Source organism: Aquitalea sp. FG25 (assembly GCF_057809375.1).
This window is the reverse complement of record NZ_JBMDJV010000014.1, coordinates 1-113,361: the sequence shown is the minus strand read 5'-3', so window position 1 is coordinate 113,361 and position 113,361 is coordinate 1. Positions and strand designations below refer to the sequence as shown.

Below are 113,361 nucleotides of genomic sequence, written 5' to 3'. Positions count from 1 at the left end.
ACGACCGGGGCAGGACAAGACGCTGTCAGCACTCAAGGCTGACGGCGCGGGCCGGGAGATTCTCATGTACACGCTGGGTCTGCTGGATCTGGACTATAAATTCGGCGGCGCCAACCCGGAAGCCGGGCTGGATTGCAGCGGCATGGTCAGCTACATCTACCAGAACGCCGTTGGGGTAAAGCTGCCGCACAATGCCGCCCAGATCGCTAGCCTGGCTCGCCCCATCAGCAACAGCCAGATGCAGGTGGGCGACCTGGTGTTTTTCAACACCATGAACCGCTCCTTCTCGCACATGGGCATTTATATTGGCGACAGCAAGTTTGTGCATGCCCCGCGCACCAATAGCGCCATTCGGGTAGACCGGCTGGACAACAGCTATTTCTCCGCCCGTTTCGAAGGGGCACGCACCCTGTTTGCCTGAATATGGATCACCACTGGCAAAGCCGTTTGATCAGAGGCTGGCAGCAAAGACCCACCCTGCATCGGGATGGCGTCTCCCTGCAGGAAGCCTGGCTGCTGCGCAAGCTGCAACAGGCACTGAATGGTGACAGCCTGCACATCGACGGTCTGTCACTGCTCAGTCGCGACAGCGCCCTACATCTGACTGCACACCAACCGCTGGCGGCCCGGCTGACCCTGCACTTCGACTTCCTGCCCATAGCCTGGAACAGTAGGCAGATCCGCTTGCGTTATCACGTTCAGGGAGAGGCCGTCTCTCCCTCCACTACTCGCCGCCTGCTGGGCGGGTTGTTGCTGGGGGTGATGGAAGGTGCTTTTGGCCACAAGGCCCTGCAACAGCTAGCCAAGCCGCTGGAATGGCTGACGCTGGAGCAAGACATTGCCAGCATCGATCTCACCCGGCTGCCAGCGCTGCAGCAATGGCTGGATTACCCCTTACTGGGAAAACCGCTGGGTGAGCATCTGTTCATCAAGACCATCGAAACCAGTCCCGGTCAATTACGTATCCGGCTGGGACGCAGCAAGTCACCGCCACCTGAGTCGCCTCCCAGCAGTCAGCCATGAAAAAACCCCGCCGTAGCGGGGTTTTTCGTATCAGGACTGAACGATCAGCCCTTTACTACCTTGGCAATGGCTTCAGCCACATACGGCAGGTTCTTGCTGTTCAGCGCGGCCAGACAGATACGGCCAGTGGACACCGCATAGATGCCGAACTCGCTGCGCAGAACTTCAACCTGGGCGGCGGTCAAGCCGGTGTAGGAGAACATGCCGCGCTGCTGGGCCACGAAGGAGAAGTCCTGCTCCACGCCCTGTGCCTTGATGGCGTCAACCAGCCCCGTGCGCATGGCGCGGATACGGTCACGCATGCCAGCCAGCTCGTCTTCCCACTGCTGACGCAGTTCCGGGCTGGACAGCACGGCAGCGACAATGGCAGCACCGTGGATCGGTGGGTTGGAGTAGTTGGTGCGAATCACACGCTTGAGCTGCGACAGTACACGACCGGTTTCTTCCTTGCTGGCAGTCACGATGGACAGGGCGCCAACACGCTCGCCGTACAGCGAGAAGCTCTTGGAGAAGGAGCTGGATACAAAGAATTGCAGGCCGGAAGCCGAGAACAGGCGCACGGCAACAGCATCAGCGTCGATACCGTCGGCAAAACCCTGGTAAGCCATATCCAGGAAAGGAACCAGACCCTGGGCACGGCACACTTCCACTACTTCAGCCCACTGGGCGTCGGACAGGTCAGCACCGGTCGGGTTGTGGCAGCAGGCATGCAGCACAATCACGGAGCCAGCAGCCAGACCTTGCAGGAAGGACTTCATGCCAGCAAAGTCAACGCCACGGGTGGCGGCATCGTAGTAAGGATAGTTTTCTACTTCGAAACCGGCGGATTCAAACAGCGCGCGGTGGTTTTCCCACGACGGGTTGCTGATGTAAACCTTGGATTCCGGGTTCAGACGCTTGAGGAAGTCGGCACCGATCTTCAGTGCACCGGTACCACCCAAGGCCTGGGCAGTAACCACTTGGCCATTGCTGATCAGCGCGCTATCAGCACCGAACAGCAGGTTTTGCACGGCGCTGTCGTAAGCGACCGGGCCTTCGATCGGCTGATAACCACGCGGCAGCAAGGCATCAACACGGGCCTTTTCCGCAGCCTTGACGGCGGCCAGCAGCGGAATCTTGCCATTGTCGTCGCTGTACACACCCACACCCAGGTTCACCTTGAAGGGACGGGTATCGGCGTTGAAAGCTTCGTTCAGGCCAAGAATCGGGTCGCGCGGGGCCAGTTCTACCGCGGCGAAGATCGAAGAGGTCATGCAGGGGCTCCATTTGCTTTGCAGAACAGCCGCAACCGGGCGCTGAACATGCAGCAGGCCACGGCTGATTGATGAAAATCTTTGTCCGGGACAAAGTTTACCACCATCTGCCAGCTTGCTGCGCTGCAAACCCGACAAAACAACAAGCTGCCAGCCAGATGGAAGAGGACAGGACATTGCATACCGTCCGCCAGCCACATGCTTGTTCCATGCCCTGACTTGAACCTTGGCCGCTACGGTCTAGTCTTATGACAAGTACAAACGCATGAAGAGGAGCTCTGACCATGAAAAAAGGCATCCTGCTGTTCTGGCCGTCCTTTTTGATCGCGGCACTGGCTAGCGCCGTGTTTTTTTCCATTTTTGATCCGGCAGAACTGAAGCTGCATGGCAATGCCCTGTTTGCCGACAAGCTGTCGGCCTACTCGGTATTTTTTCTGATCAGCTGGGCATTTGGTGCCTTGAACACCGCCATTGTGCTGGTACTGGAAAAATCATCACGCGAGATTAATGGTTTTACCCCGCCCCCGCTGCAGCCGATGGATGATACGGAAGATCCACTGCGTAACTGAACCGCAGACAGACAAAAGGGCGACTGTTGTCGCCCTTGTCACTGGTGTCCAGCCTACGCTCAGGCCGACCTCTGGTACACGACAAAGTATTTGCGCACCGGCTTCACCACTTCGAATACACCGGCAAATCCAGCCGGGATCACCGCCGCTTCGCCGGGCTTCACTTCCACCACCGTCCCGGCTTCATCATGCAGGCGCACCAGCCCCTCGATCACGCAGAAGAATTCATGCTTGTTATCGGCAAAGCGAATGCGCCAGGCACCGGTCTCGCAGGCCCAGATGCCACAACTGAGCGCCTCGTCGGCGGTTTCGTAATGGGTCCAAGTGTGACGTTGCGGATTCCCGGCAAGCAGTCGATCCGGACGGGGCCGGTCGGCCACCGGCGTCACTGCTTGGGAAAAATGGGTGATGGCGGGCATGGCGGCTTATTTCCTGCAAACGAAAAGCGTCATTATCACCGCAGCTGCCCGGTGGGACCAGACTCGCCCAGTTGCTGCGCCATGCGGTGCAGCATCAGCTTGCTCAGCAGCCAGTGCACTGGCAATACCAGCGCCAGATACAACCAGCCACCCCAGTGATGTGGCCGTACCCAGGTTTCAACTTGCAGGCGACTGCCGTCGGCCTCGGGGCTGACTGACAGCAGAATGCGAAAATCCAGATGGCTGTCATCCTCGCCCAGCACCGCCAGTTGCGGGCCAAGGTGCATGATGCGAAACATGCCGATATGGCCGCCCGGTTGCAAGCATAAGGTTCCGGCCTGCTGCATCGGACCGGTCTTGAGGCCAAAGCGCGCCACCAGCCGGTTACGCCATGCCATCAGGGTGTCCGCCCAGCCTGGTGCCGCACTGGAGAAGGCGGTCAGCAGCTGTTCTGCGCCCAGCTCGGCCCTGCGGCAGTATTCCTGATGCATGTCGCGAAACGGATAATGCGCAGCCTGAGGCAAGGAGTCCGACATGGAGAGGCTTCCAGAACGAAAAGCTGATTATCCTGCCGTCTGTGCCAGTTACTCCATGCCTGAAACTACCTAGTGCCCAAAGAAAAACCGGCCACATGGGCCGGTCTTTTATACCGTTACAGGCTTAGTCAAAGTGCAGTTGACCATTACGCGCTTCCACCATGATGGTGGCCTTGGGCGGGTATTTGCCAGCCAGAATACTCTTGGCCAGCGGGTTTTCCAGCTCGTTCTGGATGGCACGCTTGAGCGGACGCGCACCATACACCGGATCGAAGCCAGCCTCGGACAACAAGGACAAGGCCTCTTCGCTGATTTGCAGATTCAGCTCCAGCTTGGCCAGCCTGCTTTCCAGACCCTTGAGCTGGATGCGCGCAATGGCCTTGATGTTCTTCTCGTCCAGGCCGTGGAACACCACCACTTCGTCGATGCGGTTGATGAACTCCGGACGGAAATGGGTTTTCACCTCTGCCATCACTGCCAGCTTGATCACCTGGTAGTCATCGGTGGCCATGGCCTGGATTTGCTGGCTGCCCATATTCGAGGTCATCACCACCACGGTATTCTTGAAGTCCACGGTACGGCCCTGGCCATCAGTCAGGCGGCCATCATCCAATACCTGCAGCAAGATGTTGAACACATCCGGATGCGCCTTTTCCACCTCGTCCAGCAGAATTACGCTGTAGGGCTTGCGGCGCACCTGCTCGGTGAGATAACCGCCCTCCTCATAACCGACATAACCGGGAGGCGCACCAATCAGCCGTGCCACCGAATGCTTCTCCATGTACTCGGACATGTCGATGCGGATCAGGTGCTCTTCACTGTCGAACATGAAACCGGCCAGGGTCTTGCACAGCTCGGTCTTGCCCACGCCAGTCGGCCCGAGGAACAGGAAGGAACCATAGGGCTTGTTGGGGTCGGCCAGGCCAGAACGTGAACGGCGGATGGCATCAGCCACCGCACGCACCGCTTCGTCCTGCCCCACCACGCGCTGGTGCAATACGTCTTCCATGCGCAGCAGTTTTTCGCGCTCACCGGTCAGCATTTTCGATACCGGAATACCCGTCGCACGGCTGATGACTTCGGCAATTTCCTCGGCCCCCACCTGCGTGCGCAGCAGGCGGTTGGGCTTGTTGTCCGTGCCGGCATCGGCCGCTTCGGCTTCACGCAGCTGGGCTTCCAGCTGCGGCAGCTTGCCGTATTGCAGTTCGGCCAGCTTCTGCCAGTCGCCCTTGCGCTTGAGGTCTTCCATGTCCACCTTGAGGCGGTCGATTTCTTCCTTGATGGTCTGGCTGCCCTGCGCAGCGGCTTTTTCAGCCTTCCAGATTTCTTCCAGGTCGGCGTATTCGCGCTGCAGGCGCTGGATTTCCTCTTCGATCAGTTGCAAACGCTTCTGGCTGGCTTCGTCGGTTTCCTTGTTCACCGCTTCACGCTCGATCTTGAGCTGAATCAGGCGACGGTCCAGCTTGTCCATGGATTCTGGCTTGGAATCCAGCTCCATCTTGATGCGGCTGGCGGCCTCGTCGATCAGGTCGATGGCCTTGTCCGGCAAGAAGCGGTCAGTGATGTAGCGGTTGGACAGCTCGGCGGCCGCCACAATGGCCGGGTCGGTAATGTCCACACCATGGTGGATTTCATACTTTTCCTGCAGGCCACGCAAAATGGCGATGGTGTCTTCCACCGTCGGCTCATTCACCAGCACCTTCTGGAAGCGGCGCTCCAGCGCAGCGTCTTTCTCGATGTACTTGCGGTATTCATCCAGCGTGGTGGCACCAATACAGTGCAGCTCGCCGCGTGCCAGTGCCGGTTTGAGCATATTGCCGGCATCCATGGCACCATCGGCCTTGCCCGCACCCACCAGGGTGTGGATTTCGTCGATGAAGATCAGCGTCTGGCCATCATCTTTGGACAGGTCGTTGAGTACGGCTTTCAGGCGCTCTTCGAATTCGCCACGGAACTTGGCACCGGCAATCAGCGCGGCCAGATCCAGCACCAGCAGGCGCTTGTTCTTCAGGCTGTCCGGCACTTCGCCGTTGACGATGCGCTGCGCCAGGCCTTCGACAATGGCGGTCTTGCCCACGCCAGGCTCGCCAATCAGCACCGGATTGTTCTTGGTACGACGCAGCAACACCTGGATGGCACGGCGGATTTCATCGTCACGGCCAATCACCGGGTCCAGCTTGCCGTTACGGGCGCGCTCGGTCAGGTCGGTGGTGTATTTCTTCAGCGCCTCGCGCTGGCTTTCCGCATCCTGACTGCCCACGGTCTGGCCGCCACGCACCGCCTGAATAGCGGCCTGGATGGCATTGTGATTACCGCCATGCTCTTTCAGCAGCCTGCCGGTTTCGCCCTTGTCCTGCGACAGGGCAGACAGAAAGGATTCGCTGGAAATATATTCATCACCCTGCTTGGTGGCGATCTTGTCGGTGACATTCAGCAGATTGCCCAGGTCGCGCGATACGGTAATTTCGCCATTGGTGCCTTGCACCTTGGGCAAGCGCTGGATGGCGCTTTTGAGTGCCAGCTTGAGGCCAGGCACATTGACACCGGCACGGGCCAGCAGGCCACCGATACCGCTGTCGTTGTCATCCATCATCACCAACAGCAGGTGTTGTGCCTCGATATAGGCATTGTCTTCAGCCAGCGCCATGCTTTGTGCATCGCCCAGGGCCTGCTGGAATTTTGTGGTCAGTTTTTCGAATCTCATCAAAAGGCTCCCTCACAACAAGATTTTGATCTGTTTGCAATATTTGCTCATTGCTACACATCCTGCCCGACCAGAAAATGCAGCTGTATTGTCCCTGATATGGTGGCAGTTCTGGCCGCCACAAGTCGTGGTATGCAGTTTTCTCATGGCTTTACCCACAATAGCCATAAATAGAAAAAGCCGGATATCCAATCCGGCTTTTTATACGGAAAATGGCTGATTGTCAGGTCCTGAAGGCGCGTACCTCTTCCTTTAGCGAATCGGCCAGTCCTGCCATATGGCGGGCGGTTTCGGCAGAGCGTTCGGCAGCCTGGTTGCTGGTTTCCGCCTGGCTGGCCACAGAGCTCACCCGCTCGGCCATCTGTTCGACAATGCCGCGCTGCTGTGACAGTTCGCGGTTGATCCGCTGCACCACTTCCATGGCACGGCGCGAGTCCTCCACGATGGAGCCGATGGCCTGCCGCGCCGCCGAGGTAATGGCTGCACCTTCAGATGCCTGCACCACGGACTGGCGCATGGATTTGACCGCAGCATCGGTCGCATCTTGAATTTTGCTGATCATGCCGCTGATTTCCTGGGTAGAAACGCTGGTGCGCTCGGCGAGCTTGCGCACTTCGTCTGCCACGACGGCAAAACCTCGTCCCATCTCCCCCGCACGCGCAGCCTCGATGGCCGCATTCAGCGCCAGCAGATTGGTCTGATCGGCAATATCGTGGATCACGTTGACGATGACAGTAATCTGCTTGGCACTACTTTCCAGCGTTGTCAGGCTGTTGGCAGCCTCGGCCAGCGTGGCCGATATATGGCTGACGCCATCTACCGCAGCAACCAGGCTTTGGCTGCCCTCCATCGCGGCCTCGCTGGAAGCGCGGGCTGCATCGCTGGCTTCGCCAGCCACTTTTTCAATCTGCGCCACACCGGCAATCAGCATGCCGGTTTGCTCTGACATGGCTTGCGCACTGATACGCTGCTCACCGGAGCTGGACGCCGCTGCACCAGCCTTGTCGGACAGTTCCTGAGCGGCATGGTCCAGATCGACTGCATGCGAGCTGGTCCGGTTCAGTGCCTGCTGGAAACTGTCCAGCAAACCGTTCATGGCGTCGGCGACCTGCCCCACCTCGTCCTTTCGGTTGATGGCAAGGCGTTGTGTCAGATCCCGGCTATCACGAATGCTGCCCACTTCCTTCACCAGCTGCTGCACTGGTTTTGCTACCAGACGGTAGGTAAACAACAGTAGGGACAAGGCAAGAATGACCAGCAGCAAGCCAGCACCGCCAGCCAGCCACAGCAGCAACTGGCGATTTTCCTGTTGCAGTTCGCTGCGGGTTTCATTGCTGACGATCATCCAGCCCCAAGGCTTATAAGTGGCGTACGACAGCATGTGGTCTGCCGGACCGGTTTCACCGGGCAGCTTGGTGATCTGGCTACCCTGGCCGGCAGCCATCATGTTATTGGCGTAGGGTTGACCAGCGGCGTCGACGTCCTTGCTAACCGGCCTTCCAGACAGTTTTGGATGCTGTACATACTGACCGTAAGTCTTGGAGTTCTTGTCAATATCAATGATATCCACATGGCCACTCTCGCCCAGCTTGACCTTTGACAAGCGCACCAGCAAACCGGCAATCCCCTCAGTAGCACCAACGCCGACAAAGGTGGCGCCAATCACATGCTGGGCCGCGTCCTTGATCGGGCTGTAGCTGGTAATGTAATCGCGGCCATACAGATCCACCCGGCCCGCATAGTTTTCACCATTCATCAGCTGGGAATAGGCAAGACTGTTGTGATCGAGCTTGCTGCCCAGCGCACGGCCACCATCTTCTTTCAATACCGAAGTGGCAACCCGGATGAACTCATCGCCATCCCGCACGAACAGGGTTGCCACGTTGCCGGTTTTGGATGAGAAACGGTCAACAATATCATTGTTGCCATTGACCGCCGCATTGCCCAGCATCAGTGCCGGGGTGGGCGTACCAGCCACATCAATGCGGTTGGCAGGGTTCAGTGAGAATGCACCGCCGATTTCACCCAGCAGCACTTTTTCAAACTGACGGGTGGTAATTTTCAACGACTCGTTGAAAGCGTCAATCATGTTAATGGACTGGGTGAGCAATTGCGCCTGCACCTTTTCTGTCCTCTCCTGCATCACCCTGCCGGTGAACAGATACAAGGGCAACATCAGTGCCATCGCCACCACAATCATCAAAACAACCTGGGTCGTTACCAGTCGTGACCCGATGCTCATGCCTCGCTTCATCTGCTTCTACCTCCCACTGCCGCACCCGTGATACAGGATTGTTTATTTATAATTCAGCATCTTTTTGAAACACTGGCTTAATATCAGCGAACAAGCAAAATGCGCGAGAAACATGCAATTGTCAATCTGACTGCACATGCTTGCCTGTTTCCAACCAAGCAGGATTCGCGCCAATACAACTGGTGAATAGAACAGCCACTTCCTTTCGACAGCATAGTCTGCTTTCACCCGGCTGCTGCCATGCATGCTGGCATGAAAAAACCCGGCTTCAAGCCGGGTTTTTGTCGGAATACAGCGGTACTCAAGCCACCAGAATCTGCGGACTGCCCTTGCTTAAATGGCCGATGGCCCGAGCATAAGCGAAGCCAGCGCCATGGAATGCCGCCAGTACTGCATCTGCCTGCTCAGGCGCCACCGCAACCAGCAGGCCACCGCTGGTTTGCGGATCAGCCATCAAGCGTTGCTGCCAGTCGGGGATGCCGTCGGCAAACCGGATGTGCTGACCGAAACTGGCCTGGTTGCGCTCAATCGCACCTGGGCCGTAACCCTGTTCGGCAAAGGCTTGTGCCTCACGAATCACCGGTACCCGTGACATGTCCACCCGTGCCTGTAAACCGGAACCCTTGCAGATTTCCAGCAAATGCCCAAGCAGGCCGAAACCGGTGACATCGGTCAGTGCGTGCACACCGGGCATGCCGGCAAGCACGGAGCCAACTTTGTTCAATTGCGTGGTGGAGTCAATCAATGCCTGGTATCCGGCCTCATCCAGCACACCTTTTTTCATGGCCTGCGCCAGAATGCCCACACCCAGGCCCTTGCCCATGATCAGCACATCACCGTCCTGGGCATCGCAATTGCGCTTGAGCTGGTCCGGATGTACCACGCCAAGGGCAACCAGGCCATAAATCGGCTCGGGGGAGTCAATGGAATGACCACCGGCAATCGGGATACCGGCATCCGCACACACGGCCTGGCCTCCATCCAGAATGGCACGTATGGTTTCCACCGGCAGCACGTTCACCGGCATGCCGACAATGGCCAGCGCCATGATGGGCGTTGCGCCCATCGCATAGATATCAGACAGGGCATTGGTGGCGGCGATGCGGCCAAAGTCGAAGGCATCGTCAACAATCGGCATGAAAAAGTCGGTTGTTGCCACGATAGCCTGCTGGTCGTTGAGGCGGTACACCGCAGCATCGTCACTGGTTTCTGTTCCAACCAGCAGTTGGGGGAAAACCATTTTTTCTCGGGCGGTGGACAGGATGGACTCCAGCACGGAGGGAGCAATTTTGCAGCCGCAGCCACCGCCGTGGGATAATTGCGTCAGTTTGATTTCTGTCATTTGAAGGGCCACTCCCACAATGCATTTCAAGGTCGCGAAGCTATCACAGCGGGGTCAGTTTGACGAGATTATCGACGTGCGCTCACCCGCCGAATTTGCCGAAGACCACTTGCCCGGTGCCATTAATTGTCCGGTGCTGGATGATGAAGAACGCATACAGGTGGGAACGCTGTACAAGCAGGTCAGCCCGTTTGAAGCCCGCAAGCTGGGGGCGGCACTGGTGGCACGCAATATTGCCCGCCATTTGCAGGAACACTTCCATGACAAGCCCAAATCCTGGAAACCACTGATTTACTGCTGGCGTGGCGGACAACGCTCTGCCTCCATGGCCATTATTTTCAGCCAGATAGGCTGGGCAGCCCATCAACTGGAGGGTGGCTACAAAAGCTATCGCCATCAGGTGCTGGAAGATCTGGCCACCTTGCCCGAGCAACTGCAACTTAAAGTGATCTGCGGCCCTACCGGGTCGGGCAAGAGCCGACTGCTTGATGCGCTGCAGCGTACGGGCCGACAAGTGCTGGACCTGGAAGCCCTGGCGGCTCACCGTGGCTCCGTACTGGGCCGTCTGCCGGATCAGCCACAGCCATCGCAGAAATGGTTTGATAGCAAACTGCGCCAGGCCATGCAGCAACTGGATACCACACGCCCGGTATACATCGAATCCGAAAGCCGCAAGATCGGCCAGATCACCCTGCCAGACAGCCTGTTTAATCGCATGCATGCCAGTGATTGCCTGACCCTGACCATACCGCTGGCAGAGCGAGTGCGCTTCTTGCTGGAAGACTATCCGTTTTACCTGCAGCAACCCGAGCGCCTGGTGACGCAGCTGGGTTTTCTCAAAGCGGTGCATTCGCGCGAGCAGCTGCAACACTGGCAGGAAATGATAGAACGCGGGGATTTTGCCAGCTTGGTGCAAGAACTGCTGGGCCAGCATTACGACCCCCTGTACAGCCGCTCCATGAATCGCCACTACAACCGTCTTGCCCAGGCCGAACAGCTTGACCTGCAAAGCCTGACGCCAGCCGCGCTGGATGCAGTGGCCCTGCAGCTGCCCGACTGATAAGCACGCAGGCAGGCATGGCAATCCATACCGGGCTGACGGCGTTGAACCGTCAAAGCGGCCATTTCCCGGCTGATACGCAGATACCGCACAAACGAAAAGGGTAGAATACTGACCTTCTTCGCGCCTCTTTACGCACGCACGCATGAGTTCACACGCACAACTTGACTGGCTGGATGGCCAGCCAGTCTCGGTCGCATTTGGCGATGTCTATTTTTCCCGCAACAGCGGCCTGGATGAAACCCGCCATGTATTCATCCACCACAACCAGTTGCATGAACGCTTTGCAGCCCTGCCCGCCGACGGGCAATTCAGCATAGGAGAAACCGGCTTTGGCACTGGCCTTAACTTCCTATGCGCCTGGCAAGCCTTTCTGGCCCATGCACCACAAACCGCGCGGCTGCACTTCATCAGTGCAGAAAAATACCCGCTCACCCCAGCCGATCTGCAACAGGCACTGGAACTATGGCCCGAACTGGCGCGCGAAGCCGGGCTGCTACTGAAGCAGTACGACGTGCTGCCCCCAGGCTGGCACCGCTTTGTGCTGGAAAACGGACGGATTCTGCTAACCCTGCTGGTGGGCGATGTGCTGGAGGTGCTGCCCCAGCTGGATGCCCGCATTGACGCCTGGTTTCTGGATGGATTTGCGCCGTCCAGAAATCCCGACATGTGGCAACCGGCCCTGTTTGAGCAGATGGCACGCCTGTCTGCCCCTGCGGCAACTTTTGCCACCTTTACCAGCGCAGGTTTTGTCCGTCGTGGCTTGAAAGAGGCCGGCTTCAGCGTAAAGAAAGTCCCAGGACATGGCCAGAAACGGGAAATGAGTTGCGGCCAACTGGCCACCCCACCGCAACCGGCATGGACACCGCCCTGGTATGCACGGCCTGCACACCAGTCCACACGCGAGCGTAGCGCCATCGTGGTTGGTGGCGGCATTGCCGGTGCATCTACCGCCCATAGCCTGGCCATACGCGGCTGGCAGGTAACACTGATAGAGCGTATGCCGGCGCTGGCACAGGCCGCCTCCGGCAACCCGCAGGGCGTGCTGTACACCAAGCTGTCCGCCCATTTCACCCCGCTTACCCGACTGGTCTTGGCCGGATATGCCTATTCCCTGCGCCAGTTGCACCAATTACTGCCGCAGAGTGAAGAAAACTGGCAAGCCTGCGGCGTGTTGCAACTCGCCCATGACCATAAGGAAGCCGAGCGGCAGTCCATGCTGGCCAAGGCCGGCCTGCCTGACGGCCTGTTGCGACAGGTAGATCCTGCTCAAGCAAGTGAAATGGCTGGCATTGCCCTGGAAAACGGCGGACTGTTTTTCCCACAGGGCGGCTGGCTGCATCCACCCGCGCTGGTGCGCACCCTGTGCCAGCATCCCAATATCAATGTGCGTACCGCCCGCACGGTTGTGGAGCTGGACTGGAATCCGCTGGAGCAATGCTGGCTGGCCAGTGATGAGCAAGGTCCACTGGCCATGGGCAGTGCCGTCATTCTGGCCACCGCTGCGGATACCGCCGCATTTGACAGCACCAGCCATCTGCCTCTGAAGTCCATTCGGGGTCAGGTCAGTAGCGTAGCAGCCACGGCGGCCAGCAGCACACTGAAAACGGTGTTGTGCGGTGAAGGCTATGTTTCTCCCGCACGCGAACAACAACATTGCATGGGGGCGACATTCAAGTTTGATGCCGACAATCTGCAGGTGAATGATCAGGAGCATGCTGAGAATCTGGCCATGCTGGCACAACTGGCCCCCGCCTTTCATCAGGCCCTGGCGGGCAATCATGGCGACATCCCGGTAACAGGTGGCCGGGCGGCATACCGCTGCACCAGCCCTGACTACCTGCCCCTGATCGGCCCGGTAGCCGACCGGCAGCAATTTGCCGCCTGCTATCGCGAACTGTCCAATGACGCCACCTTGAAACTGGATACCGTCGCGCCCTGGATTGACGGCCTGTATGTCAATACCGCCCACGGCTCACGCGGCATGATTACCGCCCCTTTGTCTGGCGAAATCCTGGCTGCTTATCTGGACAACGAGCCCGCTCCATTACCGGTCGGACTAATGCAGGCGGTGCATCCTGGCCGTTTCATGTTGCGCCAGTTGGTGCGCAAACAGAGATAAGCGAAGCTTGCGCAGCCGCCTGCTCTACAGCCTGGCGGATATCATCCGGGATGGCTACCGCGACCCCGGCCTGGTAGTCCACCCAAACCAGCGTCACATCGGCATAGGCATACACGGTGTCCGGATCGCCCTGACGATAAAAGTGATGGCGTAGCTGCAGGCTGCTGCGGCCCAGCTTCTCCAGTTCGATGGTGATTTCCACCGTGGCCGGGTAGGTAAGCTGCTTGCGGAAAGTACAGGACGTACTGGCCAATACCGGGCCAGTGCTCTGCGGATTGATGCCATGCCCCAATGCCTCCAGCCAGTTCAGGCGAATCTGCTCCAGATAGCGAAAGTAGTAGGTGTTGTTCAGATGGCCGACTGCATCCATATCCCCCCAGCGCATGGTGATGGACTGGCGATCAATGACGGGATAAGACTTCTCCAAGGCTTCACTCCTTACGTAAACGTCATGCTGTACTGCATCATAACGCTGCCCGTCATACGCCGTCACAAAAAAACAATGTAATCATGCTACTGCTACGCGCCAGTGCTCTCGATAATCAGACGTCCATGTGGCGTTGTCATGATGTTGCATGGACAAACTGCCAGCCGGAAAGTCGGATTCCCCCTGCACTCATCCGGCTGACAGTTCCTGAGCGAAGGTGCAAGCTGGAGCCCCGCCCCCCCAAGGCCGGGGCTCATTTTTTTACCTGCTGCCGCCATGGCCATCGGCCTGCCGCGCCGCAGGTGCACCTCCAAATGCCAAGAGCCGCAATTGCGGCTCTTTAGTGCTGCTGACTCCCCCGGCCTCTACATCACCAGCTTGGCCCCGACAATCGCCAGCATGATTGCCAGCGCAGGACGCAGCCAGGAATCGGTCAACCGGCGTGTCAATTTGCTACCCAGCCAGATACCCGGCAGTGAGCCCATCAGCAGATTCAGCAACAGCATGTAATTAAGATTACCCATGCTGGCATGGCCCAACCCTGCTACCAGGGTAAGCGGAACAGCATGAGCGATTTCAGTGCCAACCAGCCGGGTGGTCGGCAACGCCGGATACAGCACAAACAGCGCCAGCGTACCAAGCGCACCGGCCCCAATCGAGCTTAGGGTCACCAGCACGCCCAGCCCCACGCCAATCAGCACGGTTGGCAGCGGTTTAAGCACGAATTCCACCGGCGGATGACCATGCGGGTTGATCAGCTTGATCAGTTTGGGCTTGAGCAGAATGGAAGCAGCCGTCAATAGCAGGGCAAAACCCAGCACCAGCTTGAATACCGAATCCAGCACATGAGTGGACAGATGTAGCCAGGACAACAGCCCAAGCGTCAGCAGCGAAGCCGGTACGCTGCCGATGGCCAGCCAGCCGGTCAGCTTCCAGTCCACATGTTTTTGCTTGTTGTGGACAAACACACCACCAGCCTTGGTAATGGCTGCGTATAGCAGGTCGGTACCCACTGCAGTGGATGGCGCAATGCCAAACCAAAGCAAAATCGGGGTCATCAGGGAGCCACCCCCTACCCCAGTCAGTCCAACGATGAAGCCCACCACCAGACCAGCCACTGCGTATCCCAACTCCATGACAGCTCCAGACTAAGTTCTGGCGCTATCCTACTGCACTCGACATATAACAAACTAGATTGTTTGATTTACTCGATATTCGATAAAAATCTATACCGCATCGCAGCAGTATTCCACGGGAAATCAAGAGGCAAATCTGCTACAAATAACCATACGTGGTGACAACTATAGCGGCAATCACACAACATTTTGCGGATTGCATGACATTTCATGCTTTACAAATGTTTGAAATACAGTCAAGTTTTAATGGTTGGCACAACCGACCGCATGTGTAGTAGTACCCCAATCAGGAGGTGCAAGGATGATTTCCCGTATTCCTCTCAGCGTCCGCCGCAAGCAGGCGCGTGATCAGCATGAAAGTTTTCTGTATGCCGTGGCCAAGCCACAGCTGAGCGATACCGAACGCTGCCGGCAGCAAAAAGTCCGCCAGCGTGCCCATGACCGTGACGATGCCCGCTTCATGGCCGAACGCAGCGAGGACGATCTGTTCTAGCATCCGCATTTCCCCCCACACTCCAGCAAAGCGCCAGCCTCATGGCGCTTCCAGTCATTTCTGTCGTCTGAAATCACCGCATCGCTCCCACAAAGCAGGCTGCCATCGCGCAGCCGCATCCGTTTTTACAGTTTCTTTATCCTTCCGCTCCGCTTTTTAGCAGGTTTTTGATAGCCAATTGCTTACCTTTTACTGGCACATAACGTCCATCAAAGGAAACGCAAATGGATTTGGTCTATCTGGGGCTGATTCTGGGCTTTGCCGCACTGACACTGGCTTTTGTCCGGATTTGCCAGCACGCGGAGGGCAAACAGCCATGAACCTGTTCTATCTGATCAGCGCTGCACTGGCGCTGGGCCTGCTGGCCTACCTGTTGTACGCCTTGTTTAAACCGGAGCACTTCTGACATGAGCACACCTGCCATTCTCCAACTGGGTTTGTTCCTGCTGGTTTTGCTGGCACTGGCCTGGCCTTTGGGCGGCTATATTACCCGCATCATGCAGGGCGAAAACCCTGGACCGGTCCGTTTCGTGGCACCGCTGGAACGGCTGATCTACCGCCTGGCCGGTATCCGCCAGGATGAGGACATGGGCTGGCGTGGCTATGCCATCGCCCTGCTGGTGTTCAACTTGCTGGGGATACTGGCGGTCTATGGGCTGCAACGGCTGCAAGGCATGCTGCCGTTCAATCCGCAGGCCATGACTGCCGTCTCACCTGACTCAGCGTTCAATACCGCCATTTCCTTTGTCACCAATACCAACTGGCAGGGCTATGGTGGTGAAAGTAACATGAGCTACCTCACCCAGATGCTGGGCCTGACGGTGCAGAACTTCCTGTCAGCCGCTACCGGTGTGGCGGTAGTCATCGCCTTGATACGCGGCTTTTGCCGTCACAGCGCAGCCAGCATCGGTAATTTCTGGGTGGATGTCACCCGCTTTACCCTGTATGTACTGGCACCGCTGTCGCTGGTGCTGGCGCTGGCCCTGACCCAACAGGGCGTGATTCAGAACCTGCTGCCCTACCAGACCGCCACCACGGTGGAAGCCACCCATTTCCAGCAGGCCAAGCTGGATACCAAAGGCAATCCGGTCACTGGCCTGGACAGCAAACCGGTGATGGTGGATGCCAGCACCCGGCAACAGACGCTGCCGATGGGGCCGGTGGCTTCGCAAGAAGCAATCAAGATGCTGGGCACCAATGGTGGCGGTTTCTTCAATGCCAACTCGGCACACCCGTTTGAAAACCCCACACCGCTAGCCAACTTGCTGCAGGAGCTGGCCATCTTCCTGATTCCGGCTGCCTTGTGCTTTGTCTTTGGCCGCATGGTGGGTGATCGCCGCCAAAGCTGGGCCATCCTTGCCGCCATGCTAGTGATGTTTGTTGTTGCGGTCGTGGTGGAAACCAGTGCCGAGCAGACGGGTATTCCGCAACTGAGCACCATGGGAGTGGATCAGCAGGCCAGCAGCCTGCAGGCGGGCGGCAATATGGAGGGCAAGGAAAGCCGCTTCGGCATCATCGACACCGCGCTGTTTACCGTCATCACCACCTCGGCATCCTGCGGCGCGGTCAATGCCATGCACGATTCGCTTACGCCTATCGGCGGCCTGGTGCCCACCTTCCTGATGCAGTTGGGTGAAGTGGTATTTGGTGGCGTGGGGTCCGGCCTGTACGGCATGCTGATCTTTGCCATTTTGGCGGTATTCATTGCCGGCCTGATGGTGGGACGCACACCGGAATATCTGGGCAAGAAGATTGAAACCCATGAAATGAAGATGACGGCCATCACCATTCTGGTGACGCCCGTACTGGTGCTGGTGCTAACGGCCATTGCCGTCAGCCTTGACCCAGGCAAGGCCGGGATTGCCAACCCCGGTGCTCACGGTTTCAGTGAAATCCTCTACGCCTTCACCTCGGCTGCCAACAATAACGGCAGCGCCTTTGCCGGTCTGTCCGCCAATACGCCCTTCTACAACATCATGACTGCCATCGCCATGTTCTTTGGCCGTTTCCTGATGATTGTGCCGATTCTGGCCATTGCCGGTTCGCTGTCCGCCAAAAAGCGCCTGACCGTCACCAGCGGCACCCTGCCCACCCACGGCCCGCTGTTCGTGGTGCTGCTGATCGGTACGGTCCTGCTAGTAGGCGCGCTCAACTATGTTCCGGCGCTGGCGCTGGGACCGGTGGTGGAACAACTGCAAATGCTGAGCGGACATTAATCCTGACCGTCAAGACGCAATCAGGAGCAAGGAAAACGAAAATGAACGATCGCAATCATTCTCATGTTTCTGCCATGGCAGAACACACTGGTGGCCAACAGGCCAAGACAGGCAAGGGCATGTTTGACCCGGCCCTGCTCAAGCCGGCCATCATCGACTCTTTCAAAAAGCTGTCGCCACGCACCCAATGGCGCAACCCGGTGATGTTTGTGGTGTACGTCGGCAGCATCCTCACCACCGCCCTATGGCTTCAGTCGCTGGCTGGCACGGGTGAGGCTGCCCCCGGTTTCATCCTGGCCATTACCCTGTGGCTGTGGTTTACCGTGTTGTTTGCCAACTTTGCCGAAGCACTGGCCGAAGGCCGCAGCAAGGCACAGGCTGCCAGCCTGCGCTCGGCCAAGAAAAACGTGGTGGCCAAGAAGCTGTCTGCCCCACAGCGCGATGCAGGCATCAGCATTGTGGATGGCCACAGCCTGAAAAAAGGCGACATCGTACTGGTGGAAGCCGGTGATGTGATTCCAGTGGATGGCGAAGTGCTGGAAGGCGTGGCCTCAGTGGACGAATCGGCCATTACCGGCGAATCCGCCCCGGTGATCCGCGAATCCGGCGGGGACTTCTCCTCGGTCACCGGCGGCACCCGCGTGCTGTCGGACTGGATTGTGGTGAAGATTACCGCCAATCCGGGCGAAACCTTTCTTGACCGCATGATTGCCATGGTGGAAGGTGCCAAGCGCCAGAAAACCCCCAACGAAATCGCCCTCACCATCCTGCTGGTGGCACTGACCATCGTGTTCCTGATCGTTACCGTCACCCTGCTGCCCTACTCGCTGTTCAGCGTGGAAGCCGCCAAGGCGGGCTCGCCCATCAGCATCACCACGCTGGTGGCGCTGCTGGTGTGCCTGATTCCCACCACCATCGGCGGCTTGCTGTCGGCCATTGGCGTGGCGGGCATGAGCCGCATGATGGGGGCCAATGTGATTGCCACCTCTGGCCGTGCCGTGGAAGCGGCTGGCGACGTGGACGTGCTGTTGTTGGACAAGACCGGCACCATCACCCTGGGCAACCGTCAGGCATCGGCCTTTATTCCGGCGCCGGGCGTCAGCGAACAGCAACTGGCCGATGCCGCCCAGCTGGCCTCGCTGGCCGATGAAACGCCGGAAGGCCGTTCCATTGTGGTATTGGCCAAGCAGAAATTTGCCCTGCGCGAACGCGAACTGGCCAGCCACGAAGCCAGCTTCATTCCGTTTACCGCGCAAACCCGCATGAGCGGTATCGACTACGATGGCCGCGAGATCCGCAAAGGGGCCATCGACGCCATCCGCCGTCATATCGCCGCGCAAGGCGGTGAATTCCCCGAAGCCCTGGGCAAGAGCGCCGATGAAGTGGCCCGCCGTGGCTCTACCCCGCTACTGGTGGCCGAAGGCAAGCGCGCGTTGGGGGTGATCGAACTGAAAGATATTGTGAAAGGCGGCATCAAGGAGCGCTTTGCCGAGCTGCGCCAGATGGGCATCAAAACCATCATGATCACCGGGGACAACCCGCTGACCGCCGCCGCCATTGCCGCCGAGGCCGGGGTGGACGACTTTCTGGCCGAAGCCACACCGGAAGCCAAGCTCAAGCTAATCCGCAGCCATCAGGCCGAAGGCAAGCTGGTGGCCATGACCGGCGACGGCACCAACGACGCCCCGGCGCTGGCCCAGGCTGATGTGGCGGTAGCGATGAATACCGGCACCCAGGCAGCAAAAGAGGCGGGCAATATGGTGGATCTGGACTCCAACCCCACCAAGCTGATCGAGATCGTGGAAATCGGCAAACAAATGCTGATGACCCGTGGCTCGCTCACCACCTTCTCGATTGCCAATGACGTAGCCAAGTATTTCGCCATTATCCCGGCGGCCTTTGCCAGCACCTATCCGCAGCTGAATGCCTTGAACGTGATGGGCCTGAACAGCCCGGCCTCAGCCATCATGTCCGCCGTGGTATTCAACGCACTGATCATCGTGTTTTTGATTCCGCTGGCACTCAAAGGGGTGAAATACCACGCCAAGAGTGCTGCCCAACTGCTACGCGGCAACCTGCTGGTCTACGGCCTGGGCGGTCTGCTGCTGCCCTTTGCCGGTATCAAGCTGATCGACATGCTGCTGGGCAGCACCGGACTGGTATGAACCGGCCGCCACAAACAAGGATATCCATCATGAGCAAGATTCTGAGACCTGCCCTGGTACTGTTTGCCGCCCTGTCGCTACTAACCGGCCTGGCCTACCCGCTGCTGACCACGGCACTGGCGCAGGCACTGTTTCCGCAGCAGGCCAATGGCAGCCTGATCGAAAACAAAGGCCAGCTCATCGGCTCCCGCCTGATCGGCCAAAGCTTCAGCAGCATGCGCTACTTCTGGGGTCGCCCGTCCGCCACCAGCCCGCAAGCCTATAATGCCGGCAACTCTGGCGGCGCCAACCTCGGCCCCACCAACCCGGCCCAGCGCGATGCGGTCAAGGCCAATATCGAACGGCTGCGCAAGGCGCATCCGGACCAGAGCGGTACCATACCGGTTGATCTGGTCACCGCTTCGGCCAGCGGGCTGGACCCGGACATCTCACTGGCTGCCGCCTACTATCAGCTGGAGCGTGTGGCGCGCGCACGTGGCATGCCGCTGGCACGCCTGCACCAACTGGTGGATGATCACGCCATCGGCGAAACCTTTGGCCTGCTGGGTGAACCCCGTGTCAACGTGCTGGAACTGAACCTGGCGCTGGATGCAGTGAAGTAAGCCCGACGCCAGCTTGATCGGCGGCAACGGCCAGGCCGGTGCCGCCCCGGTGCCGCCCCTGTACCGCCGCACGCAATAATGGACCAAACATGACGGATACCCGCCCCGATCCCGATGCCCTGCTGGATGAACTGAAACAGGAAGAACTGGCCGCCCGCCGTGGCCGCCTGAAAATCTTCTTTGGTGCCTGTGCCGGGGTGGGCAAAACCTATGCCATGCTCAGCGCCGCCCGTCAGCGCCAGCTAGAAGGCTGCCAGGTACTGGTGGGCGTGGTGGAAACCCATGGCCGCAAGGAAACCGAAGCCCAGCTACAGGGACTGGAAGTACTGCCCCCCACCCAGATCGAATACAAGGGCCGTAGTTTGGCCGAGTTTGATCTGGACAGCGCACTGGCACGGCAGCCCGAACTGATCCTGATGGACGAATTTGCCCACTCCAACGTCCCTGGCTCGCGCCACAGCAAACGCTGGCAGGATGTGGAAGAACTGCTGACCGCCGGTATCGATGTCTACACCACGCTGAATGTGCAGCATCTGGAAAGCCTGAACGATGTGGTGGGCCAGATCACCGGCATCGTGGTGCGCGAAACCCTGCCCGATCACGTGTTCGATCAGGCAGCAGAAGTGGCACTGGTGGACTTGCCGCCAGACGAACTGCTGGCCCGACTGGCAGCCGGCAAGGTGTATCTGGCCCAGCAGGCCGAACGCGCGGTCAAAAACTTCTTCCGCAAGGGCAATCTGCTGGCGCTGCGCGAACTGGCCCTGCGTCGTACCGCCGACCGGGTGGATGCCCAAATGCGCGCCTACCGTGCCGACCAGTCCATCAAGCCGGTGTGGCATGCCCGCGAACGCCTGCTGATTTGCGTGGGACATGGCCCAGGAACGGAAAAACTGGTACGCAGCGGCAAGCGGCTGGCTGCCAGCCTGGATGCCGACTGGATTGCCGTATTCGTGGAGACCCCCGCGCTGCAACGGCTGCCGGAACACAAACGCGTCCGCATCATGAAGGGACTGAAACTGGCGCAGGAGCTGGGCGCGGAAACCACCGTGCTGGGGGGCAGCGATCTGGCCTCCACCCTGCTGGCCTATGCCCGCAGCCGCAATGTTTCCAAGCTGGTGGTGGGTAAATCATCGGCCAGCAAGCTGCGCCGCATCATGCAACGGCCTTTGCTGGAGCAACTGACACGGCACGCCCATGATGTGGATGTCTATGTGGTTTCGCATGAGCTGGGCGACGAAACACCCGCCCGGCCCGATGGCTTCAACAGCCTGCTGTTTGGTGAAGCCAGCCGACAAAAGCAGGGGCATGGCTATCTGGCCGCCGTCCTGGCCTGCCTGCTGACCACCGGCCTGGTCAGCTTGCTGACGCCCTTTTTCGACCTGTCCAATGTGGTGATGCTGTACCTGCTGGCCGTGGTGCTGGTTGCCGTCCGTTTTGGCCGTGGCCCGGGGGTGCTGGCATCCTTGCTCGCGGTAGCCACTTTCGACTTTTTCTTTGTGCCACCGCGTTTATCGCTGTCTGTTTCCGATACCCAGTACCTGCTGACCTTTGCCGTGATGTTTGCCGTGGCGCTGATCATCAGCCAGTTGGCTGCCCGGCTGCGCTTTGAGGCCACCATCGCCACCTATCGCGAACGCCGTACCCGCGCCCTGTACGAACTGGGCCGCGAGCTGGCTGGCGCACTCACTGCTAACCAGATCATCGACATCGCGGTCAGCCGCTTGCAACCGCTGTTCAATGCCAGCATCGTGCTGTTCACCCCAGACAGCCAAGAGCAGCTGCACGCCGAAAACGACAGCACGGCACAGGCGGATCTGGGGGTCGCCCAATGGGTATACGACAAACAACAGGCGGCAGGCCTGGGCACCCAAACCCTGCCGGCCAACGCCATGCTGTATCTGCCGCTGAAAGCCCCGATGCGCAATCGCGGCGTACTGGCCGTACTGCCCGAACAACTGGATCAGGTTTTCCTGCCCGAACAGCAACGCCTGCTGGAAACCTGTGCCGCACAAATCGCCCTGGCGCTAGAACGGGTGCACTACGTTGAAGTAGCGCAGGATGCCATCGTCGCCATGGAGTCTGAACGGCTGCGTAACAGCGTGCTGTCGGTTATCTCGCACGACTTGCGCACTCCGCTCACCACCCTGGTGGGCCTGTCCAGCTTGCTGGCTGAAGGTCAGGTTGATGCAGCCAGGCAGGCCGACATCGCCCAGTCCATCCAGGAAGAATCACTGCGCATGAATCATCTGGTGACCAATCTGCTGGATATGGCCAGACTGCAATCCGGGATAAAGCTGAACCGCGAATGGCAGTTGCTGGACGATGTGGTAGGCAGCGCAGTACGTGCTTGCCAGCGCACGCTGCAAGGACATGCGCTGCAGTTGCAACTGGCGGATGAGCTGCCAGTACTGGAGTACGATGCCGTGCTGATTGAGCGGGTGCTGGTTAATCTGCTGGAAAATGCTGCCAAATATACCCCACCCGCCAGCCAGATCACGCTCAAGGCCGATACTCAGGGCGCTACAATACGCGTTTGCGTGCAAGATGACGGCCCCGGCCTGCCAAGCGGGCTGGAACAGAAGCTGTTCGACAAGTTCAGTCGGGGCAATAGCGAGTCCACCACCCCGGGCGTGGGCTTGGGCCTGGCCATCTGCCGCAGCATTGTCGAAGCCCATGGCGGCAGCATAGCGGCCAGCAACCGTCAGCCCCACGGGGCGCAATTCTGCTTCACCCTGCCCGTCAGCCCCATGCCGGCCTTGCCCGGCGAAGAGGATATCAAGCCATGAGTGAAACCCCTGTCAAGCTGGTGGTCATCGAAGACGAAAAGCCGATCCGCCGCTTTCTGGCATCGGCACTGGATGGCGACAACTGGATGATCCACGAGGCCGATACCGGCAAACAAGGCCTGATTGAAGTGGCCACCCGCAAGCCGGACCTGGTGATTCTGGACCTGGGCCTGCCGGACATGAACGGTATCGACGTCATCCGCCAGCTGCGCGAGTGGACCGACCTGCCCATCCTGGTGCTGTCCGCCCGCACCCAGGAAACAGAAAAGGTACTGGCACTGGATGCCGGTGCTGACGACTACCTGACCAAACCGTTTGGCGTGGCCGAATGCATGGCGCGCATCCGCGTGCTGCTGCGCCGACGTGGCAATGGCAGTGCCGCCCCGGCCCAATCCTTTGCCTTTGGCGACATCAAGGTCGATCTGGTGGCACGCAGCGTGTACAAGGGCGAGGCCACGGTACACCTCACCCCTATCGAATACCGTCTGCTCACCACGCTGATCCGCAATGCCGGCAAGGTCATCACTCATCGCGAACTGCTACTGGCGGTGTGGGGGCCTTCCTTTTCCGAACACAACCAGTACCTGCGCGTTTACATGGGACACTTGCGGCAAAAGCTGGAAGACAACCCCGCCATGCCGCAGCACATCGTGACTGAAACCGGCGTCGGTTACCGGTTGCTGGAAGCCTGACCCCCGCCGCACACCACCACCGGCCACACTGGCCGGCCCACCTCTCCCGCACCGCTGGCAGACTATTGGCATACGCCGCTGCCTGGTCATTGCCGATCAACATGGACAGCCATGCAGCCCAGTGACAGATCAGCCATTTCCTAATGCAAGAATCAGAATTCGGCTATTTCTGGCCAATTTAACGAATTTGTAGACTTCTCTCCCTGCTGCCCTTGCGCTGCCAGCCCCCGGCAGCTCCAGGCGGCATTTCACCGGGAGAGAACGTGAAACGCTTTGCCATTGCCGGCATCCAGATGTCGGTTTCTGCTTTTGAAGAAAACATCACCCGCATGGGGCATTACCTGGCCCATGTCAAACACCGCTTTCCCTGGGTCGACATGGTGTTGTTCTCCGAACTGGCTGCGTTCGGCCCCAACCCGCTGCTGGCCCAAACCCTGCCCGGCGCCGCCGAAGAACGGCTGTGCCAGCTGGCTGCCCGTCATGGCCTGTGGCTGATACCCGGCTCGCTGTTTGAACAGCGTGATGGCCAGATCTTCAACACCAGCCCGGTGATCAATCCGCAGGGCGAGGTAGTCGCCCGCTTCAGCAAGCTGTTTCCCTTCCTGCCCTACGAAAAAGGCATCAGTGCCGGCGACCGCTTTGTGGTGTTCGATGTGCCCGGTGCTGGCCGCTTCGGCATTTCCATCTGCTACGACATGTGTTTTCCGGAAACCACCCGCACCCTGGCCGCCATGGGTGCCGAGGTCATCCTGCATCCCACCATGACCGACACCATCGACCGCGAGGTGGAGCTGGCCATTGCCCGCAGTGCCGCCGCCACCAACCAGCTGTACTTCTTCGACATCAACGGCGTGGGCGATGGCGGCACAGGCCGCTCCATCGTGGTGGACCCCTCCGGTTATGTCATGCACCAGGCCGGATCGGGTGCGGAAATCATTCCGGTGGAAATCGACTTCGACAAGGTACGTCGCGAACGCGAACGCGGCCTGCGCGGGCTGGGACAGCCACTGAAAAGCTTCCGCGACCGCCGCTGTGAATTTGCCGTCTACCAGCGCGACAGCGGGCTGGACAGCTACCTGTACCAACTGGGACCGCTGCGCAAACCGGAAGACCAGGACCACGCCGAACTATCCGGCCCCGGTGGCCCGGTTTCCGCCGCCGCAGAGGCCACGGCTGATGATGTGCAGCCGCCGCAGGACCAGTAATGCATTACCGCACGCTGCTCCGCCACTGCTGGCAGTACTGGCTGCAAGCCGCCCGCCGCTACTGCCACTGGCCAGTCACAGCAACAACACCACCGCGAGCCGCTCAGGGAGAGCACCCCATGCAAAAAGTCAGCAATATTTCCGATCTGCGCCTGCTGTTTCACCGTAACGAGCGGCCGATTTATTTCATCAGCGCCACCAACTTCAATCTGCTGGGCATCGACCAGTGGGTCAGCCGTTTTCAATACATCAATTACATTGATTGTTTCGATGGCCGCCATCCCAATGTGTTTGTGCCGCCAGAGCTGCCACACGAGCCGTTTCAGTCAATCGAAGACATCAACAACTACCTGCTGCAGCACAAGGACGTGGTAGACCATATCGAGCGTGCTGGTGGCCGCCCGGTGGCGGTGTTCCTGATGTTCGATGAAGAAACCGAACGGCTGTGCGCCGAGCTGGGCATCGAACTGTGGTTTCCCAGCGCCGCCCTGCGCGCCCGCTGCGACAACAAGATGGAAACCGTACGCATCGGCAACAAGGCGGGGGTGCCGTCGGTCCCCAATGCCCTGTGCAAGGTAGACAGCTATGCCCATCTGCGCGAGATTGCCGACGCGCACCAACTGGGCGAGCAACTGGTGGTGCAAACCGCCTTTGGCGACTCTGGCCACACCACCTTCTTCATTGCCAGCGCAGCCGATTTCGAACGTCATGCCGAGGAAATCATCCGCGACCCGGAAGTCAAGATCATGAAGCGCATCAACTGCCGGGGTGCCACGCTGGAAGCCTGTGCCACCCGCAGCGGCACCCTGTTGGGGCCCTTGCTGACCGAAGTGGTGGGCGAAGCAGAACTCACCCCGTATCGCGGCGGCTGGTGTGGCAATGAAATCTTCCCCGGTGCCTTCAGCGAAGAAGTGCGTGCCAAGGCGCGTGACATGGCCAGCCGCTTTGGCCAGCAACTGATGGCCGAAGGCTATCGCGGCTATTTCGATCTGGATTTCCTGATCGACCAGGACAGCGGCGAGGTATATCTGGGCGAGCTCAATCCACGCATCTGCGGTGCCAGCCCGATGACCAACCACGCCGCCTTTGCTTATGCCGACGTGCCGCTTTTCCTGTTCCACCTGCTGGAGTTTTCCGGCATCGATTATGAGTTGGACGTGGAGGAGCTGAACACGCGCTGGGCCAATCCGGCCTTCATCGACAGCTGGAGCCAGCTGGTGATCAAACACACCGCCAGCAATGTCGACATCATCACCCATGCGCCCGCCAGCGGCATTTATCGCATGGCGGAAGACGGCTCGGTGTCCTATCACCGGTTTGATTACCAGCGCCAGGACATCGCCACCGAAAACGAAGCCTTCTTCCTGCGTATCAGCGGCCCTGGCGACTACCGTTACGAAGGCGCAGATCTGGGCATTCTCATCACCCGGGGCCGTGCCATGTGCGATGACTTCAGCCTCAACCAGCGCGCCCGCCACTGGATTGCCGGCATCAAGAAATACTACGCCGCCAAGCCGGTGATGGCGGTACACGAGGAAAGCGTCCCCGCCCCCGGCAATTTCAAGATTCTGTAACTCCCGCCACCTGTGGCCAGCACCTGGCGTGCTGGCCACCCATCCGGTACCACGCATGCGCTGTACATTCGAAGCGATCCGGGAAGACACGCCCGGCCCACGCTGGCAATCACTGTTTCAACAACGCTGGCCTGCCTATCAGCAATGGTTTTTGCGCGATGGATACCGCGCCCGCTCATCTTTCCTGGCGGGACGGCGTGCCTTGCGACAGCACATGCCGGAACTGACCGGCCTGTACGCCACACTGTGCGAACTGGCTGGTGGCGGCGACCTGGAAGCCCGCTTTCTGGCGCAGTGGTGTCCCCCTTCCTACATCTCCGGCTGCGCCCAGGCCATCTGGCTGGATCCAAGCGGACAGGAAGGCCCGCTATTGGCCCGTAACTACGATTACGCACCCGGCCTGCTGGAAGGAATCTGACTGTCCAGCAGTTGGCTGGGCCGCCGGGTACTGGCCATGAGCGACTGCCTGTGGGGGGTGCTGGATGGCATCAACGAAGATGGCCTGGCGATTTCGCTCTCCTTTGGTGGCCGTACCGCAGTGGGCGAAGGCTTTGGCATTCCGCTGGTCATGCGCTATGTGCTGGAAACAGCCGCCAATACCGCCCAAGCCATCGCCATCTTGCAGCGCCTGCCCGTCCACATGACTTACAGCATCAGCCTGCTGGATCGGCACTGCCAATGGGCCACCGTATTTGTTGCCCCGGACCGCGCCACCGAAGTGGTATATCAACCCGCAGTGGCCAATCACCAGCATGGCGTGGAGTGGCTGGCCCATGCCCGCGCCACCCTGTCGGAAGAGCGCGAATGGATGCTCAGCCAAAGCGTGCGCAAGGCGGGGCATGCCGACGAAGTATTGCGCACCCTGCTGCGCCCGCCACTGTTCCAGACCGCGTATGGGCGCGGCTATGGCACCTTGTACACGGCGGCCTACCACCCGCAAACCCTGATGGCAGAACTACTATGGCCGGACATGCGCTGGTCCCAGCACTGCCTGGCTCCGGAGCCAGGCTTGCTGCATGTCAGGTTTGATGCCAATCACCTGACATGACCGTAGCCAGACCATGGCAACTGGCGGCAGGCCGTTGTGTCTGGCAATACAAACAGCTGAAAAATTCTGTTAAAAAATGGCATGAAACCTCCATGTCATAAATTGGTAACATTAGACAAACCTCAGCTGTGGCACACTTAGCACGGTTTAACCATTATCAGTCACTGTTATCAGTTATGGTTTACACCGCCTGATCCGTCGTCTCAGCAAGGAATGCCACCATGAATGCCGCCAAGAAAATCCGCCGATTCATTGAAGAAAACCAGGACCCGGAACAAGTCCGGGTACTCAAGGATCTGGCTGCAGCGCTGGAAATGGGGCGTCCGTTTGACCTTGGCAGCCTGTACCAGATCGATATGCGCTACTTTGAAGTGGCGCTGGATCTGCTGAAAGACTGGCGCTTCGATCACCATATTGCCGCCCGCAGCAAGCTGCTGGAACAACTGTTGACCGAAATTGCCCCCGACCTGCGTGTGGATGCCAGCGCCGATACCACCACTAGCACACAGGTGGAACCGGTCAGCACAGAGACAGATAGCAATACAGCCGCTCCGGCAGCCACTGAAGACAGCAAGCCCGCAGCCAGCCGACGCAGCAGCAAGGCCAGCGCCAAACAGGCCTGAGCCTTGCCGTGTTACTGGCAGACTTCAGCCAGCCTCTCCGGCTGGCTGACCAGATAATTCCCCTCGCCCTGCAAACTGATTACCCGGCTATTGCGCCGTGTTTCCCAGCCATCTACCGGATATTGACGGGCCCAGGCACACATCAGCTGCCGGTCCTGCCGGCTCATGTTCAGGCCATATCGCTGGTGCATGTAAAGGGTGATGCGTGCAGCTCGGCCACGTACCTCCGCACGCGGCTGTACCCGCTTGCCGGCAAAATCCACCACCGTGCCACACTGGCCGTAGATCCGTGTCGGCTGTTTTGCCCAGGCACCATAGGATAGATTGCTGCGGTCCGCATTCACTTCGCCCACAGCAGGCACCAGATTGTTCAGATCGCCCTCCGCCTGACGGAATACGGCATCGCTACTGGTGCAGTTCTTGCGGCCGCCGTGCTGCCAGCATTGGCGCTGGTGGCCAAGCACCCAGGCCGGTACGACATGCTCCCATTCTATGCGCTTGGCCCGCTCCGGATTCTTGCGCGGCACATAGCCACAGGATAGCCAGTCCACCGCCTTGCCCTGATAGGCACAGCCACAGTAAAAGTCCTCCTGCATACCGGCAAACACCTTGGGCAGAACACGTTTGGCTGCGTTGAAATCGCGATGCCCCACCGCCTTGTCACCCCCTACCAGCGCAGACAGCGCCACCTTGTCACTTCCGCCCGCCGTCGCGGTGGCATGACCAGCATCGCCCCCCAGTTGCCGTACCACCGTTTCGCCTAACTGAGCCAGCGCCTTGACCTCACGCGGCAGCCTGACACCGCCATCCTTGTCGCAGCCCGCCATGGCCAGCAGCAACAAGGCACATACCATCTTTCTCATTTCTGTCCTGTGGCAAGACCAGATGCAGGTCTTGCCGCCTCCTGTACTTTTGGGAGGGGCACTATAACCGCAGTATCAACATTTTCAAACCACGCAGGGCTGCAGCCAGTCCGCAGCAAAAGCGCCAGCTGCGTTACAATCCGGCCACGGCAATGTCGCCAGCATTCTTACAGCAAATCAGGTTCAGCATGTCGAGAAAACCCCGCCTGCGCGCCGGCTCCGGCATCACCATGCATGATGTCGGCCAGGCTGCCGGCGTCAGCGCCATTACGGTATCCCGCGCACTCAATACGCCGGATAGAGTCTCCCCTGCCCTGCGCGACAAAATCATGCAGGTGGTGGAGCAACTGGGCTATGTGCCCAACCGCTCGGCCCGCCAGTTGGCATCGGCCCGCTCCCGCACCGTGCTGGTACTGATTCCGTCGCTAAGCAATACCGTATTCATCGATGCACTGGCCGGGATTGAAGCGGTACTGCAGGCAGCCGGCTACCAGATGCTGATCGGCAACACCCATTACAGCAGCGATGAAGAGCTGGCCCTGCTGCGCGCCTATCTGCAGCACAGCCCTGATGGACTGCTGGTGACTGGCCTTACCCAGCATGCGGCCTTCCGTCAGATCGTCGAGCGTCAGGCATTGCCTGCGGTTTACATGATGGATTTGAGCGAGGATGGCCGGCCCTGCGTGGGATTTTCGCAGGAGGCGGCCGCTGCCTGCATGACACAGCACCTGCTGGCGCGCGGCAAGCGCCACATTGCGTTCATGGGCGCCCAGCTGGATGAACGGGTGATGAAGCGACTGGCCGGTTATCGCCTGGCCTTGCAGCAGGCCGGCTGCTACAACCCGGCACTGGAGTGGCTGGACCCGGCACCATCCAGCATGCAGATGGGTGCCGACATGCTGGATGCCTTGCTCGCCGCCCATCCGTCTTGTGATGCTGTTTTTTGCTGCAATGACGATTTGGCCATCGGCGCTATCGCACGTTGCCAGCAGCGCGGCATTGCCCTGCCAGCACAACTGGCCATCGGCGGTTTCAACGACTTGCAACCCGCCGCCTGGACTACCCCGCCACTAAGCAGCATTGCCACCCCGCGCTTTGAAATCGGCCAGGCCGCCGCGCGCATGTTGCTGCAACAGATAGAAGGCCAGCCGCTTAGCCATGGCCGGCTTGATCTGGGCTTTAAGCTACAGCAGCGCAGCAGTACCTGAGCAGCGGCATCATGCCGCAAATACCACAGCAAGCCTTGCCGCAGCAGCCTGCCCATCGCCAGCAAAGAACAAACTCAAGCCATTGATTTGTAATCATTAAATTCAGTTACACCGTTCACAACGGCGCCAAACTGTAGCGCCCGGCTCTTTCCTGCAGTACTCCCGCCACCGTTTGCTGCCTTGCAACATCAAAACCCTTTGCTGAGCCACAACTGTTAGCGCTAACATCCGCACACTTGCCATAGAGCAGTTTTATTTATCCATTTTTGTTAGCGCTAACATGAATATTCCCAACATCGTTGTCATGGGTGTGGCTGGCTGCGGCAAAAGCAGCCTTGGCCAGGCATTGGCGGCGGCCCTGTCTGCCGACTACATCGAAGGCGACAGCTTTCACCCACCGGAAAATATTGCGCGCATGGCTGCCGGCATTCCCCTCACCGATGCCGACCGTGCTGGCTGGTTGACCGTGCTGGCCAATCAGCTCGCCCGCAGCAAGGCGCAGGAGCAAGGCGTGGTACTGGCCTGCTCGGCACTCAAGCAGCGTTACCGCGACACGCTGCGCCATGGCGACCCGCAGCTGCTATTTGTGCACCTGGCCGGCAGCAAGCCACTGATTACCGAACGCATGGCGGCGCGTAGCGCGCATTTCATGCCGACATCGCTGCTGGACAGCCAGTTTGCCGATCTGGAAGCGCCACACCCCGCTAGCGAAAACGTGATCACGCTGGATATCAGCCAGCCCTTGCCCGACTTGCTGCAACAGGTGCTGCAACACATTTCACAACGCACGTCCTAAACACAACAACATCCCGACAGAGGAGAATTCAGGTGACAACTCAATCAAAACCGCAGCAGCCAGCCCAACGGCGCTGGCGCATCGGCGGACTGCTGGGCATCGGTGTGCTGGTCAATTATTTCGACCGCATCAGCCTGTCGGTGGCGGCACCACAGCTACAACAGGAATTTCATCTCTCCAGCAGTGATCTTGGGCTATTGTTCAGCGCATTTTTCTGGACTTATGCGCTGCTGCAGATTCCGACCGGGCTGATTCTGGACCGCTTCGGCGTAACCCGTGTAGGCCGTTGGGGTGCCCTCCTCTGGGGGGTGGCCTCTACCCTGACCGCCTGTGCCGGCGGCTTTGGCGGCATTTTTGCCGCACGCGCCTTGCTGGGTGTTGCCGAGGCACCCGGTTTTCCGGTGAGTGCCAAGGCGACCGGCTATTGGTTTCCACGCCGTGAACGGGCGATGGCCACCGCCATTTTTGATGCCGCAGCCAAGTTTTCCAATGTGATTGGCGTACCGCTGGTTGCCCTTACCGTGGTGCATCTGGGCTGGCGCTGGGGTTTTGGCCTGACCGCCCTGCTCAGCGTGGCCTACTTTATCGCCTTCACCCTGATTTATCGGGACCCCAGCCAGGACAGCAAACTATCCGATAGTGAATATCGCTACATCGTGGACGGCGGTGCCGCAGCAGAAGGCACAGGCCAGGCCGGTTCGCTGGCCATGCTGGGATACCTGCTGCAGCAACGCAAGGTATGGGGTTTGTCCATCGGCTTTGCCGCCTATGGTTATGTGTTCTATCTGTTTTTGACTTGGCTGCCTGGCTATCTAGTGCAAACCATGCACATGAGCATTCTGAAATCGGCCAGCTATGCCGCCATTCCGTGGATTTTTGCCACGCTGTCGGATCTGCTGGTGGGCGGCTGGCTGATCGACCATCTGATTGGTCGCGGCCATGACGAAACCCGCGTCCGCAAGGGTGTGTTGCTGGGTGGCATGCTGCTGGGGCTGGCGGTATTTGGCACCACCACAACCAACGACCCGACCATTGCCATCATCTGGATTACCATCGCGCTAAGTGGCCTGGCGGCAGCTGCGCCGGTTGGCTGGTCGCTCCCCTCCTTGATTGCTCCGCGCGGCGGTACCGGCACCGTGGGTGGCATCATGAATTTTGCCAATAACATGATGGGAGCCATTGCCCCCATCGTCACCGGCTACATCGTTGGCAGCACCCACTCGTTTACCAATGCTTTTCTGGTGGCCGGGGTGATGCTGATCATCGGCGTGATCGCCTTTGTCTTTCTGCTAGGGCGTATCGAGGCCATTCCCGAGCCCTCTGCCAAAACAGTCCGCCAGACGGGACAGCCAGGCTAAGCGCCCCGTTGCATTGAGTATTGCCAACGACCCGCCCAGCCGGGTCGTTTTGCTGTCAAGGCATCGCCGCCTGATCAAGGAATCATGCACCTGAGCACAAGCTGATCGCCAAAGCCGCCTCCGGGCAGCACACCCGGTAGCGGCCTGCTGTTCAATCCAGCGCGTGCAGCTGTTTTACCTGCACTGGTGCGGCCAGCTTGTCCGCCACCCAACTGCGGTAGGCCTGATAGTGCGGCGAAGCACGGTGCGCCTCGAGTGCCGCCATGTCCTGATAGCGTTCAAACACATGCAGCATCACTGCACTGTCTGCTTCCTGCAGCACCTGATACAGCTGACAGCCAGGTTCGGCCAAGCTATCGCGCTGCATGCCGCGCATGGCATCCCGCACGGCAGCCACGTTTTCGGGCTTGCATTGCAGCGTGGCAAAAATGAAGACGCTCATCATCACTCCTTTTGGCTCTGATCGACATGATTGAAAGCTGCATCTTACTTGACTGCACGCTGGCAGTACTGCGTGATTGATGGAAACCGCACCCGCAACCAGCCACAAAACACGGCAGTACCTGCCATGGATAACCTAGCAACCGCTTGCTGGCATGTCACCACAGAGGCTGGTATTGTGAACACGCTATTTGATGCAGTGCATCAGCAGAACAACACGGGAGAAACTGATGATGAAACAACGCGATATCGTAGTCCTGAGCGCAGTACGCTCGGCTATCGGCACCTTTGGTGGCGCACTGAGCCACCTGGAACCCGCCGACCTTGGCGGCCTGGTAATGAAGGAAGCCATTGCCCGCTCTGGTGTGGATGCCAGTTTGATCCACCATGTCACAGTAGGTAACTGCATTCCTACCGAAAGCCGCTACGCCTACGTCGCCCGGCTGGCCTCCATTGCCGCCGGCCTGCCGATGGAATCGGTTGCCATGGCGGTTAACCGCCTGTGCGGCTCAGGCTTGCAGGCGGTGGTTTCCAGCGCCCAGGCCATCATGCTGGGTGACGGTGACTATGCCATCGGCGGCGGGGTGGAAGTCATGTCCCGTGGCGGCTACCTGCTGCCGCAGCTACGCAGTGGAGCACGCATGGGCGATGTGAAGGCGCTGGACATGATGACCGCCGCCCTCACCGACCCTTTCGGTGTCGGCCACATGGGCATTACCGCCGAAAACCTGGTGGAAAAATGGCAGCTGACACGTGAAGAACAAGACCAGTTCGCCCTTGTCTCGCAACAGCGCGCCGCAGCGGCAATTGCCGATGGCCGCTTTGCCTCGCAGATCGTCCCCATTGTCAGCCAGACCCGTAAGGGCGAGGTGGTGTTCGATACCGATGAACACCCACGCGCCACCACGCCAGACTCACTGGCCAAGATGAAACCGGCTTTCAAGAAGGATGGTTCGGTAACCGCCGGCAACGCCTCTGGCATCAATGACGGTGCCGCCTTCCTGGTACTGGCCAGCGCCGATGCTGCAACAGCAGCCGGCCACCAGCCGATGGCACGGATTGTGTCTTATGCGATATGTGGCGTTCCCAATCACATCATGGGCGAAGGCCCGATTCCGGCCACCCGCGCCGCACTGCAACGCGCAGGCCTGAGTCTGGAGCAGATGGACGTGATCGAATCCAACGAAGCCTTTGCTGCGCAATCGCTGGCCGTGTGCAAGGGACTGGGTCTGGATCCGGCACGCTGCAACCCCAATGGTGGAGCCATCGCGCTTGGTCACCCGGTTGGTGCCAGCGGCGGTGTGATTGCCACCAAGGCGCTATACGAATTGCAGCGCATCAATGGCCGTTATGCACTGGCTACCATGTGCATTGGCGGTGGTCAGGGTATTGCCGTCATTTTCGAACGGCTTTGATTCTGCCAACCCGATAAGCCTGCACCGCCCGCCAGCCGGGCGGTTTTTCATCGAACCGTCTGCGCTAACGCAAGCCAGCACGCAATCTCTGCCATACCCTGCTTTCTTTCCATATAAAATCAGACAATTACCAAGTCATAATCAGACCAATCCGATACAGGCCACACACCAAGCTCATTACGGACTCCATAGCGGAAGGTAGCCATGGCAATACGCAAAGCACTACTGCTGTTGCTGCTCCTGTTTGTCACTCAGGGACAGGCTGCGCCTGCAGCACAAAACTGGGATGGACCGCGTGACGGCCCAGCGCGTCAGCCTGGCCGTTATCTGGTGACCTATATCGCCCAGGATCTGCGCAATGGTGGTATCGGGGGGAGTTACCGCGCCTTTGCCAGCGCAGCCCGCATCCTGGGCTGGCAGATTCAGGTGCTGGATGCACAGGGCAGTGACGTTCTGTTGCACAAGGCCTTTGCCAGCGCCATTGCCAGCCACAGCAACGGCATCATCCTGGGCGGTTTCGAAGCAAGCGAACTGACAGAGGAAGTGGCTGCAGCTCAACGTGCACACATCGTGCTGGTGGGCTGGCATGCCGCGTCTCGGCCTGGCGTGGTGCCGGGTCTGTTTTTCAATGTCAGTACCGATCCGCAAGAAGTGGCCCGCCGTGCCGCCAACCATGTCATCCAGCAAAGCGCGGGCAAGGCTGGCGTTGTCATTTTCAATGATGAACGCTTCGACATTGCCAATAGCAAGACCCGCTACATGCAGGAGCTGATTGAACACTGCAGCGAGTGCAAGCTGCTTGCCGTCCAGAACATTCCAATCAACCAGGCCGACCAGCGCATGGAAGCCACGGTACGGCAGTTAAACCAGCGCTTTGGCCGACAATGGACCCATACCCTGGCCATCAATGATGTCTATTTCGACGAAATGAACTACCCCTTGCTGCGTGCCGGGCGCGCCGACATCCGTAATGTCTCGGCGGGTGATGGCTCCAGCAAGGCCATCAACCGTATCCGTTCCGGCTTGTCCCAGCAGATGGCCACCGTAGCCGAACCCCTGGGCGTGCAAGGCTGGCAACTGGCCGATGAAATGAATCGCGCCTTTGCCAATGCCAAGCCCAGCGGCTATGTCAGCAAGCCCATCCTGATCACCCGCGAGCTGCTGCAGCAGCTGGGCCAACAGGAAATAGACGCCACCCTGCCTTATCAGCAAGCCTACCGTGCTATCTGGCAGCTGCGCTGACGCGCACGCAGCAAGCGCGAATTCATTTCGGCCAGCCATCACGGCCCGGTTTGTTCACACCCCCGGCGCGCATGGCGGCTGATATCAAGATTGCATATACAAACAAGCAAATATTATTTTTGTTATATAAAAAACAGAAATATCCTGATTTAAGTTATATAAAATCAGGATTGCATCATGCCCGCCCAAGCATACCGTGTCACCCCAGCGCCATCCCTGCATGAGCAAACCACCGCCAGGGGAATCGCATGAACTTTCAGCAACTGCGCATCATTCGTGAAACTGTCCGGCAAAACTTCAACCTGACCGAAGTAGCCAATGCGCTGTACACCTCGCAATCCGGGGTCAGCAAACACATTAAGGATCTGGAAGACGAACTGGGGGTCGAGCTGTTTGTACGCAAGGGCAAACGCTTTCTTGGCCTGACCGATCCGGGCAAGGAATTGCTGACCATTGTTGAGCGCATGCTGCTGGATGCCGGCAACATCAAGCGTCTGGCCGAGCAGTTTAGCCAGCGTGACGAAGGCCAGCTCACCATTGCCACCACCCACACCCAGGCGCGCTACGCACTGCCGCAGGTGGTTACCGCGTTCAAGAAAGCCTATCCCAAGGTGCATCTGGTACTGCATCAGGCCAGCCCGGAAGAGCTGGTACGCCTGTTACAGTCAGGCGAGGCAGATATCGGCATTGCCACCGAAGCCGTGGCCGAAGTACCGGAACTGGTGTCATTTCCCTACTACGGCTGGTATCACAGCGTGATTGCGCCACCGCATCACCCGCTACACCAGCAGCAGCTGTCACTGGAAACCCTGGCCGAATACCCCATCGTCACCTATCACCAGGGCTTTACCGGGCGGGCCCAGATTGACCGCGCCTTCGCCCATGCCGGGCTGGTGCCGGATATAGTGATGTCGGCGCTGGATGCCGATGTGATCAAGACTTACGTCGAACTGGAACTGGCCGTGGGCATTGTGGCTTCCATGGCGGTGGACCCGCAACGCGACCAGTCGGTGGCGGTGGTAGCAGGAGAACCGCTGTTCGGCCAGCAAACCACCCGCATCGCCATCCGCCGTGGCCACTACCTGCGCAGCTATGCCTACCGATTTATCGAACTATGCTCGGCAGCCCTGGATGAAAGCACGGTACGCAGTGCACTCAGCCCGGCTATGCAGGACTGATGCAGCCCATTGGCAGGCGGTACCATGGCCTTACAGGAATTGATGTTTCTTGCCGCAAGTTGACGTGTCTGACGGGTATTCTGCAGGCTGAATTACAGAATACCCGGTCATTACACCGGCAAGGACTGATGTTTCATGCTCAAGCTGATTGCCCGCCTTACCTCTCGTCGCACAGCACTCCCGGCACTGGACCAAGCCAGTGCCGGCCAACTGTGCCAACAGTTTCTTCCCGAAGTGCAGTCTCTGTGCCAGCAAAGACTCAACACCATTCATAGCACCGTGCCGGTCAAGCTGTCGCTGCGCAGCGAAGACAGCATGAATCTGTACGAGCGGGCCTGCCTGTATCTGGAATTTGGCGAATGGAACAAGGCAGTCACCCTGCTGGAAGCCGCAGCCCAGCGCCTGCATGCCCACTCCCCCAGCGCGGCCTCTGGCCTGATGCAGCTGAGCCGCAACATGCGCCGTGCCGAACACAAGCTGCGGGAACTTCCAGTCCACTGATCTGGTCTGCCGTGCAGGCTTGACCTGCGGACCAGGACGGGTAACATCCGCAGCCACCACCCTTTTTCAAACCGTGCTGCGCTCCTGGCTTGCAGCACACCGCAAGTTGATTTTCATGTTTTCACACACTCGCCTGACCACTGCGCTTGCCCTTGGCACCGTGCTGTCCTGTAGTTTTTCCGCCCCCGCGCATGCCGATTCGCTATGGGAAAGCGCCCGCAATGAAGTACAACATGTCTGGGATGATGGCACGCTGGATGCTTACCTGCCGCTGAACACCTACCACATGCGCTGGGCCTACACCAAAGAGAAGATTGCCGAATTTAACGAAAATCCATGGGGATTTGGCCTGGGACGCAGCCTGCGTGACGACAATGACAACTGGCATGCCCTGTATGCGATGGCGTTTTTGGATTCGCACAAAAAAGTAGAGCCCATCGCCGGTTATGCCTATACCCATCCCTTCGCCCGTGCCGGTGAATGGCGGGCAGAAATCGGCTACACCGCCTTCATCACCTCCCGTACCGATACCCTGCACTCCTTCCCCTTCCCAGGCGTACTGCCACTGGTGGGCTTAAGCTATGGCAAGTTCACCATCAACAGCACCTACATTCCCGGCGGCAAGGGCAATGGCAACGTGTTGTTCACTTTTGCCCACTATAATTTCTGACGGTCTACCAAGCCGGGTGTCCAGTGCGGAGGCGCCCGGCAGCCCCGCGCCCCACCGCATGTAAAGCATGTTAAACGGGGCTAAATGGCTTCGCTTCACTCAAAGCCGTGTAAAGCCTGATACTGCCTGCTTGTGACGCAATACGCCGCTGATTAAGGTAGCTGCATTGTTCATCATCCATGCAGAATGACCATGCGACACACACTCCTTGCCAGCGCTGCGCTGGCCCTGCTGCTAAGCCATCCCGTTTACGCCGCAGCCCCCTCGGCCCCTAGCGATACCCCGTCAGCGCACCGCTGCCATGCCAAGCGCGACGATACCTCGGCACCGGCTGAGGAACCGTGCAGCAAGCACGCGCCGCACGACGCAGACGAGCATGACCACTTCATGCCACCGCCGCCACACGAACCGCCGCTGGCTGCAGTCAAGGCCTGCATTGGCAAGAAGGTGGGCCACAAGACCACCATTTACTTCAACGGCAACAGCATTCCGGCCATCTGCCAGCACTATGACGGCATGATTCTGGCCCAGCCCATGCCCCCAAGCCAGCCGGACCCAGCCGCCATCCCTCGCTGAACCAGCAAACACTCTGCGGACCTGCCAAGCTTGGGCCATACCCGGTCTTGGTACAGCCATGCCGCCAATGCTGCGTGCCAAAGCAACATGCCCTTGTGCTAGGCTGTCACTCCCACCTGGCACCGGAGCCTTTCATGCTGCCACGCAGCGCATGGCGTGATTTCACTGCCGTCATATTCAGCGTCGCTCTGCTGGGACTGGGGCTGGGCAGCACCATGCCGCTGACCGCCCTGACCCTGACCACGCGTGGCTTCAGCCCGGAAGTGATTGGCTGGACTATTGCTGCCGGTGCACTGGGCGGCGTGCTGGCCACCATGGCGGCACCGGCACTTGCGCTACGGCAGGGGCGGCGCAAGGTGATGTTGGGCTGCCTGCTGCTGGCCACCGCCTCGGTGCTGCCATTGCAATACCTGTACAGCATTCCGGGCTGGATGCTGGCACGCTTCCTGTTTGGTGCCGCCATGGCACCGCTGTTTGTACTGGGAGAAAGCTGGATCAACACCCTGGCCGGCGACCATGCCCGTGGCCGCATCGTCGCGCTTTATTCCACCTGCTTTACCGCCTGCCAGGTACTGGGCCCCTTACTCACCGACCTGCTGGCCCGCTGGCCTGATCAGGCATTTCTCATGTGTGGCGCGCTGTTCTTGCTGGGCATTCCGGGCATCCTGCTGGCCCGGCCCGAGCAGTCCCACAACCCGGCACACCCGCCGCACGGCACCGCCCATACCGGCAGCCCAGACAAGGCCAACAGCACCAGCTGGCTGGGCATCATCCGCACCGCACCTGCCATCCTGCTGGGCACCGCGTTTTTTGCCTCTTTCGATACTGTCATGCTGAGTTTTCTGCCGCTGGTTGCCATGGAAGGCGGCATGAGCCAAAGCCGCGCGCTGGCGTCGGCATCCATCCTGCTGGCGGGCGATGCCGCGCTGCAGTTTGGCATTGGCTGGCTGGCCGACCACCTTGGCCGTCGCCGCGTGCATCTGCTGTGCGGCATGCTGGTCTGCCTGTTGCTTCCGCTGATGCCGCTGATGATGCAGCTTGCCGGCCTGTGGGAAGGCTATCTCTTCCTGCTGGGGGGGTGTGCCGGTGCCATCTATACCCTGGCGATGGTAGCCAGTGGCGAGCAATTCAGCGGGGCGGCACTGCTGCGCATCTCCAGCCTGATCTCCCTGAGCTGGAACGCGTCCAGCAGCCTGGGCCCTGCCGCCACCGGGCTGGTGATGCAGCATGCCGGTTCGGGCTGGATGGTGTCCGTGTTGTGGGGCATGGCCCTGCTGTTTGTGCTGAGCAACTGGCGGCGACACACGGTGGCACTGCCAGCCGCCCGACACTGAGCGCTTGCCAACACACTGACTTTTTCGTCAGGCTGAACACCTTGACGGTTTTCGACGGAATTCACCATGCAGCCAGCCAGACAACCATTGCGGATACGCGCCCTGATTGCCCGCGAATGGCAGCAATTACGCAGTTTCCAAGCCAGCGACCGACCATGGCAGATGCCCCTGACCGCCGCGCTGGCCACCGGCCTGCCGCTACTGATTGCCGCCTGGTCCGGCCAACTGGGCTTTGGCCTGCTGTCGTCCTTGGGCGGCATGGCATTTCTCTACTTGCCGGCCACGCCCATGCACCATCGCATGGTCACCATCATGGCCTGCAGCTTTGGCCTGATCGCCAGTTTCACCCTGGGCCTGCTCAGCCAGTTGCTGCCACTGGCGGCGGCACCGGTACTGGCTGTCATCACCATTCTGGTGACGATGATCTGCCGCTTTTACCGCCTGCCACCACCGGGCAGTTATTTCTTTGTGATGCTGGCCGCCCTTGCCGCTTATACCCCGGTACCCGTGCTGGAGATACCGCTACGGGTTGGCCTGGTGGCCATGGGCAGCCTGCTGGCCTGTGTCCTGGCCTTCGGCTATAGCCTGCATGTGCTGCGCTGGCGCACGCCCAGGCCGGTACAACCCTTGCCAGCGCCGGATTTCGACTTTGTGGTGATGGATGCGCTGATCATCGGCCTGACGGTTTTCCTGTCGCTACTGCTGGCCGAATGGCTGCAGTTGCAGCGCCCCTACTGGGTACCGGTCAGCTGCCTGGCCGTGCTGCAAGGGGCCAGCCTGCGCGCGGTGTGGAACCGCCAGTTCCAGCGGCTGCTGGGAACCGCACTCGGACTGTTGCTCACCTGGGGCGTATTCAGCCTGCCGCTGAACGCCTGGTCAGTGTCGCTACTGGTGATGCTGCTCAGTGTGGTGGTGGAAACGCTGGTGGTACGCCATTACGGCATGGCGGCGGTGTTCATCACACCGATGGCGATTTTGCTGGCCGAAGCGGCGCACCTGGGCCAGGGCTCGGCCTCTGCCCTGATCGAAGCGCGCTTCTACGACACCCTGGCTGGTGGCCTGGTGGGCCTGCTGGGCGGACTGGCCCTGCACCTGCCAGCCTTGCGTCAGGGCATCAGCCGCCTGATCCTCCGCCTGCTGCCGGTGAAGGACGGCAGCTGAATCAAGCCCGGTGGTCCTGATGGCCCTGCACATCAGCATCGGCCTGCAAGCGGCTGCGGACAAAGTCGATATGGCCGCGCAGCTCGTACAACAAATCGCCAAAGGCCGCCGGCACCACGATCTTGCTGACAGTGGCATCCACATGGGCCAGCCGGCGCAGCAATTCCTCCTGCTTGCCCGGCACGGTACGCTGTGCCACCGCCTCGCGCTCGATATCGAACAACACCCGATACCAGCGATTGATGCCGGACTGGATGCGCCAGCGGTAAATGGCGGGGGCCACTTTCAGTGCCGGTATCAGCAACAGCACCAGCGGCAGGATGACTGCCAGGGCGCGGGCCACCAGCCCGGCCAGCCAGAAGGGGAAGGTACGGTACAGCAGGCTCTTGCCGGAGGCGTAGTAACGCTGGGCATCCGGGCTGAGGCGGATTTCATGCTCAACCAAAACCGGAAACTCTCCCGCTTTCTTGAACAGCCCCGGCTTGCCATGCACTTCGCGGGCGGCTTCCAGCAACAGGTCGGACAAGGCCGGGTGCAGGCCCTCACGGGCGATCAGCTCCACGGTGGGGCCAATCAGCTGGGTATCGGTTTCGGGTATGTCCTTGCCCAGATCCAGCCCACCGCGCGGCAGGGTGAGCTTGTTCAGATAGCTGACCCGGCGTGCATAGGCGTCCGCCTGGGCAAAATTGAAAAGATGAATGTCCGGCGTGTGCAGCAGCTGGCGCAACAGGTCGGTGGAGGTGGAATCCCCCATCACGAACAGCGCATCCACCTGATTGTCCAGCAAGGCCTTCACCGCATTGCCCGCCACGGTATCCAGCAGCACCGTGCCGTCACCGGGGGTGATGCCGTTGAGCTTGAGCAAGGCTAGCGCCAGATTGTGCGTGCCGCTGCCCGCCTCGCCGATTTCCAGCCGCTGCCCCTTGAAATCAGACAACAACGGCCGTGTAGCCCCGCGATAGAACACCATCAGCGGCTGATAGGAAATGCTGCCCAGCGACATCAGGCCCTTGGCGTCGACATTGGCGGCCTCCCCGCCCAGTACAAAACCCACATCCACCGTCTGACGCGTATCCAGCAGGCGATGCAGATTATCCAGCGAGCCATCGGAAGGCAGAATCTTCACCTTCACCCCCTCGCGCGCCAGGATTTGCTGGTAACGCACTGCCGTTTTCTGGAACACGCTGCCCGGCGGACCGCTGGTAATGGTCAGGGTGGTGGGGGCGGCAGAGTTGGTCAGCCACAGCCCCAGCAACATCAGCAATACACCGCCCAGCATGATGGACGACATGGACAGCACCAGGCCGCGGCCAAACAGGGCGGTCAGCCTGCCGGACAGGCGCTTGAACAACTGGCGGGGAGAAAGCACGGCACCACTCCTGGGCAAAATACGGCCGGACAGCACAAGCGGGCCAATCTAGCACAGCCACATGGCATGCGCGAATCTGCGCGACGGCAAACACGCTATCATCAGGCTTGACTTAGAGTGCACTCGAAGCTTCAGGCTGAACCCCATGACTACACTGACCATCCGGCAAATGGCGCGGGCCTGCGGGCTGTCCTCCCATACCTTGCGCTATTACGAGGACATCGGGCTGATCGACCCTATCCGCCGTACCCACAGCGGCCACCGCTGCTATGGCGAAGCCGACCAGCGCTGGATTGCCTTCTTGCTGCGTTTGCGTGCCACCGGCATGTCGATACAGGACATGCTGGCCTACGCCACGCTGCGCCGCGACGGCCAGCAACTGGACAGTGTGGTCCGGCGTCAGCACATGCTGCAACAGCATGTACTGACATTGGAAAACCGGCTGGCGACATTGCAAGACAATTTGAGCGTGATGCGCGACAAAGTGGTCTTCTACACCGAACTTGCCAGCGCCTTGCAAGCGGAAGCACAGCCGAACAGCACAGGAGCAGCACATGACCCAATCACATTTTCAACAAGGCTGGAACCGCCTGCGTGAAGTCGACGCAGAGGCAGGCGAACGCGTGATTGCCAGCTTGCAGGACATCAACCCGGACCTGGGGCGTTACATCATCGAATTCGGCTTTGGCGAGGTGTATTGCCGCCCCGGCCTTAGCCTGCAGCAGCGCGAGCTGGCCACCATTGCCGCGCTGACGGCACTGGGCAATGCCACACCGCAGCTGAAGGTGCATATTGCCGCCGGGCTCAATGTGGGCCTCAGCCAGCAGGAAATCCACGAAACCATCCTGCAGATGGCGGTGTATGCCGGTTTTCCGGCCGCGCTCAACGGCATGTTTGCAGCAAAGGAGGTGTTTGCCGAACATGACGGCTTGTGAAGTGACAGTTTCGGGCCAAGTGCGGCTAACAATCGCTGAGCAAACCGCGTAGCGAAGCCTGCCGCGGCGGGGGGGGGTGTTACCGGACCTTAAGCATGCCCGCGCCCCAGCCCCATGTCGGCGGCGGAGGTGCGGGTTTCCACCCCAGCTTGGCAAACACATACTCCAGATGCTTGGTGACCGTGCGCGGGCTCATGCCAAGGATGTCCGCAATGTCACGGTTGGTCTGGCCCAGCGCCACAGTGATTCCGGGGCCTGTTGATCCTCGACACCGAAATAGCGTTGCAATAACTGCCGGGTCAGCGCGGTTTGCCATACCAGCCGTCAGCAGCACACGGCGGCGCGGCCCCAGATAGCCGGTACGCTGCTGGCGTGGCAGGGCCTGTTCGGCTTGCTGGCCGTGCAGGGCAGGCAGGAACAGCCGCACGGTAAACAGCGCGCCCTGCCCCGGCGTGCTGTCCAGGCGGATTTCCCCGCCCATCAGGTTGGTCAGCATCTTGCTGATGGTCAGGCCCAGCCCGGCCCGCCCAGCAGGCAGGCCAGCCACCAGCTGCGTGCATTGTCACGGGTACGTGGCGGCATGAAGCGCAGGTAGTCGGCCTGCTCGCCCATCTGGGTGATCAGCGCAATGCCCACGGCAAAGGCCGCACCAAAACGGCGCAAATCAAACTGCATGCCCGTCCCCTGCGCACCAGGGTAATGCCACAGGCCTTGCAGGGCCTCGGGTTCCTGCCACAGCAAACAGGCATAGGGCAATACCAGCAGCAACAGCCACAAGGGTTGGGTCCAGCTTTGCAGGCGGCTGATGGCCGTCACCCCATGCGTGACCAGCGGCAGCACCAGCAAGGCACACAGCAGGTAACCGGCTACCGGCGGAATGCCGAAACCCAGCTCCAGCGCATAAGCCATGATGGCCGCTTCCAGCGCAAAGAAAATGAAGGTGAAGGAAGCGTAAATCAGTGAAGTGACGGTAGAGCCGATATAACCGAAACCCGCGCCACGGGTGAGCAGATCCATGTCCACCCCGTAGCGGGCCGCATAGACCGAGATGGGCAGCCCGGCCAGCAGAATCACCAGCCCGGTCAGCAGGATGGCCAGCAAGGCATTGAAAAAACCGGCTTGCACCAGCATGGTGGCGCCCACGGCTTCCAGCACCAGAAAAGACGCCACCCCGCCCAGCGCCGTATTGGCCACCCGCCACAGCGACCACTGGCGGAAACGGCGCGTGGTAAAGCGCAGGGCGTAGTCTTCCAGCGATTCACGCGCTACCCAGCTGTTGTAGTTACGACGCAGCTGGATGACTTGCTGGGGCGGCGAAGGCGGTGGCTTGGACACTGTGCATTCCTGCAAGACAGATCAACTGGCCAACGCAAGAAGCCCTGCCAACCGTTCAGGCCAGGCGCAACAGCATCACCCCGGCCGCCAGCACGCGTTGCCCTCCGGGGCGCTCGCCCAGTAACAGACGCGCCAGCAACAGGCCGAACAGGATGGAGGTTTCCCGCAACGCCGCCACCACGGCCACCGGGGCATGCAGCATTGCCCACAGCGGCAAGGGCAAGCCGCACAGCAGGAAAATCCACAAGGTATAACTGGCCGGTGCAGCGGACAAACGCACGCCAACGCCATCGACCAGGGTGTACGCGGCAATCACCACCGCATTGAGCAAGGCTGGCAGCACGCCATGACGTGGCCCGCTGTGCATCGAGCAAGCCATGCTCAGAATACCAGCGCACAACACGGCGATACCGGCAATAGCCAGCCAGCCCAGTGACTCGCCAAACACGGCGGCATTGCACAACGCCACCAGCAAGGGGCCGTACCCCGCATCAGCGGGTACACCAAGCCCATGTCGGCCACGCGGTAGCTGCGGGCAATCAGCCACAGATAAAGCACCTGCAAGGCCACCGAAGCCACAATATACGGCCAACTGGCCATGGCAGGAGCCGGCAGCCACGGCAAGGCGCACATGGCCAGCAAGCTGGCAGAACCTGCCACCAGCACCGTACCAAACCAGGCCGAGGACGCGGCCTTGATCATGGCGTTCCAGCTGGCATGCAGGAACGCGGCCAGCAATAGCAGGGCAAACAGACTGGCACTCATCGGCAGCAATCCTGCAATGCAGAAAAACAGAAGCCATACCCTAGCATGCGCGCCCCTCATCGTGTGCCGGTTGCAAAAAGTGCTCCACCAAGGCCAGAAAGGCCGCTGCCGCTGGCGTCGGACTATCGTGACAGGCCAGATAGACACGACGACGTGGCCCGTTCACCACCGGTAGCGCAGTCAGCCCGGCATGCTGTCCAACCCCTAATGCCGGCACCATGCCGACGGCACAGCCGCTACGAACCAGGCTGACCAGCATGTCGGCATGATTCACTTCGAACGCCACCCGGCGGCGGATGCCCTGGGCTGCAAACGCCATGTCGGTCTGCTGGCGCGGGCCGGTGCCAGCCGGCCAGTCCACCAGCGTGCACTGTGCCAGCTGTGATAAATCCAGCTGACTGAGGACTGCCAGCGGATGGTCCGGATGCAGCAAGGCCAGTAGCGGCTCTTCCCACAGCAGGCGTGCATCCAGCCCCAGCACCGTCTCGCCAGGCCATACACCAAGAAAAGCCACGTCTATCTGCTGCACGCGCAGTTCTTCCATCATCACATCGCTCATGCGCATGGCCAGCTGCACATCCACCTGCGGATGGCGGCGATGGTATTCGGCGAGCAGGCCGGGCAAATCCAGTCGGCTAAGGGTGGAAATGCAGCCTATGCGCAGACAGCCGCGTATTTCGCCAGTGGCCGCCGCCATTTCGTCTTCCAGCCGCTGCGCGGCTTCGCGCACCTGGCGGGCGTGGTTGACGAAGGTATGGCCAGCCGGAGTCAGGATGACCTGGCGTGAGGAACGTTCGAACAAACGGGTGCCAAACTCCTGCTCCAGTCGCGCAATCTGGTGGCTGAGCGCGGATTGCACGGTATGGCAGCGTTCGGCGGCACGGGTGAAGTTTTCTTCTTCGGCCACCGCCAGCACGTAATCGATCTGGCGCAGATTCATCCAATCATCTCGTTTCACGATCAAAAACATGAAAACAATACATTGGAGTCATCCTTTCAGCCAGTAGATACTTTTTGGAATTCAATAAATCACCGGCAAATTTCCCACCGAAAGCCCGCACATGCACACCACCCACACCCTGCCCCACCCGGCAAATACAAGCTCTGGCCTCAGCCCACTATTGATGTGGCTGATGACACTGGCCACCGGCCTGGCCGTGGCCGGCAATTACTACGCCCAGCCACTGCTACCGGAAATCACCCACGGACTGGGCATCTCCGCCGCCAGTGCCGGCGGCATCGTCACCACCGCCCAACTGGGCTATGCCCTCGGCCTGCTGCTGATTGTTCCACTGGGGGACATGCTGGAGCGGCGGCGGCTGATTATCCTGATGATGCTGCTGGCCACTACCGGGCTGGTGATCAGTGCCACCGCAGGCAGCTTCGGCCAGTTGCTGCTGGGTACCGCACTGGCCGGACTGTGTTCGGTGGTGGCGCAAATCCTGCTGCCGCTGGGTGCCAGCCTGGCAGCCGAGGCCGAACGCGGCCGCGTGGTCGGCACCATCATGAGCGGCCTGTTGACTGGTATTTTGCTGGCGCGCACCGTGGCCGGCCTGCTGGCAGACCTGGGCGGCTGGCATACCGTGTACTGGTGCGGTGCCGCCGCCATGCTGCTGATGACGCTGGTGCTGGCACGCCAGTTGCCAGTCAGCCATGCAGGAGCGGGGCTACCCTACCCGCAATTGCTGAAATCGGTACTCCGGCTGCTGGCAGAGGAACCCAGCCTGCGGCTGCGCGGCTTGCTGGGCGCGATGGCCTTTGCCACCTTCAGCGTGATGTGGACCTCGCTGGGCTTCTTGCTGGCATCACCGCCATTTGGCTTTTCCAACAGCACTATCGGCTTGTTTGGCCTGGCCGGTGCCGCAGGGGCCTTGTCCGCCAATATCGTGGGACGGCTAAGCGACAAAGGGCATGGCGCGCTGGCCTCCCGGCTCAGCCTGGGGCTGATGTTGCTGGCCTGGCTGCCGCTGGCGCTGGCACCGCATTCGGTAACTGCCCTGCTAGTGGGTATTCTGTTACTGGATCTGGGGGTGGCTGGCTGCCATGTCAGCAATCAGGGAGCGATTTACCGCATTCGCCCGGAAGCGCGCAACCGGCTGACCTCGGCCTATATGACCAGCTATTTCATCGGCGGGGCTGCCGGATCGCTGGCTTCCGCCTGGGCCTATGGCCACTGGGGCTGGACGGGCGTGGTGGTGGTGGGTGCTGCCTGCAGCCTCACCGGCGTCATCGCCTGGGAGCTGGCCAGACAACGCCAGCCCAATTGAGCCAGTCCAGATGCGCAGACAGACCACAAGCACCTAGTGGGTGACCGCCAGCAGCGGCAGCACCTGACAGGCGTGGTCCTGCACATCGCCTTCGGCAGAGGCAAAGTTGCCGGCCAGCACATCCGCCTTGCTAGCCAGCAGCCAGAAACCCGGCTCATCGGCAAAGCGGGTGGCAATCACCGCCAGGGTGTAGCTGCCCATCTGCCCGCTGGCACCTGCCACCTCATCGGCCAGCAAGCGAAACGGTTGTACGCCATCCAGCGTCTCCCCCGACACCGCCCGCGCCAGATAGGCATGGCCGTTGATGCCCTCTGGCAGCGGCTGCCAGTGCGGCCCGATGCCAGCCTGTTGCAAACGCGCGGGCAGTTCCGGCCGGACGCAGGAAACATGAATGTGTAGCTGGTTCTGGCTGCGGCCCCATGGCGAGTTCACCGTCAGGGCCACCGCCTCGCGCGGCAGCACACTGCCATACAGCCGCTCCATCCACTGCCTTGCCTGCCAGGCGGCAGCCCAGTAGTCCGGCGCATCCGCCTGCAAAAGCAAGGGGCTTTCAATACCGCTGACCCGCGCGGTGGGAATCAGCAGGTATTGCAATACACCATGAATATCCTTGAGCACGATGAAGCCCTTGTCCTCGCCCTGCTGCAGCGACACCTGTGCACAAGGGGCCGGATCCCGCTGCTGCTGCCAGTTGGGCACGCATTGCTGATGCACGATATTCCACAAGGCATCGGCATTGGCGGCATATACCGCCCAGGACACCAGCAAGCCAAGCAGCGCCAGCACGGCACTGCCCCGAAAGATTTTCACCGCCATCGAATGATGCCTCTGCCACAGGAAAAACCGCATTTTGCCGCAAGCGAATGACAAACCGTCGCTCAGCGCGGCGGCAGCAAGCTGGGCAAGGGCCAGCGCTTGACTGTCCACTGCGCGTACAGGCCCAGCACGGCGGACAAGGCCAGCGACACCACAAAGTAGCCGGACGGCCCCATCTGTGCCATCACCACCGAGCACAACAGCGGCCCCAGCGTGCCGCCCAGCGCATACACCATCAGCAGGGATGCGCTGATTTCCACCCGGTGGCGCGGCGGCATGGCATCGTTGGCAATACCGCTGAGCGTGCCGTAAAAAGTAAAGGCAATCGCCACATACACCATCACCAGCGGCAGCATCCAGTCGCTGCCGGTCAGCAGGATCAGCACCAGTGACAAGCCAGCCACCACCAATGCCGAATAGGCCAGCAACTGACCACGATCGCTGCTGTCAGCCCACTTGCCCATCGGCCATTGCAGCAGCGGCGCCGCCAGCAAGGCCATCCCCATGAAACCGGCAATCTCCGCTGCCGACTTGCCCAGCTGGCTGAGCATGGCGGGCATCATGGTGTAAAAGGCACTGTTGAAACAGCCAGCCAACAGCGCACCCACCAGGCTGAGTGGTGCGCGCCGTCCCAGCAGGCGCAGCGTGCGCAGCGCACGACCCAGCACACTGCCGGCACTGGGCGCGGACAACTGCTGCGGCTTTTGCTGGGTCAGCGTGACGGGAATGATGGCCAGGGCAAACAGCATGGCCACAATGATGAAAGGCCAGCCGGTCTGCGTGAATGGCAGCTTGAGCAACCACTGACCGGCGCTGGCTCCCAGATAGCTAATGATCAGGTAGAGCGAAAACAACTGTCCGCGCTGATTATTGCTGACACAGCCGTTCAGCCAGCTTTCCACCACCATGTAGATACCCACCATGGCCAGGCCATTGCCCAGCCGCGACAGCAGCCACAGCCAGGGCGAGGTAAACAAGGCCTGGCACAGGGTCAGCACACAGATCATGGCGGTAAAAGCAGCAAAGGCGCGGTGGTGACCGTACTGGCGGATCATACCGCTACAGACAAAACCACCGGCAAAGAAACCGGCATAGTAAGCCGACTGCACCATGCCGGCCACCGCCACCGGCACACCATTGGCCAGCAGGCTGAGCGAGGTTTCGGTACTACCCAGCGCATTACCCACCACCAGCAAGGCATAAGCCAGCAACAGGCTGGCCACCGCCCGCAACATGCTGCGCCAGCTGCGCTCTACCACCATCACGCCTTCCATGGACTGACGGCCTCCGCATTGAGGTCAACAAGGTTCACCATTATGCATCAGAGACCGGCCACAGCCATGCCTGCAAACGACAAGCGATGAGATCGTCAGCAGCACCGGCATGCCCTTATTACACTTTATCCTGCTGCTTGCGCCATGCCGCCAGCTCGCTCAGTTTCAGCCCGCGTGGAAACGGGCGGTGCTTGCCATGGGCAATGCGTTGCGAGCGGTAAATGCCGGTATGGCCGGAAAACATGTAACTGGCCACACAGGCCAGCGCGGCGTAGATGCCCACCTCACTGCCAAACAGCTCCATCGCCATGATGGTGGACGCCAATGGCGTATTGGCCGCCCCGGCAAACACCGCCACAAAACCCAGTCCGGCCAGCAGGGAGAACGGCAGGTGCAACAGCGGGGACAAGGCATTGCCCAGCGTGGCACCGATGAAAAACAAGGGGGTCACTTCGCCACCCTTGAAACCACTGGCCAGCGACAACACGGTCAAGCCCAGCTTGGCAGCAAAATCATAAGCGGGGAGTGGCTGGCTGAAAGCGTCCACGATGGTGGGAATGCCCAGCCCGATAAAGCGCTCGGCACCAGTTGGCCAGACAATGGCAACCAGCAGCAGCCCACCAAGCAGCGGGCGCAAGGGCGCATAAGACACATGACGCTTGATCAGCGCCGACAAGGCATGGGTGCTGTTGGCAAACAACTTGCCGACCAGGCCAAACAGCGCACCGGCCACCAGCGTGGCCAGCAAGCTCCAGGCTCCAAGCGTGGGAAACTGGCTAATGGCGTAATGGGTATGCTGCACACCCCAGCCCAGGCCCACCTGATCGGCCACGATGGCCGCCAGCAGGCAGGGAAACAGCGCGTCGTAACGCATGCGGCCAATGGCCAGCACCTCCAGCGCAAACACTGCACCCGCCAGCGGTGTACCAAATACCGAGGCAAAACCGGCAGCAATCCCGCACATCAGCAAGATACGCCGATCCGCATTGCCCAACCGCAGCAAATGCGTAACCTGATCGGCCAAGGCTCCGCCCATTTGCACGGCGGTGCCTTCGCGCCCCACCGAAGCGCCAAACAAGTGGGACATCACCGTCCCCCATAGTACCAGCGGCACCATGCGCAGCGGCACAATGCGGGTGGGGTCGTGAATTTCGTCGATCAGCAGGTTATTGCCCGCCTCCACCTGACGGCCAAAGCGCAGGTAAACCCAGCCAACCACAAAGCCAGCCAGCGGCAGCAGAAATAACAGCCATGGCTGGCTATGCCGCATGGCTGTCGCCCATACCAGACTGTGCAGGAAAAAAGCGGACGCAGAGCCGGCCAGCAAGGCAACCAGGCTGGCCAGTACTAGCAACTTGCTCATGCGCGGCAGCATGGCAAGGGTTTCAGAACGGGAAATGGCAAACATGGAGTTCTTCTGAATGACAACACATAATCACCACCCGGCCGGAAAGCACAGATGCGCCTGCAGCTCCCGGCACGGGAATCCTGCAGGCATCATCAGCCCGGATGGGCGGTTTGCTGCTGCCGCTGCCATGCAGACGGCGGCGAACAGGCGGGAGGCATGCCATCTCCCAAAGAAAAGCCATGCTAGCGACAAAGCCGACGGGCGACAAGCAAAAAGCCGGGCCCCCCTTACAGGGAAACCCGGCCTGAGCAGCGTCAGCGCGGCGTTGAGGTGGTCAGCGCAGCCTCATGACAGGCTGTCATCTACATCGTTACGGGTCTTGTACAAGGAATACAGCACACCGCTCACCAGCAGAGCCAGCGTCACGCCCAGCGATACCCCGGTAGGAATATGGAACTGCACCAGCTGGATGTCATTCAGATACACCAGCCCCACTTTCACCCCGATGAATACCAGCACGATGGCCAGCGAATACTTGAGGTATTCAAAGCGGTGCACCATGGCCGACAGGGCAAAATACAGCGCCCGCAGGCCCAGAATGGCAAAGATATTGGAGGTGTACACCAGGAACGGGTCCTGGGTGATGGCAAAGATGGCCGGAATACTGTCCACAGCAAATACCAGGTCGGCGCTTTCCACCAGCATCAGTGTCAGCAGCAAGGGCGTTGCCCACCAGCCCCGCGCCAAGCCGTGCTGCTCGCCACGCACCAGAAAGTGATGACCATGCAAGGTAGGCGTCAGGCGCAGATGACGACGCAGCCACTGGTACAACTTGTTGTCCTCCAGCGACGGATGGCCCTCCTCCTTGCTGAACAGCATCTTGACCCCGGTCAGCAGTAAAAACAGACCAAACAGCACCAGCACCCACTTGAACTCGGTTACCAGTACCGCGCCCAGGCCTATCATGGCAGCCCGCAGCACAATCACACCCAGAATGCCCCAGAACAGTACTCGGTGCTGATACAGCCGTGGCACCGCCATACCGCTGAAAATCAGCGACATCACGAAGATGTTGTCCATGGACAGTGATTTTTCCACCAGGTAACCGGTGAGATACTGCATGCCAGCATCGGCGCCACGATACCACCATACCCAGCCGCCAAATAACAACCCCATGGCAATGTAGAAAGCCGACAGTTTCAGACTTTCCTTTACACCGATTTCGTGGTCGTTCTTGTTGAGCACGCCCAGATCAAACACCAGCAACGCGGCCACAATGCCTATGAACATCAGCCACATCCATAGCGGCGTGCCGACAAACAACAGATTCAGCCATTCCATCATTCGATTCTTTCAGTAAATACCTGCCACACCATCCGGCTAAAACGCAGATGAGCAGGACCAGCCTGCTCATCGATCACACCCGTTGCAGTTGCAAACCCTTAGAGTGCCGACTGCAAGGCAGCAATACGCGATTCCAGCGACGGGTGGCTGGACATCAGCCCCATCAGGCCAGCACCACCGGAAATACCGGACGCGGCCATGTTCTGCGGCAGCTCGCCAGCATGGACACCACCCAGGCGGTGCAGCGCGGCAATCATCGGCTGCGGGCTACCCAGCAGCTTGGCCGCACCGGCATCGGCACGGTATTCACGCTGACGCGAGAAGTACATCACGATGAAGGACGCCAGAATGCCAAACACGATTTCGCACACAATCACGGTAATGAAATAGCCAATGCCGGTGCCGCTGGACGACTCTTCGTCATTACGGCGCAGGAAGTTGTCCACCAGATAACCCACCACGCGGGCCAGGAAGAACACAAAGGTATTCACCACGCCCTGGATCAGCGTCAGCGTCACCATGTCACCGTTCTGGATGTGGGCAATTTCGTGCGCCAGTACGGCTTCAACTTCCTGTTCAGTCATCGACGACAACAGGCCGGTGGATACCGCCACCAGCGAATTGGACTTGCTGGCACCGGTGGCAAAGGCATTCGGTTCGCCATCGTAAACGGCAACTTCCGGCATGGGCAGGCCAGCGCGATCAGCCAGCTTGCGTACGGTAAACAGCAGCCAGCGCTCGGTTTCGTTGCTAGGCTGTTCGATTACCCGGGCACCGGTACTCCACTTGGCCATGGTCTTGGACATCCACAGCGAAATGAAGGCGCCGCCAAAGCCCATCAGGCCAGCAAAGGCCAGCAGGCTGCCCATGTTCAGGCCGCCGGCAGTAATAAAGCGGTTAATGCCCAGTAATTGGGCGGCGATGCTTAGCACCAGCATCACCGCAATATTGGTGGCGATCAGCAGAATCACACGTTTCATGATCTATCCCCTCGGTGGTGGTTGGTTGATGGCCTCTGTCTTGCAACATGGCCACGACGTTCAGATGCTGCATGATAGATGTTTCTTTGCCACGAAAAAATCAAATAAAATAGTAATATCCATACGAAAATTTCGAATCAATCATGTTCAGTCAGCTCAACTACAAGCATCTGCATTACTTCTGGGCCGTGGCACGCGCCGGCAGCGTCACGGCAGCAGCCCAGCAACTGGGCATGAGCGCGCAAACAGTGAGCGGCCAGATTTCGCGCCTGGAGCAGCAAATTGGCCGCGCCTTGTTCACCCAGCAAGGGCGCGGACTGGTGCTGACCGAAGCCGGACGCATGGCGCTGACTTACGCCGACCGTATTTTCCAGCTGGGTGAGGAACTGCAGGAAATGCTGGCCGACGCGCAACTGGATCAAACCCTGCGCCTGAGCAGCGGCATCAGCGACGTGCTGCCCAAGAGCATTGCCTACCGCCTGCTGAAGCCGGCACTGGCGCTGCCACAACGGCTACGTTTGCATTGTAATGAAGGCGCTTTCGATCAGTTGCTGCACGAGCTGGCCAGCCACAGCCTGGACTTGGTGCTGGCGGACCGACCGGCACCAGCCGCAGGCCAGCAAGCCATGCAGTCCCACTTGCTGGCCCGCTGCCCGGTGATGATTTTTGCTACCCCGCAACTGGTAGCACGCTATCAGGAAGGCTTCCCGCACAGCCTGCAGCGTGCTCCCCTGCTGTTGCCCAGCCGTGACAATGTTTTGCGCAGCCAGCTGGAGCACTGGCTGGACGAGCAAGGCATACGTGTGGAAATTGTCGGAGAGTTCAAGGACGGCGCACTGCTGCAAACCTTTGGTGAGCAAGGAGCCGGGCTGTTTCCGGCACCGGCTTTTTCGGTAGACGACATCACCGACGGTGGCAAGCTGCGCCTGCTAGGCCGGATAAGCGGTGTGGAAGAGCATTATTACGCCATTACCAACCGCCGCAAATTGCAGCACAAGGCGGTTCAGGCGATTATTCAGCAGGCAGAAACAGAATCATCCTGATGATGATTTCTCATCAAATTGCATCGATATTTCAGAGCTATTTGAACTTCCAATATATAAGAATAGTCTGATTTTTAATGTATATTGCATGCTGACTGGCTGTAAATCTGCAGCATTAGCACATGCTGCCACATCCCAGGGCGCGAAAGCCCAAGCCAGCCAGAACATGCTGACCATACGACATCGATAGACAGGCAGCGCAGGCACTGGTCGGCGCTGCCGCCAGAATGGATGCCACATTTGCCCAATCCCATGCTTGATGCCATTTTTCTCAGCCTGCAACAGGGCGAAACCACTGCCGCCGCCGCACTGGCGGACCTGGTGCGCAGCCTGCGGCCCAGCAGTGCCGACAATCACGAACAGGCCATCATGAATTTCCGCGCGCTGGCCTGGCTGCTGGAACATCACGCCGACCACCGTCAGGCCCTGCGCAGTGCATTTCTCGACTTACTGACCCAAACCAGGCAGATTCCGCTGTATACCGAATCCGGCATTCTTGCCAATACCGGCTTTTTCACCACGCTCTCCAAACGCATCGGCGAGCGGCTGCTGCCCATGCCCACGCGGGAAGATTCGCTGCAGGACCGCTTTGGCCGCCTCTTCCGCTGGAAGCAGGATCACATCTGGCTGGCGGCCATTCCGGATGAAACCTGGCAACAGCTGTGGCAGGCCATGGCCTGGCATGAAGAGCAAGACCGCAGCAGCTGGATCCAGACCCGTCTGCAAATGCTGGAATCGGTACAGATACTCAGCGCACGGGTGACCGCCATTGGCCTGGAACCGGAACTGGTACGGGTCTATCCAGACATCGAGCGTTTCGAATCCCCCTTCCTGCACCTGAATGCCGAAGTACTGAGCTATGCCGACAGCTACCGACGGGCACTGGCCGAACACACGCATTCGCAGGTGGACGACAAGCACATTCTGGTATTGCTGGAGCAGTGCGAGCTGATTCTGGGCAAAATTCGCAAGAATGCGTCCCGTAACGGCATTTCCGTCAACCTCACCTATCAGGCACTGCGATTGCTGCAAAGCCTGAATCGCTTGCGCGCACTGCTGGCCTTGCTGGAGCCGGAACACGACCCGGCACATAACCCGGCCCTGTTTCATTTGCTGGTGGATTTCGCCCGTGCGGAAAACCGCAAATACAGCGTCAGCGATGTCTTCAAATCCAACACCGAGCTGCTTGCCCTGCAGGTAACCGAACATGCTGGCCGTCATGGCGAACACTATATTGCCGAATCACGCCGGGAATGGGGCAGCATGGCCAAGGCGGCAATGGGTGCCGGCCTCATCGTTGGCATCATGGCCCTGATCAAGCTGCTGCTGGCCCAGGCCCACCTGCCCCTGCTGTGGGAAGGGCTGGCCTATGGCATGAACTACGCCATCGGCTTCATCATCGTGCAGCTGCTGCATTTCACCATTGCCACCAAGCAGCCAGCGATGACTGCCGCGCGGATTGCCGCCGCCCTGCACCAGCAGGAAAAAAGCGCCAGCCGCGTAGCACTGGATGATCTGGCCGAACTGGTGATCAAGGTGCTGCGTACCCAGTTCATCGCCATTCTGGGCAATGTGCTGCTGGCCATTCCTACCGCTGCCATCATTGCCTATGGCTGGCATGCACTGGCAGGCAGCACGGTGGTATCGCCCGACAAGGCACACCACCTGCTGCACGACCTGGACCCGGTATCCAGCCTGGCCCTGCCGCATGCCGCCATTGCCGGTGTATTTCTCTTTCTGTCGGGGCTGATTGCCGGTTACTACGACAACAAGGCCATCTACCGCCGCATACCGGAGCGGCTGGCGGCGCACCCCTTGCTCAACAAGCTGCTGGGCCGCCACCGGGCCTGGAAGCTTGGGCACTATGTGGAACACAATCTGGGTGCGCTGGCCGGCAATTTTTATTTCGGCCTGTTTCTGGGCCTGACCGGCACCATCGGCATCATGCTTGGCCTGCCGCTGGATATCCGCCATATCACCTTCTCGGCAGCCAATCTGGCGTTTGGTTTGGTCACGCTGGATTTCCAGCTGCCGCTCGGCATGGTGGCCATGTATTGTGGCGGCCTTGTCCTGATTGGCATGACCAATCTGGCAGTCAGTTTCAGCCTGGCGCTATGGGTTGCGCTGCGCTCGCGCAAGCTGGACGGCCGGCAAGTGCTACCACTGGTCCCCTTGCTGTTGAAACGCTTTGTACGCCAGCCGCTGCTGTTTCTCATCCCGCCAGCCACCACGCACGGCAACCGGGCCGAGGATGGCACCACGCCCCAACCCGGACAGCAGGATCATTAAACCCAGCCGGTGGGCATCTCCCTTCAGCGGGAGAGGGTAATATGGATATACGCGGCATGGCACCTCGGTTAAACTTGCCGCTCATTCATTTATTTCCCCGCCCTGATGAGTAAGCGCCGTATCTTTGACAGCATCATCACCCGGCTGGTGATCTTGGTGGTCTGCCTGGTCAGCCTGGGAACGGTGATACGCTACTACGCACTGGGCAGCTTTCTGCGGCAGGAACTATCCACTGTTGTGCAAGAGCAGCAACAGGCCATGGCGGGCTATGTGGCCAGGGATATCGATGACAAGATCACCCAGCGGCAGACTCTGCTGTCTCAATTAGCCACTGACCTGCCACAAACCCTGCTGGTGCAGCCAGCTGCCCTGCAGGACTGGCTGCGCCAGCACTATCGCTACCAGAGCCTGTTTCCCGGCGGCCTGTTCGTTACCGATCCGCGTGGCCGCGTGATTGCCGACTACCCCACGGTACCGGGTCGACAGAACCACAGCTACGCAGAACGCGACTACATCCAGTCTGCCGCCAAGGGCCGCAGTTACATCGGCAAACCGGTCATCGGCATTGCCCTGCGCGTGCCCATCCTTCCCATGGCGATCCCGCTGTTTGACCGGCACAAGCAGGTGAGTGCCATCCTGGTCGGCATTACGCCAATCTCTACGCCCGGCTTCCTCGATCTGCTGCAAAAAACCCAGATCGGCCATGGCAAGGGCGGGTTTCTGCTGGTTTCGCCTCGCGACAATATGTATATCGCCACTTCGCACAAAGAAATGGCGCTAAGCCCGCTGCCCCCGCCTGGAAATAATCCGCTGCATGACCGTGCCATGGCCGGTTATCGCGGCAGTGGCATTACCACCAATGCCAATGGCGAAGAAGAAGTTGCCGCCATGGTTACCGTCCCCAGCACTAACTGGTTTGTCGTGGCGCAGCTTCCTGCCAGCGAAGCATTTGCTACGGTTGGCCACGCCCAGTTTTTCGCCATCAAGGGGGCCATCATCGCCACCATCCTGTTTGCCCTGCTGGCCACCCTCTGTATGTATTTTGTTCTGCGTCCGCTGTTTCAGGCAGCGGAAGACGCCGAACGCATGGCACATGGCGACATGCCGCTATTACCCCTGTCTATCCGCCGCCGTGACGAAGTCGGCCACCTGATTGCCGCCTTCAACCGTCTGCTGGGGAAATTGCACGAACAACAAGGCCAGCTGGAACGACTGGCGCATCATGACAGCCTTACCGGGCTGCCTAACCGCCGCCTGCTGGCAGACCGCCTGAAACTTGCACTGGCGCAATCTCGCCGACACCACACGCACCTGGCCTTGCTATTCATGGATCTGGATGGATTCAAACGCATTAACGACAGCCTGGGGCATGATGCTGGCGACGAAGCACTGCGCATGGTGACGGCACGGCTGCAAGCGATTGTGCGCGAGTCCGACACCCTGGCCCGCATTGGTGGAGACGAATTCATCCTGCTGATGAGCCATCTGGATACTCAGGCTGCAGAAATGGCCCGTATCGTGGCCGACAAATGCATTGCCGCCATGCAGCCGCCGCTGCTGATTGGTGATGCAACATTCAAGGTGGGCATCTCCATCGGCATTGCACTGGACCGCGCCGACAGCACGGCAGATTCGCTGATGCAGGAGGCGGATCAGGCGATGTACCTGGCCAAGTACAACGGTGGCGACTGCCAGCGCCACAACTAAGGCGCGGGCCACTTTCAGCTGCTGCAGCGCAATATCCACCTCAGGAAAACAGCATCGGTCAAAGCCAGTCTTTTGATCGCGATCAAGCCAACCGACACCCACTTTAATTTCAGCATCCCGTCACCAAAATTCATCATATTTCCAGCTGATAACCCTGTTGTAGTAAAAAACTACAGTGAATAAGGCCAAGGCTGGCTCCATATACTACAAATCACCCAAAGCCGGAAACTGATAATGGGGTGGTCTGTTCAGACCTCCTACCCCGCCATTCCGGCTAGCCGAGCAGGCAGCCTGCCCTGTGCAGACGGCTCCCCCTGCCCGCGACGTTTGCTGTTGCTTCCATCCAGATAACAGAAGGAGACGGTGATGTTGATCGGTGTACCCAAGGAAATCAAAAACCACGAGTATCGCGTTGGTCTCACCCCTGCCGGTGTAAGAGAACTGGTGGGTCATGGTCACAAGGTGCTGGTGCAGACCCAGGCCGGGCTCGCCATCGGCTTTACCGATGAGCAATACATCCAGTCCGGCGCCTCGATTGCTTCTTCAGCCGAAGAGGTATTTACCAAAGTTGACATGGTGGTCAAGGTCAAGGAGCCCCAGCCGGTGGAATGCCGCATGCTGCGCCCAGGACAAATCCTGTTCACCTATCTGCACCTGGCACCGGACCCGGAGCAAACCAAGATGCTGACCGAATCCGGCGCGATTGCCATTGCCTACGAAACGGTAACCGATGAGCGTGGCGGCCTGCCCTTGCTGGCTCCTATGTCGGAAGTGGCCGGCCGCATGGCCATCCAGGCTGGTGCCCATGCGCTGGAAAAAGCCCAGGGTGGCCGTGGTGTGCTGCTGGGCGGCGTGCCCGGCGTGGCCCCGGCACGGGTGGTGGTGATTGGCGGCGGCGTAGTCGGGCTGAATGCGGCACGCATGGCGGCCGGACTGGGTGCTGATGTCACCATCCTGGATAAATCCCTGCCGCGTCTGAAGGAAATCGACATGGTGTTTGGCGGCCGCATCAAGACCCTGGTGTCCAATACCGCCAATATCGATGAATGCATCCGCGAAGCCGATATGGTGGTTGGTGCGGTGCTGATTCCGGGGGCTGCTGCACCCAAGCTGGTGACCCGCGCCATGCTGGGCAATATGAAACCCGGTGCCGTACTGGTGGACGTGGCCATCGACCAGGGCGGCTGTTTTGAAACCAGCCGCGCAACAACGCACCAGGACCCCATCTACGTAGTGGATGGCATCGTGCATTACTGTGTGGCCAATATGCCTGGCGGCGTGGCCCGCACCTCTACCCAAGCGCTGAACAACGCCACCCTGCCCTTCACCCAGGAACTGGCCGACAAAGGCTGGCGTCAGGCATTGCTGGATAATCCGCACTTGCGCAACGGCCTGAATGTCTGCCATGGCAAGATTACTTACAAGGCCGTGGCAGAAGACCTGGGCTATCCCTATGTCGATCCGGTCGAAGCCATCAAGGCCGCATCCTGACCCCGGGCCAGCCGGTATCACAGGCAAGCGGGCATCCCGAAAGGGGGCCCGCTTTTTACATTGCAGGCCCCCGCGACCACAGTAAGCGCCCGGCATCAGGCGCAAAAAAACCGCTGGCCGATCAGGGGCAGCGGTCTGTGGCTGGCAAGGCGACCGGGCTTAGTCAGCCAGCAGCTTCTGCACTACATCAACATAGCCTTGCTTGGCGTCATCGCTGGCCATGCCCTTGAGCTTATCCCAGGCATCGTATTTGGCGCGATTGATGAAGTCCATCATGCCGGGACGTTCACCGGCCACATCGCCCTCGCTGGCTTGCTTGTACAGTGCGTACAGCTGCAGCAGGGTTTGGTTGTCCGGGCGCTCGGACAGCGAGGTGACATCGGCCTGGGCCTGGGTGAACAGCGCGTTCAGATCAGACATGCTTCTTCCTTCGTGGTCGGATTATCAAAGCGGTATGTTCCGCTGTATTGAATCAACTCCAGCCAGGCTTGCTGCGCAGCAAAACCAGTGCCGGAGTGGCTGAATTTAGCATGAAACCAAGCCAGCCGGTGCGGCCATGCTTTCAATTGTTCAGTACCGTACCACTATCGCCATCCGTTTGCGGACCAATGCGGATCAGCTTGAAGCTTTTTACCGCACGGCCATCGCGGATGGCCGGGTAAAACGTGGCCTGGCGGAAGATCTCCATCAACGGCAGCGCTGCCTCTGCGGGACGCGCCGACACCATCTGTACCGTATCCACGGTTCCGTGCTCGTTGATATACACCCGCAAGGTAATGTCAACATCATCCATGCCCAGCCCATAAGGGGCCACCAACTGGATAGGCAGTTGCTCCAGCGCCAGCACATCCACCTGCCGGGCAGCATAGTAAAAATCAAAGCCCAGCAATTGCGCACTGGCATCTTCGTCCGAGATTGCCGCCATGCCACTGTCCGCTGCCAACGCAAACGGAGCCGAGGCATCTCCGGATCCCAACGGAAAATACAGCGGCACCGGCTGCTGTGCCTGCGCTGCGCTGGCTGCCTTAGCCAAATGCAGCTTCTGCCGCACTGACAGCATTACCTTGCCAGCCAATGGCTTGACGGCGGGTGCCGGCAGCGCCTTAGCCTGAAGAGGCGGGGCAATGCGCGGCGCCCTGTGTGCGGTCGCTTGGCCGGTATTGCTAGCCAGCCGCACTGTCATGCGCTGCGACTGGCCACGCAGACTGCCCTCGGAAGCCCATCGCATCAATAATGGTGCATGCAGTAACAATGACAGGCTAAGCGCCAGGATCAACCGATCGGAATCGGACAAGGCCGACCAACGCCAAGCCTGCGGGAAGCAGCGCAGCCCGAACGGCAGTTTCATGATGCCGGGCAGGCTCCGGCAAAAAGCTTATTTGGCATCCAGCAGCTTTTCGATGTCTTCTTTGGCGATGGCACCCGGCACCAGTCGACCATTGGCAAAAATCAGGCCCGGCGTGCCGGTAATGCCCAGTTCGTCACCCATGGCTTCAATCTTGTCCAGCGCGGAGGTATCGCACTTGTCGGTGCCGGTCAGCTCCTGGCCATCACGCATGAAAGCCGTCCAGGTTTTCAGCCTGTCCTTGGAACACCAGATCTGACGTGCCTTGCGCGGTGCATCCGGGTGCAGCTGTGCCAGCGGGTACAGGAAGGTGTAGATCGTGACATTGGTGATTTCAGGCAGGCTTTCGCGCTCCAGCTGCTTGCAATACGGGCAGTCCGGGTCGGTAAACACCGCCAGTTTGCGTGCGCCATTGCCACGTACTTCCTTGATGGCGTACTTCAGCGGCAGTTTGTTGAAGTCCAGACGATTCAGATCAGCCATTTTCTTTTCGGTCAGACTGGTCTTGGCATCGGTATCAATCAGATCACCGACAAACAGGTATTTTGCAGACGCATCGGTGTAAACAATCTGCTTGCCCTTTACCACGACTTCATAAATACCTTGCACCGGGGTTTCGCTGACACTCAGCACCTGACGGTTGGGAAAGCGGGTGGTGAACGCTTTTTTTACCTGCTCGGTGCCGGTAGAAGTGGCGTTGGCATTGCAGGCAGTCATGCTCAGCAACAGGGAGGCGGCCAGCGCCAGGGCTTTTACAGTGGTTTTCATTCACAATCCTCGGGTTCAGAAGCCTATGGCATGACGGGCAAACTGGCGCTTGAGCGGTGTCAGCCGGTTGGTCAGGGTAAGGCCGGTATTGCGTAACCAGGACAGGCCTGGCACGTGTTGAGTATGAAATAGTCGGTACAGGCCATCACAGGTAAGTTGCATGGTCTTGACCGCCTCGCGCCGTTCACGTTCGTAACGGCGCAGCAGCATCCAGTTGCCGGCATCGCCCGGTGCTTGCAGCAAGGCGGCCAGCTTGGCGGCACCCTGAAACCCCAGGTTGACCCCCTGCCCCGCCAGCGGATGCACGGTGTGCGCCGCATCACCAACCAGCGCCAGCCGCTGGCTGACAACCGCTGCCGGCTGGATCAAGCGCAAGGGAAAGGCTGCCGCCGGCCCCAGCAGGCTCAGATGGCCCAACTGGTGATTGCCAGCGGCGGCCACCTGTGCGCACAGCTGCTCGGCAGAAAGCGTCAGCAAGGCATCAGACCGGGCTGTGGACCACACCATGGAAATACGATTACCCGCCATGGGCAACCAGGCCAGGATGCTGTCACCAGTAAACCATTGCCGGGCGATATTGCCATGCGGTTTCTCACAGGCAAAGTTGGCCACCACTCCGCTTTGGCCATAGGGCTTGATGCTGGCGGCCAAGCCGGTCTGGCTACGCACCCAGGAGTTGGCACCATCCGCCCCCACCACCAGCGCGCCTTGCAGCACACGGCCATCTTCCAGCGTCAGGCTGGCCATGCTGGCTGTGGTGGCAAGTGCCGCCGGGCGCACACCGGTGAGGCAATCGACGCTACTATCGGCCAGCCGCTGCCACAAGCGGGCCAGCAGCCAGCGGTTTTCCACTATCCATGCCAGCGCGCTGGCACCGGCATCACTGGCGGCAAACTGGATGCGGCCACCGGCATCGCCGCATACATCCATGCTGGCAATGGTGCCGATGCGGGACATATCCGGCCAGGCTTGCAGTTGTTCCAGAAAACGGCGGTTAAGCGGGCTAACCGCATAGATGCGGGCATCCCAGCCTTGCTCCAGATCGTCAAAGCGAGCGGCAGCACCTTCCAGCAGGGCGATCTTGCGCCCACTGTCGGCCAGGGCCAGTGCCAGACTGGCACCGACCAGACCACCGCCAACAATGATGACATCGTACTGAGTCATGAATCTGTTTCCTAAAGCCCAAATACCAGATGCCGGGCAAAGGCACGCCGCAGCGGCGGCACACTGTCCAGCGTGCTCATGCCCACGCCGCGCAAGGCACTGACCAGGGCGGAATCGCCGTCAAACAGCTTGATCAGGCCGTGGGTGAAACCCACCACGGCATGGCTGTCCAGTTTACGGCTGGCGGCATACACCGCCAAGGCAGCCGCATCGCCCGGATCGCTAACATCATTCAACGCCTCGGTCAGGCCGATAGCATCGCGCAGGCCCAGGTTCAGGCCCTGTGCCGCCACCGGATGCATGGTTTGCGCTGCGTTGCCAATCAGCACCACGCGCCCGCTGCTGACACGGTTGACCTGACGCAGTGCCAGCGGAAAGCTGGCGCGCGGGCCGATGGCCAGCACCTTGCCCTGGCGCTCGCCGAGGGCCTGCTGCAATTCGGCCATCACCTGCTCATCCGCAGCCTGCTGCAGGGCTTGGGCATCATCGTGACTGCGGGTCCATACCAGCATGTATTGATCGCCATGCGGCAACAGGGCAAACGGGCCTTGCTTGGAAAAACGCTCATAGGCCACCCCGGCCGGTGGCTGCTCGGTTGTCACCTCGGCCAGCACCGCGCATTGCTGGTAGTCATGCACCAGACGCTTGATACCGGGCAGGCTGTCCGCCAGCGCTCCGCCTTCGGCCAGTACCACCAAACGTGCGGTCAGGCTGATATCGCCATGCACGCCGCTGGTTTTTACCGTGGCGTAGCAGGCCATGCTGTTGACTGCTTCAACGCGGGTTTCCCACCATACTTGTACCCCGGCCTGTTCCAGCCGGGCATTGATGGCTAGCGTCAGCGCCGGATAATCCACCACCACGCCCAGATGTGGCAGTTTGAGATCGGCCGCATCCAGCCGGGTTCGGCCAAATGCACCCTGCTGTGACACATGCACGCTGTCGATCTGGCTGGCGGGCAAGTCGTCCGGCCATGCACCAGACGCTGCCAATGCTTCACGGCTATACCAGGATAGCGCCAGCGCACGGGCGTCGTTGAGCGGAGCATCCTTGGCACGGGCTTCTACCAGCAATACACGGCGGCCAGCTGCGGCAAAACGCAGCGCGGCCAGCGCGCCTACCGGCCCACCGCCAACGATAATGATGTCGGCGTGCTCGCCACCATCATGGCCGCAGTCGCGGCTGTGTTGTCTGTCTGTGTTCTTCATGTTCAGACACCCTGCATCAGGATTTCAATTGCATCGATTTCTTTGGGCACATCGGCGGTATACACCTCGTGGCCGTCTTCGGTTACCAGCACATCGTCCTCGATGCGGATACCGATATTGTGCAGTGCCGGCGGGACATTATCCGCCGGACGGATATACAGACCGGGTTCGATGGTGGTGCACATGCCGGGTTGATAGCTGCGCCATTGACCGCCCAGCTTGCGCTGGCCGACATCATGCACGTCAAGGCCAATCATGTGGCCAATGCCATGCATGTAGAACTGACGGAAGGCACCGGATTCAATCACCCCGTCCACGCTGCCGGTGAGCAGCTTGAGGTCCAGCATGCCCTGCACCAGCACCGCGAGGGCAGCATCGCCCGGCGCATTCCACAGTGCACCAGGCTTGACCTCGGCAATGCCTGCCAGTTCCGCCGCTAGCACGATTTCATATACATCACGTTGGGCGGCGCTGAATTTACCATTCACTGGAAAGGTGCGGGTGATGTCTCCAGCATAGCCATTCAGTTCGCAACCGGCATCGATCAGCAGCAAATCACCATCGTTCAGACGCGCATTATTGGCTGCGTAATGCAGGGTGCAGGCATTGGCACCGCCAGCCACGATGCTTTCGTAGGACGGGTAGCGGGCACCATTGCGAATGAAGGTGTGCAGGATTTCCGCTTCCACCTGATATTCCATCATGCCCGGCCGGGTGGCGCGCATGGCCTGGATATGGCCGTGGGCGGAAATCTGCCCGGCACGGCGCAAGGTGGCGCGTTCGCCAGCGTCCTTGACCATGCGCATTTCATCCAGCACCGCCAGCAGGTCGTGGTACAGCGCGGGCGGCTGTTCACCGCTGCGATAACGCTGGCGCACAGCGTCCAGCCAGCCATTCACCCGCGCGTCAAAACCGGCATTGCGGCCAATATTCCACCACAGCGACTTCTGGCCGCTCAGCAGATCGGGCAGGCGGGCATCCAGTTCGCTGATGCAATAGGCCTCGTCAAAGCCAAAGGCTTCACGCGCGCCATCCGGGCCAAAACGAAACCCTTCCCACACCTCCCGCTCAAGGTTCTTTTCCCGGCAGAACAGGATGGATTTGCCCGTCCCGGCATCCAGCACCAGTACGGCTTCCGGCTCGGCAAAGCCGGTAAGGTAAAGAAAATGGCTGTCAGCCCGGTAGGGGTAGTGGCTGTCGGCATTGCGCACCACTTCGGGCGCGGTAGGCAGGATGGCGATGCCCTCCCCCATCTGCTGCATCAGACGCGTACGGCGCTCGGCATGACTCTGGTACATGATGACTCTTTCGCATGACTTGAACCGGCCAATATCCCGGCATGGCTGCAGTTTACACTGCTGCGGCGATGCTGCCGATGCTGACGATCAGCAAGCGCCAGACATGAAAAAGGCTTGCCGGCAGGCAAGCCTTGCAGTGATACCGACAGCCTGTCAGTCCAGCAGCGTGGCGGAGGTGTACACGTCCTGCACGTCGTCCAGATCTTCCAGCGCATCCAGCAGCTTTTGCATGCGCATGGCGTCTTCACCGGCCAGTTCGGTTTCGTTTTGCGGCTTCATGGTGACTTCGCCCATTTCCGCCTTGAAACCCTTGTCTTCCAGCGCTTGTTTCACATCGCTGAATTCGTACGGGCCGGTGATGACTTCGATGGAGCCGTCATCATTGGTGATCACGTCTTCCGCACCACATTCCAGTGCGGCTTCCATCAGTGCGTCTTCATCCACACCCGGCGCAAACACCAGGAAGCCGCAATGGCTGAACTGGAAGGCCACGCAGCCGTCAGTCCCCATATTGCCGCCATACTTGGAGAAGGCATGGCGCACATCGGCCACGGTGCGGGTTTTGTTGTCAGTCAGGCAGTCCACCATCACGGCAGCGCCGCCAATGCCATAACCTTCGTAACGGCATTCAACGTAATCCACGCCTTCGAGCTGACCGGTACCGCGCTTGATGGCGTTATCGATATTGTCCTTGGGCATGGATTCGGCCTTGGCCTTGTCCACTGCCAGCCGCAGACGCGGGTTCATGTTGACATCGCCGCCGCCCATCTTGGCAGCAACGGTGATTTCCTTGATCAGACGGGTGAAGATCTTGCCACGCTTGGCATCCTGACGACCCTTGCGGTGCTGGATGTTCGCCCATTTGCTATGACCTGCCATAATTGCCTCAATCTCGTGTGGCCCGCAGCCGGGCCGGTTTAATGCCGGAAAATTTGGCCGCTATTCTAGCAGAAAGCTATTTCGCCTTCAGCATGGCCAGCATGAAGGTGAAGGCCTGGCCGTAAATCTGCTCGATGGCCGGCACCATCAGCGGCAGCGTCAGATAGATGGTGATGAAACCGATCATCATCGTCAGCGGAAAGCCGAAGGTAAAAATATTGAACTGCGGTGCTGCACGGGTCATCACGCCAATGGCCAGGTTGGTGACCAGCAGTGCCGCAATCACCGGCATGGATAACCAGATACCCCAGGAAATAATGTGACTGCCCCATAACACCAGGGCCTTCAAGCCCTGCGCTGGCATGCTCATGCCAATGGGCAGTACCTGAAAGCTTTCCACCAGCGTGGAAATGACGACTTGATGCCCGTCAAAGGTAAGAAACAGCAGGAATACAAACATCGACAGCAGCTGCGATATCACCGGCACCTGGGCAGCATGCATGGGGTCGAAAAACATGGCAAAACCAAGGCCGGTTTGCGCGCCCATGATGAAACCGGCCATTTCCACTGCGGTCATGGTCAGACGCATGACAAAGCCCATGGCCAGGCCAATCAGCAATTGCTGAAACAGGATGGCAATACCGGCCGCCGAGATGACCGGCACCGCCGGTGTGGGTGGTAGCAGCGGCACCACCAGCATGGTCAACATCAGCGCGAAGCCGGCTTTGAAACGGCGCGGCACGCCGCGATAGGAATAAAGCGGCTCGACCAGGAACAAGCCGATAATGCGGGCAAACGGCCAGGCAAACATGGCCACCAGCGCATTGATCTGCGCGTCAGAAATACTGAACATGGCGCGCCGGGTCAGCCAATGACGCTGGGAATACTCTGAAACAGCCGGGTGGTGTATTCCACCAGTGTGTTCAGCATCCAGGGGCCGGCCAGCACCAGTACCAGAAACATGGCCAGCAGCTTGGGGATGAAGGTCAGCGTCATTTCATTGATCTGCGTAGCCGCCTGCAGCACGCTCACCAGCAGACCCACCACCAGCGACACCAGCAACACCGGTGCCGAGACGATGATCAGGATGTACAGTGCGTTCTGTACCAGATTGATGACCAGTTCCGGACTCATGATTCTCTCCTTGTGCTGGCGGGCTCCTGCCAGCCGCCTTTGGCCATCAGCCAGTTTTCCAGCGTCTCGCCATCCCGCGTCACTGTGTTGGCTCTGCACATGACATAGCCGGCCTGCTCGAACACCGGCCTCGCCACATGGCTGGCCCAGGCATGCAGGGCGACCACCCCTGCCTGCGACGCCGTCTCTTCGAGCTGGCGGATCATCTGCAGTGCCAGCCCGCGACGCTGCGCGGCAGGTGCCACATACAACATGTCGAACTCACCGGTTTGCGTGAGCCAGGCAAAACCCAGCAATTCGCCACCAGCGCTCACACCAATGCTCCAGCTGGCACACAGGCGTGCATGCCAGGCAGAAGCGGTTTCATCGTCCCAGATACCGGCCCAGGCCAGGCGAGCCGCCAGCGGGTAGGCATGATCCGGCAGGGCCGCAATGCTGTCAGCACACAGGGCGTGACACAGTGGCAGCATATCCGGTGTAAGCGGGTGGAATTCCATTGTTAGCCGGTGTAGAAGCTTTGTACCAGCGAACCCATCAGCAGGGTCCAGCCGTCCACCAGAACAAACAGCATCAACTTGAAGGGCAAGGAGATGGTGACTGGTGACACCATCATCATCCCCATGGCCATCAGGATACTGGCCACTACCAAGTCAATGATCATGAAGGGGATGAACACCATGAAGCCGATCTGGAAAGCGGTTTTCAGCTCACTGATGACATAGGCCGGAATCAGCGTCTTCATCGACACATCCGCCTTGGTGGCCGGTTTTTCCGAGCGGGAAATCTCGATGAAAAAGGCCAAGTCCTTCTCGCGGGTCTGGCTGAGCATGAAGGCCTTCATCGGCTTGCTGGCTTCTTCCACCGCCTGGTTAAAGCTGATCTTGTCGTCGGAAAACGGTGCCCAGGCTTTGTTGTACACCTGATCAAAAGTGGGCCCCATCACAAACAGGGTAAGAAACAGCGACAGCCCCAGAATCACCTGATTGGGCGGCGACTGGGTCACCCCCATGGCCTGGCGCAACAGGGACAGCACGATGACGATACGGGTAAAGGCTGTGGTCATCAGCAGCATGGCCGGGATAAAACCCAGCGCTGTCATGAACAACAGCATCTGCAGCGACAAGGAGTAGTTCTGACCGCCACCGGCACCGGGGGTGCTGGTCATCAGCGGCAAGCCCGCCGCCTGCGCCAGCACGGGCAGAACCAGCAGCAGCAGGGGCAGCAATCGGTAGGAGAGTTTCATTATTTGTTTGTAACTTCGGATTTCTGGCGACCCTTTTCCATGGCTGCCTTGAGCCAGCGCGCAAAGGGCTCGCCAGGCTGTACCACCTCGGCACCGGCATCCGGCGGCCTGTCCATCTTGGTCAGCAGGTTGACGCTGTGGCTGGTCACCCCCAGCACTAGCCATTCGCCTTCCAGCTCGACAATCACCACTTTTTCACGTTGCCCAACCAACACCCCACTCACCACGCGCAAGCGGTTGCTGCCGCCCAGCATGCCGCCGGACATACGGCGAAACAGCCAGGCCAGCCCGACAATGGCCGCCAGTACCACGGCCAGGCCAAGGATGACCTGCAGCAGGCTGGTAAACGGTGTTGGGCTGCTGGCCGCGACCAGCGGTTGCGAGCTGGCAATCGCCGCCAGCGTGGTACAGGACCAGGCCAGCGGCAACAGGCCCCAAACCTTGCCAGTGATGCGCATTACTTTTGTAAGCGGCGAATACGTTCCGCCGGCGTGATGATATCTGTCAGGCGGATACCAAACTTGTCATTCACCACCACCACCTCACCCTGGGCGATCAGGCAGCCGTTGACCAGTACATCCATCGGCTCACCGGCCAACCCGTCCAGTTCCACCACCGAGCCTTGCGCCAGCTGCAGCAGGTTGCGGATGGCAATTTTGGTACGCCCCAGCTCCACCGTCAGTTGCACCGGAATGTCGAGAATCATGTCCAGGTTGCTGGGCACGTTCAGCGAGGACTCGCTGCCGGTACCCAGTTCCTGGAACAGATTGGTTGCCGGCTGTACTGCGGCAGCGGCGGCGGCCTGTTCCGTATCGGTGGTTTCCTGCTCCGCCATTGCGGCGGCCCAGTCATCCATCGACACTTCATCTTCCGCCGCTCCCGGGGTCTGACCTTCTTCTAGCTGCTCAGTCATTGCTTGTTGTCTCCTGCGGGCTCGACGAATTCGCCAGCCCCGGCCAATACCTTGTCTACCTTGAGGGCATAGCGCCCCTGCACGGTACCATAGTGGCATTCCAGTACCGGGATGCCGGAAACATCCACCACCACGGCCTCCGGCACATCCAGCATCACCACATCACCGTTTTTCAAATTGAGAATCTGCCCCAGCGTGACCTTGGTTTCCGCCAGGGTGGCTACCAGTTCCACTTCTGCCGCCTGCACCTGGTGCGTCATCAGGCTGACCCAGCGGTTGTCCACTTCGGTACGGTCCGCCTGCATGGTGCTGGACAGCACATCGCGAATCGGCTCGACCATGGAGTATGGCAGACAGATGTGAAAATCGCCGCCACCGGCACCCAGTTCGATGTGAAAAGTCATCGCCACCACCACTTCGGTGGGCGTTGCGATATTGGCAAACTGGGTGTTCATTTCCGAGCGCAGGTAAACGAATTCGATGGGGTGCACCGGTTCCCAGGCTTTCTGGCATTCGGAAAACACCACCTCCAGCAGACGGCGGATGATGCGCTGCTCGGTCGGAGTAAAATCCCGGCCTTCCACGCGCACATGATAGCGGCCATCACTGCCGAACAGATTGTCCACGATCAGGAATACCAGATCCGGGTCAAAAATCAGCAGGCCGGTGCCGCGCAGCGGTTTGACATGAACCAGGTTGAGGTTGGTGGGCACCACCAGATTGCGAATGAACTCGCTGTACTTCTGCACCCGCACCGGGCCCACGGAAATTTCCGCGTTGCGCCGGATGAAATTGAACAGACCTATACGCAGGTTACGGGCGAAACGTTCATTGATGATTTCCAGCGTCGGCATACGGCCGCGCACGATGCGCTCCTGCCGGCCGATATCATAGCCACGGACTCCTTGCGAGTCCTGCGCGCTGTCATCATCTTCGTCCTCGCCGGTGACGCCCCTGAGTAGGGCATCCACCTCTTCCTGGGACAGGATATCGTCGCCCATCGCTTACTGCTTCTGAATGATGAAGGAAGTAAAGAGTACGCTCTGCACCAGCTCTTCTTCGCCGGAATCCATGGACTCATTGATGATCTGCTTCACCTGCGCCTTCAGCTTGACCTTGCCATCCGGGGTGGACAGCTCGGCTGCCGATTTGGACGACAGCAGCAGGATCAGCGCACTGCGGATCTTGGGCATGTAATCGGTAAACTTCTTCTTGGCTTCTTCATCACCCAATTCGGCCTGCATGTCCACTTGCAGCAGGCTGCCATCACCGCCAGACAGATTGACAACAAAGGTATCCAGCTTTTCAAAGATGGGAGGACCTTCTTTTTTCTTCTTGGCTTTTTCCTTGGTCTGCTCAGTCTGGGCCGTCGCATCATGCGGCTTGTTCATATTGGTGAACATCACGTAGGCAAGGCCACCCATGCCGGCCAGTACCAACACCAGAAGAATCACCACCACCAGCATCAGTTTGTTGCCACCCCCTGCTTTTTTCTCGCCCTTGTCCGCTTTATCCGCTTTTTTGTCTTCTGCCATGGGTCTTCAGTCCGTACGTTAGGTTTATAAGGAAATCTTAAGCCATTTCCTTATTATATTTTCCAGATTTCCGCACGAACTGAACAGAGCCCCCTTTTGAGCAATATCAGGCAAAGATACTAAGTATCCCGCGTGCGGACTTGATGGCAGCCAGCGTATCGTCTTCGTCATTGCCAGCGGCACTCTGACGGCGGCCATTCTGGTTCTGGTTGAATTGCTGTTGCCGATTCCCGGATTGTCCGCTGGAAACCTGTGCATCGGCAAGCGCTATACCACTGGAAGCCATCATGGAAACGAGTTTCGGCATGTTGTTTTCCAGAATTTCACGCGTTGCCGGCACTGCCGAGGTAAAAATTACCTGTGCTTGATCATTGCCATTCATTTTCAGGGTGACTTCCACCGGCCCCAGTTGCGGCGGATTCACCTGGATGGTGGCCTTGTCCATTTTCATGCTGACCATGGACATAACCTGGTCACCCAGTGCCTTGGACCAATTGGGGTCAGTCATTGGCTGCGAGATAGTCAACGTCTTGGTCTGACTGGTCTGCTGTGCCGCCTGATTGGCTGCCTGACTGGCATTGGCCAGTTGATCAGCATTGGGCGGCAAGAATTGCAGTGCAGCGGCATCCTTGCCCGGCAATTCTTGCGCCTGCAAACCTGCGGAGTGCTTCTGCGGCGCGGCAGCTTGCAACAAAGGATCGATGGCGGTGTCCTTGATACCAGCACTGGCTACATCGCTTGTCACTGGCGTCGCCGTGGGCTTGTCCTGCACCGGCTGCACTTGCAAACCGGCCTGCAGCAGCGGCAATGCTGCCAGCAGCATATTGGCACTGTTATCGGTGGATGCCGTATCGTCAGCAGCTGTGGAATCCTTGTCCTGCTTGCCTTTGCCGTCACCGGAACCGGTATCCGCCTGCGTTGGCAAGGCTGTGCCCAGACTGCCGATCTGCGCCCCCAATAAACTGGCAAATAAACCGCCGGCATCTTGCGTACCGGTATCCGCCTGTCCTGACGGCATGGCTGTCTTGGCGCTGCTCGCCGGCATTACGGTAATCGTCATGGCCGAAACCCCTGGGGAAAGATGCAGGCTTAGCAGCAAGTTGCATGCCAGCAGACTGCCCCAGCCAGTTACCGTCGCATTTGCTTTATTTTATTAATGCGAATCATTATCTTTTACATTACAATTGCAAATATTCCTGCCAGAACCAGTGCCCAAACGCACCTGACTACCGCAGTTCCCGTTGAATATCTGCAAGGAGCATAACCAGATGTCCCGTCCGTCCGCACGCATCCTCACCACCGCCCTGCTGGTTTCCACCCTGTTCGCTACCGCTGCCCATGCCGCACCCAGCGCCGAAGGCATCGTGGTTTACAACGCCCAGCATGAAAGCCTGACCAAATCCTGGGTGGAAGGCTTTACCAAAGAAACCGGCATCAAGGTTACCGTGCGCAATGGCAGCGACAGCGAAATGGGCAACCAGATCGTACAGGAAGGCGCATCCTCGCCTGCAGATGTATTCCTCACCGAGAATTCCCCGGCCATGGTGCTGGTAGACAATGCGCACCTGCTGGCACCGGTGGAGGCAAGCACCCTGGCGCAGGTTGATCACGCCTACCGCCCGGCACAGGGTAAGTGGGTTGGCATTGCCGCCCGCTCCACGGTATTTGTCTACAACAAGAACCGCGTGTCGCCAAAGGAATTACCCAAGTCGCTGCTGGATCTGGCCAAGCCGGAATGGAAAGGCCGCTGGGGCGCTGCACCTGCCGGAGCCGACTTCCAGGCCATCGTCAGCGCCTTGCTGGAGCAAAAAGGCGAAGCAGTCACCCTGGGCTGGCTGAAGGCGATGAAAATCAATGCACTGCCTTACAAGGGCAACAGCGTGGTGATGAAGGCGGTCAATGCCAGCCAGATCGATGGCGGTGTGATCTATCACTATTACTACTTTGGTGACCAGAGCAAGACTGGCGAAAACAGCAAGAACACTGCGCTGCACTACTTCAAGCAACAAGATCCGGGTGCCTTTGTCAGCTTGTCCGGCGGCGGCGTGCTGGCTTCGAGCAAGCACAAGGAAGAAGCCCAGGCCTTCCTGCAGTGGATTACCGGCAAGGGTGGGCAAACCATCCTGAGAACTGAAAATTCCTTCGAGTACGCCGTGGGCCTGGGTGCACAATCCAACCCCAAGCTGGTGCCGCTGAAAAATCTGGACGCGCCCAAGATTGACGCCTCCCGCCTGAACAGCCGCAAGACCGTCGAACTGATGACCCAGGCGGGCCTGCTGTAAAACCATGAGCACATCGCACTCTCCCGTCTCTGACGGGCAGCTGACGGCAACAAGCGATACTACCCTGCCCGCTGGCCTGCGCCTGCCGGGCAGGCAGTTGCCGGCCTGGCTGCAGGCCAGCTCCCTGCTGGTTTCCCTGCTGGCACTGTTGCCACTGGCCTTCATCATCGCCGTGTCGCTGCAAACCGGCTGGGATACTGTGGTCCGGCTGGTTTTCCGGCCACGTGTCGGCGAATTGCTGCTCAACACCAGCTTGCTGATGCTGATAACCGTGCCGCTATGCGTGGCAGTGGGCATCGCCATGGCCTGGCTGACGGAGCGCAGCAATCTGCCGGGGCGTCGCATCTGGTCGATGCTGGCCATCGCCCCGCTGGCGGTGCCTGCCTTTGTCCACAGCTATGCCTGGATCAGCCTGCTGCCCGCCTTTAACGGGCTGAGTGCGGCGGTATTACTATCGGTAATTGCCTATTTCCCGTTTATCTACCTTCCCGCCTCGGCAGCCTTGCGGCGCATGGATCCGGCGCTGGAAGACAGTGCAGCTTCGCTGGGGCTGAGCCCTTGGGCGGTGTTCCGCCGGGTAACCATGCCGCAGCTGAAGCTGGCAATATGGGGTGGAACCTTGCTGGTCAGCCTGCACTTGCTGGCCGAATACGGCCTGTACGCCATGCTGCGCTTTGACACCTTCACCACGGCCATCTTTGATCAGTTTCAGTCCAGTTTTAATGGCCCAGCAGCCAATATGCTGGCCGGCGTACTGGCATTGTGCTGTCTGGCACTGCTGTGGCTGGAGGCAGGAACACGCGGCAACGCCCGCTATGCAAGACTGGGTGCCGGTTCGGCCCGCAGCAGCGCACCAGTAAGACTGGGATGGCGCTGGACTCTGCCCGCGCTGCTGCTATGCCTGCTAAGCGTAGCCCTGACGCTGGGCGTACCGCTGATCACGCTGGGCCACTGGCTGTGGGAAGGCGGCACCGCCGCATGGGATAACGACAGCCTGTGGCCGGCATTGCAGCAGACCATGCTGCTTGGGGCGCTGGGGGCCGTACTGACCGTGCTGGCAGCCATTCCGCTGGCCTGGCTGTCCATCCGCGCACCCAGCAGGCTGCAAAGGCTGCAGGAAGGCTGCAACTACATCACCAGCGCCTTGCCTGGCATTGTGACGGCACTGGCACTGGTCACCATCACCATCAACTTTGCCCGCCCGCTATACCAGACCGTGTTCACCATTCTGCTGGCTTATTTGCTCATGTTTCTGCCACGGGCTCTGGTCAGCCTGCGCGCCGGTATTGCGCAGGCCCCTGCCGAACTGGAAAATGCCGCCCGCAGCCTGGGCAGCTCTCCCAGCCAGGCACTGTGGCGGGTGACGCTGCGCCTGGCCGCTCCCGGTGCAGCAGCCGGCATGGCAATGGTGTTTCTGGCCATCAGCAACGAGCTGACCGCCACCCTGCTGCTGGCCCCCAACGGCACCCGCACGCTGGCAACCGGCTTCTGGGCCATGACCAGCGAAATCGACTACATCATGGCTGCGCCGTATGCGCTGCTGATGGTGTTGCTGTCGCTGCCGCTAACCTGGCTGCTTCATTACCATTCAAAACGGAGTGCCGGTCGATGACATCCCTGCACCTGCAGCATCTGAGCAAATACTTTGGCACAACCCGCGCGGTCGACGATGTTTCGCTGACGACCAAGCAAGGCAGCCGCCTGGCCATTGTCGGCCCCTCCGGCTCGGGCAAAACAACCCTGCTGCGCATGATTGCGGGCTTCGAATATCCCGACCAGGGCAGCATCAGCCTGAACGGCAAGACGTTTGCCGCCGACGGACGCGTCCTGCCTGCGCACCTGCGTGGCATTGGTTACGTAGCGCAAGATGGCGCACTGTTTCCCCATCTGACAGTGGCCGACAATATCGGCTTTGGCCTGACACTCAAGGGACAAGAGCGCACCCGGCGCATTGCCGAGCTGGTGGAAATGGTGGCGCTGGATGCCGCCATGCTGTCGCGCTGGCCACACGAGCTATCCGGCGGCCAGCAACAACGCATCGCCCTGGCCCGCGCCCTGGCGCAGCAACCTCAGCTGATGCTGCTGGATGAGCCTTTTTCGGCACTGGATACCGGGCTGCGCGCCGCCATGCGCAAAATGGTGGCCCAGTTGCTGGGCGAGGCCGGCATCACGGCTATTCTGGTGACGCACGACCAAGCGGAGGCCCTGTCCTTTGCCGACCAACTGGCGGTCATGCGTCAGGGTCGGCTGATTCAGGCCGGTAGCCCGCAGCAGCTGTACAGCCAGCCAGTGGATGAGGCCACGGCATTGTTTCTGGGAGAGGCCGTGATTCTGCCTGCCCATATCCATGCAGGCAGGGCAAGCTGCGCGCTGGGCCAGGTGGCGGTCGACAATGCCCAGTTCAGCGGCGACGGACGCATCATGCTGCGCCCGGAACAGCTGAGCCTGCTGCCGGACAATAGTCCTGATCTGACAGCGCAGGCCCGGGTAATAGAATGTGATTTTGGTGGCCATGACAGCCTGGTGAGCCTGCAATTGCCGGGCGAAGACAAGGTGCTGCAGTTACGCACCAGCAGTTGGGCCTTGCCCGCACATGGCAGTACCGTGGGGCTGGCGATTCAGGGACGGGCGCACCTGCTGCCAGCCTGAGCCAGCCTCATTCCGCCCGCGTGCACTAGTCGTCGCCGTGGGTTTGGTCCCAGAAGCGACGGGTGGCAAATTCATCCGTCGCTTTTTGCTCGCGGCGCGCCTGTGCCAGCTGCTCGCGTTCCAGCTCCCGTTCCAGCAGCTTCTCGTAGGCCTTGAGCTTTTTATGCTCGTTACGCCAGGCCTGACGTTCCATGATGAAGCGCTGCTTGGCGAATTCGGTATCGCCCTGCTGGATGCGCACGGCTTCGTCCAGCCGACCCAGGAATTTCTGAAAGTCCTGCCACTGGGCAATGCTCATGCCCTTCATGCCGCCATTGGTCAGCCGCTCGCGGTATTCGCCACGAAAATTCTCCAGCTGCTCTTGCCGGTTCATCGCGTCCAGCGCCTTGGCCTGCGCCTGGCGCATGCGCTCGGCTGCCGCAGCCTGCTTGTCCTCGGCCAGCTTGATCAGGAAGGTGTATTTGCTCTGTGCCATGGCCTCAGCGCCTTACGCCAGCACGCTTTCCAGTTGTAACTGGCTGGTGGTGTAGTCCTGCGATTCGTGCATGGGCTGGGTGAGGAAACTGGTCATCTGCAGCTGGCGACGCATGGCCTCGTCCAGTACCGGGTCTGAGCCCGGCACATAAGCACCCACGCTGATCAGGTCGCGATTGCGCTGGTAGCGTGAGTACAGCTGCTTGAAGTAGCGCGCCTGGTCCATCTGCTTGGGCGGCACCACGTCCACCATCACCCGGCTGATGGATTGTTCGATGTCGATGGCCGGATAGTGGCCAGCCTCGGCCAGCTCGCGCGACAGCACAAAGTGACCATCCAGAATGGCCCGTGCCGAGTCGGCAATCGGGTCTTGCTGGTCATCACCCTCGGACAGCACGGTATAGAAGCCGGTAATGGAGCCGCCACCCAGCGCGGCATTGCCGGCACGTTCAATCAACTGGGGCAGCCGGGCAAATACCGAGGGCGGATAACCCTTGGTGACGGGCGGCTCGCCAATGGCCAAGGCGATTTCGCGCTGCGCCATGGCATAACGGGTAACCGAATCCATCAGCAGCAGCACGTCTTTGCCCTGGGCGCGGAAATACTCGGCCAGCGCGGTGGCATACGCCGCGCCATGCAAGCGCATCAAGGGTGGCATGTCGGCCGGTGCAGCCACCACCACGGCGCGGGCGATGCCCTCCTCGCCCAGAATGTTCTCGATGAAGTCCTTGACCTCGCGACCCCGCTCGCCAATCAGCCCCACCACCACCACATCGGCGCGGGTGAAGCGCGCCATCATGCCCAGCAGTACCGACTTGCCGACGCCGGAACCGGCAAACAGGCCAAGACGCTGGCCTCGCCCTACCGTCAGCAGGCCGTTGATGGCGCGTACGCCGACATCCAGCACCTGCTTGACCGGAGAACGGTCCAGCGGGTTCATCGGCTGGCTGTGCAGGGGGAAATAGGCTTCGGGATGTATGGGCCCCTTGCCGTCAAGCGGGCGGCCCAGCGAATCGAGAATACGGCCCAGCAGGCTTTCACCCACCGGCACCTGGCGGCCTGCCGGTCCATTAACCCGTGCCGAAACCACATTCTGCCCGTAACACGGCGGATGGGACGGAGCCATTGGCCGTACCGGCGTACCAGGCAGCAGGCCATGGACATTGGCCAAGGGCATCAGATAGACCCTGTCGCCGGAAAAACCCACCACCTCGGCCTCCACCACATGGCTGTCCGCCAGCTCTACCTGGCAGGCACTGCCTACCGGCAGCTTGATGCCGGTGGCTTCCATCACCATGCCGGTTACTCGCAACAGCCGGCCACAGGGCTGCCACAACGGGGCATCCTGTGCGGCGCGGACACAGTCGCTCAGAAAATGACGCTGTCTATCAATCAGTGTGGTCATCGGATGTGGCTTCCAGCCCCATGGCACCGCGCAGCGCAGCCAGGCGCGCCGACAGGCGCAGATCCAGCTGCAAGGCAGCAGTATCGATGATGCAGCCACCGCGCTGAATATGCGGGTCTTCAATCCACTGCCACTGGGTTTCCGGTGTTTCCTGCTGCAGGAACTGGCGCACAGCGTCCAGATCAGCCGGATTCACCCGCAAACGTGCCTGGCTCATGGTGGAGGGTAATTCATTCAGTACTTGGCGCAGCTGGGCAATAATGGCGCTTTCACTTTGTAGCAAGTGCTCTCCGGCCAAACGTTCGGCCATCTGCACCGCGAGCTTCAGCAGGGAGGTGGCCAGTTCTTCTTCCACCCGGCCCAGTTCGCGGGCAAAGCTGGCTGACATCTCCTGCAGTGGTGTCCACAGTTGGGCAAACTGCCCTGCGGCCTGGTCGTGGCCTTGCTGCAGTCCTTGCGCCAGCCCTTCGGCATGGCCTGCCTGTACGCCTTCGTCGTAGCCGGTTTGCCAGGCTTCCTGATGAATGGCTTCCAGCTCGGAAGCGGTGGGATAGCCAGACGCGGTGGCCGGTTCGCCATCAGGTTCGATGGTTTCCTCTACAGCCTCGGCAGAGGCCGCCAGCTCGGCATCCGCCACCGTGGGTGCCTGCTCCAGGTGTCGGCGCAGGGCATCCAGCCCGGCCAGCTGGTTTGGGCTGAAACTGCCGTCGTTCTGGGTTAGCTCGGCCGGTACCCAGCTTTGCCAGCCATCCAGTTGCTCGCCCGGAATAATGGGATTATTCGACAAGGCCTTCGTCACCACCCTTGCTGCCTAGCACGATCTGACCATCGTCGGCCAGTTTGCGCACGACTTTGAGGATTTCCTTCTGCTCGGCTTCCACTTCGGACAGTTTGACCGGTCCTTTGGATTCCAGATCGTCGCGCAGCATTTCGGCTGCGCGTTGCGACATATTGCGGAAAATCTTGTCCTTGAGCTCGGCACTGGTGCCCTTGAGCGCCACCACCAGCGAGTCGGACTGGACTTCGCGCAGGATGGTCTGGATGGAACGATCGTCGATGTCGAGAATGTTCTCGAACACGAACATCTTGTCCTGAATGCGTTGCGCCAGTTCCGGGTCGTATTCACGGATGTAATTGAGCGCCGAGCCTTCCACATTGGAACCCATGAAGTTGAGGATTTCCGCAGTAAGGCTGATGCCGCCAGAAGCACTCTTCTTGATGCGATCAGAGCCGGACAACAGCTGGGTCAGCACATCGTTCAGTTCGCGCAGCGCCTGCGGCTGTACGCCTTCCAGCGTGGCGGTACGGATCAGCACCTCGTTGCGCAGCCGCTCCGGGAAGAAGGCCAGGATGGAGCTGGACAGGTCCGGCTCCAGATGCACCAGGATGGTGGCAATGATCTGCGGGTGCTCGTGGCGGATCAGGTCGGCAGCCGAGGACGGATCCATCCACTTCAGGCTTTCGATACCGCTGTGGTCGTTGCCCTGCATGATCTTGTCCAGCAGGTTGGCCGCCTTGTCCGGCCCCAGCGCTTCGATCAATACATTGCGCAGGTATTCGTCGGACGCACCGATGCTGGCGCGCGCCGCACATTCCTCGCGGAATTTGCCGACGATATCGTCAATCTGGTCGTAGCTCAGATTATTGATGGCCGCCATGGCTAGCGAAATCTTTTGCACTTCCTTGGGGCCCAGGTACTTGAACACTTCCACCGCTTCGGCCTGCCCCAGGCTGAACAGCAGGACCGCACTGCGGTGAACGCCGTTATCACTCATCGGAGCTTATCCATTCCTTGATGATCTGGGCGGCCATGCGCGGATCAGACTTCACCAGCTCACGTGCGGCTTCCAGATTAAGGTTGTACTGACGCATCTGCGCATCCTTGGGACTTTCCGGGCTGCCATCTGCGTGCGTAGCCGCAGCACCCTTGCCACCAGCGGCAGTACTCACAGCACCACCCTCTTCGTCGCCCGCAACAGCCAGCAGGCGGCCACCGGCATCGGTAAGTGGCTTGCCATCCGCGCCTTTCTTGACGGCATCCTGCGGCTTGACCAGATCCTTGACGATAGGCCGCACCACCCCAAACAGCAAATACAGCACGGCAATGGTCAGCAGGGCGTACTTGATCAGGCTGGAGGCATTGTTGGTGAGATAATCGGTCACCTTCTCCTGCATGGTCACCGGCACCGCCGCATCGGCAAAGGCGGCATTCACCACATTCAGCGTATCTCCACGCTGATTGTTGTAACCCATGGTTTCCTTGACCAGATTGTTGATCTGCTGGATTTCCTGGGCCGTCAGCGGCGTGGGTTTCATTTCACCGTTTTTATCCGGCATCTTGCGATAGTTCACCACCACGGCAGCAGACAGGCGTTTCACCACGCCTTGCGGCATCTTGGTGTGCTGAATGGTCTTGTCCACCTCGTAATTGGTGGTGATGTCACGTTCCAGCGCACCGGATTGCCCCATTGCCTGCCCGGACAGCGTGGCGGTGCCAGGTGCGGCACCGGGCGGCAGGGTGATGGGGGCCGATGCAGACGACGGCGGCTGGTTGGACAAAGCGCCCGGCACACCACTGGCACCACCCGCGCCGTTACCCAGTTTTTCCACGATTTGCTGGCTGCGGGTGGCGGACGGATTCGGCGTGGAGTTGGGGCGATAGCTTTCGGAGGTTTGCTCTACTTCGGAGAAATCCACATTGGCCGTCACCTGGGCGTGGATATTACCCTGACCAAAAATGGGCTCCAGAATGCTTTCGATACGCTTGACGTAGCCATCTTCCACCTGGCGGACATAGCCCAGCTGAGTCTGATCCATGCCGGCGGTGTCCTTGTCGGACAGCTTGGACAGCATATTGCCGTCCTGATCCACCACCGTGACATTTTTTACCGACAGATTGGGTACTGCACTGGACACCAGGTGCACGATACCGGCCACCTGGCCCTGATCCAGCGTGCGGCCACGGAACAGGTTCAGCATCACCGAGGCTGTTGGCTGTTGCTGGTCGCGCACGAATACGCTTTGCTTGGGAATGGCAATATGAATGCGGGCTGTCTCCACCGAGCCAATGGCCTCGATGGTACGTGCCAGCTCGCCCTCGATAGCCCGCTGATAGTTAACCTGCTCGGCAAACTGGCTGATACCGAACTTCTGGTTGTCCATCAGTTCGAAACCCACCCCCCCCGCCTTGGGCAGGCCTTGGGCGGCAAGACGCAGACGCGCGTCGTATACCTTGTCAGCCGGAACGGACACGGTACCGCCATCACCCAGCTGATAGGGAATGTTCATCTGCTGCAAGGCAGCCGTTACCTGACCGCCATCGCGGTCGGCAATATTGGAAAACAGGATTTTGTAGCTGGGCTGCCGATTTAGTACCGCAGCGCCGACAATGACAGAGAAAATGGCGGCCAGGGCCACCAGGAAGAGGATCTTTTTATTGTTGGGAAGCGACTTGAAACGCTCGGAAGCATCGTTGAGCCGGGTTCGCCAAACAGGAGTTGCGTTTTGTTCTGCCAGATCAGCCATACAGTGGTTTTAGTTTCAGGCACAGCCACTGCCGGCAGCATAAGGATATGGTGGCGGCCAGGCTATACCTGGGTATTCATGATTTCCTGATAGGCGGACACCAGCTTGTTGCGCGCCTGGACCATGGTCTGGAACGACAGGCTGGCTTTCTGCAAGGAGACCATCACGTCCTGCAGGTTAACCCCCTCGTCTCCCAACTCGAACTGCTTCTGCATTTCCTGCGAAGTTTGCTGAGCAGAATTCACCTGCTCAATCGTTGATTTGAGAACATCGGCAAAGTCAACTTGCGACGCATCCTGCGACTGCGCGGCGGGCTTTCCGCCAGCCAGGGCCGATGCGGCCCGCAGCTCGCTCAACATCTGGTCTACATTATTAATCGACATGGCTACTCCGTACTGCGTACGTCCAGGTCATCCGGATCCTCATCCTGGCCATCTTCTTCACGGTAGCGCTGCAATTTATAGCGCAGCGTGCGTTCACTGATGCCCAGTTTTTCAGCAGCGAGTTTCTTGACGCCTCCCACTGCTGCCAGTGTATCCAGAATATGACGTTTTTCCAGCGTTTTCATGTCGGACTCTGCCGTCATGATAGGCGGGACTATGGTTTCTGTCCGGGTAAGCGGTGTCGAACCGGAAACATCATCCAGCAAAAGGTCGGCGGCAATAATTGCCGACCCGGCGGCAAGAATCACCGCCCGCTGCATGACATTTTCCAATTCGCGGATGTTACCTTCCCAACTATAGGCCGTCAATTGACGTTCTGCCTCTTCGGAGAGGCTCATTCCAGAACGTCCGGCCGCTTCAGCGTATTTCTTAAGCACAAGCCGTGCCAGCGGCAGAATATCCTCGCGCCGCTCGGCCAGTGCCGGGATGCGCAGCGGGAAAACATTCAGCCGGAAATACAAGTCTTCGCGGAAGCGGCCGGCGTCCACCTCTCCGGCAACATCACGGTTGGAAGTAGCCAGCACGCGGATATCCAGCTTGATGGTGCGGGTACTGCCCACGCGCTCCACTTCTCGCTCCTGCAATACCCGTAACAACTTGGCTTGCAAGGACATGGGCATTTCGGTGACTTCATCCAGCAGGATGGTACCGCCCTGTGCCTGTTCAAACTTGCCGGGCAAGGCTTGCGCCGCACCGGTAAATGCGCCTTTTTCGTGGCCGAACAGCGTGGATTCCAGCAGATTATCCGGAATGGCAGCACAGTTGACCGCCACAAACGGGCCTTCGGCACGGCGTGAATGACGGTGAATATAACGTGCCAGCACTTCCTTGCCCGCACCGCTGGGGCCGGTAATCATCACGCTGGCGTCGCTACCGGCCACGCGGCTGGCCAGGGCGAGCAACTGGCGCATTTGCGGCGATTCAGCCACAGCCTCGTCACGTTCGCTGTCCGGCAGCTTGAGAATGTGCTTTTCCACTTCGGCAATCAGGCTGGCCGGTTCGAAGGGTTTGAGCAGGTAGTGCGTGGCTCCGGCCCGCAGTAATTCGATGGCGCGCTCGATGATGCCGTAAGCAGTCATCAGGATGAAAGGCACGCCGGGATAACGAACTTTTACCTCTTCAAACAGGCTGTAGCCATCCATCGGGGCCATCTGGGCATCGGAGATGATCAGGCCAACCGGGGTTTTCTTCAGCTGCAGCAAAGCGGCACTGCCATCACCGGCTTCCAGGGTGGGATAACCGGCCAGGCTGAGGGTATCGACGATAGCTTCACGCAGATCGGCATCGTCTTCGACGACAAGAATGGGCAACTTCATCGGTTCTTCTTATACAGTTGGCTGACGTTGGGCCACCAGTGCCACCAGGCGGCCGGCGATGGAGGTCAGGGGCAATACTTCGTGATTGCCTTTCAGGGCAATGGCTTCCTTGGGCATGCCAAACACCACGCAACTGGCTTCATCCTGGGCAATGTTGTAGGCACCGGCCTCTTTGAGTTCCAGCATGCCCTGGGCACCATCGCGCCCCATGCCGGTCAGGATGACACCGATACAGTTTTTGCCGGCCAGATTAGCTGCAGAACGGAACAGCACATCCACTGATGGCCGGTGCCGGTTGACCGGCGGCCCGCTGTGCAGTGACGTGGCGTAGCCAATGGTTGCAGCCGACTTGAGCAGCAGGTGTGAATGGCCGGGAGCGATATATACCGTGCCGGGCTGCAGGCGCTCGCCGTCCTCCGCCTCCTTGACATGCAGCTGGCACAATGAATCCAGACGGGCAGCAAAGGACTTGGTAAACAGTTCCGGCATGTGTTGGGTAATGAGGATGGGCGGCATGTTGGCCGGCAGCGCGCTGAGCAGGACGCGCAGTGCCTCGGTTCCGCCGGTGGATGAACCCACCACGATGACAGTCTGGCGTGCCAGCGGCGTGCGGCCAGGCTGGCGCGGCAAAATGACATCGGCGCTGTGACTTGGCACCACTTCCATTGGCACGATTGATTCCCGCGAAAACTGTCCCATTTGCTTCCTTGCAATCTTTACTGCAGTCGCAGCCGTATTCGGGTGCCTAGCTTAAGCCCACACCGGCATTATGCCAATACAATCATCCTGCCGGCTGCGTGATTCCCCATTGCTTTAGCTGGCTGATCCAGCCATCACTGGCGGCTTCGATCAGATCCAGCACCAGATCAAAACCATGCGGGCCACCATAATACGGGTCTGGCACTTCCTGTGGCGGTTGTTTGCCCAGCGGGGCCAGGATGTAATCCAGCTGCGCCCGGCTTGCTGCTGGGCGCATGGCCCGCAGGGCGGTCATATTATGACGGTCTGCCGCCAAAATCAGGTCAAAACGCTCGAAATCTGCGGCGTTGACCTGACGTGCGCGCTGTAGCGAGAGGTCATAGCCACGTTGGCCAGCGGCGCGGCAACTGCGCGGATCGGGTGCTTCTCCCAGATGATAGGCATGCGTGCCAGCCGAATCCACGCTGACCAGCCCATCCAGCCCGGCCTGCTGCAGACGGGTGCGCAGCACGCCTTCAGCCGTGGGGGAGCGGCAGATGTTTCCCATGCAGACCATCAGGATTGCAAATTGCTTGTTCATGTCTTCCCGCTCTCGCCTTGCGACCTCCGCAGTGGATGGCCACTATTGTTTCAAGCTACACCAGTCTGGCTTTCAACATAAACCAATCAGCCACATCTGGCACCCTGCTAGTCGCGGCTGACTCCCGCCGACCAGTACCGGGCGGCCCACGCCTGCTGACTGACTTCATCCAGAAAACTCCAGGCCAGCACGCGGCTGCGCTTTTGCCCCTGGGCCATTTGCACTACCCGGCTCTGCCGTACTCCGGCCTCACGCAAGGCATGCTGCAGGGCGGGCAGGCTGTCGGCACTGGATAGCAGGCTGGTAAACCAGCAGCACTGCCGGGCAAAACGCGCGCTTTGGACAATCATCGCGGCAACAAAAGCACGCTCGCCACCCGGATAGCACAATTCCTGCTGCTGACCGCCAAAGTTCAGCACCGGACTGCCATGGCCTGCCTGCTTGCCCAGATTGCGCCATTTGCGCTGGCTACCCGCTGCCGCATCTGCGCGCGAGGCGTGAAATGGCGGGTTGCATACCGTGACATCAAAACGCTCGCCGGGGCGGATGATGCCAGCAAACATGGCATCCTTGCGGGGCTGATGGCGTAATTCCACATGTGCGGCAAAGCGCGGGTTGGCCTGCAGAATGGTCTGGGCATTGGCTAGCGCCGGTTTATCGACGTCGGTGCCGATACAGTCCCAGCCATACTCGGCATGCGCCAGCAGTGGATATACCAGGTTGGCCCCGGTACCGATGTCCAGCAGGCGGATGGCCGAGCCTTGTGGCAGCTGTCCTTGCTGGCAAGCAGCCAGCAGATCGGCAATGCAGTGGATGTAATCGGCACGCCCGGGGATGGGCGGGCACAGATAGCCGGGTGGAATATCCCAGGCCTGAATACCGTATAGCTGCGCCAGCAGCGCCTGGTTAAGCAGTTTCACCGCCAGCGGTCGGGCAAAGTCGATGCTGGGCTGGCCTTGGGCATTGGGTTTGACATGGGGCTTAAGTGCCGGGCAGGCAGCAATCAGTGCCGCAAAGTCATACTGACCCTGATGACGGTTACGCGGATGCAAGCGGGCGGCGGCGGGCTTGGCGTGTGCATGCGGCTTGGCTTGCATGCGGGCTCCTTGACGGCGGGGAAACGGCGAAAAGCCGGCATTGTGCCAGCATTCCGCCATGCTGTCCGGCCCATGCCTTCCCTGGCATGGTTTCAGGGACGGGGGGGTGCCGGGGTATTTTCGTAACGGGATTCGATTTCATGATAGCCACCGCTCTTGCGCAGCAGCTCCAGTCCACGATCAAAATTATCCCGCTGCCACTGATAACGGAATGCCATCTGGTAAGGGGTAACCGGAAACAGGCGGTATACCGTGACCGGCTGGCGGGCCACCAGTTCTGCCGGCAATTGCTGGTTGAAATAGCTGATGATGCGCCAGTCGCCAACAATCACATCAACCCGGCCAGCATAAAGCAGCAGATTGCGCACCTGCTGGTCACCCTCTTCGCGATAGCGCAAATTGGCATTGGCCATGGCTTCAAACTGCGGTCCCAGCAACTGCCGGGCACGCTGGAATGCACTGACCGAATAGCGTGACAGATCGCTGATATCGTTCAGCACCAGCTTGCGCTGTGTCAGGGCCACCGCCACATTGTGATATTCCAGATAGGGCTGGGAAAAATAGGCCTTTAGCTGGCTGTAGGGGTTGGTAGTGGCAATGCCGTCCAGTCGGCCCTGCTGCAGCATGCTCTGCAGACGCTCCATCGGCGCGAAGAAGGGTTGGACTTCCATGCCGACACGCCGCGCGGCCGCCACGATGATGTCAACCTCCAGCCCGCGCCGCTCGGACTCAAACACATAAGGTGGCTTATTGCTGCCAAAGCCGATCTGCAAAACCACGGCCTTGCCGCCACTTCCGGTTACGGCCAGTGCCGGCAGGCTGCCCAGCAGACCGCAGATGCCCAGAAAAAGGGTCCGTCTTGTTATCATTTTTCCTGCCTTTGCCACCATGATCAGATGGATGGCCCATCACCCAGTTGTTGCCATACCCCTTGCTGCTGCCATTGGCTTATCCAAGCGGACAGTGCTGCTGCCGGCATCGGCGCTGCAATGCCATAGCCCTGTACCTGACTGCAACCCATTTGCCGCAGGGCGGCCCCATGTTCCAGGGTTTCCACCCCTTCGGCAATAACCTGCCGCTTGAATACGGTTGCCAGTTGGATGACGCTGGCCACGATGCCCAGGTCATCGGCATCGTCCAGCATTCCCAGCACGAAGCTCTGGTCGATTTTCAGCGTGTCCAGCGGCAGCTTGCGCAGATAGGTGAGCGAAGAGTAACCGGTACCAAAATCATCCAGCGCAAAGTGCACGCCCAGCGCCCGGCATTGCTGCATCACGCGCAAGGCCTCTTCCATGTCGTCCAGCGCGGCGGACTCCAGTACTTCCAGCTCCAGCTGGGCCGGATTGACGGCAGGATGGCGCTGCATCAGCTGCTGCAGATCACTGTAGAAATCCGGGTGCAACAGGTAATTGGCGCTGATATTGACGCTGATGGCCATTGCCATGCCGTCTTCCTGCCAGCGCGCTGCCTGCGCCATGCCTTCCTCCAGCACCCAAAGGCCGAATGTTACTTCCAGCGCACTGTTTTGCAGGGCGGGCAGGAAATCGGCCGGGGCCAGCAGGCCGCGCTCCGGATGTTGCCAGCGAATAAGGGCTTCCACACCAATCACCCGGCCATCGGTCAGATCCACCTTGGGCTGGTAGTACAACAGGAATTGCTGTTGCTGCAGAGCCCGGCCCAGCGCTTCCAGCGTGCGCCGGTGCAGCTGCGCCTTGCGGTCGCTTTCCGGGTCAAACAATTGATAGCGGTTTTTACCGGCCTCCTTGGCCTGGTACATGGCTTGGTCGGCATGGCGCAGCAGCGTGTCGGCGTCGGCATCATCCTGCGGATACAGGGTGACACCGACGCTGGCACTGGTACTGATACAGGCCTTGTCGATAATGACTTCCTGGCTGACGGCACTGAGTACCCGGTCCAGGATGGGAATGCATTCGTCGCTGCCATCCAGATCAGACAGCAGCAGCACAAACTCATCGCCGCCCAGCCGTGCCAGGGTGTCATCCGCCCGCAGCACCCCTTTGAGCCGTTCGGTAACGGCAATCAGCAGCTGATCGCCGGCTTCGTGCCCATACAGGTCGTTAACGGTCTTGAACCCGTCCAGGTCGAGAAAGCATACGGCGCAGCTTTGCCCTTTGCGATGGCTGCGGGAGAGGGCTTGCTCCAGCCGGTCGGACAGCAAGCGCCGGTTGGGTACCCCGGTAAGTGGGTCGTAATTGGCAATACGGTTCAGCTCGGCCTCATGCGCCTTGAGCTGGGTGATGTCGGAGAATATCCCGATGTAGTGCTGGATCTGGCCAAACTGGTCACGCACCACCGAGATGGATAGCAGTTCGGCGTAAAGATCACCATTCTTGCGCCGGTTCCATATTTCGCCACGCCAGAAGTCGTGCTGGCGCACCATGGACCACATTTCCTGATAGAAACCGGGGCCATGCTGACCGGATGACAGCATGCCGGGAGACTGACCCAGGGCTTCGTCCTCGGTAAAGCCGGTAATGCGGGTAAAGGCGGTATTGACCTTGGTGATGCGCCGGGCTGGCGATACCACCATAATGCCTTCGTAGCTGCTATCGAACACGATGGCTGCTTCTTTTTGTGCCAGCGCGTGGATCTTGTGTTCGGTAATGTCGGTATGCGTGCCGGACATCATCAGCGGCTGGCCATGCGCATCCCGTTCCACCACCCTGCCGCGCGACAGTATCCAGCGCCATCCGCCACACAGGCTCTTGCAGCGCATTTCCATTTCATAAGCCGGTGTCAGGCCATCCAGATGGCGTTGCATGGTGTCTTCCACCAGCGGCAGGTCTTCGGGATGGATATGGGACAGCCACATCTGCCGCGTGACGTCCACGGCATCGGGCGCATAGCCCAGCATGGCTTTCCAGCGCTGGCTGACCTGGAAATCGTCGGTCTGGACATTCCAGTCCCAATAGCCTTGGTCGGACCCCTCAATAACCCGTGCCAATTGCTGTTCGCGCGACTGCAAGGTACGCTCCGCTGCCTTTTTCTCCGTCAGGTCGCGGCCAAATGCCATGTAGCGGCCATCCTGCATGCGTACGGTGGTGAGTTCCGCCACCACAGCGCTGCCATCCACCCGATTCAGTTCCCATTCACTACGAATGAAGCGCTGCTCCTCCAGTGCGCGCAGGTGGCTTGGCAATACAACTAGGCTGGATGGTGCCAACAGGTCGACGATATGCATTTGCAGCAACTGGCTCTGGCTGTGGCCTGTCATGCGGCAGGCTGAAGGGTTGGCAAACAGGTAGCGACCGTTTTCATCGGCAATCCAGATTGCATCGCCGGCTTCATTCAGTACCAGGTGGAGATCTTCATCCAGCCGGCGCCGCTCGGTAATATCCGACAGAGTGCCAACCAGGCGTAGCACTTCGCCGCTGGCACCGCGCTCCACCGCCCTGCCCCGCACCCGGATCCAGCGCAGTTCGCCACTGCGGGTAATCAGCCGGACATCAAACTCCATCTGGGTGGTCTCTCCGCGCAGGTGGGCATTCAGCGCCTGCTGCCAGATAGCCACATCATCACTGAGCACCAGTTGGCGGAAAAACTGGACATCGTGGGTGTCGTCTTCCGGCCGGTAGCCGGTAAGGGTGTAATAACGTGCCGAGCGATATACATAGCCAGTACGCAGATCCCAGTCCCAAAAACCATCACTGGTGGCTTCCACCACTTGCTGCAAGCGGCGCTCGCTGCTGCGTATCTGCATGGTCAGCCGCATGCGTTCGCTGATGTCCTGCACCGTGCCTTGCAAACGCAGCACCCGGCCTTCGGCATCGCACAAGGCCTCGCCACGGGCCGTAATCCAGCGGCGCTCGCCATCCGGGCGGATCACCTCGGCATCGCACTGGTAAGACTTGCCATCCTGCAGGCACTGCTCCACCAGTGCCGACAGGCTGGTCCAGCTTTCCGGCGTAAAATAGCTGGACACTTCGGGATACACTGCTGGCGGCAAATCCGCCGCACGGCCATAAATGCGATAGATCTCGCTCGACCACTCGTGCCGGTCGTGTACAACATCCCAACTCCAGTTGCCGATACCGGCCATGCGCTGTGCTGCGTGCAAATCGGCTGTGCTTTGTTGCACTCGCTGCTGATCCTGCTGTTGCCGGGTGATGTCCCGCGAGATGCCAAACAGGCCGACGACCTCCCCGTCCATGCCAAATACCGGCCCCTTGCTGACCTGGAACACCATTTCCGCCCCATCTTGCAAGCGCACATACTCCTCGGCGGCATGCAGCTTGCCAGCCTTCATGATGGCATCGTCTCCCGCCATCAGTGCCGCAGCAGACTCGGCATCAAACAAGGCGCGATCATCCTGGCCGATGATGTCGGCGGCGGCGCGCCCGACAAAGCGGGCTGCGGCCTCGTTCACCATCAGGTAGCGGCCCTGCCGGTCCTTGACGAAAACAGCATCGGACGTGCCGCTGACAACCGCATCCAGCAGGCTGCGGTGTGTCTCGTTGCGCTCGGACACACCGCGCAGCAAACCGCTGAACAAGCTGACGGTAAACCCGCACAGGCCAAGAAACCCCCACTGCAAGGCGAAGATCGGCTCGGCGGCCGCGCTGTGAAAATGCGGGGAGGCCAGCAGGTCGATGCCGACCACCGTCAGCACCGTTGCCAGCAAGCCGGGGCCGATCCCACCTAGCAAGGCACTCAGAATGATGGGAAACATGAACATGATGAGCATGGGCCGCTCATACACGCTCATCGGTAACAGATGCCGCAGCCCCAGCACAGCCACGGTAGCAAGGAAGGAAAACAGATAGGCCAGCCAGGCTGGAGTGCGGCCGCGCGACATGCGCTCCGACCAGCTTTCCAGCAGACCGGCAGCAGGGTTGTGTTCGGCAGCGGGCACCGCGCGCAGTGAAAAATACAGCATCACCGCCGTCATCAGGACAAAGACGACGCCTTTCCAGGTTGACAACTGCAGCATGGTGTCGGCATCGGCCAGCAAGGAAAGCAAGCTGTCCGACAACAGGATCCACAGCAGGGCCAGTACGCAATAAGCGACGACCACCAGCCGGATGAAGCGGGTTCGAGCGGGAGCGACCATACCTGCGGCAGCCTTGCCTCACGGAAGATACGGTAAGAAAAAGCCGAGACAGCCATTTTCAGGCGGAAATCAGCTGGCAGAAAAAACGTGAATACAACAAGATATAGCGTCAAACTCAAACTGAATATTATTCAACGGTAGTAGATAACAGAAAACTACCAAGGCTTCCATGGCCTGAAACAAGCGGAATCAACATCACCGTAAACCAGGCCCGGCCTTGTCACAGCCCGCGATACCGTCCGCACGCCATGGTGATTTCTCACCATGCGGGCTGAAACAGCCTTTGTTACCTAGTTTTCCGTACCCGGACAGCGGGTGGGCTGCTGATTCAGCCCTTGCTGCGCCACGTGGAAGCTGGCCTTGGTCTGCCCGTCTTGCCGATGCAGGGTAATGACATACAGGCTGTCGAAATCACTGTAATGCCATGCTGGTACCTGAGCCGGGTCGGCGCCATAAGCACCCAGCAGTTGCCCGGCCAGCTTTGCCACCAGACGGTGCTCCCAGGACACGAACACGGTTGCATCCTGATAAACCGGCTGTGTGATGGCAGCCTGCAGCGCATCCAGATCATCCAGCCCGAAATCGACATTCACCGGCATGCCAAGGCCGATGGCGGTGGGTTCGATGGTAGCCAGCGGACGGATATAGTTGTATGCGATGCCGCCGTCTTTCTTGCGTACGCCAGGGTTGGGCGCAAACAGTGCAGCCGGGCGAGCAAACTTGCGCTGCAACACCGCAGGCAGGGCCAGCGCACGGTTCAGGCCCTGACAGCTGAGCTGCCCCAAACCGGCTGCCGGTTTTTCGGCATGGCGGAACAGCACGATGGTTTCGTCAGCATTGCTGTTGCCGGTCAGCAGCAGCCCTAGCAACAGCGTTAACGGGCGCAGAATCTTGTTCATCTGTAATGTCCGGAAAAAAGCGAAATCAGCACCAGCCCATGACGGGCGGCAAATGCCGGCAGGCTAGCAGAAAACCCCTGCTGCCGCTTGGCGCAATCACTCTAGCCATGCAAACAAACCTTAACGGGCGGCACCATGCTTGCTGGCAATGGCCTGCAATTGCGGCCCCAGCTGCAGCGCCAGTTGCCACAGTCGTTCCGCCACCGGTGACAGCGAACGCTGACGGCGGCGGATCAGCATGATGTTGCGGCGCTGTTCCGGCAGCAGCGGCCTTACCGTCAGCCGGCTGCCAGCTGGCAGCGGCAGCGCCAATCCCGGTGATACGCTGATGCCGATGCCGGCCTGCACCATCTGGAAGACTGAGCTGGAGTGGCCCAGCTGCTGCGCCACCGGGCAGCGTACGCCCTGCGCGGCCAAAATGCGGTCGATGATGGGGCGACTGCCGGAGCTGTAGTCCAGCAACACCAGCGGCAGGCCTTCCAGTTGCTGCCATGACACTGCCGGTAGTGCCGCCAGTTGATGATCGTCGCGACAGATCAGCCAGAAGCCGTCATCCAGCAAGGGCAGACACTCCAGATCATCCATCTCGCCAGGTTCCACCACGATGCCAAAATCCACCTCGCCGCTGCGCACGCTGTCCACATTCAAGCGCTGCACCTGGTCGTGCAATACCGGACGGATATGCGGAAACTGCTGCGCGCATTGCGCCAGCAAGGCCGGCAGCAGGCTGGCCGACAAGGTGGGACTGCTGGCGATATGCACGGTGCCATGGGCTTGCTCACCCTCTTTGCGCGCCTCCTCCAGCAGTAATTGCAGTTCGTCCAACAGACGGGCCAGTTGACCGGCAAAGCGCAGACCGGCAGCGGTGAGCGCTACTTCGCGCGTGGTGCGGTCCAGCAGGCGCATGCCCAGCTCCGATTCCAGCTCGCGGATGCAGCGGCTGACCGCTGGCTGAGTCAGGCCAATTTCATCACCAGCACGGCTGAAACTGCGCAGACGGGCAACAGCCCGGAACACCTGCAATTGACGCAAACTGATATTCATAAAAATTAATCATGTATTGATCTGATAAATCAATTTGTAGTCTGAATGGTTTCAGGGTTCAATGGCAAGCATGTTTCCCCGCTGCAATAGGGCATTCCCATGCTGAAAATGATCGACTCCTTCACCCTGGCGCTGATTGCCACGGTTACCCTGGCCAGCCTGCTGCCCTGTCAGGGCGAGGTAGCCCAGGCCATGAACCTGATCACCACCCTGGCCATCGGCCTGCTGTTTTTCCTGCACGGGGCCAAGCTGTCACGCGAAGCCGTGATTGCCGGTGCCACCCACTGGAAGCTGCACCTGACGGTGATGGCCTGCACCTTTGTGTTGTTCCCGGTGCTGGGGCTGGCGCTCAAGCCGCTGCTGGGCCCGCTGGTGACGCCAGAGCTGTATCTGGGCGTGCTGTATCTGTGCATGCTGCCCTCCACCGTGCAGTCGTCGATTGCCTTTACCTCGATGGCACAAGGCAATATCCCGGCGGCGATTTGCAGTGCCACGGCGTCCAATATCTTCGGCATTTTCATCACCCCCTTGCTGGTGGGCATGCTGGTAATCAGCCATCACGGCAGCGATCAGGGCATGGGCTCCATCACCGACATCGTGTTGCAATTGTTGCTGCCTTTTATTGCCGGACAGATTGCGCGCCGCTGGATTGGTGGCTGGGTGGACAAGCACAAGCCGCTGCTGCGCTATGTGGACCAAGGCTCCATCCTGCTGGTGGTGTACACCGCCTTCAGCGCGGCGGTGATTACCGGCCTGTGGCAACAAACGCCGCCGCAATCCTTGCTGGGCCTGCTGGTGGTATGCGGCCTGCTGCTGGCCATCCTGCTGGGGCTGACCGCCTATTCCAGCCGCAAGCTGGGTTTTGACCGCGCCGACCAGATCACCATCGTGTTTTGCGGTTCGAAAAAGAGCCTGGCCAGCGGTGTGCCCATGGCCAAGGTGCTGTTTGCCGGCCATCCCATCGGCTCCATCGTGCTGCCTTTGATGCTGTTTCACCAGATTCAACTGATGACCTGCGCGGTACTGGCGCAGCGCTATCGCAAGCAGCAACTGGCCGCCCAGGCTGGCTAAAGCCAGATAGACAAAACAAAGCCCCGTCAGCATCACACTGGCGGGGCTTCAGGCTGCTGACAATTTGATTTGGTGCGATTACACAGGACCCGGCAAAGCCGGGCCTTTCGAGTCAGTGATAGATTCCGCAGCCTTGCCATTTATTCCCTATCCCCCCGCCCTTACCTTGTAAGGGAGCCTCGCTTTCTATTCAGAAAGCGAGAGGAGTCTGGCAGTTAAAAGCGCTTACAAATCGCTGATGAACATCTTTTCCTTCAGCGCCTTCAGTTCGTCGCGCAGGCGGGCAGCTTTTTCGAATTCCAGATTGCGCGCCGCTTCCATCATTTCCTTCTCCAGCCGCTTGATTTCCTTGGCCAGCGTCTTCTCGTCCATCATCGCCACTTGCGCTTCGTCCAGCAGCTTCTTGCGCTGGTCTTCCACGCTGTAGACGCCGTCGATGATGTCCTTGATCTTCTTGTTGATGCCCTGCGGCACGATGCCATGCTCGGCATTGAAAGCCAGCTGCTTGGCGCGGCGGCGTTCGGTTTCGTCCATGGCGCGGCGCATGGAATCGGTGATGCGGTCGGCGTACAGCAAGGCCTTGCCGTTGAGGTTACGCGCGGCGCGGCCTATGGTCTGGATCAGCGAGCGGTCCGAGCGCAGGAAGCCTTCCTTGTCCGCATCCAGAATGGCCACCAGGCTGACCTCAGGAATATCCAGCCCTTCGCGCAGCAGGTTGATGCCGATCAGCACGTCGAACATGCCCAGGCGCAGGTCGCGGATGATTTCCACCCGCTCCACGGTATCGATGTCGCTATGCAGATAACGCACCTTGATGCCGTGCTCGGTGTAGTAATCAGCCAGTTGCTCAGCCATGCGCTTGGTCAGTGTGGTTACCAGCACCCGTTCGCCCAGATCCATGCGCAGGCGGATTTCCGACAGCAAATCGTCCACCTGAGTCGCTACCGGGCGGATTTCGATAATGGGGTCGACCAGACCGGTAGGCCGCACCACTTGCTCCACCACCTGTCCGGCATGCTCTTTTTCATAGACCGCCGGGGTGGCAGAGACAAAGATGGTTTGCGGCATCAATTGCTCGAACTCGTGGAATTTCAGCGGCCTGTTGTCCACGGCGGAAGGCAGGCGGAAACCGTAATCCACCAGATTGCTCTTGCGCGCGGCATCACCCTTGTACATCGCCCCCACCTGCGGCACGGTGACATGGGATTCATCGATGAACATCAGCGCGTTCTTGGGCAGGTAGTCAATCAGCGTCGGCGGCGCATCGCCCGGCGCGCGGCCGGAGAAATGGCGCGAGTAATTTTCGATGCCCTTGCAAAAGCCCATCTCGTACAGCATTTCCAGATCAAAGCGGGTGCGCTGCTCGATACGCTGCGCCTCCACCAGTTTGCCTTCCTTCTGATACCACTGAATGCGCTCGGCCAGCTCCAGCTTGATTTTTTCACAAGCCTTGAGCACGGTGTCGCGCGGCGTTACGTAGTGGCTGGACGGAAACACGGTATAGCGGCCCACCCGCTGTTTGGTAACACCTGTCAACGGATCGAACAGGGTAAGCGTTTCCACTTCATCGTCAAACAGGCTGACGCGCAAGGCGGTGTCGCTGCTTTCCGCCGGGAAAATGTCGATCACATCACCGCGCACCCGGAAGGTGCCACGACCAAAATCCACATCGTTGCGATCGTACTGCATGGTGGTGAGGCGACTGATGATGCTGCGCTGCGGGGTGGTTTCGCCCTCTTTCAGATGCAAAATCATCTGGTGGTAATCGGAAGGATCGCCAATACCGTAAATGGCCGACACCGTGGCCACGATGATGCAGTCAGGCCGCTCCAGAATGGATTTGGTGGCCGACAGCCGCATCTGCTCGATATGTTCGTTGATGCTGGAATCTTTCTCGATGAACAGATCGCGGCTGGGAACGTAAGCCTCCGGCTGGTAGTAATCGTAATAGGAGACAAAATACTCAACCGCGTTTTCCGGGAAAAACTCGCGCATTTCACTATATAGCTGCGCGGCCAGCGTTTTGTTGTGCGCCATGATGATGGCAGGCCGGCCGGTGCGGGCGATGACATTGGCCATGGTGAAGGTCTTGCCCGAACCGGTAACCCCCAGCAAGGTTTGGTAGGACAGGCCATCTGCCAGCCCCTCTACCAGTTGGGCAATGGCGCTGGGCTGATCACCCGCCGGGGAAAAAGGCTGGTGCAAGCGAAACGGACTATCCGGGAAGTTAAGCAACATGGTGTTTTCGCGCGGGTTCAAGTCCATCGATTTTACGCCGATAACGCGTAGAACTCACTCCCGGCACACAACTGAATTTATCTGCAAATTGCCTGCCCTAATGGCAAAACATTGTTTAAAATGTAAGCAACCCGATCACGAGCCGAGATGAAGAATCCTTGCACATCAACATGATGTAAGCATGTTTTCTGACAGGCTGTATCTCCACTGACAAGACACGGGAGTGTATCTCTTATGCTGAGAAAATTTGCCGCCCTGCTGGTTTCCGCCGCCCTGGCGATGCCGGCAGTGGCCGCTCCGCCAGCCGGCGTCATGGTTGCCAGTCAGATGGCCGACCATGCCGTACCGCGCCTGAATTCACATTCGGTACTGGTGCTTAATGGCAATACCGGTGAACCGCTGTATGAAAAGAACATCCACCAGCGCATGCCCATTGCCTCCATCACCAAGCTGATGACGGCCATGGTGCTGCTGGATTCCGGCGTGTCGCTGGATCAGGAAGTGTCGGTTTCCGATGCCGAGATCGACCGCCTGAAGAACACCACCTCGCGCCTGGCAGTGGGCACCACCTTGCCGCGCAAGGAAATGCTGCTGCTGGCGCTGATGTCCTCGGAAAACCGTGCCGCCGCCACGCTGGCCCGCACCGCCCTGCCGGGAGGCACTGCCGCCTTCGTCGAACGCATGAACCGCAAGGCGCGTAGCCTGGGCATGAACGAAACGGTGTTCTACGACCCCACCGGCCTGGATTTGCGCAATACCTCCACCGCGCATGACCTGGCGCGCATGGTGAAAGCCGCACACAACTACCCGCTGATTCGCGCCTTCACCACCACCCCGGAGCACCAGATCGTGTCGGTACGCAACCGCGTACTGCAATACCGCAACAGCAATGCGCTGGTACGCGAGGGCAACTGGGACATCAGCATCCAGAAAACCGGTTACATTCAGGAAGCGGGCCGCTGCATGGTGATGCAAACCACCGTAGGTTCGCAGCCGCTGATCATCGTGCTGCTGGCTGCTGGCGGTAACTCCGCCCGCGTCAACGATGCGCGCAGCATCAAAACCTGGCTGGAGGCCCACCCGGGCAACTGGCTGGCGGGCTAAGCCCCGACACGCAGATACACTCAGGCCGGGCAACCGGCCTTTTTTCATCATGACAACGCAGACGGGCCCGTAAGCCCGCATGAGGAGTTGCACTTGACCATTAGTATTCGCCCCGCCGTACATGCTGATGCCGCACTGATTCTGGGCTATATCCGCGAACTGGCCATTTATGAGAAAGCCGAACATGAGGTCGTGGCCAGCGTGGCTGATATCGAACAGTCGCTGTTCGGCCCCGACAGCACCGCCCACGGCCTGATCTGCCTGCAGGATGGCCAGCCGGTGGGCTATGCAGTGTACTTCTTTAACTATTCCACCTGGCAGGGCAAGTCCGGTCTCTACCTGGAAGACCTCTACATCACCCCGGCGGCGCGTGGCAGCGGTGCCGGCAAGAAACTGCTGCGCCACCTGGCGCAACTGGCGCTCTCTCGCGGTTGTGGTCGTTTTGAATGGAGCGTGCTGGACTGGAATCAGCCGGCCATTGATTTTTATGAATCATTCGGCGCGGCGGCCCAGGCAGAATGGGTGAAATACCGCCTGACGGGCAGTGCATTACAGAAGTTTGCCGAGCAGGCCTGAAGAAAGCAGCTCCAGCAAAAGCCCCGCATCTGGCGGGGCTTTTTTGTCAGTTCAACGCCGGGTCATGAAGCGGACGTAATCGCCCTCTTCCACCTTGAGCTTGGCGCTTTGCACCTGGGCAATGGAGAAATTGGGTTGTACCTGCGTCAGGGTGATGGTACCGGACAGTTCCTCCGGCACACCCAGTTCGCGCACGCCACCGCCACTGCGCACAATCTGCGCCGAGAGCGGCTTGTACAGCAGCATCTGGTCGCCCACCTTCATGCCATCCAGCCCGCCAACATTCACAAACACCTGACGGCCCTCTTCCACCTTCACCACCTTGGCCGAAAGCGGAATGCAACTGACCACGTCCACCAGCTGGCGGGTGGCCTGATCGAGCAGATTATCCACCACCCGGCCATAATCTCCTTGCCAGAAGGCCGTCGTGGCAAAGTCTGCCGGCAGCTGCGCCACCACCTGGCCCTGGGCAATGCGGCTGATGCGCTGGTCGGCCAGCACGGCACCGGTCAGTGCATCGTAAATCCATACTTCCAGATCAAACTGCCGTGCCGAAGGCGCGTACTTGAACGCACCGCCAAACAGCCCGGCCAGCGGTCCGGTGTAATAGGCCCCCTGCTGGCTGGTATTGTTGGATTCATACATGGTGTGGCGCAGGCTTTTGCCCACCACTCCGGTAGACAATACCCGCCCGGCCACCACAAACTGCACATCCTCGCGCCGCCCCAGTTCGCGCACCGTCTCCCAGCCAGCCATCGGTTCATCTGCCGCCATATTGCTTAGTACGGTGAGATGGCCGGCATTGCGCACGTCAAACTGGTTTTGCTGGCGCAGACGGCGGGCCAGATCAGCCGGCAGGCGGTTGGCCAGATTATGCAGGTCGTTGGCTTCAGCCGGATTCACTACATAAAAGTAGGTGGTCAGCAGTTTGCGTCGCAGGCTACGCCCGACAGGCATGCCGCAGCTGGCGTTCTGCGCCGGGGTGGGCTTACTGGCTACCGGACCGGCGGCACTGGCTTGCGGATCGATACTGAGCCGGACATGGTACATGCCGTCGCTGTTGTACTCCTGCAGGATCTTCACCTTGCCCTGCAGGGAGGGTGCCGACAAAGCGCTGCTTTCGCTGACATTGCCGGACTGTACCAGTTGCAGCGATTGCAGCTCAGCACCATTGCTGATGGCCGCTTGCTGCAAGGCATCACGGATGGCCATTTCACGCGCAGCCGGGCTACCGGCTTCCATATCGGCCACCCCCTCGGCAATGATGGGCGCAGCATGCAATGAAGCCGTCAACGCAAAAGCCGCCCCAAGGGCGGCTACCATGCGGAAAAGAAGCCGTGTCGTCATCAGTGGGCTACGTAGAAGTTGCTTTCATAACGCGTGGCACCGCAGTTGCCTTCGGCGCACTCCAGGCCAGCCACACCATCTTGCTGGGCGGCCTTCATTACACTACCGGTTTTTTCCAGCGCATTCTTGTATTGCTTGTAGAAATCCTGGTCTAGCGTGATTTCCGCCACCGCCTCGCTGGTGCCATCCGGCAGCATCGTGGTGGACACCAGATGTACACCGCGCAGGTAGGCATCAACATAAGTGCGGAAGCCGTCGCTGGTGGCCACCATATTGGCTACCGAGCTGTTACCCACCAGCTTCATGCCCTGTACCTGCTCGGCGATCGAGCGGAAGGCATCCAGCCGCGCCGCACGCATGGACAGCAACTTGCGCTGCGACGGCGTCAGTGCAGAGGAATAAGGTGCGGCCCCGCTGCCAGTGGCCCGGATGACGATGGGCGCATTGGGATTGATTTCCTTCACCACCACTCTGGGTGCTTCCGGCTCGATACCCGGACCGGCATAACCCACGCCGGTAAAGGAGGCCGGCGCAGCCACCGGCATGGCCTGCGGATGGACGGACTCGGCAACCGGCTGACTGGCGGAGGCACAGGCAGTCAGGCCCAGCAACAGGGATACGGCAGCCATACGGCGGGTGCGGATGTTCATGACGGTAACCATTTCTACTTGTTCTGGGGGCGACATACCGGCGCAGCACGGCGCGACGTCAGCATTATATCGACAGTCACCCGGTAAACTTGAGTTAATTTTTGTCAGGAAACCGCTGCCGCAGCTTGCGCACGCTGCCACTGGCGTGCCGAAGAAAAACCGGCCGCCAGCGCCGCCTTTTCCTTGGACAAGCCCGCTGTGCGCCACTGGCTGGCCCGCGCCGCGCGCAGCGCCAGGTGGTAGTCATGCACCGACACACCAGCGTGTTCACGGAACAAACGCGACAGGTGACGCACGCTGACATGCACCTGCCCGGCCAGTGCGGCCAGGCTCCAGTCCTGCTCCGGGCTGGCGGCAATCAGGTCCTGCACCTTGTGTACCGCCGGGTGCAGATGGTTGCGATGCGCCAGCCACGGCGACAGCTGCACATCCTGGCCGGAGCGGCGGAAGTACACCACCATTTCCCGCGCCACCTCGCGGGCGATGGCCGGGTTGGCCAGTTGGCTGATCAGCTGTAGCGCCAGATCGATGCCAGCCGTGATACCGGCGCTGGTCCACACCGTGCCATCCTGCACAAATACGCGGTTCTCCAGCACCTGGGTGCTGTTATCGGTCTGACACAACCGTTCAATCAGGCTGTGATGGGTGGTGCATTGGCGATGTGCCAGCAAGCCCGCCATGCCGGCCAGCAAGGCTGCCGAGCAGATGGTGGCCAGCTGATGCTTCTGTGGCTGAAAGCTGGAGGATAACCAGCGGACAATCTGCTGCGCTTCCGGCATGGCGTAAGCTTCTGCCGAGCAATCAGCGCCGGGGATGATGATCAGGCTGTCGTCCGCCAGCTGTACCGGCAAAGGCTGCAAACCACCCAGCGGCAAGCCCAGCGAGCAAGACGTCTGTGCAGCGCAGGCTGCATAGTGCAGCTTAAAATCCGCACCAAACTCGGTGGCAATGCGCATGGCTTCGGCCGGACCGGCAAAATCCAGCAGCATGAAGCGCGGCGGCAGCACAAACCAGATATCACGCGCCATGGGCCACCACCCCGCGCCGCCAGCGTGCCAGCAGCATGCCGCCAAACACATTCACCACCAGCCCGGCCAGCAGCAGCATGCTGCCTGCCGCTTGCAACAGACTCAGCCGCTCACCCAGCAACAGGGCGGAGGTAAGCACCCCCACCACCGGCACCAACAGCGAGAAGGGGGCAACCTTATTGGCCGGATGGCGACTGAGCAGACGGCTCCACATGCCGTAACCCAGCAAGGTGGCCATGAAGGCCAGATACGCCACCGCCAGAAAAGAGCCCAGCGAGAAATGACGCAGGGCGATTTCCATGCGTTCTGGTCCTTCCAGCCACCAGGACAGCGCCAGATACGGCAGCGGCGGCACCAGGCTGGACCACACCACCAGATTGAGCGGCTCCACCTTGTGCCCGGCCTTGCCCATCAAACGCACGATGATATTGGACGAGGCCCAGCAAAAAGCCGCCGCCAGCGTCAGGCCAAAGCCAATGGCCGTCATGCTGCCGCCCTTGGCCAGGCCGATCAGCGCCAGCCCGGCACAGGCACATAGCAGGCCCAGGATTTGCGCCGCCTGCCAGCGCTCATGCAGCATCAGCCCGGCCAGAATCAGCGTGAAAAAGGCCTGCGACTGCAATACCACCGAAGCAAGCCCAGCGGGCATGCCCAGCTTGATGGCGGAAAACAGGAAGGCAAACTGCCCCACGCCAACAGAGAGTCCATAGGCTGCCACCCAGACCCAGGGCAGATTGGGCCGACGCACCAGCAGCACCGCAGGAAAGGCCGCCAGCATAAAGCGCAGGGCACCCAGCAACAGCGGTGGCACATCGGCCACGCCGTATTTGATCACCACGAAATTGACGCCCCAGATCAGCACGATGGCCAGCGCCTGCAACACATCCTTCAAAGGCATGAAATACGCTCCGTCATACCAGCCCATCCGGTGCGAATGGGATTGCCTGGTCTGATCGATAAAAACACGGTTTACAGGCGCGCCAGCGCCTGCTCCACCGTGACGATGTCGGCAAAGCGGTCAGCCAGCACCAGCTCGGTTTTTTCCCGGATTTCGTCTGCACTGAACAGCTTGCCGCTATGCGGATGGCGCATAGCAAAGGTGAGCGTGGCTTCACTGACAAAATCCACGGCATAACCCAGGTCGGACGCCACCCGGGTGGTGGTTTCACAGCACTGCTCGGTGCGGATGCCGGACACCAGCAGCTTGCTGATGCCGCGCTCGGCCAGCCAGGGCTGCAGGCCGGAATCCAGCATGGCATTGTGCACGTGTTTGATGAAGATGGCATCCGGCGCGTCCGGCAACCACGCCATGGGGCGCACCCAGCCGGACGCCGCAGCAAATGGGCCATCGCCATCTTCGTGCAGCACATACAGCACCGGCACCCCGGCAGCCCGCGCCCCGGCGATCAGCGCCAGCAGCCGCTGGCGAAATACTGGCAGCGCCGACGCATCCCAATAATCACGCTGCAAAAACGAATCCTGCACATCAATCACCAGCAATGCTGCCTTGTCCATGTCCATGCTCCGGTTCAGATCATGGACACAGTCTAGCGCCACCAGTAGCCATGCCAGATGCTGCTTGCAGACAAGATGCTGCCAAATCCGGACATTGTTTTCAGCTTACAGCAGCGTCGGCCAGGCATGACGGATTTCATCCAGCAGCAGCCACAAGGCAGTCCCCCCCATCAGTACGCCCATCAGCAGGTTAAACAGCAGCAAGGCCGGGGCAGCGCTGAGCAGATGACGCAAGCGCTCGCCCATCCAGGCCCACAGGCTGATACAGGGCAGATTGACCACGGCAAAGATGACGGCCAGCAGCAAGGCGGCCCCCACGCGTGCGTCGGTATCCGCCGGCATAAACAGGATGGCGGCATTAAGCACCATCACCCAGGCCTTGGGATTCACCCACTGGAACATGGCTGCCGCCAAAAAGCGCATTGGCTTGCCGTTTTCCCCGCCCTCCGGCGCGGCGGAACGGGCAATCTTCCACGACAGCCATAACAGATAGAGACAACCGGCCACGGCCAGCGGCAAGCGCGCCACCTGCACCCATTGCAGGACCCATGCCAGCAGGCTGGCAGTGATGAACACCTGGACCGCACAACCGATGCTGATACCCAGCATGTGCGGCAAGGTGCGGCGAAAACCGTAATTGACACCGGAAGTGGCCAGCATCAGGTTGTTGGGACCGGGCGTGATGGACATCACACCCACATAGGACAGCAAGGCGACTTCCAGCATGTCAGGGCTCCTCATGGCGATGCATCAGCCGGTTTGGTGATGCGCTTCCATCATGCTAAGGCGGGAGCGGCACAGGGTGACAGCCGCAACAATCTACTATTGTCACGGTGACAGTTGCAGATTTACCCAAACTGTCACCACAGACTATGATGAGCACTGTCACTGTCGCCAGCAGCCGTGCTGCGGCATTGTTAATCCTTGCCCTGCCTTGCCCGGAATACCCGCCATGCCTCCAGAAAGCCTGCCCCGCAGTACCGCCGCCGGTGCCACCCTGTACCAGCAACTGGCGGAAGACCTGTCACTGGCCATTGCCCGTGGCACCCTGCCGCCCGGCTCGCGCCTACCCTCGGTACGGCGCACCTCGCAAAGCCGGCAACTGAGCCTGAACACGGTGGTGGCGGCCTATCGGGTACTGGAAGACCGTGGGCTGATAGAAGCGCGTCCCCAATCCGGCTATTACGTGCGGGCGCGCCTGCCCTCACCGGCAAGGCCGGTGATGACCCAGAGCAGCTTGGCCAAGCCCACGGAAAGCAAGGTGCTGGATCTGATCGGCGCAGTGCTGGATGCCCAGCAGATGCCCGGCTTTATCGATCTGGCACTGGCCTGCCCGCGCGGCAGCGACTTCTACCCCGGCAACAAGCTGGCACGGCTGATGGGGCAGATTCTGCGCCGCCAGCCCGGCATGGTCAGCACTTATGCATTGCCACCCGGCTCGGAGCGGCTGCGGGTACAGATTGCCCGCCGCAGCATGGAGCTGGGCATGGCCTTGCAAGCGGAAAACATCATTCTCACCAATGGCTGCATGGAGGCATTGCAACTGGCACTGCGTGCCGTCACCAAGCCGGGCGACGCGGTGGGGCTGGAATCGCCCACCTATTTCAACCTGCTGCCGCTGTTTGCCAGCCTGGGCCTGAAGGCGGTGGAGATTCCCACCGACCCGCAGCACGGTCTGTCGGTGGATGCGGTGGAGCTGCTGCTGTCCGAAGGCCGTATCAGCGCGCTGGTGGCCATGCCCAATGTGCACAATCCGCTGGGCTGCAGCATGCCGCTGGAAGCCAAGAAACGGCTAGCACGGCTGGTCAATCAATACCAGGTACCGCTGATCGAGGACGGGCTGTATGCCGAATTGCAGTTTAGCGATACCCAGGCCCCGGCGGCCAAGGCCTTTGATGAGGACGGCTGGATCATCTTCTGCACCAGTTACACCAAGACGCTGGCACCGGATTTTCGCATTGGCTGGATGGAAGGGGGGCGCTTTGGCGCGGCGCTACGCAAGCTGAAGTTTGCTTCTTCGGTGGCCCAGCCCATGGTGCTGTCCGAAACATTGGGCGCGTTTCTGGAATCCGGCGGCTACGACCACCACCTGCGTGCGCTCAAGCGCCATTACGCCCAGCATGTGGAAAAGGTGCGCGGCCTGATTGCCCGCCACTTCCCGCCCGGCACCCGTGCCACCGACCCCGCTGGCGGCTTTTTGATCTGGCTGGAACTGCCGGAAGGCTGCGACAGCGTAGCGCTGTTTCACGCCGCCATAGCCGAAAACATCAGCATCATGCCCGGCCCGCTGTATTCACCCGGTGGCCGTTACCGCAATGCCATGCGCCTGTCCTGTTGCTACCCGCTGGACGAGCGCTATGTTGCCGCCCTCACCCGCGTGGGCATGCTGGTACAGCAGCAACTAAACCGCTAGTCCGCCCTCCACCCGCTCCACAGCATCAGCCGCGTGGCCGCTGCCGGGTTTGGCTGGGGGTTTCGCCAAACAGGCGGCGGTAGTCGTAACTGAAATGGCTGGGGGTGGCAAAGCCCCAGTCCTCGGCCAGTTGCTGGATGCTGTCCTGCCCGGACAAGGGCGAGCGCAGCAAACGGCGCACCTGATTCAGCCGGAGCGCGCGCAAGAATGGCAGCGGGCTCATGGCGGTGACTTCCTGAAAACCGTTTTGCAGAGTGCGGCGTGTCACGTGTAATTCCCGGCACAAGCCTTCCACCGTCAGCCATGTCTGCGCCGGTTGCAGCGCGCGCTGGCGTGCTTGCTCCACCCACTGCCAATGGCGCTGGCTGCTGCCATCGCGCCGCGACAGCGACTGCGCGCCTGACTGTGACAAGGCCAGCAACAAGGCATCTACCGAACAATCCAGCAATAGTTGCCGCCCTATGCTGTCCGGCGTGTGCCGGGCCAGCGCCAGCAGTTCGGCTATCTGCCCGCACAGGGTATGGTGGCTGGCTGGCGACAGGCAGACCGCCGCCGTTTGCAGCCAGTGCGCTGGCAAATCATGCCCAAACAGTTGCTGATGACGCTGCGCCAACACCTGCTGCTCCAGCACGATGCCATAGATGGTGAAGTCGTCCGGGGTACGCAGGGTAAAGTCGCTGCCGCCCATCGCCACCAGCACGGCAGCGGGCGGTACGCTGCGGCCATGAAAGCGCAGCCGCTCGCCACTGTCCGGTGCCGGGATGCCAAACCAGATGGCACCCTGCCACGGCTGGCATTGCTGAAAGGTTTCCCGTGCCGAATATTCGCGGAACACCTGCAAGCGCCCCAGGCACAGCTCATCCAGCCGCCCGGAAAAGCGGCCACAGGAAATCTGCGCGTACTCCTGCTCCCAACCACTGATGAAGGCGGCCTGATCGGCAGCATCATCCGCCAGCCGGGTAACAATCTGCAGGGACTGGCCATGTGTCAGCGGGTCCATCTGCGGCTCCCTGAAATCGTTGATACACAAGGCATTAGCAAGAAGCACACCAGCTTTGCCGCCGCTTTTTTGCGCCATGGCTATCGTAAATCGGCAAATTCCCTGCCTCGGTGCATGCCAGGCCTGGCCATGCCTCATCACGGTGCCGGAATACCGCCAGAACCGTGCCACCACGCACCGTCAGCAATCATGCGCCAGGCACGACTCTTGCACAGCCCCATCTGCCGGCTACTGCGCCAGCCCGGCAGGCAGCAGCAGGGCCGGTTTTGTTTTCCGATTTCCGATAACGCCCGCCGCCACACCCTGCCTAGCATGCTTGTCAGGCCCCGGAGCTACTGCACCGGGCAGGGAGAAGTGAGTTAAAAAAGAGGAAATGTCATGAGCAACAGCAATCACGGCCTGGCGCGCAAGCTAGGCGGCTGGCAACTATGGGGGATCGCCGTCGGGCTGGTGATCTCGGGTGAATATTTCGGCTGGAGCTATGGCTGGGCGCAGGCCGGTACGCTGGGCTTTCTGCTCAGCTCCATCTTTGTGGCCATCATGTACACGGCCTTCATCTTCAGCTTTACCGAGCTGACCACCGCCATTCCACATGCTGGCGGGCCGTTTGCCTATGCGCGCCGCGCCTTTGGCCCGGTCGGTGGCTTTATTGCCGGCTTTGCCACCTTGTGCGAATTCGTGTTTGCCCCGCCAGCCATCGCACTGGCCATCGGGGCCTATCTGAACGTGCAGTTTCCCGAATTGAGCGCCAAGTGGATTGCCTGTGGCGCCTACATCGTGTTTATGGCGCTGAATATTGTTGGCGTCAGCGTGGCAGCGGCCTTTGAGCTGGTGGTCACCCTGCTGGCCATCTTTGAACTGCTGCTGTTCATGGGCGTGGTGTCGCCGGGCTTTAGCTGGGACAACTTCACCCACCACGGCTGGGCCGGTAGCGACAGCTTCAGCCTGAGCGCCATCGGTGGCATGTTTGCCGCCATTCCGTTTGCCATCTGGTTCTTCCTGGCCATTGAAGGCGCGGCCATGGCTGCTGAAGAAGCCAAGGACCCCAGCCGCACCATTCCGCGCGCTTATGTAGCCGGCATCCTCACCCTGGTGGCACTGGCCATGGGCGTGATGATCATGGCGGGTGGCGCTGGCGACTGGAGCAAGCTGGCCAATATCAACGACCCGCTGCCGCAGGCGATGAAGCTGATCGTAGGCAGCAACAGCGGCTGGCTGCACATGCTGGTATGGCTGGGCCTGCTGGGGCTGATTGCCAGCTTCCACGGCATCATCATGGGTTATTCGCGCCAGATCTTTGCCCTGGCCCGTGCCGGTTATCTGCCGCCGATGCTGGCGGTGATCCACCCGCGCTTCAAAACCCCACACCGCGCCATCATCGTGGGCGGCCTGGTTGGCATTGCCGCCATTTTCAGTGACGACCTGATCCAGATTGCCGGTCAGCCGCTGACCGCCAACATCGTCACCCTGTCGGTATTCGGTGCCATCGTGATGTACATCGTGTCCATGCTGGCGCTGTTCAAGCTGCGCCGCAGCGAACCCACCCTGGCCCGCCCGTTCAGCGCCCCGGCCTATCCGCTGCTGCCGGGCCTGGCGCTGGCCTGCGCCGTGGTCTGCCTGGTGGCAATGATCTGGTACAACCAGCTGCTGGCGCTGATTTTTGCCGGCAGCCTGGCCGTGGCTTATGCCTACTACCTGCTCACCCACCGTCAGCGCGCAGCCGCCGCCAGCGATGTGCTGCTGGAAGGCAGTGATGCCGCACGTCTGAAACCGGCTGTGGCCAGCAGCAAATAACAGAAAGGCGGGGTGTGTGCGGCACACCCCGGCAAGCCATGTCCTACGCCATTACCATCGGCCCGCGCCGTTACCGTTTCGATGATCTGAAAACCCTGCTGGCCCGCGCTACGCCTCTGCGTTCGGGCGACCAGCTGGCCGGGATTGCCGCCAGCAGCGCCGAGGAGCGCGTGGCCGCCCAGATGTGTTTGGCCGACGTACCGCTGCGTACCTTTCTGAACGAAGTACTGATTCCCTACGAGCAGGATGAAATCACCCGGCTGATCATTGACAGCCACGATGGCGCGGCCTTTGCTGCCATCAGCCACCTGACAGTGGGCGGTCTGCGTGACTGGCTGCTGTCCGATGCCGCCAGCAGTCATGCACTGGCCGCCGTCGCCCCCGGCCTGACGCCGGAAATGGTGTCCGCCGTCAGCAAGCTGATGCGTAATCAGGACTTGGTATGGGTGGCCAGCAAATGCCGGGTGATCACCCGTTTTCGCAACACCCAGGGTCTGCCCGGCCACATGGGCGTGCGCTTGCAACCCAACCATCCCACCGACGACGCGCGCGGCATTGCCGCCGCCATGCTGGACGGCCTGCTATACGGCGCGGGCGATGCGGTGATCGGCATCAACCCGGCCAGCGACAGCCCGGAAGCCATCCACACCATGCTGGCGATGATGGACGAAGTGCGTCAGCGCTATGCCATCCCCACCCAAAGCTGCGTGCTGACCCATGTCACCAGCACGCTGGAGCTGATCCAGCGTGGCGCGCCGGTAGATCTGGTATTCCAGTCGATTGCCGGTACCGAAAAAGCCAACAGCGGCTTCGGCATCAATCTGGCGGTGCTGGGCGAGGCGCAGCAAGCGGCGCAACAACTGCGTCGCGGCACGGTGGGCGACAACGTGATGTATTTTGAAACCGGCCAGGGCAGCGCGCTGTCGGCCAATGCCCACTGGGGAGTGGATCAGCAAACCTGCGAAGTACGCGCCTATGCCGTGGCGCGGCATTTTTCACCCTTGCTGGTGAATACCGTGGTGGGCTTCATCGGCCCGGAATACCTGTACAACGGCAAGCAGATTATCCGCGCCGGGCTGGAAGACCATTTCTGCGGCAAGCTCTTGGGCCTGCCCATGGGTTGCGACATCTGCTACACCAATCACGCCGAAGCCGACCAGGACGATATGGACAGCCTGCTCACCCTCTTGGGCACAGCTGGCATCCACTTCATCATCGGCGTGCCGGGGGCCGACGACATCATGCTGGGTTACCAGAGCACGTCGTTTCACGATGCGCTCTACCTGCGCCAGTTACTCGGCTTGAAGCGCGCACCGGAATTTGAAGACTGGCTGGAGAGCATGGCCATTACCCGTGCCGGCAAGCTGCAGGCACAGGACCGCCAGCACGCCCTGTTGCAACTGATGGAGACCTTGTAATGAATGCGCCCCTCACCCACAGCAGTTTCAGCCCGATTACCGAAGACAGCTGGCAGGACCTGGCCAGCCACACCGTGGCACGCGTTGCGCTGGGCCGGGTGGGTGCCAGCCTGCCCACCCGCGAGACCCTGCGCTTTGCCCTGGCCCACGCCCAGGCGCGTGATGCCGTGCATACCGCGCTGGAGCAGGAGGCGCTGCTGCATGGCTTGCAAGCCATGCAACTAACCACGCTGCAAGTACGCAGCGCCGCCCCCAGTCGCGCGGCTTACCTGCAACGCCCGGACCTGGGCCGTCGCCTGCACCCGGACAGCCGCGCCAGCCTGTTGGAGTCTGGCACCCCGCCCTGCGAGGTACTGTTCGTGATTGGCGACGGGCTGTCGGCCCGCGCCGTGGCCAGCCATGCCCTGCCCTTGATTGCCGCCACCCTGCCCTATTTGCACGAGCAGGGCTTGCGCGTGGGGCCGGTGGTGATCGCCAGCGAAGCGCGGGTGGCACTGGCCGATGAAGTGGGTGAATGCCTGCAGGCGGCGATGGTGGTGATGCTGATTGGCGAACGCCCCGGCCTCAGCTCGCCGGACAGTTTAGGGGTGTATCTCACCAGCGCACCGCGCAGTGGGCGCATGGATTCCGAGCGCAACTGCATTTCCAATGTGCGCCCGCAAGGCCTGCCCTACGCCTTGGCCGCCTACAAGCTGGCCTGGCTGATCCGCGCCGGGCGCGGCAGTGGCACCGGCGTGGCGCTCAAGGATGGCAGCGCTGCAGAGGCAGCGTGGTTGCAACTGCAAAGCCAGCTGGCACTAGCTGCCAACTGAAACCACCCCTTATCAAACCTGGCACCAGCCACAGTGACGGGCCTTGGCCAAGATCAGCTACCCGCTTTTGTAAGTCACACTCAAGGCAGCACCAGGCCGCTGCCGTATCAATCCAGCAGCAACTGCCGCATGGCTTCTTCATCCAGCGGCATGGACAGGCCAAAACCCTGAAACTGGCTGCACGCCATCTCCTGCAGCAGCTGCAACTGGGCCGGGGTTTCCACCCCCTCGGCCACCACTTCCTTGCCCAGATTACGCCCCAGCGTCACCATGGCGCTCACCACCATGCGCTGCTGCGCATTACTTTCCACCCCGGCCACCAGGCTGCGGTCTATCTTGATGATGTCCAGCGGAAAGCGCACCAGATACCCCAAAGAAGAGTAACCGGTACCAAAATCATCCATCGCCAGTTGAGCGCCCCAATCTTTCAGTTCCTGCATCTGGCGGATGATGTGTTCGGTATCGCCCAGCAGTAAGGATTCGGTGATTTCCAGCTCCAGCCACTGCGGCGGGAAGTGGCAGTCGGCCAGCACACTGGCCAGCTCGTGGCACAGATGATCACGCTCAAACAGCCGTGGCGACAGATTGACCGCCAGGTTGATGGGGCGGCGGTGCTGCCGGTTGCAGCGGGCAATGGCCTGGCAGGCCTGACGCAAAATAGTCATGGTAAGCGGCTGGATCAGCCCGCACTCTTCAGCCACCGGAATGAAACGGTCCGGGGTAATGTTTCCCAACTGCGCATGCTGCCAGCGCGCCAGCGCCTCCACGCCGACAATCTGCCCGGCACGGTCAAACTTGGGCTGGTAGGCAACAGAAAAACCATCCTGCTCCAGCGCCAGCCGCATTTCCCGCTCCAGGGTAAAGCGTTCATCGGACTGCCGATCCAGCTTGCCGGTGAAAAAGTGCAGATTATCCTTGCCAGCGGCCTTGGCCGCGTACATGGCGATATCGGCATGGCGCAGCAGGGTTTGTTCATCCAGCCCGTCGCGCGGGTAGAGCGCCACGCCCAGGCTGGCGCTGATATTGCAGCTTTGCGCCTGTAACTGCACTGGCTGGCTGGTGCGCAGCCGGATGCGCTCCAGCAAGGTGGCCAGGCCGGCTTCGCTGTCCAGATCGTTCAGAATCAGTACAAACTCGTCCCCGCCCAGCCGTGCCACGGTATCCAGCTTGCGGATGCTGCCGGCAATGCGCTCGGCCACAATTTTCAGCAATTGGTCGCCAGCGGCATGTCCCAGGTTGTCATTGATGAACTTGAAATTGTCCAGATCGATAAACACCACCGCCAGCCGGCTTTGCATCCGCGCGGCGCGGGCCACGGACTGTTTTAGGCGGTCGTACAGCAAGGCGCGGTTGGGCAGGCCGGTCAGGGCATCAAAATTGGCCTGTTGTTCCAGTTGCTGCTGGTAGTGTTTGCGCTCGGAAATGTCTTGCACCGTTCCTTCGTAATACAGGAAACGGCCCTGTTCCGAAGACACCACATGCGCGTTTTCCGATATCCAGATGCGCTTGCCATCCTTGCGGTAAACCTCGGACTCAAAGTTAACCACCTCCCCCACCGTCGCCATCAGGTGCAAAAAGGCCTCGCGCCGACCTACTTCCACATACAGCTGGCAGCTGATGTCGGACAGATTGAGAATCAGCTCCTCCGGCGAGGCATAACCGTACAGCCGCGCCAGCGCCGGATTGGCCGCCAGGTAGCGCCCGGTCTTGCTGCTCTGGAATATCCCTTCCTGTGCATGCTCGAAAATGGTGCGATAACGCATTTCCGCCTGCGCCAGCGCACGAATGGTGCGCTGCTGGCTGGTGACATCCATCACAAAGCCCTCCAGCACCATGCAGCCATCCTCACCGGAAGCCACGCCGCTTTCCCGCACATGGCGTATCTGCCCGCCAGCGGTACGGATGCGGTATTCCAGCTCAAAACGGCCATTGCCACGCAAGCTGCTGGCCAGCATGTCGGCCACCACGGCACGGTCATCCTTGTGAATCACCCCCATCCAGCCGGCATCACTCGCCATCAGCACTGCAGCAGAATAGCCGGACAAGGCCAGGCAGCCACGACTGACAAACTGCATGCGCCGTGCCGGATCATCCCGGCCACGGTAGGCCATTCCATCCAGATGATGAATCAGGTTTTCCAGTGCACTCGGCTGAAATGCCGACAAGGCGAGCGGCGGATTGGGACGAGAAATCTGGGTGCTTGGCGTCAAGGCAGTGCCACCTGTCAGTCTTTGGATAACAGGCTGTGATGCAGCAATAAACATGCCCGTTTTTCGTGCCAGGGGATCACGGCAGGGGGCTGCGTCTTTACATGAGCAAGCATTCCGCCACCCAGGTGAATACGGTAGCATGCGCCATGCAGGCACCAACTTGCCCAGTGTCCGGTGCCAACTTCTGCAACCCGGCTGCGCTTGCGCAGTTTCGCTCTATCCCGGAGACCCATGCGGGCCATTGTTATTCTCAGCACTCTTCTGCTGCTTGGCGGCTGCAGCAATCTGCTGCAAAGCAGCCGGGACTTTATGCAATCCCTGAACAAGGCCTTGTCAGGCCCGCAGGCCAGCGCCACTACCACCGCCACCGCCAGCAAGCCGCCAATTGCGCCCGCCACCAACTGTTACGTCAGGAAATACCTGATCGGCTGGGGCCAGGAATACAAGGAAGCCAGCGGTAGCGCCTTTGTCAGCAGCTACAGCATTACCACCGACCAGGGCCAGCTGCATGTGGACGACGCGGCGGTCTACCATGACATCATGCTCAGCAAGGGCAAAGAAATCCCCCTGCAAATGTCCGCCGCTGCTGGCGGCTGGATTGTTGACCTGCCAGGCGACAGCAACCGCAGCCGTATCCGCAGCAGCGTGATGTGTCACCCGCTTAGCGCGCCGAGCGCACTCAAAATCTGGGGACTCTGAGCTGCCGCATCGCAGGCCGATGCACAGCTGGGCATCCAGCAAGCCAATCAACAGCGAGATCTGGCCAGCCTGCATACCGCCGGCAAGCAAAGCAAAGTGCTGAGGCCGAACAGGCCAAGGTCAAGGCCGGGCTGCTTCAATTTGATGGATCCCACCGCCGTAAACATGTAAAACAGCTTGCAGGTTTAGCTGGCAGTCCGGGATTATTGCGATATCCTGACCTGCATCACAGATATTTTGATCGTGCTTGGTTGTTTTCAATAACAGTAGCTATAGTGTGGCTTATCGCCATATCTGGAGAATAATAAATAATAATAAAAATTATTTAAATATTCTTTGATAAAACAACACTCAAGCCTCAGCCCTCGCGACCAGCAGCAAGATGCACCAGTCTTTCATACACAGAAAATTACCGCCGCACGCCATGGCATGCAGCACACCTGTAAGGGCATCGTCCTGTACCGGTTATCTTTCACCCTTAGTCTAGGATGCCCTTGTGTCAGACCTTCTTAAAAAAATCGATGCCAGAACAAAACTGGCGGGGACCAACAAGCTGGAAA

General features: G+C 60.0%; 107 protein-coding genes and 1 riboswitch (1 of these 108 only partly in view). Of the genes, 46 read left to right on the top strand and 61 right to left on the bottom strand.

The annotated features are described in order from the left end of the window. Together ACODR9_RS13980 and ACODR9_RS13975 are read left to right on the top strand one after the other, a co-directional pair. On the top strand, positions 1–421 hold the 3' portion of the coding sequence (locus tag ACODR9_RS13980; protein ID WP_488810001.1) for a C40 family peptidase. The gene continues 131 nt to the left of window position 1, outside the view; only the last 421 of its 552 coding nucleotides appear in the window; the start codon falls outside the window, past its left edge; it ends in the stop codon at positions 419–421. A 26-nt stretch (positions 422–447) separates the two neighbouring features. Continuing rightward, positions 448–1,023: a hypothetical protein gene (locus tag ACODR9_RS13975; RefSeq protein WP_488809999.1), complete on the top strand. Its 576-nt coding sequence runs from the start codon at positions 448–450 to the stop codon at positions 1,021–1,023. 44 nt (positions 1,024–1,067) lie between these two features. On the opposite strand, the gene ACODR9_RS13970 is transcribed toward ACODR9_RS13975, so the two are convergent. Continuing rightward, a complete protein-coding gene (locus ACODR9_RS13970; protein ID WP_488810028.1) occupies positions 1,068–2,264 on the bottom strand; it encodes an amino acid aminotransferase in 1,197 nt (398 codons plus the stop codon). A 296-nt stretch (positions 2,265–2,560) separates the two neighbouring features. Between ACODR9_RS13970 and ACODR9_RS13965 the strand changes: the two genes are divergently transcribed. Next, positions 2,561–2,845 (top strand): hypothetical protein, encoded by a 285-nt coding sequence (locus ACODR9_RS13965; RefSeq protein WP_488809998.1) that lies wholly within the window; start codon positions 2,561–2,563, stop codon positions 2,843–2,845. Positions 2,846–2,904: 59 nt separating this feature from the next. Here the strand turns inward: ACODR9_RS13965 and ACODR9_RS13960 are convergent, their stop codons facing one another. The 5 genes from ACODR9_RS13960 to selD form a co-directional block, all read right to left on the bottom strand. Then, a complete protein-coding gene (locus ACODR9_RS13960; protein ID WP_488809996.1) occupies positions 2,905–3,264 on the bottom strand; it encodes a cupin domain-containing protein in 360 nt (119 codons plus the stop codon). A 35-nt stretch (positions 3,265–3,299) separates the two neighbouring features. Beyond that, positions 3,300–3,800, bottom strand: coding sequence for a DUF2867 domain-containing protein (locus tag ACODR9_RS13955; RefSeq protein WP_488809994.1), 501 nt, complete (start codon positions 3,798–3,800; stop codon positions 3,300–3,302). A 124-nt stretch (positions 3,801–3,924) separates the two neighbouring features. Further along, the gene (clpB, locus tag ACODR9_RS13950; RefSeq protein WP_488809992.1) at positions 3,925–6,504 is read right to left on the bottom strand and encodes an ATP-dependent chaperone ClpB; all 2,580 of its coding nucleotides are present in this window, start codon (positions 6,502–6,504) and stop codon (positions 3,925–3,927) included. 223 nt (positions 6,505–6,727) lie between these two features. After that, positions 6,728–8,746, bottom strand: a complete 2,019-nt coding sequence (locus ACODR9_RS13945) for a methyl-accepting chemotaxis protein (RefSeq protein ID WP_488809991.1) — start codon at positions 8,744–8,746, stop codon at positions 6,728–6,730. Positions 8,747–9,059: 313 nt separating this feature from the next. Continuing rightward, positions 9,060–10,100: a selenide, water dikinase SelD gene (selD, locus tag ACODR9_RS13940; protein WP_488809989.1), complete on the bottom strand. Its 1,041-nt coding sequence runs from the start codon at positions 10,098–10,100 to the stop codon at positions 9,060–9,062. A 19-nt stretch (positions 10,101–10,119) separates the two neighbouring features. Between selD and mnmH the strand changes: the two genes are divergently transcribed. Both mnmH and mnmC read left to right on the top strand, forming a co-directional pair. After that, complete coding sequence (mnmH, locus tag ACODR9_RS13935) at positions 10,120–11,160, top strand: tRNA 2-selenouridine(34) synthase MnmH (RefSeq protein ID WP_488809988.1); 1,041 nt, start codon at positions 10,120–10,122, stop codon at positions 11,158–11,160. Between the two features lie 145 nt (positions 11,161–11,305). Continuing rightward, positions 11,306–13,282, top strand: coding sequence for a bifunctional tRNA (5-methylaminomethyl-2-thiouridine)(34)-methyltransferase MnmC2/FAD-dependent 5-carboxymethylaminomethyl-2-thiouridine(34) oxidoreductase MnmC1 (gene mnmC, locus ACODR9_RS13930; protein ID WP_488809987.1), 1,977 nt, complete (start codon positions 11,306–11,308; stop codon positions 13,280–13,282). Here mnmC and ACODR9_RS13925 read toward each other — a convergent pair. Both ACODR9_RS13925 and ACODR9_RS13920 read right to left on the bottom strand, forming a co-directional pair. Next, positions 13,248–13,709 (bottom strand): acyl-CoA thioesterase, encoded by a 462-nt coding sequence (locus ACODR9_RS13925; protein ID WP_488809986.1) that lies wholly within the window; start codon positions 13,707–13,709, stop codon positions 13,248–13,250. The two genes, mnmC and ACODR9_RS13925, sit on opposite strands and share 35 nt — an antisense overlap. A gap of 365 nt (positions 13,710–14,074) precedes the next feature. Continuing rightward, the gene (locus ACODR9_RS13920; RefSeq protein ID WP_488809985.1) at positions 14,075–14,845 is read right to left on the bottom strand and encodes a sulfite exporter TauE/SafE family protein; all 771 of its coding nucleotides are present in this window, start codon (positions 14,843–14,845) and stop codon (positions 14,075–14,077) included. Positions 14,846–15,146: 301 nt separating this feature from the next. Here ACODR9_RS13920 and ACODR9_RS13915 point away from each other — a divergent pair, with 301 nt between their 5' ends. The 12 genes from ACODR9_RS13915 to ACODR9_RS13860 all read left to right on the top strand — a co-directional run bounded on the left by ACODR9_RS13915 (position 15,147) and on the right by ACODR9_RS13860 (position 28,249). Continuing rightward, positions 15,147–15,338 (top strand): hypothetical protein, encoded by a 192-nt coding sequence (locus ACODR9_RS13915; protein ID WP_059285177.1) that lies wholly within the window; start codon positions 15,147–15,149, stop codon positions 15,336–15,338. Between the two features lie 316 nt (positions 15,339–15,654). Then, complete coding sequence (gene kdpF, locus ACODR9_RS13910; RefSeq protein ID WP_488809984.1) at positions 15,655–15,744, top strand: K(+)-transporting ATPase subunit F; 90 nt, start codon at positions 15,655–15,657, stop codon at positions 15,742–15,744. 1 nt (position 15,745) lies between these two features. Further along, complete coding sequence (gene kdpA, locus ACODR9_RS13905) at positions 15,746–17,554, top strand: potassium-transporting ATPase subunit KdpA (protein WP_488809983.1); 1,809 nt, start codon at positions 15,746–15,748, stop codon at positions 17,552–17,554. Positions 17,555–17,595: 41 nt separating this feature from the next. Next, entirely contained in the window at positions 17,596–19,719 is a 2,124-nt protein-coding gene (gene kdpB / locus ACODR9_RS13900; protein WP_488809982.1) for a potassium-transporting ATPase subunit KdpB, read from the top strand. A gap of 29 nt (positions 19,720–19,748) precedes the next feature. Beyond that, positions 19,749–20,321 carry a potassium-transporting ATPase subunit KdpC gene (gene kdpC / locus ACODR9_RS13895; protein ID WP_488809980.1) on the top strand — a complete coding sequence of 191 codons (573 nt, stop codon included), beginning with the start codon at positions 19,749–19,751 and terminating at the stop codon, positions 20,319–20,321. 89 nt (positions 20,322–20,410) lie between these two features. Then, on the top strand, positions 20,411–23,107 hold the full coding sequence (locus ACODR9_RS13890; RefSeq protein ID WP_488809979.1) for a DUF4118 domain-containing protein: 2,697 nt from the start codon (positions 20,411–20,413) through the stop codon (positions 23,105–23,107). After that, complete coding sequence (gene kdpE / locus ACODR9_RS13885) at positions 23,104–23,799, top strand: two-component system response regulator KdpE (protein WP_488809978.1); 696 nt, start codon at positions 23,104–23,106, stop codon at positions 23,797–23,799. The genes ACODR9_RS13890 and kdpE overlap by 4 nt, the downstream gene beginning before the upstream one ends. A gap of 263 nt (positions 23,800–24,062) precedes the next feature. Continuing rightward, complete coding sequence (locus tag ACODR9_RS13880) at positions 24,063–25,004, top strand: carbon-nitrogen hydrolase family protein (RefSeq protein WP_488809977.1); 942 nt, start codon at positions 24,063–24,065, stop codon at positions 25,002–25,004. 119 nt (positions 25,005–25,123) lie between these two features. Continuing rightward, complete coding sequence (locus ACODR9_RS13875) at positions 25,124–26,578, top strand: biotin carboxylase (protein ID WP_488809976.1); 1,455 nt, start codon at positions 25,124–25,126, stop codon at positions 26,576–26,578. A gap of 55 nt (positions 26,579–26,633) precedes the next feature. Continuing rightward, the gene (locus ACODR9_RS13870) at positions 26,634–26,996 is read left to right on the top strand and encodes a hypothetical protein (protein ID WP_488809975.1); all 363 of its coding nucleotides are present in this window, start codon (positions 26,634–26,636) and stop codon (positions 26,994–26,996) included. Positions 26,997–27,032: 36 nt separating this feature from the next. Next, entirely contained in the window at positions 27,033–27,626 is a 594-nt protein-coding gene (locus tag ACODR9_RS13865) for a C45 family autoproteolytic acyltransferase/hydrolase (RefSeq protein ID WP_488809973.1), read from the top strand. Between the two features lie 221 nt (positions 27,627–27,847). Further along, the gene (locus ACODR9_RS13860; RefSeq protein WP_488809971.1) at positions 27,848–28,249 is read left to right on the top strand and encodes a hypothetical protein; all 402 of its coding nucleotides are present in this window, start codon (positions 27,848–27,850) and stop codon (positions 28,247–28,249) included. A gap of 11 nt (positions 28,250–28,260) precedes the next feature. On the opposite strand, the gene ACODR9_RS13855 is transcribed toward ACODR9_RS13860, so the two are convergent. Then, positions 28,261–29,112: an endonuclease gene (locus ACODR9_RS13855; RefSeq protein ID WP_488809970.1), complete on the bottom strand. Its 852-nt coding sequence runs from the start codon at positions 29,110–29,112 to the stop codon at positions 28,261–28,263. 188 nt (positions 29,113–29,300) lie between these two features. Here ACODR9_RS13855 and gntR point away from each other — a divergent pair, with 188 nt between their 5' ends. The 3 genes from gntR to ACODR9_RS13840 all read left to right on the top strand — a co-directional run bounded on the left by gntR (position 29,301) and on the right by ACODR9_RS13840 (position 32,474). Continuing rightward, entirely contained in the window at positions 29,301–30,320 is a 1,020-nt protein-coding gene (gene gntR / locus ACODR9_RS13850) for an HTH-type transcriptional regulator GntR (protein WP_488809968.1), read from the top strand. Positions 30,321–30,600: 280 nt separating this feature from the next. Beyond that, a complete protein-coding gene (locus ACODR9_RS13845; protein WP_488809967.1) occupies positions 30,601–31,116 on the top strand; it encodes a gluconokinase in 516 nt (171 codons plus the stop codon). A 32-nt stretch (positions 31,117–31,148) separates the two neighbouring features. Continuing rightward, on the top strand, positions 31,149–32,474 hold the full coding sequence (locus tag ACODR9_RS13840) for an MFS transporter (RefSeq protein WP_488809965.1): 1,326 nt from the start codon (positions 31,149–31,151) through the stop codon (positions 32,472–32,474). A gap of 151 nt (positions 32,475–32,625) precedes the next feature. On the opposite strand, the gene ACODR9_RS13835 is transcribed toward ACODR9_RS13840, so the two are convergent. Next, positions 32,626–32,916 (bottom strand): putative quinol monooxygenase, encoded by a 291-nt coding sequence (locus tag ACODR9_RS13835; protein WP_488809963.1) that lies wholly within the window; start codon positions 32,914–32,916, stop codon positions 32,626–32,628. Positions 32,917–33,145: 229 nt separating this feature from the next. On the opposite strand from ACODR9_RS13835, the gene ACODR9_RS13830 reads away from it, so the two are divergent. From ACODR9_RS13830 to ACODR9_RS13795, 8 genes are all read left to right on the top strand, one after another. Continuing rightward, positions 33,146–34,330 carry an acetyl-CoA C-acyltransferase family protein gene (locus tag ACODR9_RS13830; protein WP_488809962.1) on the top strand — a complete coding sequence of 395 codons (1,185 nt, stop codon included), beginning with the start codon at positions 33,146–33,148 and terminating at the stop codon, positions 34,328–34,330. 204 nt (positions 34,331–34,534) lie between these two features. Beyond that, positions 34,535–35,572: a substrate-binding domain-containing protein gene (locus ACODR9_RS13825; protein ID WP_488809961.1), complete on the top strand. Its 1,038-nt coding sequence runs from the start codon at positions 34,535–34,537 to the stop codon at positions 35,570–35,572. Positions 35,573–35,820: 248 nt separating this feature from the next. Next, a complete protein-coding gene (locus ACODR9_RS13820) occupies positions 35,821–36,750 on the top strand; it encodes a CysB family HTH-type transcriptional regulator (protein WP_488809960.1) in 930 nt (309 codons plus the stop codon). 135 nt (positions 36,751–36,885) lie between these two features. After that, positions 36,886–37,251 carry a hypothetical protein gene (locus ACODR9_RS13815; protein WP_488809959.1) on the top strand — a complete coding sequence of 122 codons (366 nt, stop codon included), beginning with the start codon at positions 36,886–36,888 and terminating at the stop codon, positions 37,249–37,251. A 115-nt stretch (positions 37,252–37,366) separates the two neighbouring features. Then, positions 37,367–37,921 (top strand): lipid IV(A) palmitoyltransferase PagP, encoded by a 555-nt coding sequence (pagP, locus tag ACODR9_RS13810; protein WP_488809957.1) that lies wholly within the window; start codon positions 37,367–37,369, stop codon positions 37,919–37,921. Between the two features lie 192 nt (positions 37,922–38,113). Then, positions 38,114–38,497, top strand: a complete 384-nt coding sequence (locus ACODR9_RS13805) for a hypothetical protein (RefSeq protein ID WP_488809956.1) — start codon at positions 38,114–38,116, stop codon at positions 38,495–38,497. Positions 38,498–38,631: 134 nt separating this feature from the next. Beyond that, entirely contained in the window at positions 38,632–39,831 is a 1,200-nt protein-coding gene (locus ACODR9_RS13800) for an MFS transporter (protein ID WP_488809954.1), read from the top strand. Between the two features lie 66 nt (positions 39,832–39,897). Next, entirely contained in the window at positions 39,898–40,992 is a 1,095-nt protein-coding gene (locus tag ACODR9_RS13795) for an FUSC family protein (protein WP_488809952.1), read from the top strand. 1 nt (position 40,993) lies between these two features. Here ACODR9_RS13795 and ACODR9_RS13790 read toward each other — a convergent pair whose 3' ends face one another. After that, on the bottom strand, positions 40,994–42,361 hold the full coding sequence (locus ACODR9_RS13790) for a TAXI family TRAP transporter solute-binding subunit (protein ID WP_488809950.1): 1,368 nt from the start codon (positions 42,359–42,361) through the stop codon (positions 40,994–40,996). Between the two features lie 145 nt (positions 42,362–42,506). Between ACODR9_RS13790 and ACODR9_RS13785 the strand changes: the two genes are divergently transcribed. Both ACODR9_RS13785 and ACODR9_RS13780 read left to right on the top strand, forming a co-directional pair. Next, positions 42,507–42,959, top strand: a complete 453-nt coding sequence (locus tag ACODR9_RS13785) for a MerR family transcriptional regulator (protein WP_488809949.1) — start codon at positions 42,507–42,509, stop codon at positions 42,957–42,959. Further along, the gene (locus tag ACODR9_RS13780; RefSeq protein ID WP_488809948.1) at positions 42,916–43,296 is read left to right on the top strand and encodes a carboxymuconolactone decarboxylase family protein; all 381 of its coding nucleotides are present in this window, start codon (positions 42,916–42,918) and stop codon (positions 43,294–43,296) included. The genes ACODR9_RS13785 and ACODR9_RS13780 overlap by 44 nt, the downstream gene beginning before the upstream one ends. 79 nt (positions 43,297–43,375) lie before the next feature. Here the strand turns inward: ACODR9_RS13780 and ACODR9_RS13775 are convergent, their stop codons facing one another. From ACODR9_RS13775 to ACODR9_RS13755, 5 genes are read right to left on the bottom strand one after another with little or no spacing between them, the layout of a single operon-like run. Next, positions 43,376–43,843, bottom strand: a complete 468-nt coding sequence (locus ACODR9_RS13775; protein ID WP_488809946.1) for a LuxR C-terminal-related transcriptional regulator — start codon at positions 43,841–43,843, stop codon at positions 43,376–43,378. Next, a complete protein-coding gene (locus ACODR9_RS13770; RefSeq protein ID WP_488809945.1) occupies positions 43,804–44,631 on the bottom strand; it encodes a purine-cytosine permease family protein in 828 nt (275 codons plus the stop codon). Before ACODR9_RS13770 ends, ACODR9_RS13775 begins: the two co-directional genes overlap by 40 nt. 55 nt (positions 44,632–44,686) lie before the next feature. Further along, the gene (locus ACODR9_RS13765; RefSeq protein WP_488809944.1) at positions 44,687–45,079 is read right to left on the bottom strand and encodes a hypothetical protein; all 393 of its coding nucleotides are present in this window, start codon (positions 45,077–45,079) and stop codon (positions 44,687–44,689) included. Next, a complete protein-coding gene (locus ACODR9_RS13760; RefSeq protein WP_488809943.1) occupies positions 45,013–45,396 on the bottom strand; it encodes a hypothetical protein in 384 nt (127 codons plus the stop codon). Before ACODR9_RS13760 ends, ACODR9_RS13765 begins: the two co-directional genes overlap by 67 nt. 40 nt (positions 45,397–45,436) lie before the next feature. Continuing rightward, positions 45,437–46,354, bottom strand: coding sequence for a LysR family transcriptional regulator (locus ACODR9_RS13755; RefSeq protein WP_488809942.1), 918 nt, complete (start codon positions 46,352–46,354; stop codon positions 45,437–45,439). A 103-nt stretch (positions 46,355–46,457) separates the two neighbouring features. Between ACODR9_RS13755 and ACODR9_RS13750 the strand changes: the two genes are divergently transcribed. Then, positions 46,458–47,663 (top strand): MFS transporter, encoded by a 1,206-nt coding sequence (locus ACODR9_RS13750; RefSeq protein WP_488809940.1) that lies wholly within the window; start codon positions 46,458–46,460, stop codon positions 47,661–47,663. 33 nt (positions 47,664–47,696) lie between these two features. Here the strand turns inward: ACODR9_RS13750 and ACODR9_RS13745 are convergent, their stop codons facing one another. From ACODR9_RS13745 to htpX, 5 genes are all read right to left on the bottom strand, one after another. Further along, the gene (locus ACODR9_RS13745) at positions 47,697–48,479 is read right to left on the bottom strand and encodes a CDP-diacylglycerol diphosphatase (RefSeq protein WP_488809939.1); all 783 of its coding nucleotides are present in this window, start codon (positions 48,477–48,479) and stop codon (positions 47,697–47,699) included. A 62-nt stretch (positions 48,480–48,541) separates the two neighbouring features. Beyond that, the gene (locus ACODR9_RS13740) at positions 48,542–49,753 is read right to left on the bottom strand and encodes an MFS transporter (protein WP_488809937.1); all 1,212 of its coding nucleotides are present in this window, start codon (positions 49,751–49,753) and stop codon (positions 48,542–48,544) included. Between the two features lie 118 nt (positions 49,754–49,871). Next, on the bottom strand, positions 49,872–51,161 hold the full coding sequence (locus ACODR9_RS13735) for a voltage-gated chloride channel family protein (RefSeq protein ID WP_488809936.1): 1,290 nt from the start codon (positions 51,159–51,161) through the stop codon (positions 49,872–49,874). A 76-nt stretch (positions 51,162–51,237) separates the two neighbouring features. Further along, positions 51,238–51,337, bottom strand: a riboswitch (Fluoride riboswitch). Positions 51,338–51,446: 109 nt separating this feature from the next. Next, positions 51,447–52,445, bottom strand: a complete 999-nt coding sequence (locus ACODR9_RS13730) for a TerC family protein (RefSeq protein ID WP_488809935.1) — start codon at positions 52,443–52,445, stop codon at positions 51,447–51,449. 98 nt (positions 52,446–52,543) lie between these two features. Further along, positions 52,544–53,425 carry a protease HtpX gene (gene htpX, locus ACODR9_RS13725; RefSeq protein ID WP_488809933.1) on the bottom strand — a complete coding sequence of 294 codons (882 nt, stop codon included), beginning with the start codon at positions 53,423–53,425 and terminating at the stop codon, positions 52,544–52,546. 143 nt (positions 53,426–53,568) lie between these two features. On the opposite strand from htpX, the gene nhaR reads away from it, so the two are divergent. Then, a complete protein-coding gene (gene nhaR, locus ACODR9_RS13720; RefSeq protein WP_488809932.1) occupies positions 53,569–54,468 on the top strand; it encodes a transcriptional activator NhaR in 900 nt (299 codons plus the stop codon). Here nhaR and ACODR9_RS13715 read toward each other — a convergent pair. Beyond that, positions 54,460–54,708: a hypothetical protein gene (locus tag ACODR9_RS13715; protein ID WP_488809931.1), complete on the bottom strand. Its 249-nt coding sequence runs from the start codon at positions 54,706–54,708 to the stop codon at positions 54,460–54,462. The genes nhaR and ACODR9_RS13715 overlap by 9 nt on opposite strands. A 12-nt stretch (positions 54,709–54,720) precedes the next feature. Between ACODR9_RS13715 and ACODR9_RS13710 the strand changes: the two genes are divergently transcribed. The 3 genes from ACODR9_RS13710 to ald all read left to right on the top strand — a co-directional run bounded on the left by ACODR9_RS13710 (position 54,721) and on the right by ald (position 59,955). After that, positions 54,721–56,757 carry a site-specific recombinase gene (locus tag ACODR9_RS13710; RefSeq protein WP_488809930.1) on the top strand — a complete coding sequence of 679 codons (2,037 nt, stop codon included), beginning with the start codon at positions 54,721–54,723 and terminating at the stop codon, positions 56,755–56,757. A 105-nt stretch (positions 56,758–56,862) separates the two neighbouring features. Then, positions 56,863–58,464 carry a diguanylate cyclase domain-containing protein gene (locus tag ACODR9_RS13705; RefSeq protein WP_488809929.1) on the top strand — a complete coding sequence of 534 codons (1,602 nt, stop codon included), beginning with the start codon at positions 56,863–56,865 and terminating at the stop codon, positions 58,462–58,464. 366 nt (positions 58,465–58,830) lie between these two features. Next, positions 58,831–59,955: an alanine dehydrogenase gene (gene ald, locus ACODR9_RS13700; RefSeq protein ID WP_488809928.1), complete on the top strand. Its 1,125-nt coding sequence runs from the start codon at positions 58,831–58,833 to the stop codon at positions 59,953–59,955. Between the two features lie 159 nt (positions 59,956–60,114). Here ald and ACODR9_RS13695 read toward each other — a convergent pair whose 3' ends face one another. The 16 genes from ACODR9_RS13695 to ACODR9_RS13620 form a co-directional block, all read right to left on the bottom strand. Next, positions 60,115–60,375: an acyl-CoA-binding protein gene (locus ACODR9_RS13695; RefSeq protein ID WP_488809927.1), complete on the bottom strand. Its 261-nt coding sequence runs from the start codon at positions 60,373–60,375 to the stop codon at positions 60,115–60,117. 142 nt (positions 60,376–60,517) lie between these two features. Then, the gene (locus ACODR9_RS13690; RefSeq protein WP_488809925.1) at positions 60,518–61,303 is read right to left on the bottom strand and encodes an energy transducer TonB; all 786 of its coding nucleotides are present in this window, start codon (positions 61,301–61,303) and stop codon (positions 60,518–60,520) included. A 27-nt stretch (positions 61,304–61,330) separates the two neighbouring features. Beyond that, a complete protein-coding gene (locus ACODR9_RS13685; protein WP_488809924.1) occupies positions 61,331–62,068 on the bottom strand; it encodes a DsbC family protein in 738 nt (245 codons plus the stop codon). 15 nt (positions 62,069–62,083) lie between these two features. After that, positions 62,084–63,232, bottom strand: a complete 1,149-nt coding sequence (locus ACODR9_RS13680; protein ID WP_488809923.1) for a UbiH/UbiF family hydroxylase — start codon at positions 63,230–63,232, stop codon at positions 62,084–62,086. Between the two features lie 11 nt (positions 63,233–63,243). Next, the gene (locus ACODR9_RS13675; protein WP_488809922.1) at positions 63,244–64,440 is read right to left on the bottom strand and encodes an FAD-dependent monooxygenase; all 1,197 of its coding nucleotides are present in this window, start codon (positions 64,438–64,440) and stop codon (positions 63,244–63,246) included. Positions 64,441–64,442: 2 nt separating this feature from the next. Further along, positions 64,443–65,738 (bottom strand): aminopeptidase P N-terminal domain-containing protein, encoded by a 1,296-nt coding sequence (locus tag ACODR9_RS13670; protein ID WP_488809920.1) that lies wholly within the window; start codon positions 65,736–65,738, stop codon positions 64,443–64,445. A 153-nt stretch (positions 65,739–65,891) separates the two neighbouring features. After that, positions 65,892–66,617: a YebC/PmpR family DNA-binding transcriptional regulator gene (locus tag ACODR9_RS13665; RefSeq protein WP_124644319.1), complete on the bottom strand. Its 726-nt coding sequence runs from the start codon at positions 66,615–66,617 to the stop codon at positions 65,892–65,894. A 76-nt stretch (positions 66,618–66,693) separates the two neighbouring features. Further along, positions 66,694–67,470, bottom strand: coding sequence for a flagellar biosynthetic protein FliR (gene fliR / locus ACODR9_RS13660; RefSeq protein WP_488809918.1), 777 nt, complete (start codon positions 67,468–67,470; stop codon positions 66,694–66,696). Positions 67,471–67,481: 11 nt separating this feature from the next. After that, on the bottom strand, positions 67,482–67,751 hold the full coding sequence (gene fliQ / locus ACODR9_RS13655; protein WP_045848343.1) for a flagellar biosynthesis protein FliQ: 270 nt from the start codon (positions 67,749–67,751) through the stop codon (positions 67,482–67,484). After that, positions 67,748–68,248, bottom strand: coding sequence for a GNAT family N-acetyltransferase (locus ACODR9_RS13650; RefSeq protein WP_488809916.1), 501 nt, complete (start codon positions 68,246–68,248; stop codon positions 67,748–67,750). The genes fliQ and ACODR9_RS13650 overlap by 4 nt, the downstream gene beginning before the upstream one ends. Before the next feature lie 2 nt (positions 68,249–68,250). Then, positions 68,251–68,994 carry a flagellar type III secretion system pore protein FliP gene (gene fliP / locus ACODR9_RS13645; protein WP_488809915.1) on the bottom strand — a complete coding sequence of 248 codons (744 nt, stop codon included), beginning with the start codon at positions 68,992–68,994 and terminating at the stop codon, positions 68,251–68,253. Beyond that, positions 68,994–69,452: a flagellar biosynthetic protein FliO gene (gene fliO, locus ACODR9_RS13640; protein ID WP_488809914.1), complete on the bottom strand. Its 459-nt coding sequence runs from the start codon at positions 69,450–69,452 to the stop codon at positions 68,994–68,996. The genes fliP and fliO overlap by 1 nt, the downstream gene beginning before the upstream one ends. Further along, positions 69,452–69,907 (bottom strand): flagellar motor switch protein FliN, encoded by a 456-nt coding sequence (fliN, locus tag ACODR9_RS13635; protein ID WP_488809913.1) that lies wholly within the window; start codon positions 69,905–69,907, stop codon positions 69,452–69,454. Before fliN ends, fliO begins: the two co-directional genes overlap by 1 nt. Next, complete coding sequence (fliM, locus tag ACODR9_RS13630) at positions 69,904–70,908, bottom strand: flagellar motor switch protein FliM (RefSeq protein WP_488809912.1); 1,005 nt, start codon at positions 70,906–70,908, stop codon at positions 69,904–69,906. Before fliM ends, fliN begins: the two co-directional genes overlap by 4 nt. Before the next feature lie 3 nt (positions 70,909–70,911). After that, positions 70,912–71,442 carry a flagellar basal body-associated FliL family protein gene (locus ACODR9_RS13625; RefSeq protein ID WP_488809911.1) on the bottom strand — a complete coding sequence of 177 codons (531 nt, stop codon included), beginning with the start codon at positions 71,440–71,442 and terminating at the stop codon, positions 70,912–70,914. Positions 71,443–71,548: 106 nt separating this feature from the next. Continuing rightward, positions 71,549–72,502 (bottom strand): flagellar hook-length control protein FliK, encoded by a 954-nt coding sequence (locus ACODR9_RS13620; RefSeq protein ID WP_488809909.1) that lies wholly within the window; start codon positions 72,500–72,502, stop codon positions 71,549–71,551. A gap of 208 nt (positions 72,503–72,710) precedes the next feature. On the opposite strand from ACODR9_RS13620, the gene ACODR9_RS13615 reads away from it, so the two are divergent. Genes ACODR9_RS13615 through ACODR9_RS13605 form a run of 3 tightly spaced genes read left to right on the top strand, consistent with a single transcriptional unit; the run spans position 72,711 to position 76,373 of the window. Beyond that, positions 72,711–73,724 (top strand): iron ABC transporter substrate-binding protein, encoded by a 1,014-nt coding sequence (locus tag ACODR9_RS13615; protein WP_488809908.1) that lies wholly within the window; start codon positions 72,711–72,713, stop codon positions 73,722–73,724. Between the two features lie 4 nt (positions 73,725–73,728). Continuing rightward, on the top strand, positions 73,729–75,336 hold the full coding sequence (locus tag ACODR9_RS13610; protein WP_488809907.1) for an ABC transporter permease: 1,608 nt from the start codon (positions 73,729–73,731) through the stop codon (positions 75,334–75,336). After that, positions 75,333–76,373 (top strand): ABC transporter ATP-binding protein, encoded by a 1,041-nt coding sequence (locus ACODR9_RS13605; RefSeq protein ID WP_488809906.1) that lies wholly within the window; start codon positions 75,333–75,335, stop codon positions 76,371–76,373. The genes ACODR9_RS13610 and ACODR9_RS13605 overlap by 4 nt, the downstream gene beginning before the upstream one ends. A gap of 25 nt (positions 76,374–76,398) precedes the next feature. On the opposite strand, the gene fliJ is transcribed toward ACODR9_RS13605, so the two are convergent. The 14 genes from fliJ to ACODR9_RS13535 all read right to left on the bottom strand — a co-directional run bounded on the left by fliJ (position 76,399) and on the right by ACODR9_RS13535 (position 92,926). Then, positions 76,399–76,848 carry a flagellar export protein FliJ gene (gene fliJ / locus ACODR9_RS13600; protein ID WP_488809905.1) on the bottom strand — a complete coding sequence of 150 codons (450 nt, stop codon included), beginning with the start codon at positions 76,846–76,848 and terminating at the stop codon, positions 76,399–76,401. A 12-nt stretch (positions 76,849–76,860) separates the two neighbouring features. Continuing rightward, positions 76,861–78,252 (bottom strand): flagellar protein export ATPase FliI, encoded by a 1,392-nt coding sequence (fliI, locus tag ACODR9_RS13595; RefSeq protein WP_488809904.1) that lies wholly within the window; start codon positions 78,250–78,252, stop codon positions 76,861–76,863. Then, positions 78,236–79,039, bottom strand: coding sequence for a FliH/SctL family protein (locus ACODR9_RS13590; RefSeq protein WP_488809903.1), 804 nt, complete (start codon positions 79,037–79,039; stop codon positions 78,236–78,238). The genes fliI and ACODR9_RS13590 overlap by 17 nt, the downstream gene beginning before the upstream one ends. Continuing rightward, positions 79,029–80,027, bottom strand: coding sequence for a flagellar motor switch protein FliG (gene fliG, locus ACODR9_RS13585; RefSeq protein ID WP_059286226.1), 999 nt, complete (start codon positions 80,025–80,027; stop codon positions 79,029–79,031). The genes ACODR9_RS13590 and fliG overlap by 11 nt, the downstream gene beginning before the upstream one ends. Beyond that, the gene (fliF, locus tag ACODR9_RS13580; RefSeq protein WP_488809902.1) at positions 80,020–81,777 is read right to left on the bottom strand and encodes a flagellar basal-body MS-ring/collar protein FliF; all 1,758 of its coding nucleotides are present in this window, start codon (positions 81,775–81,777) and stop codon (positions 80,020–80,022) included. Before fliF ends, fliG begins: the two co-directional genes overlap by 8 nt. A 62-nt stretch (positions 81,778–81,839) precedes the next feature. After that, positions 81,840–82,160 (bottom strand): flagellar hook-basal body complex protein FliE, encoded by a 321-nt coding sequence (gene fliE / locus ACODR9_RS13575; protein ID WP_089085233.1) that lies wholly within the window; start codon positions 82,158–82,160, stop codon positions 81,840–81,842. Positions 82,161–82,162: 2 nt separating this feature from the next. Continuing rightward, complete coding sequence (locus tag ACODR9_RS13570) at positions 82,163–83,536, bottom strand: sigma-54-dependent transcriptional regulator (protein ID WP_488809900.1); 1,374 nt, start codon at positions 83,534–83,536, stop codon at positions 82,163–82,165. Positions 83,537–83,545: 9 nt separating this feature from the next. Then, positions 83,546–84,235 (bottom strand): chemotaxis protein CheB, encoded by a 690-nt coding sequence (locus tag ACODR9_RS13565; protein ID WP_488809899.1) that lies wholly within the window; start codon positions 84,233–84,235, stop codon positions 83,546–83,548. Between the two features lie 82 nt (positions 84,236–84,317). Next, the gene (locus ACODR9_RS13560; protein ID WP_488809898.1) at positions 84,318–84,815 is read right to left on the bottom strand and encodes a low molecular weight protein-tyrosine-phosphatase; all 498 of its coding nucleotides are present in this window, start codon (positions 84,813–84,815) and stop codon (positions 84,318–84,320) included. A gap of 107 nt (positions 84,816–84,922) precedes the next feature. Beyond that, entirely contained in the window at positions 84,923–85,912 is a 990-nt protein-coding gene (rlmF, locus tag ACODR9_RS13555) for a 23S rRNA (adenine(1618)-N(6))-methyltransferase RlmF (RefSeq protein ID WP_488809897.1), read from the bottom strand. Positions 85,913–86,004: 92 nt separating this feature from the next. Further along, positions 86,005–86,781, bottom strand: coding sequence for a substrate-binding periplasmic protein (locus ACODR9_RS13550; RefSeq protein ID WP_488809896.1), 777 nt, complete (start codon positions 86,779–86,781; stop codon positions 86,005–86,007). A gap of 23 nt (positions 86,782–86,804) precedes the next feature. Then, entirely contained in the window at positions 86,805–90,983 is a 4,179-nt protein-coding gene (locus tag ACODR9_RS13545) for a sensor domain-containing protein (RefSeq protein ID WP_488809895.1), read from the bottom strand. Between the two features lie 290 nt (positions 90,984–91,273). Next, the gene (locus ACODR9_RS13540) at positions 91,274–91,882 is read right to left on the bottom strand and encodes a hypothetical protein (protein ID WP_488809894.1); all 609 of its coding nucleotides are present in this window, start codon (positions 91,880–91,882) and stop codon (positions 91,274–91,276) included. A gap of 120 nt (positions 91,883–92,002) precedes the next feature. Next, complete coding sequence (locus tag ACODR9_RS13535; RefSeq protein ID WP_488809893.1) at positions 92,003–92,926, bottom strand: LysR family transcriptional regulator; 924 nt, start codon at positions 92,924–92,926, stop codon at positions 92,003–92,005. Between the two features lie 99 nt (positions 92,927–93,025). Between ACODR9_RS13535 and ACODR9_RS13530 the strand changes: the two genes are divergently transcribed. After that, positions 93,026–93,997 (top strand): bile acid:sodium symporter family protein, encoded by a 972-nt coding sequence (locus ACODR9_RS13530; RefSeq protein WP_488809892.1) that lies wholly within the window; start codon positions 93,026–93,028, stop codon positions 93,995–93,997. 225 nt (positions 93,998–94,222) lie between these two features. On the opposite strand, the gene uvrB is transcribed toward ACODR9_RS13530, so the two are convergent. Then, positions 94,223–96,235, bottom strand: a complete 2,013-nt coding sequence (gene uvrB, locus ACODR9_RS13525) for an excinuclease ABC subunit UvrB (RefSeq protein WP_488810027.1) — start codon at positions 96,233–96,235, stop codon at positions 94,223–94,225. Positions 96,236–96,469: 234 nt separating this feature from the next. Between uvrB and ACODR9_RS13520 the strand changes: the two genes are divergently transcribed. Both ACODR9_RS13520 and ACODR9_RS13515 read left to right on the top strand, forming a co-directional pair. Next, positions 96,470–97,339: a serine hydrolase gene (locus ACODR9_RS13520; protein WP_488809891.1), complete on the top strand. Its 870-nt coding sequence runs from the start codon at positions 96,470–96,472 to the stop codon at positions 97,337–97,339. Positions 97,340–97,432: 93 nt separating this feature from the next. Further along, positions 97,433–97,915: a GNAT family N-acetyltransferase gene (locus tag ACODR9_RS13515; protein ID WP_488809889.1), complete on the top strand. Its 483-nt coding sequence runs from the start codon at positions 97,433–97,435 to the stop codon at positions 97,913–97,915. A 51-nt stretch (positions 97,916–97,966) separates the two neighbouring features. Here the strand turns inward: ACODR9_RS13515 and ACODR9_RS13510 are convergent, their stop codons facing one another. The 6 genes from ACODR9_RS13510 to ACODR9_RS13485 all read right to left on the bottom strand — a co-directional run bounded on the left by ACODR9_RS13510 (position 97,967) and on the right by ACODR9_RS13485 (position 103,181). Next, positions 97,967–99,238, bottom strand: coding sequence for a flagellar assembly protein T N-terminal domain-containing protein (locus tag ACODR9_RS13510; protein WP_488809888.1), 1,272 nt, complete (start codon positions 99,236–99,238; stop codon positions 97,967–97,969). 23 nt (positions 99,239–99,261) lie between these two features. Further along, entirely contained in the window at positions 99,262–99,912 is a 651-nt protein-coding gene (locus ACODR9_RS13505; RefSeq protein ID WP_488809887.1) for an LPP20 family lipoprotein, read from the bottom strand. Positions 99,913–100,016: 104 nt separating this feature from the next. Continuing rightward, complete coding sequence (locus ACODR9_RS13500; protein ID WP_488809885.1) at positions 100,017–100,940, bottom strand: GlxA family transcriptional regulator; 924 nt, start codon at positions 100,938–100,940, stop codon at positions 100,017–100,019. Beyond that, positions 100,930–101,838 carry an EamA family transporter gene (locus tag ACODR9_RS13495; protein ID WP_488809884.1) on the bottom strand — a complete coding sequence of 303 codons (909 nt, stop codon included), beginning with the start codon at positions 101,836–101,838 and terminating at the stop codon, positions 100,930–100,932. Before ACODR9_RS13495 ends, ACODR9_RS13500 begins: the two co-directional genes overlap by 11 nt. A gap of 71 nt (positions 101,839–101,909) precedes the next feature. Beyond that, positions 101,910–102,455: an isochorismatase family protein gene (locus ACODR9_RS13490; RefSeq protein WP_488809883.1), complete on the bottom strand. Its 546-nt coding sequence runs from the start codon at positions 102,453–102,455 to the stop codon at positions 101,910–101,912. A 105-nt stretch (positions 102,456–102,560) separates the two neighbouring features. Beyond that, complete coding sequence (locus tag ACODR9_RS13485; RefSeq protein ID WP_488809882.1) at positions 102,561–103,181, bottom strand: LysE family translocator; 621 nt, start codon at positions 103,179–103,181, stop codon at positions 102,561–102,563. Between the two features lie 226 nt (positions 103,182–103,407). On the opposite strand from ACODR9_RS13485, the gene ACODR9_RS13480 reads away from it, so the two are divergent. Then, the gene (locus tag ACODR9_RS13480; protein ID WP_488809880.1) at positions 103,408–104,868 is read left to right on the top strand and encodes an aminotransferase-like domain-containing protein; all 1,461 of its coding nucleotides are present in this window, start codon (positions 103,408–103,410) and stop codon (positions 104,866–104,868) included. 25 nt (positions 104,869–104,893) lie between these two features. Here the strand turns inward: ACODR9_RS13480 and ACODR9_RS13475 are convergent, their stop codons facing one another. Then, entirely contained in the window at positions 104,894–105,868 is a 975-nt protein-coding gene (locus ACODR9_RS13475) for a helix-turn-helix domain-containing protein (protein ID WP_488809879.1), read from the bottom strand. A 378-nt stretch (positions 105,869–106,246) separates the two neighbouring features. Here ACODR9_RS13475 and eat point away from each other — a divergent pair, with 378 nt between their 5' ends. From eat to eutC, 3 genes are read left to right on the top strand one after another with little or no spacing between them, the layout of a single operon-like run. Then, a complete protein-coding gene (gene eat / locus ACODR9_RS13470) occupies positions 106,247–107,662 on the top strand; it encodes an ethanolamine permease (RefSeq protein WP_488809877.1) in 1,416 nt (471 codons plus the stop codon). A gap of 38 nt (positions 107,663–107,700) precedes the next feature. Further along, entirely contained in the window at positions 107,701–109,080 is a 1,380-nt protein-coding gene (locus ACODR9_RS13465; RefSeq protein WP_488809875.1) for an ethanolamine ammonia-lyase subunit EutB, read from the top strand. Beyond that, positions 109,080–109,892, top strand: coding sequence for an ethanolamine ammonia-lyase subunit EutC (gene eutC / locus ACODR9_RS13460; RefSeq protein ID WP_488809873.1), 813 nt, complete (start codon positions 109,080–109,082; stop codon positions 109,890–109,892). Before ACODR9_RS13465 ends, eutC begins: the two co-directional genes overlap by 1 nt. A 107-nt stretch (positions 109,893–109,999) precedes the next feature. Here eutC and ACODR9_RS13455 read toward each other — a convergent pair whose 3' ends face one another. Then, positions 110,000–112,102, bottom strand: coding sequence for a putative bifunctional diguanylate cyclase/phosphodiesterase (locus ACODR9_RS13455; protein ID WP_488809871.1), 2,103 nt, complete (start codon positions 112,100–112,102; stop codon positions 110,000–110,002). Positions 112,103–112,333: 231 nt separating this feature from the next. Here ACODR9_RS13455 and ACODR9_RS13450 point away from each other — a divergent pair, with 231 nt between their 5' ends. Continuing rightward, positions 112,334–112,801, top strand: a complete 468-nt coding sequence (locus tag ACODR9_RS13450; protein WP_488809869.1) for a hypothetical protein — start codon at positions 112,334–112,336, stop codon at positions 112,799–112,801. The last annotated feature ends 560 nt before the right edge of the window (positions 112,802–113,361 follow it).

What these genes read in the sequence shown, in the direction of transcription:
- ACODR9_RS13705 (WP_488809929.1), top strand. Translation starts at nt 56,863, where the DNA reads ATGAGTAAGCGCCGTATCTTTGACAGCATCATCACCCGGCTGGTGATC.
- ACODR9_RS13565 (WP_488809899.1), bottom strand. Translation starts at nt 84,235, where the DNA reads ATGGGACAGTTTTCGCGGGAATCAATCGTGCCAATGGAAGTGGTGCCA.
- ACODR9_RS13785 (WP_488809949.1), top strand. Translation starts at nt 42,507, where the DNA reads ATGACTACACTGACCATCCGGCAAATGGCGCGGGCCTGCGGGCTGTCC.
- ACODR9_RS13650 (WP_488809916.1), bottom strand. Translation starts at nt 68,248, where the DNA reads ATGGAATTCCACCCGCTTACACCGGATATGCTGCCACTGTGTCACGCC.
- kdpE (WP_488809978.1), top strand. Translation starts at nt 23,104, where the DNA reads ATGAGTGAAACCCCTGTCAAGCTGGTGGTCATCGAAGACGAAAAGCCG.
- ACODR9_RS13570 (WP_488809900.1), bottom strand. Translation starts at nt 83,536, where the DNA reads ATGAAGTTGCCCATTCTTGTCGTCGAAGACGATGCCGATCTGCGTGAA.
- rlmF (WP_488809897.1), bottom strand. Translation starts at nt 85,912, where the DNA reads ATGCAAGCCAAGCCGCATGCACACGCCAAGCCCGCCGCCGCCCGCTTG.
- ACODR9_RS13870 (WP_488809975.1), top strand. Translation starts at nt 26,634, where the DNA reads ATGCGCTGTACATTCGAAGCGATCCGGGAAGACACGCCCGGCCCACGC.
- mnmC (WP_488809987.1), top strand. Translation starts at nt 11,306, where the DNA reads ATGAGTTCACACGCACAACTTGACTGGCTGGATGGCCAGCCAGTCTCG.
- pagP (WP_488809957.1), top strand. Translation starts at nt 37,367, where the DNA reads ATGTTTTCACACACTCGCCTGACCACTGCGCTTGCCCTTGGCACCGTG.
- ACODR9_RS13800 (WP_488809954.1), top strand. Translation starts at nt 38,632, where the DNA reads ATGCTGCCACGCAGCGCATGGCGTGATTTCACTGCCGTCATATTCAGC.
- ACODR9_RS13535 (WP_488809893.1), bottom strand. Translation starts at nt 92,926, where the DNA reads ATGAATATCAGTTTGCGTCAATTGCAGGTGTTCCGGGCTGTTGCCCGT.
- uvrB (WP_488810027.1), bottom strand. Translation starts at nt 96,235, where the DNA reads ATGTTGCTTAACTTCCCGGATAGTCCGTTTCGCTTGCACCAGCCTTTT.
- ACODR9_RS13670 (WP_488809920.1), bottom strand. Translation starts at nt 65,738, where the DNA reads ATGTACCAGAGTCATGCCGAGCGCCGTACGCGTCTGATGCAGCAGATG.
- ACODR9_RS13530 (WP_488809892.1), top strand. Translation starts at nt 93,026, where the DNA reads ATGCTGAAAATGATCGACTCCTTCACCCTGGCGCTGATTGCCACGGTT.
- mnmH (WP_488809988.1), top strand. Translation starts at nt 10,120, where the DNA reads ATGCATTTCAAGGTCGCGAAGCTATCACAGCGGGGTCAGTTTGACGAG.
- ACODR9_RS13960 (WP_488809996.1), bottom strand. Translation starts at nt 3,264, where the DNA reads ATGCCCGCCATCACCCATTTTTCCCAAGCAGTGACGCCGGTGGCCGAC.
- ACODR9_RS13825 (WP_488809961.1), top strand. Translation starts at nt 34,535, where the DNA reads ATGGCAATACGCAAAGCACTACTGCTGTTGCTGCTCCTGTTTGTCACT.
- ACODR9_RS13540 (WP_488809894.1), bottom strand. Translation starts at nt 91,882, where the DNA reads ATGAACAAGATTCTGCGCCCGTTAACGCTGTTGCTAGGGCTGCTGCTG.
- ACODR9_RS13845 (WP_488809967.1), top strand. Translation starts at nt 30,601, where the DNA reads ATGAATATTCCCAACATCGTTGTCATGGGTGTGGCTGGCTGCGGCAAA.
- kdpC (WP_488809980.1), top strand. Translation starts at nt 19,749, where the DNA reads ATGAGCAAGATTCTGAGACCTGCCCTGGTACTGTTTGCCGCCCTGTCG.
- ACODR9_RS13510 (WP_488809888.1), bottom strand. Translation starts at nt 99,238, where the DNA reads ATGGTAGCCGCCCTTGGGGCGGCTTTTGCGTTGACGGCTTCATTGCAT.
- ACODR9_RS13495 (WP_488809884.1), bottom strand. Translation starts at nt 101,838, where the DNA reads ATGCCTTTGAAGGATGTGTTGCAGGCGCTGGCCATCGTGCTGATCTGG.
- kdpA (WP_488809983.1), top strand. Translation starts at nt 15,746, where the DNA reads ATGAGCACACCTGCCATTCTCCAACTGGGTTTGTTCCTGCTGGTTTTG.
- ACODR9_RS13965 (WP_488809998.1), top strand. Translation starts at nt 2,561, where the DNA reads ATGAAAAAAGGCATCCTGCTGTTCTGGCCGTCCTTTTTGATCGCGGCA.
- ACODR9_RS13505 (WP_488809887.1), bottom strand. Translation starts at nt 99,912, where the DNA reads ATGAACATCCGCACCCGCCGTATGGCTGCCGTATCCCTGTTGCTGGGC.
- ACODR9_RS13500 (WP_488809885.1), bottom strand. Translation starts at nt 100,940, where the DNA reads ATGGCGCGTGATATCTGGTTTGTGCTGCCGCCGCGCTTCATGCTGCTG.
- ACODR9_RS13735 (WP_488809936.1), bottom strand. Translation starts at nt 51,161, where the DNA reads ATGTTTGCCATTTCCCGTTCTGAAACCCTTGCCATGCTGCCGCGCATG.
- ACODR9_RS13805 (WP_488809956.1), top strand. Translation starts at nt 38,114, where the DNA reads ATGCGACACACACTCCTTGCCAGCGCTGCGCTGGCCCTGCTGCTAAGC.
- fliP (WP_488809915.1), bottom strand. Translation starts at nt 68,994, where the DNA reads ATGAAACTCTCCTACCGATTGCTGCCCCTGCTGCTGCTGGTTCTGCCC.
- fliR (WP_488809918.1), bottom strand. Translation starts at nt 67,470, where the DNA reads ATGTTCAGTATTTCTGACGCGCAGATCAATGCGCTGGTGGCCATGTTT.
- ACODR9_RS13855 (WP_488809970.1), bottom strand. Translation starts at nt 29,112, where the DNA reads ATGAGAAAGATGGTATGTGCCTTGTTGCTGCTGGCCATGGCGGGCTGC.
- ACODR9_RS13610 (WP_488809907.1), top strand. Translation starts at nt 73,729, where the DNA reads ATGAGCACATCGCACTCTCCCGTCTCTGACGGGCAGCTGACGGCAACA.
- ACODR9_RS13545 (WP_488809895.1), bottom strand. Translation starts at nt 90,983, where the DNA reads ATGGTCGCTCCCGCTCGAACCCGCTTCATCCGGCTGGTGGTCGTCGCT.
- ACODR9_RS13695 (WP_488809927.1), bottom strand. Translation starts at nt 60,375, where the DNA reads ATGTCTGATCTGAACGCGCTGTTCACCCAGGCCCAGGCCGATGTCACC.
- fliO (WP_488809914.1), bottom strand. Translation starts at nt 69,452, where the DNA reads ATGCGCATCACTGGCAAGGTTTGGGGCCTGTTGCCGCTGGCCTGGTCC.
- ACODR9_RS13955 (WP_488809994.1), bottom strand. Translation starts at nt 3,800, where the DNA reads ATGTCGGACTCCTTGCCTCAGGCTGCGCATTATCCGTTTCGCGACATG.
- ACODR9_RS13740 (WP_488809937.1), bottom strand. Translation starts at nt 49,753, where the DNA reads ATGGAAGGCGTGATGGTGGTAGAGCGCAGCTGGCGCAGCATGTTGCGG.
- fliJ (WP_488809905.1), bottom strand. Translation starts at nt 76,848, where the DNA reads ATGGCACAGAGCAAATACACCTTCCTGATCAAGCTGGCCGAGGACAAG.
- fliM (WP_488809912.1), bottom strand. Translation starts at nt 70,908, where the DNA reads ATGGGCGACGATATCCTGTCCCAGGAAGAGGTGGATGCCCTACTCAGG.
- ACODR9_RS13820 (WP_488809960.1), top strand. Translation starts at nt 35,821, where the DNA reads ATGAACTTTCAGCAACTGCGCATCATTCGTGAAACTGTCCGGCAAAAC.
- ACODR9_RS13680 (WP_488809923.1), bottom strand. Translation starts at nt 63,232, where the DNA reads ATGACTCAGTACGATGTCATCATTGTTGGCGGTGGTCTGGTCGGTGCC.
- ald (WP_488809928.1), top strand. Translation starts at nt 58,831, where the DNA reads ATGTTGATCGGTGTACCCAAGGAAATCAAAAACCACGAGTATCGCGTT.
- ACODR9_RS13690 (WP_488809925.1), bottom strand. Translation starts at nt 61,303, where the DNA reads ATGAAACTGCCGTTCGGGCTGCGCTGCTTCCCGCAGGCTTGGCGTTGG.
- ACODR9_RS13485 (WP_488809882.1), bottom strand. Translation starts at nt 103,181, where the DNA reads ATGCTGGAAGTCGCCTTGCTGTCCTATGTGGGTGTGATGTCCATCACG.
- fliG (WP_059286226.1), bottom strand. Translation starts at nt 80,027, where the DNA reads ATGAGTGATAACGGCGTTCACCGCAGTGCGGTCCTGCTGTTCAGCCTG.
- ACODR9_RS13760 (WP_488809943.1), bottom strand. Translation starts at nt 45,396, where the DNA reads ATGAGTGCCAGTCTGTTTGCCCTGCTATTGCTGGCCGCGTTCCTGCAT.
- ACODR9_RS13710 (WP_488809930.1), top strand. Translation starts at nt 54,721, where the DNA reads ATGCTTGATGCCATTTTTCTCAGCCTGCAACAGGGCGAAACCACTGCC.
- ACODR9_RS13890 (WP_488809979.1), top strand. Translation starts at nt 20,411, where the DNA reads ATGACGGATACCCGCCCCGATCCCGATGCCCTGCTGGATGAACTGAAA.
- ACODR9_RS13625 (WP_488809911.1), bottom strand. Translation starts at nt 71,442, where the DNA reads ATGGCAGAAGACAAAAAAGCGGATAAAGCGGACAAGGGCGAGAAAAAA.
- ACODR9_RS13920 (WP_488809985.1), bottom strand. Translation starts at nt 14,845, where the DNA reads ATGGAGTTGGGATACGCAGTGGCTGGTCTGGTGGTGGGCTTCATCGTT.
- ACODR9_RS13450 (WP_488809869.1), top strand. Translation starts at nt 112,334, where the DNA reads ATGCGGGCCATTGTTATTCTCAGCACTCTTCTGCTGCTTGGCGGCTGC.
- ACODR9_RS13715 (WP_488809931.1), bottom strand. Translation starts at nt 54,708, where the DNA reads ATGTGGCATCCATTCTGGCGGCAGCGCCGACCAGTGCCTGCGCTGCCT.
- fliQ (WP_045848343.1), bottom strand. Translation starts at nt 67,751, where the DNA reads ATGAGTCCGGAACTGGTCATCAATCTGGTACAGAACGCACTGTACATC.
- eat (WP_488809877.1), top strand. Translation starts at nt 106,247, where the DNA reads ATGAGCAACAGCAATCACGGCCTGGCGCGCAAGCTAGGCGGCTGGCAA.
- nhaR (WP_488809932.1), top strand. Translation starts at nt 53,569, where the DNA reads ATGTTCAGTCAGCTCAACTACAAGCATCTGCATTACTTCTGGGCCGTG.
- ACODR9_RS13745 (WP_488809939.1), bottom strand. Translation starts at nt 48,479, where the DNA reads ATGGCGGTGAAAATCTTTCGGGGCAGTGCCGTGCTGGCGCTGCTTGGC.
- ACODR9_RS13730 (WP_488809935.1), bottom strand. Translation starts at nt 52,445, where the DNA reads ATGATGGAATGGCTGAATCTGTTGTTTGTCGGCACGCCGCTATGGATG.
- ACODR9_RS13685 (WP_488809924.1), bottom strand. Translation starts at nt 62,068, where the DNA reads ATGAAAACCACTGTAAAAGCCCTGGCGCTGGCCGCCTCCCTGTTGCTG.
- ACODR9_RS13830 (WP_488809962.1), top strand. Translation starts at nt 33,146, where the DNA reads ATGATGAAACAACGCGATATCGTAGTCCTGAGCGCAGTACGCTCGGCT.
- ACODR9_RS13860 (WP_488809971.1), top strand. Translation starts at nt 27,848, where the DNA reads ATGAATGCCGCCAAGAAAATCCGCCGATTCATTGAAGAAAACCAGGAC.
- ACODR9_RS13520 (WP_488809891.1), top strand. Translation starts at nt 96,470, where the DNA reads ATGCTGAGAAAATTTGCCGCCCTGCTGGTTTCCGCCGCCCTGGCGATG.
- ACODR9_RS13865 (WP_488809973.1), top strand. Translation starts at nt 27,033, where the DNA reads ATGAGCGACTGCCTGTGGGGGGTGCTGGATGGCATCAACGAAGATGGC.
- ACODR9_RS13665 (WP_124644319.1), bottom strand. Translation starts at nt 66,617, where the DNA reads ATGGCAGGTCATAGCAAATGGGCGAACATCCAGCACCGCAAGGGTCGT.
- ACODR9_RS13615 (WP_488809908.1), top strand. Translation starts at nt 72,711, where the DNA reads ATGTCCCGTCCGTCCGCACGCATCCTCACCACCGCCCTGCTGGTTTCC.
- ACODR9_RS13750 (WP_488809940.1), top strand. Translation starts at nt 46,458, where the DNA reads ATGCACACCACCCACACCCTGCCCCACCCGGCAAATACAAGCTCTGGC.
- ACODR9_RS13795 (WP_488809952.1), top strand. Translation starts at nt 39,898, where the DNA reads ATGCAGCCAGCCAGACAACCATTGCGGATACGCGCCCTGATTGCCCGC.
- ACODR9_RS13945 (WP_488809991.1), bottom strand. Translation starts at nt 8,746, where the DNA reads ATGAGCATCGGGTCACGACTGGTAACGACCCAGGTTGTTTTGATGATT.
- clpB (WP_488809992.1), bottom strand. Translation starts at nt 6,504, where the DNA reads ATGAGATTCGAAAAACTGACCACAAAATTCCAGCAGGCCCTGGGCGAT.
- fliN (WP_488809913.1), bottom strand. Translation starts at nt 69,907, where the DNA reads ATGACTGAGCAGCTAGAAGAAGGTCAGACCCCGGGAGCGGCGGAAGAT.
- fliE (WP_089085233.1), bottom strand. Translation starts at nt 82,160, where the DNA reads ATGTCGATTAATAATGTAGACCAGATGTTGAGCGAGCTGCGGGCCGCA.
- ACODR9_RS13475 (WP_488809879.1), bottom strand. Translation starts at nt 105,868, where the DNA reads ATGGACCCGCTGACACATGGCCAGTCCCTGCAGATTGTTACCCGGCTG.
- ACODR9_RS13835 (WP_488809963.1), bottom strand. Translation starts at nt 32,916, where the DNA reads ATGAGCGTCTTCATTTTTGCCACGCTGCAATGCAAGCCCGAAAACGTG.
- kdpF (WP_488809984.1), top strand. Translation starts at nt 15,655, where the DNA reads ATGAACCTGTTCTATCTGATCAGCGCTGCACTGGCGCTGGGCCTGCTG.
- ACODR9_RS13675 (WP_488809922.1), bottom strand. Translation starts at nt 64,440, where the DNA reads ATGAAGAACACAGACAGACAACACAGCCGCGACTGCGGCCATGATGGT.
- ACODR9_RS13780 (WP_488809948.1), top strand. Translation starts at nt 42,916, where the DNA reads ATGACCCAATCACATTTTCAACAAGGCTGGAACCGCCTGCGTGAAGTC.
- ACODR9_RS13480 (WP_488809880.1), top strand. Translation starts at nt 103,408, where the DNA reads ATGCCTCCAGAAAGCCTGCCCCGCAGTACCGCCGCCGGTGCCACCCTG.
- htpX (WP_488809933.1), bottom strand. Translation starts at nt 53,425, where the DNA reads ATGAAACGTGTGATTCTGCTGATCGCCACCAATATTGCGGTGATGCTG.
- ACODR9_RS13465 (WP_488809875.1), top strand. Translation starts at nt 107,701, where the DNA reads ATGTCCTACGCCATTACCATCGGCCCGCGCCGTTACCGTTTCGATGAT.
- fliF (WP_488809902.1), bottom strand. Translation starts at nt 81,777, where the DNA reads ATGGCTGATCTGGCAGAACAAAACGCAACTCCTGTTTGGCGAACCCGG.
- fliI (WP_488809904.1), bottom strand. Translation starts at nt 78,252, where the DNA reads ATGACCACACTGATTGATAGACAGCGTCATTTTCTGAGCGACTGTGTC.
- ACODR9_RS13550 (WP_488809896.1), bottom strand. Translation starts at nt 86,781, where the DNA reads ATGATAACAAGACGGACCCTTTTTCTGGGCATCTGCGGTCTGCTGGGC.
- ACODR9_RS13490 (WP_488809883.1), bottom strand. Translation starts at nt 102,455, where the DNA reads ATGGACAAGGCAGCATTGCTGGTGATTGATGTGCAGGATTCGTTTTTG.
- kdpB (WP_488809982.1), top strand. Translation starts at nt 17,596, where the DNA reads ATGAACGATCGCAATCATTCTCATGTTTCTGCCATGGCAGAACACACT.
- gntR (WP_488809968.1), top strand. Translation starts at nt 29,301, where the DNA reads ATGTCGAGAAAACCCCGCCTGCGCGCCGGCTCCGGCATCACCATGCAT.
- ACODR9_RS13605 (WP_488809906.1), top strand. Translation starts at nt 75,333, where the DNA reads ATGACATCCCTGCACCTGCAGCATCTGAGCAAATACTTTGGCACAACC.
- ACODR9_RS13620 (WP_488809909.1), bottom strand. Translation starts at nt 72,502, where the DNA reads ATGACGATTACCGTAATGCCGGCGAGCAGCGCCAAGACAGCCATGCCG.
- ACODR9_RS13815 (WP_488809959.1), top strand. Translation starts at nt 36,886, where the DNA reads ATGCTCAAGCTGATTGCCCGCCTTACCTCTCGTCGCACAGCACTCCCG.
- eutC (WP_488809873.1), top strand. Translation starts at nt 109,080, where the DNA reads ATGAATGCGCCCCTCACCCACAGCAGTTTCAGCCCGATTACCGAAGAC.
- ACODR9_RS13915 (WP_059285177.1), top strand. Translation starts at nt 15,147, where the DNA reads ATGATTTCCCGTATTCCTCTCAGCGTCCGCCGCAAGCAGGCGCGTGAT.
- selD (WP_488809989.1), bottom strand. Translation starts at nt 10,100, where the DNA reads ATGACAGAAATCAAACTGACGCAATTATCCCACGGCGGTGGCTGCGGC.
- ACODR9_RS13875 (WP_488809976.1), top strand. Translation starts at nt 25,124, where the DNA reads ATGCAAAAAGTCAGCAATATTTCCGATCTGCGCCTGCTGTTTCACCGT.
- ACODR9_RS13560 (WP_488809898.1), bottom strand. Translation starts at nt 84,815, where the DNA reads ATGAACAAGCAATTTGCAATCCTGATGGTCTGCATGGGAAACATCTGC.